Source organism: Micromonospora sp. NPDC049204 (genome assembly GCF_040647935.1).
In the GTDB taxonomy this organism is placed as follows: domain Bacteria; phylum Actinomycetota; class Actinomycetes; order Mycobacteriales; family Micromonosporaceae; genus Micromonospora.
Genome location: NZ_JBEZDC010000020.1, coordinates 57,672 through 146,531, shown reverse-complemented (window position 1 = coordinate 146,531; position 88,860 = coordinate 57,672). Strand labels below are relative to the sequence as shown.

At 69.7% G+C, this 88,860-nt stretch carries 83 protein-coding genes, 33 tRNA genes and 1 pseudogene (1 of these 117 cut by a window edge); 70 read left to right on the top strand and 47 right to left on the bottom strand.

The window, feature by feature from the left end:
- The first annotated feature begins 141 nt into the window (after positions 1-141).
- Positions 142-837: a hypothetical protein gene (locus AB0A90_RS30300; protein ID WP_357254529.1), complete on the top strand. Its 696-nt coding sequence runs from the start codon at positions 142-144 to the stop codon at positions 835-837.
- 748 nt (positions 838-1,585) lie between these two features.
- Entirely contained in the window at positions 1,586-1,741 is a 156-nt protein-coding gene (locus tag AB0A90_RS30295; protein WP_357254526.1) for a hypothetical protein, read from the top strand.
- 71 nt (positions 1,742-1,812) lie between these two features.
- Here AB0A90_RS30295 and AB0A90_RS30290 read toward each other — a convergent pair whose 3' ends face one another.
- The 3 genes from AB0A90_RS30290 to AB0A90_RS30280 all read right to left on the bottom strand — a co-directional run bounded on the left by AB0A90_RS30290 (position 1,813) and on the right by AB0A90_RS30280 (position 4,175).
- Positions 1,813-2,364 (bottom strand): kinase, encoded by a 552-nt coding sequence (locus AB0A90_RS30290; protein ID WP_357254524.1) that lies wholly within the window; start codon positions 2,362-2,364, stop codon positions 1,813-1,815.
- Positions 2,361-3,602, bottom strand: a complete 1,242-nt coding sequence (gene fxlM, locus AB0A90_RS30285; protein WP_357254522.1) for a methyltransferase, FxLD system — start codon at positions 3,600-3,602, stop codon at positions 2,361-2,363. The genes AB0A90_RS30290 and fxlM overlap by 4 nt, the downstream gene beginning before the upstream one ends.
- A gap of 90 nt (positions 3,603-3,692) precedes the next feature.
- Positions 3,693-4,175 carry an NUDIX hydrolase gene (locus AB0A90_RS30280; RefSeq protein WP_357254520.1) on the bottom strand — a complete coding sequence of 161 codons (483 nt, stop codon included), beginning with the start codon at positions 4,173-4,175 and terminating at the stop codon, positions 3,693-3,695.
- 303 nt (positions 4,176-4,478) lie between these two features.
- Here AB0A90_RS30280 and AB0A90_RS30275 point away from each other — a divergent pair, with 303 nt between their 5' ends.
- Both AB0A90_RS30275 and AB0A90_RS30270 read left to right on the top strand, forming a co-directional pair.
- The gene (locus AB0A90_RS30275; RefSeq protein ID WP_357254517.1) at positions 4,479-6,473 is read left to right on the top strand and encodes an NAD-binding protein; all 1,995 of its coding nucleotides are present in this window, start codon (positions 4,479-4,481) and stop codon (positions 6,471-6,473) included.
- A 576-nt stretch (positions 6,474-7,049) separates the two neighbouring features.
- The gene (locus AB0A90_RS30270) at positions 7,050-8,321 is read left to right on the top strand and encodes a CehA/McbA family metallohydrolase (protein WP_357254515.1); all 1,272 of its coding nucleotides are present in this window, start codon (positions 7,050-7,052) and stop codon (positions 8,319-8,321) included.
- Positions 8,322-8,395: 74 nt separating this feature from the next.
- On the opposite strand, the gene AB0A90_RS30265 is transcribed toward AB0A90_RS30270, so the two are convergent.
- Entirely contained in the window at positions 8,396-9,190 is a 795-nt protein-coding gene (locus AB0A90_RS30265) for an SDR family NAD(P)-dependent oxidoreductase (RefSeq protein ID WP_357254513.1), read from the bottom strand.
- Positions 9,191-9,267: 77 nt separating this feature from the next.
- On the opposite strand from AB0A90_RS30265, the gene AB0A90_RS30260 reads away from it, so the two are divergent.
- Positions 9,268-9,672, top strand: a complete 405-nt coding sequence (locus tag AB0A90_RS30260; protein WP_357254512.1) for a helix-turn-helix domain-containing protein — start codon at positions 9,268-9,270, stop codon at positions 9,670-9,672.
- Positions 9,673-9,838: 166 nt separating this feature from the next.
- Here the strand turns inward: AB0A90_RS30260 and AB0A90_RS30255 are convergent, their stop codons facing one another.
- Positions 9,839-10,702 (bottom strand): NmrA/HSCARG family protein, encoded by an 864-nt coding sequence (locus tag AB0A90_RS30255; protein WP_357254510.1) that lies wholly within the window; start codon positions 10,700-10,702, stop codon positions 9,839-9,841.
- Positions 10,703-10,805: 103 nt separating this feature from the next.
- Between AB0A90_RS30255 and AB0A90_RS30250 the strand changes: the two genes are divergently transcribed.
- Both AB0A90_RS30250 and AB0A90_RS30245 read left to right on the top strand, forming a co-directional pair.
- A complete protein-coding gene (locus AB0A90_RS30250) occupies positions 10,806-11,270 on the top strand; it encodes a MarR family winged helix-turn-helix transcriptional regulator (RefSeq protein WP_357254507.1) in 465 nt (154 codons plus the stop codon).
- A gap of 390 nt (positions 11,271-11,660) precedes the next feature.
- A pseudogene (locus tag AB0A90_RS30245) lies at positions 11,661-12,317 on the top strand (hypothetical protein).
- Positions 12,318-12,326: 9 nt separating this feature from the next.
- On the opposite strand, the gene AB0A90_RS30240 reads toward AB0A90_RS30245, so the two are convergent.
- From AB0A90_RS30240 to AB0A90_RS30230, 3 genes are all read right to left on the bottom strand, one after another.
- Entirely contained in the window at positions 12,327-12,782 is a 456-nt protein-coding gene (locus tag AB0A90_RS30240; RefSeq protein WP_357254505.1) for a GNAT family N-acetyltransferase, read from the bottom strand.
- An 88-nt stretch (positions 12,783-12,870) separates the two neighbouring features.
- Positions 12,871-13,251: an Mth938-like domain-containing protein gene (locus tag AB0A90_RS30235; RefSeq protein WP_357254502.1), complete on the bottom strand. Its 381-nt coding sequence runs from the start codon at positions 13,249-13,251 to the stop codon at positions 12,871-12,873.
- A gap of 254 nt (positions 13,252-13,505) precedes the next feature.
- A complete protein-coding gene (locus AB0A90_RS30230) occupies positions 13,506-13,694 on the bottom strand; it encodes a hypothetical protein (protein ID WP_357254500.1) in 189 nt (62 codons plus the stop codon).
- A 302-nt stretch (positions 13,695-13,996) separates the two neighbouring features.
- Between AB0A90_RS30230 and AB0A90_RS30225 the strand changes: the two genes are divergently transcribed.
- Positions 13,997-16,897, top strand: a complete 2,901-nt coding sequence (locus tag AB0A90_RS30225; protein ID WP_357254498.1) for an MXAN_6230/SCO0854 family RING domain-containing protein — start codon at positions 13,997-13,999, stop codon at positions 16,895-16,897.
- A gap of 26 nt (positions 16,898-16,923) precedes the next feature.
- On the opposite strand, the gene AB0A90_RS30220 is transcribed toward AB0A90_RS30225, so the two are convergent.
- Positions 16,924-17,205, bottom strand: coding sequence for a hypothetical protein (locus tag AB0A90_RS30220; RefSeq protein WP_357254496.1), 282 nt, complete (start codon positions 17,203-17,205; stop codon positions 16,924-16,926).
- A gap of 135 nt (positions 17,206-17,340) precedes the next feature.
- Here AB0A90_RS30220 and AB0A90_RS30215 point away from each other — a divergent pair, with 135 nt between their 5' ends.
- Positions 17,341-17,613, top strand: coding sequence for a hypothetical protein (locus AB0A90_RS30215; protein WP_357254494.1), 273 nt, complete (start codon positions 17,341-17,343; stop codon positions 17,611-17,613).
- Positions 17,614-17,717: 104 nt separating this feature from the next.
- Here the strand turns inward: AB0A90_RS30215 and AB0A90_RS30210 are convergent, their stop codons facing one another.
- Both AB0A90_RS30210 and AB0A90_RS30205 read right to left on the bottom strand, forming a co-directional pair.
- On the bottom strand, positions 17,718-18,938 hold the full coding sequence (locus AB0A90_RS30210; protein ID WP_357254492.1) for a PQQ-dependent sugar dehydrogenase: 1,221 nt from the start codon (positions 18,936-18,938) through the stop codon (positions 17,718-17,720).
- Between the two features lie 109 nt (positions 18,939-19,047).
- Positions 19,048-19,650 (bottom strand): lytic polysaccharide monooxygenase, encoded by a 603-nt coding sequence (locus AB0A90_RS30205; RefSeq protein ID WP_357254490.1) that lies wholly within the window; start codon positions 19,648-19,650, stop codon positions 19,048-19,050.
- An 871-nt stretch (positions 19,651-20,521) separates the two neighbouring features.
- Between AB0A90_RS30205 and AB0A90_RS30200 the strand changes: the two genes are divergently transcribed.
- The 29 genes from AB0A90_RS30200 to AB0A90_RS30060 all read left to right on the top strand — a co-directional run bounded on the left by AB0A90_RS30200 (position 20,522) and on the right by AB0A90_RS30060 (position 27,917).
- Complete coding sequence (locus AB0A90_RS30200; RefSeq protein ID WP_357254488.1) at positions 20,522-21,751, top strand: cytochrome P450; 1,230 nt, start codon at positions 20,522-20,524, stop codon at positions 21,749-21,751.
- Positions 21,748-21,975, top strand: coding sequence for a ferredoxin (locus tag AB0A90_RS30195; protein ID WP_357254485.1), 228 nt, complete (start codon positions 21,748-21,750; stop codon positions 21,973-21,975). Before AB0A90_RS30200 ends, AB0A90_RS30195 begins: the two co-directional genes overlap by 4 nt.
- Before the next feature lie 329 nt (positions 21,976-22,304).
- Positions 22,305-23,810, top strand: coding sequence for an endo-1,4-beta-xylanase (locus AB0A90_RS30190; RefSeq protein WP_357254483.1), 1,506 nt, complete (start codon positions 22,305-22,307; stop codon positions 23,808-23,810).
- A 262-nt stretch (positions 23,811-24,072) separates the two neighbouring features.
- On the top strand, positions 24,073-24,720 hold the full coding sequence (locus AB0A90_RS30185) for a hypothetical protein (protein ID WP_357254481.1): 648 nt from the start codon (positions 24,073-24,075) through the stop codon (positions 24,718-24,720).
- 343 nt (positions 24,721-25,063) lie between these two features.
- Positions 25,064-25,136, top strand: a tRNA-Trp gene (locus AB0A90_RS30180).
- Between the two features lie 189 nt (positions 25,137-25,325).
- Positions 25,326-25,398: transfer RNA gene (locus AB0A90_RS30175), tRNA-Ala, on the top strand.
- A gap of 50 nt (positions 25,399-25,448) precedes the next feature.
- Positions 25,449-25,522: transfer RNA gene (locus AB0A90_RS30170), tRNA-Glu, on the top strand.
- 16 nt (positions 25,523-25,538) lie between these two features.
- Positions 25,539-25,611, top strand: a tRNA-Gly gene (locus tag AB0A90_RS30165).
- A 7-nt stretch (positions 25,612-25,618) separates the two neighbouring features.
- A tRNA-Gln gene (locus AB0A90_RS30160) sits at positions 25,619-25,695 on the top strand.
- 103 nt (positions 25,696-25,798) lie between these two features.
- A tRNA-Leu gene (locus tag AB0A90_RS30155) sits at positions 25,799-25,873 on the top strand.
- 13 nt (positions 25,874-25,886) lie between these two features.
- A tRNA-Thr gene (locus AB0A90_RS30150) sits at positions 25,887-25,962 on the top strand.
- Between the two features lies 1 nt (position 25,963).
- Positions 25,964-26,039: transfer RNA gene (locus tag AB0A90_RS30145), tRNA-Gly, on the top strand.
- Positions 26,040-26,107: 68 nt separating this feature from the next.
- Positions 26,108-26,182, top strand: a tRNA-Leu gene (locus AB0A90_RS30140).
- A 1-nt stretch (position 26,183) separates the two neighbouring features.
- Positions 26,184-26,259 (top strand) — tRNA-Thr (locus AB0A90_RS30135).
- A 1-nt stretch (position 26,260) separates the two neighbouring features.
- A tRNA-Thr gene (locus AB0A90_RS30130) sits at positions 26,261-26,333 on the top strand.
- Positions 26,334-26,341: 8 nt separating this feature from the next.
- Positions 26,342-26,414: transfer RNA gene (locus AB0A90_RS30125), tRNA-Met, on the top strand.
- A 10-nt stretch (positions 26,415-26,424) separates the two neighbouring features.
- Positions 26,425-26,507 (top strand) — tRNA-Leu (locus AB0A90_RS30120).
- A gap of 175 nt (positions 26,508-26,682) precedes the next feature.
- A tRNA-Ala gene (locus tag AB0A90_RS30115) sits at positions 26,683-26,755 on the top strand.
- Positions 26,756-26,781: 26 nt separating this feature from the next.
- A tRNA-Asp gene (locus AB0A90_RS30110) sits at positions 26,782-26,854 on the top strand.
- A 5-nt stretch (positions 26,855-26,859) separates the two neighbouring features.
- A tRNA-Ser gene (locus tag AB0A90_RS30105) sits at positions 26,860-26,949 on the top strand.
- Between the two features lies 1 nt (position 26,950).
- Positions 26,951-27,025: transfer RNA gene (locus AB0A90_RS30100), tRNA-Ile, on the top strand.
- 255 nt (positions 27,026-27,280) lie between these two features.
- Positions 27,281-27,353 (top strand) — tRNA-Arg (locus tag AB0A90_RS30095).
- A gap of 4 nt (positions 27,354-27,357) precedes the next feature.
- A tRNA-Pro gene (locus AB0A90_RS30090) sits at positions 27,358-27,430 on the top strand.
- A gap of 5 nt (positions 27,431-27,435) precedes the next feature.
- Positions 27,436-27,509, top strand: a tRNA-Pro gene (locus AB0A90_RS30085).
- A gap of 5 nt (positions 27,510-27,514) precedes the next feature.
- Positions 27,515-27,601: transfer RNA gene (locus AB0A90_RS30080), tRNA-OTHER, on the top strand.
- Position 27,602: 1 nt separating this feature from the next.
- A tRNA-Lys gene (locus tag AB0A90_RS30075) sits at positions 27,603-27,678 on the top strand.
- Between the two features lie 4 nt (positions 27,679-27,682).
- Positions 27,683-27,758, top strand: a tRNA-Arg gene (locus AB0A90_RS30070).
- Positions 27,759-27,761: 3 nt separating this feature from the next.
- Positions 27,762-27,835: transfer RNA gene (locus tag AB0A90_RS30065), tRNA-Lys, on the top strand.
- 2 nt (positions 27,836-27,837) lie between these two features.
- Positions 27,838-27,917: transfer RNA gene (locus tag AB0A90_RS30060), tRNA-Met, on the top strand.
- On the opposite strand, the gene AB0A90_RS30055 is transcribed toward AB0A90_RS30060, so the two are convergent.
- The gene (locus AB0A90_RS30055) at positions 27,896-28,375 is read right to left on the bottom strand and encodes an endonuclease domain-containing protein (protein WP_357254479.1); all 480 of its coding nucleotides are present in this window, start codon (positions 28,373-28,375) and stop codon (positions 27,896-27,898) included. The genes AB0A90_RS30060 and AB0A90_RS30055 overlap by 22 nt on opposite strands.
- A 152-nt stretch (positions 28,376-28,527) precedes the next feature.
- Here AB0A90_RS30055 and AB0A90_RS30050 point away from each other — a divergent pair.
- From AB0A90_RS30050 to AB0A90_RS30015, 8 genes are all read left to right on the top strand, one after another.
- Positions 28,528-28,599: transfer RNA gene (locus AB0A90_RS30050), tRNA-Val, on the top strand.
- Positions 28,600-28,611: 12 nt separating this feature from the next.
- Positions 28,612-28,686: transfer RNA gene (locus tag AB0A90_RS30045), tRNA-Glu, on the top strand.
- 5 nt (positions 28,687-28,691) lie between these two features.
- A tRNA-Asn gene (locus AB0A90_RS30040) sits at positions 28,692-28,765 on the top strand.
- Between the two features lies 1 nt (position 28,766).
- A tRNA-Val gene (locus tag AB0A90_RS30035) sits at positions 28,767-28,839 on the top strand.
- Positions 28,840-28,859: 20 nt separating this feature from the next.
- Positions 28,860-28,935: transfer RNA gene (locus AB0A90_RS30030), tRNA-His, on the top strand.
- 1 nt (position 28,936) lies between these two features.
- A tRNA-Tyr gene (locus AB0A90_RS30025) sits at positions 28,937-29,019 on the top strand.
- A gap of 5 nt (positions 29,020-29,024) precedes the next feature.
- A tRNA-Arg gene (locus AB0A90_RS30020) sits at positions 29,025-29,097 on the top strand.
- A 9-nt stretch (positions 29,098-29,106) separates the two neighbouring features.
- Positions 29,107-29,177, top strand: a tRNA-Cys gene (locus tag AB0A90_RS30015).
- 190 nt (positions 29,178-29,367) lie between these two features.
- On the opposite strand, the gene AB0A90_RS30010 is transcribed toward AB0A90_RS30015, so the two are convergent.
- Complete coding sequence (locus AB0A90_RS30010; protein ID WP_357254478.1) at positions 29,368-31,575, bottom strand: MMPL family transporter; 2,208 nt, start codon at positions 31,573-31,575, stop codon at positions 29,368-29,370.
- A 304-nt stretch (positions 31,576-31,879) separates the two neighbouring features.
- On the opposite strand from AB0A90_RS30010, the gene AB0A90_RS30005 reads away from it, so the two are divergent.
- Positions 31,880-32,626, top strand: a complete 747-nt coding sequence (locus AB0A90_RS30005) for a response regulator transcription factor (protein ID WP_357254476.1) — start codon at positions 31,880-31,882, stop codon at positions 32,624-32,626.
- A gap of 5 nt (positions 32,627-32,631) precedes the next feature.
- Positions 32,632-34,047: a HAMP domain-containing sensor histidine kinase gene (locus AB0A90_RS30000; protein WP_357254474.1), complete on the top strand. Its 1,416-nt coding sequence runs from the start codon at positions 32,632-32,634 to the stop codon at positions 34,045-34,047.
- Between the two features lie 173 nt (positions 34,048-34,220).
- Here AB0A90_RS30000 and AB0A90_RS29995 read toward each other — a convergent pair whose 3' ends face one another.
- The 6 genes from AB0A90_RS29995 to AB0A90_RS29970 form a co-directional block, all read right to left on the bottom strand.
- On the bottom strand, positions 34,221-34,742 hold the full coding sequence (locus AB0A90_RS29995) for a hypothetical protein (RefSeq protein ID WP_357254472.1): 522 nt from the start codon (positions 34,740-34,742) through the stop codon (positions 34,221-34,223).
- Between the two features lie 106 nt (positions 34,743-34,848).
- The gene (locus AB0A90_RS29990; protein ID WP_357254470.1) at positions 34,849-35,310 is read right to left on the bottom strand and encodes a hypothetical protein; all 462 of its coding nucleotides are present in this window, start codon (positions 35,308-35,310) and stop codon (positions 34,849-34,851) included.
- A 32-nt stretch (positions 35,311-35,342) separates the two neighbouring features.
- Positions 35,343-35,594 (bottom strand): immunity protein YezG family protein, encoded by a 252-nt coding sequence (locus tag AB0A90_RS29985; RefSeq protein ID WP_357254468.1) that lies wholly within the window; start codon positions 35,592-35,594, stop codon positions 35,343-35,345.
- Between the two features lie 162 nt (positions 35,595-35,756).
- Positions 35,757-36,584, bottom strand: coding sequence for an SAM-dependent methyltransferase (locus AB0A90_RS29980; RefSeq protein ID WP_357254466.1), 828 nt, complete (start codon positions 36,582-36,584; stop codon positions 35,757-35,759).
- Positions 36,585-36,773: 189 nt separating this feature from the next.
- Positions 36,774-38,534 carry a DUF1996 domain-containing protein gene (locus AB0A90_RS29975; RefSeq protein ID WP_357254464.1) on the bottom strand — a complete coding sequence of 587 codons (1,761 nt, stop codon included), beginning with the start codon at positions 38,532-38,534 and terminating at the stop codon, positions 36,774-36,776.
- A 135-nt stretch (positions 38,535-38,669) separates the two neighbouring features.
- Positions 38,670-39,767, bottom strand: a complete 1,098-nt coding sequence (locus AB0A90_RS29970; RefSeq protein WP_357254462.1) for a hypothetical protein — start codon at positions 39,765-39,767, stop codon at positions 38,670-38,672.
- A 173-nt stretch (positions 39,768-39,940) separates the two neighbouring features.
- Here AB0A90_RS29970 and AB0A90_RS29965 point away from each other — a divergent pair, with 173 nt between their 5' ends.
- Complete coding sequence (locus AB0A90_RS29965; RefSeq protein ID WP_357254460.1) at positions 39,941-40,741, top strand: alpha/beta hydrolase; 801 nt, start codon at positions 39,941-39,943, stop codon at positions 40,739-40,741.
- Positions 40,742-40,757: 16 nt separating this feature from the next.
- Here AB0A90_RS29965 and AB0A90_RS29960 read toward each other — a convergent pair whose 3' ends face one another.
- The 3 genes from AB0A90_RS29960 to AB0A90_RS29950 all read right to left on the bottom strand — a co-directional run bounded on the left by AB0A90_RS29960 (position 40,758) and on the right by AB0A90_RS29950 (position 42,565).
- Positions 40,758-41,210 (bottom strand): pyridoxamine 5'-phosphate oxidase family protein, encoded by a 453-nt coding sequence (locus AB0A90_RS29960; RefSeq protein WP_357254458.1) that lies wholly within the window; start codon positions 41,208-41,210, stop codon positions 40,758-40,760.
- Between the two features lie 118 nt (positions 41,211-41,328).
- On the bottom strand, positions 41,329-42,078 hold the full coding sequence (locus AB0A90_RS29955) for a phosphotransferase (RefSeq protein ID WP_357254457.1): 750 nt from the start codon (positions 42,076-42,078) through the stop codon (positions 41,329-41,331).
- 88 nt (positions 42,079-42,166) lie between these two features.
- Positions 42,167-42,565, bottom strand: coding sequence for a MerR family transcriptional regulator (locus tag AB0A90_RS29950; RefSeq protein ID WP_357254455.1), 399 nt, complete (start codon positions 42,563-42,565; stop codon positions 42,167-42,169).
- A 70-nt stretch (positions 42,566-42,635) separates the two neighbouring features.
- Between AB0A90_RS29950 and AB0A90_RS29945 the strand changes: the two genes are divergently transcribed.
- On the top strand, positions 42,636-43,559 hold the full coding sequence (locus tag AB0A90_RS29945) for an oxidoreductase (RefSeq protein ID WP_357254453.1): 924 nt from the start codon (positions 42,636-42,638) through the stop codon (positions 43,557-43,559).
- A 69-nt stretch (positions 43,560-43,628) separates the two neighbouring features.
- Here the strand turns inward: AB0A90_RS29945 and AB0A90_RS29940 are convergent, their stop codons facing one another.
- Positions 43,629-44,093 carry a hypothetical protein gene (locus tag AB0A90_RS29940; protein ID WP_357254451.1) on the bottom strand — a complete coding sequence of 155 codons (465 nt, stop codon included), beginning with the start codon at positions 44,091-44,093 and terminating at the stop codon, positions 43,629-43,631.
- Positions 44,094-44,385: 292 nt separating this feature from the next.
- Between AB0A90_RS29940 and AB0A90_RS29935 the strand changes: the two genes are divergently transcribed.
- Positions 44,386-44,643 carry a hypothetical protein gene (locus tag AB0A90_RS29935; protein WP_357254450.1) on the top strand — a complete coding sequence of 86 codons (258 nt, stop codon included), beginning with the start codon at positions 44,386-44,388 and terminating at the stop codon, positions 44,641-44,643.
- On the opposite strand, the gene AB0A90_RS29930 is transcribed toward AB0A90_RS29935, so the two are convergent.
- The gene (locus tag AB0A90_RS29930; RefSeq protein WP_357254448.1) at positions 44,640-45,452 is read right to left on the bottom strand and encodes an SDR family NAD(P)-dependent oxidoreductase; all 813 of its coding nucleotides are present in this window, start codon (positions 45,450-45,452) and stop codon (positions 44,640-44,642) included. The genes AB0A90_RS29935 and AB0A90_RS29930 overlap by 4 nt on opposite strands.
- An 89-nt stretch (positions 45,453-45,541) precedes the next feature.
- Between AB0A90_RS29930 and AB0A90_RS29925 the strand changes: the two genes are divergently transcribed.
- From AB0A90_RS29925 to AB0A90_RS29915, 3 genes are all read left to right on the top strand, one after another.
- The gene (locus AB0A90_RS29925) at positions 45,542-45,988 is read left to right on the top strand and encodes a MarR family transcriptional regulator (protein WP_357254532.1); all 447 of its coding nucleotides are present in this window, start codon (positions 45,542-45,544) and stop codon (positions 45,986-45,988) included.
- A 67-nt stretch (positions 45,989-46,055) separates the two neighbouring features.
- Positions 46,056-46,676: a TetR family transcriptional regulator gene (locus AB0A90_RS29920; RefSeq protein WP_357254446.1), complete on the top strand. Its 621-nt coding sequence runs from the start codon at positions 46,056-46,058 to the stop codon at positions 46,674-46,676.
- A 119-nt stretch (positions 46,677-46,795) separates the two neighbouring features.
- Positions 46,796-48,295: an FAD-dependent monooxygenase gene (locus AB0A90_RS29915; protein WP_357254444.1), complete on the top strand. Its 1,500-nt coding sequence runs from the start codon at positions 46,796-46,798 to the stop codon at positions 48,293-48,295.
- Between the two features lie 51 nt (positions 48,296-48,346).
- Here the strand turns inward: AB0A90_RS29915 and AB0A90_RS29910 are convergent, their stop codons facing one another.
- On the bottom strand, positions 48,347-48,871 hold the full coding sequence (locus tag AB0A90_RS29910; protein ID WP_357254442.1) for a hypothetical protein: 525 nt from the start codon (positions 48,869-48,871) through the stop codon (positions 48,347-48,349).
- Positions 48,872-49,070: 199 nt separating this feature from the next.
- On the opposite strand from AB0A90_RS29910, the gene AB0A90_RS29905 reads away from it, so the two are divergent.
- Both AB0A90_RS29905 and AB0A90_RS29900 read left to right on the top strand, forming a co-directional pair.
- On the top strand, positions 49,071-49,592 hold the full coding sequence (locus AB0A90_RS29905; RefSeq protein WP_357254440.1) for a SigE family RNA polymerase sigma factor: 522 nt from the start codon (positions 49,071-49,073) through the stop codon (positions 49,590-49,592).
- Positions 49,593-49,609: 17 nt separating this feature from the next.
- Positions 49,610-50,857, top strand: coding sequence for a hypothetical protein (locus tag AB0A90_RS29900; protein WP_357254438.1), 1,248 nt, complete (start codon positions 49,610-49,612; stop codon positions 50,855-50,857).
- A gap of 106 nt (positions 50,858-50,963) precedes the next feature.
- On the opposite strand, the gene AB0A90_RS29895 is transcribed toward AB0A90_RS29900, so the two are convergent.
- From AB0A90_RS29895 to AB0A90_RS29885, 3 genes are all read right to left on the bottom strand, one after another.
- On the bottom strand, positions 50,964-51,818 hold the full coding sequence (locus AB0A90_RS29895; RefSeq protein WP_357254436.1) for a DUF4253 domain-containing protein: 855 nt from the start codon (positions 51,816-51,818) through the stop codon (positions 50,964-50,966).
- Positions 51,819-51,901: 83 nt separating this feature from the next.
- Positions 51,902-52,564, bottom strand: coding sequence for a response regulator transcription factor (locus AB0A90_RS29890; RefSeq protein WP_357254434.1), 663 nt, complete (start codon positions 52,562-52,564; stop codon positions 51,902-51,904).
- Entirely contained in the window at positions 52,552-53,712 is a 1,161-nt protein-coding gene (locus AB0A90_RS29885) for a histidine kinase (protein WP_357254433.1), read from the bottom strand. The genes AB0A90_RS29890 and AB0A90_RS29885 overlap by 13 nt, the downstream gene beginning before the upstream one ends.
- Before the next feature lie 130 nt (positions 53,713-53,842).
- On the opposite strand from AB0A90_RS29885, the gene AB0A90_RS29880 reads away from it, so the two are divergent.
- Positions 53,843-54,244 carry a DUF6069 family protein gene (locus tag AB0A90_RS29880; protein WP_357254431.1) on the top strand — a complete coding sequence of 134 codons (402 nt, stop codon included), beginning with the start codon at positions 53,843-53,845 and terminating at the stop codon, positions 54,242-54,244.
- Entirely contained in the window at positions 54,241-54,696 is a 456-nt protein-coding gene (locus AB0A90_RS29875) for a hypothetical protein (protein WP_357254429.1), read from the top strand. The genes AB0A90_RS29880 and AB0A90_RS29875 overlap by 4 nt, the downstream gene beginning before the upstream one ends.
- A 29-nt stretch (positions 54,697-54,725) precedes the next feature.
- Here AB0A90_RS29875 and AB0A90_RS29870 read toward each other — a convergent pair whose 3' ends face one another.
- On the bottom strand, positions 54,726-55,568 hold the full coding sequence (locus AB0A90_RS29870; protein WP_357254426.1) for a LysR family transcriptional regulator: 843 nt from the start codon (positions 55,566-55,568) through the stop codon (positions 54,726-54,728).
- Positions 55,569-55,640: 72 nt separating this feature from the next.
- Between AB0A90_RS29870 and AB0A90_RS29865 the strand changes: the two genes are divergently transcribed.
- Complete coding sequence (locus tag AB0A90_RS29865; protein ID WP_357254425.1) at positions 55,641-56,843, top strand: MFS transporter; 1,203 nt, start codon at positions 55,641-55,643, stop codon at positions 56,841-56,843.
- A 61-nt stretch (positions 56,844-56,904) separates the two neighbouring features.
- On the opposite strand, the gene AB0A90_RS29860 is transcribed toward AB0A90_RS29865, so the two are convergent.
- From AB0A90_RS29860 to AB0A90_RS29850, 3 genes are all read right to left on the bottom strand, one after another.
- Positions 56,905-57,783 carry a fructosamine kinase family protein gene (locus AB0A90_RS29860; protein WP_357254423.1) on the bottom strand — a complete coding sequence of 293 codons (879 nt, stop codon included), beginning with the start codon at positions 57,781-57,783 and terminating at the stop codon, positions 56,905-56,907.
- A 150-nt stretch (positions 57,784-57,933) separates the two neighbouring features.
- Positions 57,934-58,872 (bottom strand): NADP-dependent oxidoreductase, encoded by a 939-nt coding sequence (locus AB0A90_RS29855; RefSeq protein ID WP_357254421.1) that lies wholly within the window; start codon positions 58,870-58,872, stop codon positions 57,934-57,936.
- Positions 58,873-58,928: 56 nt separating this feature from the next.
- Positions 58,929-59,567 (bottom strand): HD domain-containing protein, encoded by a 639-nt coding sequence (locus AB0A90_RS29850; protein WP_357254419.1) that lies wholly within the window; start codon positions 59,565-59,567, stop codon positions 58,929-58,931.
- A gap of 256 nt (positions 59,568-59,823) precedes the next feature.
- On the opposite strand from AB0A90_RS29850, the gene AB0A90_RS29845 reads away from it, so the two are divergent.
- Both AB0A90_RS29845 and AB0A90_RS29840 read left to right on the top strand, forming a co-directional pair.
- Positions 59,824-60,819, top strand: a complete 996-nt coding sequence (locus AB0A90_RS29845; protein WP_357254417.1) for a GlxA family transcriptional regulator — start codon at positions 59,824-59,826, stop codon at positions 60,817-60,819.
- 299 nt (positions 60,820-61,118) lie between these two features.
- Positions 61,119-62,387 (top strand): cellulose-binding domain-containing protein, encoded by a 1,269-nt coding sequence (locus AB0A90_RS29840; RefSeq protein WP_357254415.1) that lies wholly within the window; start codon positions 61,119-61,121, stop codon positions 62,385-62,387.
- 137 nt (positions 62,388-62,524) lie between these two features.
- On the opposite strand, the gene AB0A90_RS29835 is transcribed toward AB0A90_RS29840, so the two are convergent.
- The gene (locus AB0A90_RS29835) at positions 62,525-62,992 is read right to left on the bottom strand and encodes a cupin domain-containing protein (protein ID WP_357254413.1); all 468 of its coding nucleotides are present in this window, start codon (positions 62,990-62,992) and stop codon (positions 62,525-62,527) included.
- Between the two features lie 116 nt (positions 62,993-63,108).
- Here AB0A90_RS29835 and AB0A90_RS29830 point away from each other — a divergent pair, with 116 nt between their 5' ends.
- Positions 63,109-63,579 carry an Rrf2 family transcriptional regulator gene (locus AB0A90_RS29830; protein ID WP_357254411.1) on the top strand — a complete coding sequence of 157 codons (471 nt, stop codon included), beginning with the start codon at positions 63,109-63,111 and terminating at the stop codon, positions 63,577-63,579.
- Between the two features lie 135 nt (positions 63,580-63,714).
- On the opposite strand, the gene AB0A90_RS29825 is transcribed toward AB0A90_RS29830, so the two are convergent.
- Positions 63,715-64,950, bottom strand: a complete 1,236-nt coding sequence (locus tag AB0A90_RS29825; RefSeq protein WP_357254409.1) for a cellulose binding domain-containing protein — start codon at positions 64,948-64,950, stop codon at positions 63,715-63,717.
- Between the two features lie 275 nt (positions 64,951-65,225).
- Between AB0A90_RS29825 and AB0A90_RS29820 the strand changes: the two genes are divergently transcribed.
- On the top strand, positions 65,226-65,741 hold the full coding sequence (locus AB0A90_RS29820) for a hypothetical protein (RefSeq protein WP_357254407.1): 516 nt from the start codon (positions 65,226-65,228) through the stop codon (positions 65,739-65,741).
- 26 nt (positions 65,742-65,767) lie between these two features.
- Here the strand turns inward: AB0A90_RS29820 and AB0A90_RS29815 are convergent, their stop codons facing one another.
- The 3 genes from AB0A90_RS29815 to AB0A90_RS29805 all read right to left on the bottom strand — a co-directional run bounded on the left by AB0A90_RS29815 (position 65,768) and on the right by AB0A90_RS29805 (position 67,749).
- Positions 65,768-66,253 carry a hypothetical protein gene (locus AB0A90_RS29815; protein WP_357254406.1) on the bottom strand — a complete coding sequence of 162 codons (486 nt, stop codon included), beginning with the start codon at positions 66,251-66,253 and terminating at the stop codon, positions 65,768-65,770.
- A gap of 31 nt (positions 66,254-66,284) precedes the next feature.
- Entirely contained in the window at positions 66,285-67,340 is a 1,056-nt protein-coding gene (locus AB0A90_RS29810) for a hypothetical protein (RefSeq protein ID WP_357254404.1), read from the bottom strand.
- A gap of 178 nt (positions 67,341-67,518) precedes the next feature.
- On the bottom strand, positions 67,519-67,749 hold the full coding sequence (locus AB0A90_RS29805; RefSeq protein WP_357254402.1) for a hypothetical protein: 231 nt from the start codon (positions 67,747-67,749) through the stop codon (positions 67,519-67,521).
- Positions 67,750-67,842: 93 nt separating this feature from the next.
- On the opposite strand from AB0A90_RS29805, the gene AB0A90_RS29800 reads away from it, so the two are divergent.
- Complete coding sequence (locus tag AB0A90_RS29800; RefSeq protein ID WP_357254400.1) at positions 67,843-68,580, top strand: TetR/AcrR family transcriptional regulator C-terminal domain-containing protein; 738 nt, start codon at positions 67,843-67,845, stop codon at positions 68,578-68,580.
- 243 nt (positions 68,581-68,823) lie between these two features.
- On the opposite strand, the gene AB0A90_RS29795 is transcribed toward AB0A90_RS29800, so the two are convergent.
- A complete protein-coding gene (locus AB0A90_RS29795; RefSeq protein ID WP_357254398.1) occupies positions 68,824-70,128 on the bottom strand; it encodes a cellulose binding domain-containing protein in 1,305 nt (434 codons plus the stop codon).
- Positions 70,129-70,647: 519 nt separating this feature from the next.
- Between AB0A90_RS29795 and AB0A90_RS29790 the strand changes: the two genes are divergently transcribed.
- Positions 70,648-71,076: a hypothetical protein gene (locus AB0A90_RS29790; protein ID WP_357254396.1), complete on the top strand. Its 429-nt coding sequence runs from the start codon at positions 70,648-70,650 to the stop codon at positions 71,074-71,076.
- 6 nt (positions 71,077-71,082) lie between these two features.
- Here the strand turns inward: AB0A90_RS29790 and AB0A90_RS29785 are convergent, their stop codons facing one another.
- From AB0A90_RS29785 to AB0A90_RS29770, 4 genes are all read right to left on the bottom strand, one after another.
- Positions 71,083-72,339, bottom strand: a complete 1,257-nt coding sequence (locus tag AB0A90_RS29785; RefSeq protein ID WP_357254394.1) for a sigma-70 family RNA polymerase sigma factor — start codon at positions 72,337-72,339, stop codon at positions 71,083-71,085.
- Positions 72,336-72,692 (bottom strand): YciI family protein, encoded by a 357-nt coding sequence (locus AB0A90_RS29780; protein ID WP_357254392.1) that lies wholly within the window; start codon positions 72,690-72,692, stop codon positions 72,336-72,338. Before AB0A90_RS29780 ends, AB0A90_RS29785 begins: the two co-directional genes overlap by 4 nt.
- Before the next feature lie 136 nt (positions 72,693-72,828).
- Positions 72,829-73,539, bottom strand: coding sequence for a DNA alkylation repair protein (locus AB0A90_RS29775; protein ID WP_357254391.1), 711 nt, complete (start codon positions 73,537-73,539; stop codon positions 72,829-72,831).
- A 135-nt stretch (positions 73,540-73,674) separates the two neighbouring features.
- Entirely contained in the window at positions 73,675-75,150 is a 1,476-nt protein-coding gene (locus AB0A90_RS29770) for an arabinofuranosidase catalytic domain-containing protein (protein ID WP_357254389.1), read from the bottom strand.
- A gap of 212 nt (positions 75,151-75,362) precedes the next feature.
- On the opposite strand from AB0A90_RS29770, the gene AB0A90_RS29765 reads away from it, so the two are divergent.
- Positions 75,363-76,385, top strand: coding sequence for a LacI family DNA-binding transcriptional regulator (locus AB0A90_RS29765; protein ID WP_357254387.1), 1,023 nt, complete (start codon positions 75,363-75,365; stop codon positions 76,383-76,385).
- On the opposite strand, the gene AB0A90_RS29760 is transcribed toward AB0A90_RS29765, so the two are convergent.
- The 4 genes from AB0A90_RS29760 to AB0A90_RS29745 are packed head-to-tail and all read right to left on the bottom strand — an operon-like array spanning position 76,372 to position 81,163.
- Positions 76,372-78,084, bottom strand: coding sequence for a trehalase family glycosidase (locus tag AB0A90_RS29760; protein ID WP_357254385.1), 1,713 nt, complete (start codon positions 78,082-78,084; stop codon positions 76,372-76,374). The genes AB0A90_RS29765 and AB0A90_RS29760 overlap by 14 nt on opposite strands.
- Before the next feature lie 32 nt (positions 78,085-78,116).
- Positions 78,117-78,941, bottom strand: a complete 825-nt coding sequence (locus tag AB0A90_RS29755; protein ID WP_357254383.1) for a carbohydrate ABC transporter permease — start codon at positions 78,939-78,941, stop codon at positions 78,117-78,119.
- Complete coding sequence (locus AB0A90_RS29750; RefSeq protein WP_357254381.1) at positions 78,938-79,909, bottom strand: sugar ABC transporter permease; 972 nt, start codon at positions 79,907-79,909, stop codon at positions 78,938-78,940. Before AB0A90_RS29750 ends, AB0A90_RS29755 begins: the two co-directional genes overlap by 4 nt.
- Positions 79,910-79,927: 18 nt before the next feature.
- On the bottom strand, positions 79,928-81,163 hold the full coding sequence (locus AB0A90_RS29745; protein WP_357254379.1) for an extracellular solute-binding protein: 1,236 nt from the start codon (positions 81,161-81,163) through the stop codon (positions 79,928-79,930).
- 300 nt (positions 81,164-81,463) lie between these two features.
- Between AB0A90_RS29745 and AB0A90_RS29740 the strand changes: the two genes are divergently transcribed.
- Both AB0A90_RS29740 and AB0A90_RS29735 read left to right on the top strand, forming a co-directional pair.
- Positions 81,464-83,299: an RICIN domain-containing protein gene (locus AB0A90_RS29740; RefSeq protein WP_357254377.1), complete on the top strand. Its 1,836-nt coding sequence runs from the start codon at positions 81,464-81,466 to the stop codon at positions 83,297-83,299.
- Between the two features lie 181 nt (positions 83,300-83,480).
- Entirely contained in the window at positions 83,481-85,085 is a 1,605-nt protein-coding gene (locus tag AB0A90_RS29735) for an arabinofuranosidase catalytic domain-containing protein (protein WP_357254375.1), read from the top strand.
- Between the two features lie 158 nt (positions 85,086-85,243).
- Here AB0A90_RS29735 and AB0A90_RS29730 read toward each other — a convergent pair whose 3' ends face one another.
- On the bottom strand, positions 85,244-86,590 hold the full coding sequence (locus AB0A90_RS29730; RefSeq protein WP_357254373.1) for a PHB depolymerase family esterase: 1,347 nt from the start codon (positions 86,588-86,590) through the stop codon (positions 85,244-85,246).
- Positions 86,591-86,856: 266 nt separating this feature from the next.
- Here AB0A90_RS29730 and AB0A90_RS29725 point away from each other — a divergent pair, with 266 nt between their 5' ends.
- Positions 86,857-87,855, top strand: coding sequence for a PaaX family transcriptional regulator C-terminal domain-containing protein (locus AB0A90_RS29725; RefSeq protein ID WP_357254371.1), 999 nt, complete (start codon positions 86,857-86,859; stop codon positions 87,853-87,855).
- 490 nt (positions 87,856-88,345) lie between these two features.
- Positions 88,346-88,860 carry the 5' portion of an endo-1,4-beta-xylanase gene (locus AB0A90_RS29720; protein ID WP_357254369.1) on the top strand. 955 nt of this gene lie beyond the right edge of the window, so the window shows 515 of its 1,470 coding nt (coding positions 1-515); the start codon lies at positions 88,346-88,348; its stop codon lies off the right edge, out of view.

The window sequence follows — 88,860 nt, the reverse complement described above, 5'->3', positions numbered from 1 at the left end:
GCAAAATCACCGCAACTCGACCACGGGGTCAGGCGTTCTGGGGGCGCGAGCCGGTCGTTACGGGTAGCGGTTGTCTCGGCAGGCGTAGGGGTAGCGGCGCAGACCGCTGGCGCTGCAGACCGCCGGTCTGTCAACGGGGTGATGGAGGATGACGACCGGATCGCTGATGGCCCGTACTCGTGGACGTTCGGCATCATTGCCGGCATGGACGTCGAGGAACTGATCGCGCGCCATCCGCAGGTTTTCCACACGATGTCGGCTACTGCTTGGCCATCGGTGCAACAGCATGGCCTGCTGTCCACGCGGCAACTGATCGATTTGTTCGGCCTCGACGCTGGCGAGCGTGAGCGACTCTTGAGTGCGCCTCGCCAGCAGTCCACTGTTCTGCGCGCGCCCGGCCGGCCGCCCTCCGTGATTCGAGATCAGAAGCCGATGAAATTCATCGCCGAGAAGATTGATCCTGACTCGTCGCTTGCCGAATACCTCGCCGCCATCAACTCTCGGGTCTTTTTCTGGGCCAGCGCCGAGCGACTGGACCGGCTGCGTCAAGCGAAGGAGTACCGCACCGAGGGCCAAGTCGTCCTGCACGTCGACACCCGCGCCCTCGTCGAGCGATACGGCCCACGGATCGAACTCTGCCGGCTCAACTCTGGGGCGGTGACGCAGAAGAACCACCCCTTGCGAGGACACCGATCCTGGGTGCCGATCGCCGACTACCCCTACGACGAGTACCGCCGCCGGTTCGGCAGCGATGGCGCCCTGGTCGAGGTCACCGTTCTGGGCGCCGTCCCTGACATCCTCGACTTGACCGACAAGATCGAAGGCACCCCCGGCTGAGTTCTGCTCGACAAGGCGCGTCGATCGTGAGCGTGCTCCCCGATCGACCGATGCGGCTGCGGGAGCCAGCACTGGCGCCAACCAAAGCACTGGGCCAGAGCTCACGATCGGTCGGCGGCCCGGTGCGAGCCCAGTTTGGGGGAGCAGGTTGGGAGCAGCGGGCTGCCCTGAACGGCCGTGAACTGCGTCCAACGGCATCGAACGGCGCTCAACTGCACCCGCCCCTACCTGCGGCTCCACGTTTGCGCAGGTCAGAGTCGGTGCGGCGTCCTGTTTCACACCGAAGAGGTCGCTGGTTCGATACCAGCATCGCCCACTCTCAGTTTTTGCAGTTCAGAAGCCCGTTGCCGAGATAGTCGGTAACGGGCTTTGCGGTATGTGCGGCTTACGTTGGGAGCAGCGGCTCTGGGTGGGTAGTCCTGCCGGCGGCTACCGGGCGGTCCGATGCCCCGATCGTTCGACCATCACCGTTCCGGTGCAAGCTCCGGCAGTCTCATGAGGGCTCCGACAACAGCAGCCTCGTGGCTGCCCTACAGCCAGGCGGTCTGCGGCGCCCTGGCGTCGCGGTGGTACCTGAATCGGCCGGTCGAAGGTCCGAGACGGGCTCGGCGCAAGGCGTGGCGAACCAGGGTTGGCCCGCTCCGGCTGATCGCCGGCGAAGATTGAGAGCGCCACAGCGTGAACCGTCCATGTTGTCCGGATCAAGAGTGCTGTGGTGTAAGCCACCAGGTGCGGCCGCTAAACGGAAGTGCGGTCCAGGCGGCGGGCGGAGATCGTCTGGAGCCTGGCCATCAACCGGTTCGCCGTCCAGGTGCTCGTCGGGATTCTCGTGCTCATGCTGCTCGGTGATGCCTGGGTACGCGCATGGGGGCGGCTGATCAGTGAACAGTCCGTACACGCGTAGCTCGTGCTGGCGCCGGCCTGCCCAGTACGGGTCGTCGATGGCCGGTGGCGACGACGGCCTTGTCGGCGCGGTCATGGGACTGCCGGGATCAGGTCGTCGTCGCGGCCGGTCAACGGCAGGCCGGCGGTGGTGGCGATGCGCTCGATCGCCTGCTCCAGGGTGGTGGTCTCGGGGAGGACGAGTTCGTCGGGCCAGCCGAGGACGTCGCGTGGGGTGTACCAGCTGCGCAGGTTTTCCGGCGACACCTCCGCCGCCATGGGACGCGTTTCGTGGCGCCGTAGGGTCTCTGGCAGCGACACGTCGAGGTAGACGAAGAGCGTTCGCCCGCGGTGCGCGTCGCGCAGCTCGGTGAGCATGCTCCGGTACCGGGCGGTGTGCATGATTCCTTCCAGGATCACGTGGTAGCCGTGGTCGAGACAGAAGCGGACGTTCTGCGCCATGAGCGTGGGTGCGAGACCACCTGGCTTGTCACGTTCCCTGAGCAGGATCCGCCTAATATGATCTTGGCCGACGAGGGCGCAGCCGCGGCCGTGTCGATACCGCAACTCACGGGCGATGGTGCTCTTACCCGAGCCGGAGTTCCCGCGGAGGCAGATCAAGATCGGCAACTCGGTGTTGCTCATCGGTCTGTCTCCGGCCAGGTGATCGCGGTCAGCGTGTGGCGGCGGGGCACGAGCAGCCGCAACCGTTCCGTGTCGGTCAGTCGTGTGCCGGCCGGGTGCACGGTGATGTCCGGGCCGGCGCCGGCCCGGAACTGCTGGTCCCAGGCCACTGTCAGTGCCATCAAATCGCTGGTCAGTTCGGTGGCGTGCGGACCGAAGCCGTGCCCGCCGAGCTGCCACGTCGTCGTGTCGTGGCCGCGCATGGTCAGGTAGGCGAGGCTGTCACCGGTCAGCAGGGTGGGGCAGAAGAAGCGGTCCTGTGGATCCAGCAGGCCGGCGGTGCGGTCCCGGTCGACTCTGAGCACGCCGTACGGGCGAGGCTGACTGGCCAGCCACAGGTGCAGGCTCTCGATGCAGGTGCCCATGCTCATGTCCAGGGTCACCGGCGAGGACACCTCGACCCGTGGGCCGTCAAGGGCAGCGCGGAGGGCCTCGGCGTTGGTGGTGGTGGTGTCGTCGTCCAGGGTGAGAACGGCGTCGTCGCCGCGCAGCGGCACCCGGCGGGCCGGGCCCCGTCCGTGGCCTTGCATCGCGACGAAGCCGCACTGCACGGATGCTGTCGCGGCCAGGTGGTCACCTGCGGACTGCAGGGTGAGGCAGCGGGTGTTGCCGCGCATCCGCAAGGGCACCACCAGTCTGCCGGCTGGTGCGAGCTGGTCGGTCCACGCGGGTGGGAGGTCACTGGCCTCGACCGTGACGAGCACCGCGTCCCACAACCCGTCGGCGGGATGGCCGTGGACGCCATCGGCGTGGACCACCTCGACCTGCGGGTAGCCGGCCTGTGCCAGCGCCTCTCGCGCGTGGGTGACGACCTGCACGTCGATGTCGACGCTGACGACCGTTCCGGTCGGGCCGACGACCTCGGCGATCAGCGCGGCGTTGTACCCTCCTGAGCCGATTTCCAGGACCCGGGCTCCAGGCCTCAACCCGGCGGTTTCCACCATGTACGCCTGCAACCACGGCGCGGAGATCGAACTGGTCGCCTTCCCGTCCGAGCCGCGTCGGGTGACGACAACATCATTCGCGTACGCGGTCTCGATGCTGGTGCCGGCCGGGGCGAACAGGTGCCGCGGTACTGCGGTGAACGCCGCCGCCACCTCCGGTCGGGTGATCCAACCCTGACTGCGCAGCTGGTCGACCAGCTGCCGGCGAGCGTCCTCCGCCGTCAACGCCCCGGTCGTTCTGCTTTCAGGTCCCACGAGGGCATCTCCTCCCACGAGCGAATGTCAGGTGAGCAGCCGGCCGACCGCGACGGGCGTCGACCCGTTCTGGGATACGGCAGGTCGAGATCAGGAGACCGGCACGCCGTCTTCGAGGTAGCGGGTCGACCCGTCGGCACGCGCCTGGAGGCATTCGCTGACGCGCCGGGCCAGCAACGGCTGCAACCGCTGGCGCGTCTGCGGCGGGGCAGACCACGCCCAACCCTTCAACTCGGCGGGCGGCACGACGATCCGCTGCGCCTGAACCGCGTCCAGGACACCGCCGTCGAAGACGAGCATCACACCGTCGGTACGGCCAGCACGGGCCGGCACCCAGTCCACGACGAGCAGCCGACCCGGCGTCAGGCGCACGCCGAGCTCTTCGCGGCACTCCCGGACCGCCGCCTGCCACGGCGACTCGCCGGCCTCAACACTGCCTCCGGGAATCTCCCAATCCGTTTTGTACGCCGGCTCGACCAGCAGAACCCGATCCTGCGAATCGGTGATCAACAGTCCGGCCGCCATTCGCTTACGCGGAAGGCCAGCGGTGAATTCCTGGGCGTCGGAGGGCATGCGGGCACCCTAGAACTCCAGGCAGCCGACACGCCCGCAGCGCCGCGCACCGACAATGTCGGCACATCCCCGACACCGCTGACGAGGCGCGTTCGTGGACGTGCTTCCCGATCGACCGATGCGGCTGCGGGAGCCAGTGCGGGCGCACCAAGGTACTGGCCGGCAGTTCACTAGCGGTCGGCGGTCCGGTGCGACTTCCGCTGCCCGGCGGCCAACGACGATCAATCCCCGTTCTGCGTGTTGCTGCTGTCCGCCTCACCGCCATAGAACCTTCACGATCGGCGCATCTACCCCCGTTATGGCGTGCTGTTCGACGTGGGCCGCCCCGACGCCGCCGGCCGGACGCTGTCGAACCAGGCATCGTCGACCACGCTGAGAAGGCTCTGCGCGCATTGCGCGGCGTCCGCGGCCGTACAGATGCGCTGGATCGGCGACCACCTCCACGCCGAAGCCACCCTCGTGGTCGACGCCACCCTGGGCCTCGTCGTTTACCATTCGATGGTGTCCGAAGACACCAGGCAGAGCTCCACCGCAGAGCCAGCTCGGCAGCGGTTTGTTGTCTGTGGGGACGGTGCGGTGGCCCGCCGTCTGGTCACTGAACTGGCAGACCGCTACGGTGTCGCGGTCACCGTGGTCCTGCCGTCGGCGAGCGACCACCACCTACCCGACCTTGCTGACCTCGCTTCGGAATTCAGCGTGGCCGAGGGACAGCCGGAGATCATCATGGCCCGTCGCCTGACCGGGGAGGTGCTCGATCAGGCTGGGGTCCGGGACGCTGCGGCCGTGGCGTTTGTCGGCCTCGACGACGTGACAAATGTGGATGCCGCCATGATCACCAGGGACCTGGCTCCCGATGCTCGGCTCGTGGTCAGACTGTTCAACCCGGTGCTCGGCGAGGGCGTGGCCACGATGCTCGGGGACTGCGCCGTACTCTCCGGATCCGAGATCGCCGCACCGGCGTTCGTTGCCGCCACGCTCGGGGACGCGACGCCGACGTACGTGCGGCTGCGCGACGGTGAGCTGCTGCGTAGCGTGATGCGCAGCGCCGTTGACCCGGCCGGTGCGGATGTGGTTTGCGGCTTGGCCGACACGACCGGCACGGAGCCGGTCGTCCTTCCAGTAGACCAGGATTCGGCAGACCTGGTGCTCGTCCGCGCATACGGACAGCCCCGATCGGACCCGCCGCGTCGACGACCGCGCCTGCTTCGGGCCCTCGGCCTGGTGTTCAGCCGCAATCTGCGACTGGCGTTGGTCGGCACGGCCGCGATACTCGCCGCGGCCAGCGTCCTGCTGGCGTACACCCGCAGCGTGAACCTCGCGGAGGCCGCCTACCTGACGCTGCTGACCGCGATGGGAGCCGCCGAGGTCGACTCCGCCGCACCGCTCACCGAAAAGGTGACAGCGGTGGTGCTGGTGGCCACCGGGGTGGCGCTACTTCCCACCGTCACGGCCCTGGTGGTGGACTCACTGGTGCGCGCCCGGCTGGCGGTCGCCGCCGGCGGCATGATCGAACCGATCGACAACCATGTCGTGTTGGTGGGACTCGGCAACATCGGCACCAGGGTCCTGGAAGAACTGCATTCCGTCGGCATCTCCGTGGTCGCCGTCGACCGCACCGAGTCGGCACGAGGAATCGGTGTCGCCCGTGAGCTGGGTCTGCCGGTGATTGTCGGCGACGCGACCCGGCCCGAGACACTGCGAGCCGCGTCCGTACACACCTGCCGGGCGCTGGTGGCGTTGACCGACGACGATGTGACCAACCTGGAGACCGCCCTGTCCGGGCGGTCCTCGCATGAGGCGGACCGAGCACGGTCGGCAGCGACCAGGCCCCCATTGCGGGTGGTGTTACGGCTGTTCGACGACGGCTTCGCGGAACGCACGCAGCGCATACTAGGCATTAACGAATCGCGTAGCGTTTCATCCTTGGCAGCGCCGGCGTTCGCAGCCGCCATGATGGGCCAGCAGGTCATCGACACCATCTCGGTCGGCCGCCGGGTATTGCTGGTGGCCGAGTTCCCCGTGGGCGCCGGGTCCGAGCTCGAGGGACGGTACTGCCACGACGTCAACCAGCCGGGCGCAGTGAGGGTGATCGCGGTGCGGACCGGTCGGACGGGACAGACCATCTGGTCGTTGCCGGAACGTCGGCCACTGGTCCGCACCGACCGGCTGATCGTGCTGGCCACACGCGCCGGTCTCGCGGCGCTGTTGCCGCGCACGATACCCAGCCCCGATGCTGAACCACTGGCCGATGTCGCGCCCTTGCGGCTGCTTGCGCCGGCACCGCGCGATGGTGAGTGAACGCTCCCCGTAGGCCGACCGTACCGCGTGTGAGTGGGCCAGCCCGGCTGCCCTCACGTTCGCTTTTGTTGCGTCGTCCACACGGCCGCGCTCACGGTGCCGCCCGCCGGCTTCGGCGCTGGGAGGTGATTCGTGTGCCGAGGTTGATCCCGTCCAGGTCGTGCAGGTCATACAGACCCTTTCGCGGGACGCGTCGAACGTCCACCGAGGTGCTGGAATACGCGACCAGACGGTCGAATCGAACGCCCGGAGCCTAGACGCCAAAGAGCACGCGTCTGGGCCTCGGTCGGGGGTGCGGATCGATGGTCCGACGCTCTCGGGCGGACGCTGGGCGGCCGCCACCGATCGATCGCTGTCAGCCCGCTCGCCTGATCCACGCCGTTCGGTCGAACGTAGCTCCGCGGGCCAGCAGCACGCGATGTAGGCCCGGAAACACGAGGACAGGTTGTCGGCCACCGACCGGGGCCAGGCTCCCCTCCGTGGTGCGGCCGATGCGGCACGAGGCGTACCGCAGTGTTCGCCTGACCGACGACTCGGCGCGACGTCTCGGTCAGCTCCATCACCATCTATATAGCCATGACTGGACATCACCCGCACCACTGCCACCACGACCATGGACCCGACGACACTCTCCCGTACGGCCAGGTTGAGGTCCCCGCAGGCTTCGGCCGACGGGCGCTTCTGGCCGGAGCCGGCGGGACGCTGATGCTGGCCGCGCTGCCGACCGCGGCGCGGGCGGCCAACACGACGATGGCCGGCGCCCCGACCGCGGCGGTCGGCGCCGGACGGTCATCCTCGATCACCCAGGGCACGACGCTGGTCCACGCGGACATGCACAACCACACGGTCATGTCGGATGGTGACGGCAGCGCCGAGGCCGCGTTCGCCTCGATGCGCGAGGCCGGTCTGGACGTGGCCGCGCTGACCGATCACGCGACGCTCTTCGCCATTGAAGGTCTCAGCTCGTCGGAGTGGCGGACCACCGGTGACCTGGCCAACGCGGCCAATGACCCGGGTCAGTTCACCGCGATCCGCGGGTTCGAGTGGTCGCATCCGCTGCAGGGGCACATCAACGTCTGGAACACCTCCGACTTCGCCGACCTGTTGCGGGCCGGCAGCCCCGGCAGCCTGTACAACTGGCTCACCGGCCGACCCGGGGGTCTGGCGAGCTTCAATCACCCCGGTCGGGAGGCGGGCCGGTTCAACAACTTCTCCTTCAACGCCTCGGCCCGTGATCAGCTCGTGGGGCTGGAGATGTTCAACCGGACCGACGACTTCCTCTTCGAGGGCTGGTCGTCGGGCGTAACGTCGCCCCTGGTGGCTTGCCTGAACGCCGGTTGGCGGCCGGCTCTGACCGGCGTCACCGACGAGCACGGCACCAGTTGGGGCTTCCACGAGGGCAAGGGCCGCAGCGGTCTGTGGGTCGCCGAGAACACCCGCGCCGCGGTGTTCGAGGCGATGGCCGCTCGCCGTTCCTTCGCCACCCGCGTCTCGGGGCTGCGGGTGGACGCCACGGCCAATGGCGTACGCATGGGTGGGGTGTTGAACGTGACCTCCGGTGACGTCCGGTTCCTGCTGGACCTGGACCGCGGCTCGGCCTGGGACGGCAAGCCCCTGCGGATCCAGGTCCTGCGTCCCGGCACCTCGGCGCCGACCGTCGTCGACGTCATCGACACCGTCAACGGTCAGGTCACCGACTTCACCGTGCCGCTCGACGTCGCCGACGGCGACTGGGTGGTGCTCCGGATCTCCGATCCGTCCCTACCCAACGGCACCCCCGGCCCAGCCGGTCACCCGTGTAACGACTTCGCGGTGGCCTACACCAGCCCCTGGTGGCTCCGGCCCTGACCTCCGAGGTGCCGGTCCCGGCACTGCCGACCAGCCGCAGGCGGCCGCGTCGGTCGTTCCGGGACCGGCGGGCCTCAGCTCAGAAGCTTTTCCGTGAGGTCCATCAGCCGCTCGGCGTCGCGGGGGTCGAGGGTCGGGAAACTGGGCGGAAGTCGCTTCCCCCGGTCGATGGCGGTCACCGGCGCGGCCGGCGGCGCATCCAGGAACTGGTGAATCGGCGCCACCGCGTCTGCGACAGGTCGGGCCGCCACCGCCGCAACCGCCAGCAGTCCTCGGACCATCAGCGGGAGTGCGCTTCGATCGCCGCTTCTGGTGAATCCGGGATGGTAGAGCACGTATCGGGCGCGGCTGCCGGACCGCTGGCCGAAGCCCACGCCGAGCAGGTCGTTGGCTCGACCGGCCTGCAGTTGTGCGGCGATGGCCGAGTAGCCCGACTTCAGCTGCGGGTCGGCCCAGTGCACCTTCCCTTTGGTGACCCCGACACCAGCGACGTTCACGATCACCGGCGCGGTAGCCCGGTCCAGGGCCGGACGCAGGCCGAAGCTGAGCAGATATCGACTGAGGTAGTAGAGCGCGAATGTGTGCTCCAAGCCCTCGACGGTCATGATGCGTCGCGGCGTCACAGCATTGGCGAACAGCGCCAGCGCGTCCACGACCTGGTTCTCGGTAAGGATGTGCTCGATGACCTGCCGCGTCTCGGCCATGCTGGACAGGTCGACGGAAAGGAAGGCGATCGAGCCGCCGGCTAGGGCCTCGCCGCGTTCGCGGCTGCGGCCGAGTACCAGGACCCGGTCGCCGCGTTCGGCCCGCCCCAGGGCCAACGCACGTCCCATCCCGTTCGTGCCGCCACTGACTACCACGGCGCCCATGTCGTTCCCCATTATCGTTGCTCATTGACGTGCTCATTCTGGGCAGCCAGTCGGCGGAGGCGAAAGAAGGCATTTTTATGTCCACAAGTAACACCGGTGTGAGTGCCTCGCTACACGACCATCAGCTGCCGACACCCGTTCCGGTCGGCGAGTACGAGCACTGCCCGGTGACCGACGTGCTGCGGCGGGTGAGTGACAAGTGGACGCTGTTGCTGGTCACCCTGCTCGGCCGGCATCCGTACCGGTTCAACGAGTTGCATCGGGCCGTGGAGGGCATCAGTCCGCGCATGCTCACCCGGACGTTACGCACGCTGGAGAGCGACGGTCTGGTCGAGCGGGAAGTGTTTCCGACGTTGCCGCCGAGCGTCGAGTACCGGCTGACGCCGCTCGGCGTCAGCCTTCTAGAGCCGCTCTCCGCGCTGGCCGACTGGGCAGTCGACCACCACGCCGAGATTGCCGCGGCACGTCGGGGACCCCGCTGAGACACCACGCGATGCTCATCTGTCGCTGACATGGCGCAGCTTTCGTGAGCGTGCTGCCCGATCGACCGATGCGGCTTCGGAGCCAGCACTGGCGTGGTGCCGGCTGTTGAACTGGGGCCTGTCGGCGCCAATCACGAGGCCGGGTGGTCGGATCGGCGGATGCCGGTCAGTCCCGCGGTTGGGTGAGCCATTGGTCGAGTGTCAGGAGTCCGGGATGGATCCGGCGGAGTGCGGGGATGTTGGCCGCATAGCCGGTTTCACCGAACCAGAACAGCATTTTCGCCTCGGGGCCTGCCAGCTTCAGTAAGGGCTTCGGCAGGCGGGCGTAGCGGATGCGGCGTCCCGCGCCGCGCAGGGTCTGGGCGATCTGCGCGATGGTGAGTTCGTCGCCGGCGAGTTCGAGGGCTTGTCCGGCGAACTGCTCGGGTCGTTCGAAGGCGAGTCGGGCGAAGACACCGATGTCGGGTACCGCGATCGTCTGGAGGGTTTTGGTCGGGCCGAGGGCGGCGGCCATCATGCTCAGGCCGACGCTGGCGCCGCGCAGGGTGAAGACGCTGGTGAACGTGGTGGGCCGCAGAATCGTCCAGCTGAGGCCGGTCGTGCGGAGGTGTTGTTCGATTTCCCATTTGGTGTCGAAGTGGGGGATGCCGCGCACACGTTCGGCGCCGCCCACGGAGGTGTAGACGAGATGCCGGCTGCCGGCTGCCTCTGCGGCGTCGATGACGTTCCTGCCCTGGCGGACTTCACCGGAACGGCCGGCGGTGCGGCTGTTCTGCACGCTGAACACACCGTACGTTCCGGCGATTGCCCCCTTCAGAGATTCCGCGTCGTCCATGTCGCCGGCTGCGATGGTGACCCCCCGTTTGGCCAGGGCGCGGGCCGCGCGGCCGGCGGGGTCGCGGGTGAGGGCGCGAACGGTCCAGGCGCGGGTGCGCAGCAGCGCGTCGACGACCGCGCCGCCTTGGTTACCCGTCGCGCCGATGACCAGAATCACAGGTGCGGGCCGGTTCGGCGTTGGCTCGGTTGACATGGCACTCCTTCGTGTCGACGGTGAGCCGGTATGCTATTGATGAACTAGGTGAAACTTACCTGGTTCACTATTGCTGTGTGGAGTATTTCGATGGAGGTGTCGAGTGTCAAGCCGTCCGCAGACTGGAGACAGCGACGCGGTTCGTCTCGGCGAACTGCTTGGCCGGTCCTGGCGAACCTTCTCGAGGCTGGGGCAGGCCCGCTTCGCTGAATCCGGGCTGTCCGCGGCGAGTGTGCGCCTGCTGCTGGCGCTGGCCGCTGAGCCGGACAGCCGGATGGGGGACCTGGCCAAGCGGCTTGGTGTGACAGCCCGCGCTCTCACGCCGATCACCGACAGCCTGGCCAACGACGGTCTAGTTTCGCGGGTGGTCGACCCGACCGACCGGCGCGCCTTCAAGCTGGTCCTCACCGGACTCGGCGCCAGCCGAGCCGAGAACCTCAGCATCCTGCAGGCAGAGATCAGCGACGAGATCTTCGGCGCCCTGACCTCCGAGCAGCGGCGCGAACTGGGGCGACTGCTCCGCACATTCGTCGAGGCGGCGGGTGACGAGACAACCGACGAGTGCTGACCGCGAGTACCGGCCCGTCACCCGCCGCCCTTAACAAGCCACCAGCAACCCACTACTGGGCGCAGGAGTCGATCGCGCTATGGAGAAGTGACGCCGAAGTACTCGACCAGGTGCACGCCCGGCCGGTTGGCGACCAACGCATCCATACTTCTCGCTGACAAGGCGCGGCGATCGCTAGCCCCAGTCCTCGGGGGCCTCGACGAGTTTGCATCGAAGCGCGTCGCGGATCAGCGAAGCGTCCTCGCCGAACGAACTGCTGAGATCCCAGTATTCGTGGTTGAGCGCGTCATCTGGATCGAGGCGGCCGATCAGATCGGCGACGTCGTCGAGTTCGAAGTAGGTCGCGGACGCGGCAAACGCGGCAATCTGCTCGGCGGTGCAGTCGTCCAGTTGTCCGAGCCGGTACGGGCACGGCGGTTGACGCACGAAGAAGGCCGTAAGCTGCAACAACTCGTCCGCCGGGGCAAGCACGATTCAGTACGGGTTCGGCGGGCGTTGATCATCATGGCGTCGGCGTCCGGGACACCTGTCCCGGCGATCGCCCGGCTGATCGCCGGGCACGAGGACACCGTCCGCGACGTGATCCACGCGTTGTTTCGCCTTCGACCAGTGCGGGCCACTGTCGATCCGACCGCACCACGGCCGCGGCTGGGTTCCGCAGTCGCATCCGGCGGCTGCCGGCGACGTATCACCGCACGCACGGCATCCGGTACTTCCACGGCTGCTACAGCCTCGGCGACGACCCCGGCCACCCGGCCCGCCCGCACCAACGTCGAGCCGTGTCTCACCCCGACCAGTGCGTCCTCGGCCAACCCCATCGAGGCCCCGTTCGGGCCGCTACGCATGTTCACGATGGCCAACTCGAACCACCCCAATCACATGGTCCTGGCCCGCGAGCTGCACAAATACCTACGCTGGCGCTACGCCAACGCCCGCCACCCGGACGTCTTGGCCGCGCAACGCCGCGAACGCGCCCGCCTCCGCAGTGAACGCCAGCAACGCTGGGGCCGCCCCCGCAGGAAGCCGCCTGAATATCGGGCCCTGTGACAGCCTCGACTACAAGATTTTGGTCATATGCACGCTGTTCGGGTCCTCTGGGTAGTCGGCGAACGGCTCGCATCGGGTGAATCCGTACTTCGCGTAGAGCGCCCGCGCCGGCGCAAAATGGTCATCCGCGCCGGTCTCCAGGTATAGCCGGGTGAAGCCGCGACGGCGGGCCTCTGCCAAGACGTGTTGGAGAAGCGCGGAGGCCACTCCCCGCCGCTTCGCGGTCCGGGCGGTCCGCATCGACTTGAGTTCGGCGCTCGTGTTGTCCAGCTTCTTGAGAGCTCCACAGCCCACGAGTTCGTCACCGTCGTAGACCGACCAGAAGGTCACTGCGGGCTGGCGCAGCCCGTCGAGGTCAAGGGCATGCTTACTCTCGGGCGAGCTGACCGCTCGCATTTCATCGAGGTGCTCCTGCAAAAGCGCCTGGATCTTAGGCCCGGACAGGTCATCCACGACGATCTTCATGCCGCGATGGTAAACCGGCCTGCCCGGCAGCAGTGGCGACAAACTCACCGCGGGACCACCATGCCGGTAGACGTACGTGGTCACCGCACTAGCAGGTCGAGTGGAACAGCCCTGCGACGGCGGTGCCACTGGTGGCGAGGGCGTTGTAGATCTGGACTGCCTCGGTCGTCTGGGCCACGTGAACGGCCACCCCGCGCTCCTCGAGCAGCCTGAGCGTACGTGCGTCGACCTGCAGTTGCAGTTGCATGCCACGCGACAGAACGACGGCCTCGGCGCCATGAGAGAGAAGTTCCTCGACGTCGTCCGGTTGGACGCCGGGGTTGTGACGGGTACCGGTTTCGGACCAGTCCCACGGGCGGCCACCGCCGGGGTAGAGCTTGAAGTCCTTGCCAACTCCAAGGTCCTCGACGTCCATCCGACCCCACGAGACCGACAGGACGAGCGGTGAACTGGTTGTTTCGCTGGTCACGGCGTCTCCTCGGTGACGGCAGCCGCGGCGGCGGCACGGGACGGAGCCAAGACCGCCGACCGTCGATCCACAGTATCTTTGGGCGCCGATCCGCGTGGTGCCTCCGCTACCCGCGATCCGCGCGCCACACGTTGCTACTCCGGGCTAGCTCGGGTTTCGTCCGGGGGCGTCCGATAGCAGGCGCGTTCAGGCGGATCACGCCAGGCGTTCGCGGCGGTGGAACGGCATCGCCGAGGGCGGTCGTCAATCCCGGGTCAGTTCCAGGGATCGGCGTTCGGATTCTCACCGAGCAACCGCGCGCTCTCCAGGCACAGGTCCTCGCCGAACAGCTGATTGCCACCGGAGTCGGTGCCCCACGTGTCGTCGGCGACGGCAGCGATGGCGCGCCATGTGTAGCCCTCAGCCCGCCACTGCCTGACCTGTCGCGCTATGTCCGTGGTCACGGTTAGTCCCCACCCATCCGCCACGTGTCGAATCTACGCTGCGCCTGGCAACGCACCGATGGCCGACGGCCGTCAGCTCCGGTCCCAGTCTCCGGGGAGCAGGGGGAGGGCCGGTTGGGCCGGATAACGGTGTGCGGACGGAACGGCCCCCACCGTACGATCCACGAGCCGGGTCGGCTCCCAGGTGCGCTTCCTTCTGACCCTTGTCCTGGAACTAGCGTGCCGACTCTCCGACCCGGCTCTCATCTTTCTCCGGGCCCGGTAACGGCCGGTGCCCCCGGATCGACGGGGAAGGAGGGCCGATGGACGCGGTTGCCACGGTGGTGCTTCGCCGAATCGGGGCGGTTCCACTCCCGACGGCGGGTTCGCAGACCCCCGCCGACGGCCCGGCGTGGGTCACTGCCCTCGAAGCCGACCTCGCGGCCCGGGGTTGGCTGCTCGACGCGGCGCTGCGAGAGCGGTTCGCGTCGCTTGACCCGCTGACGCGCATGCGCTGGGCGGACTGGCTGTCGGCGGTGGCCGACGAGGTCGTCGGCGCCGACCGTGACCACGTACCGCTCTTCCGCCGGTTTCCCGACACGCCGACCGCCCCGGAGGCGCTCTACGTCGAGCGGCTCATCGTCCACCTGCTACAGACGGCCGCGGCGCCGTGCATCCTGTGCGGGACGGTCGGCAGCGTGCAGCCGCTCGACCCGTGCGGCCATCTCGTATGCGCCAGCTGCTTCGCACCCGAGGTTTACACCGCATGCCCGATCTGCGGCCGGCGGCTCACCGCCGACAACACCTACCTGCCGCTGATCCCCATCCCACGGACCGGGCCGGCGTCCCGATCGGGGTACGCGACCACCGCCGCACCGGTGTGCCTGCGGCGGCTCACCCTCGATGTGACCCCCGAGGTCAACGCCCTGCGCCTGCGGGACAGCCTGGTGGCCCGCCCGGCAGCGCTCGGCGCGGCGGACCTGGCTGATCTGCGGACGCTCGTCGCCGCCACCGCACCAGGGCGGCTCGACTGGCTGCCGGACGTCGTGCCGGCGCGGGAGACCCTGGCCGGGGTCATCGCCTGGGCGCTGCACGCCACGGCGCTCACCGACACCGCCGGGCAGGTGCTCGCGGACGCCACCGCCCGGTGGCGCACGGCCGCCGACGTGGCGCGCACGCTGTGGGCCTACTCGGGCGGCGACCCCGGACTGGTCCTGCCGCGCCCGCGCGAGACAGGTGGGCCGTTGGAGGCCTATCGGGCGGTCGACGAGCCGCGCGTGACGGTGGAGGTCCCAAGGGTCCGGGCCCTGCCCCGGCCGCTGCGCCGCGCCGTACTGGCTTTCCTTGACTCGCTCGACCCGGCCACCGCCGCCGAGGACCTGGCGCGCCACCCGGTCGTGTGGAAGCGGCTCGCCGAGCGGCTGCACCCGTTCGAGTGGGCCAGCGCGTATCCGCGGGCCGCGGTCGTGTTCGCCACGCTGCGTGCCACCCGCGTCCCGGCCGTCAGCTCCCTGGGTCGGACCCTGGCGGCGGTCAGCGCCCGCCGGCCGGAGCGGTTGATCCTGTCGAGTCACGCCGACGGCACCGTCTCGGTGCGGGTGCGAACCTTCGCTGCACTTGTCGAGCAGGCCGTCGCCGGCGATGACGCCGTCGCGGCCGCCGCCCTCCTCGCCGACCGTCCGGGCGACCTGTGGCGGCGTATCGATCACCTGCTGCGCCTCGCCGACGACCCGGCGGCCGAGCAGTTCGTGCTCGACGCCGCCGCGCGGGTCGCGCCGACGGTCGCACCGATGGTCCTCGCCAGCGCGGCCGCTGCCCTCCACGGCCGGGACACGACCATCGCCGTCGAGGCGGCCGAGGCGCGGGCCGCCGTGGCCGCCGACGCCTCGGTCGCCGACGTGGCCGCGGCCGGCAGCGCGACCGGGATGGGCGCCGTCGGTGCCGCGCTGCGCCGCGCGCTGGGCATGGGCGGGCCGGCCCGCGGCGCGGTCGTGTCACCGGTGCCGGCGCGCGGCCCCGAGCCAGGCACCCCACGGCGGACGTTCTTTCCCAAGGGCGACGTCGTACGCACCTGGACGGCTCCGGAGCGGCGCCGGAGGCTGCCCGCCGACGCGGTTACGCGCGTCCGGGTGACCGTCGATGGGGAACTCGCCGAGCGGGCCGGCCGGCACGACCGGTTCGACGTCGCCGTTCTCGACGCTGAGCTGGCGCACGTTCCCGCTCCCATGCGCGAGCGCGCCGGCTCGGAGCAACTGGCCGGCTGGTCCCGCGGCAGTGTCCGCGCACTCGACGGTCACGAGGTGGTGCGGCTGTTCCTGCACTGGGTCGACGCCGGGTCCTCCCGGGTCGACCTCGACCTGTCGTGTGCCTTCTACGACGAGGCCTGGACACCGGTAGGGCACTGCGACTACACCCGGCTGCGGTTCAACGCGACGGCCGCCGTCCATTCCGGTGACCTCACCTCCGCCCCGGCCCCGCTGGGCGCGACGGAGTTCCTCGACCTGAACCAGGCCGCGCTCCGGGCGGCCGGGGTCGTGTGGGCCGTACCGGTCGTGTTGAGCTACAACGACGTCCCCTTCGAGGCGCTGACGGCGGCCTTCGCGGGGTTCTCCCTGCCGCAGGAACAGGGTGCCGCGTTCGACGCCGCCCGGGTCATGCAGCGGTTCGGGCTGCGTGGAGATGCCCGGTCCCTGGCGCCGCTGGTCCTCAACGTGCGCACGGGCCAGGTGATGTGGGTCGACGCGAGCCTGTCGACCCGGGGCTACGGGCACAGTGTCGGCCAGTACGGTCCACGGCTCGGTCGGGTCGCCGCGGACCTGTGGGAGCACTTCGAGGCGGGTACCCGGGCCAGCGTGCTCGACCTCGTCGCGTGGCACGCGGCGGCCCGCAGCGACCGGATCCTCGTCACCCACGCCGATGGCACCGCCACGGAGGTGCCGACCGGCGCTCCGGCGGCGACCGTGGCGGCGATTCGGGCGGCGGCGGCCGAGCCGGGCGATCTCGGCGTGCTCACCTCATTCGTCGGGTCGAGGGTGCTCGCGTCCATGGTGGACACCGTTCGACTGGAATCGACAGTCGGCGCCGACGTCGCCGGGGGATCGGCGGCTCTGCTGATCGAGGGCCGGGCCGGCACGCCCTGGACCGCGCTGACCGTCGCCGACCTGATGGCCGGCCTCGTTCCCAGCCTTGGTGCGGCATCGCCGGCGGTCCCGGGCCACGGGTAGGGGCGGGGCCGACGAGCGGTGGGCGTTCATGGTCGGAAGTGGGGCAGATCCACCCCAGAGGCACGACGTTCTTCCCGCACGGCCTCCTCCACGAATGCCCTCAGTATCGGTAGTGGCAGGCCAGCGTCGGTCAGGAAGACCTCGGCACCACCGGCGTTCTCGCCGGCGAACGTGACAGTCACGAGAGCCGGACCCAGCTCGTCGTCCACCAGTTCCGCCAGCTCAAGCGCCGGGCCGTCATGCCGTATGGCGTCGTGGTAGGCCATGACCTGGAACCGCCGGCCGCCGTACGCAAGGGGTATAACCATCGGCAGACCTTCGCACGACGCGCTCACCCGCCGCCACGCCAGCAAAGTCCAGGGCCGTACTTGTCATCGCCGGATGGCCACTGCTCATCGGGGATGATGGATAGACGTCCGGTGCGGGGAACGAGGGAGTACGCCGTGGAGCTGCAACTGCGGATGTCCGACAAGGCACGGGATTTCGTCGAGCAGGTACTGCACGAGATGCTGGTGCGATTTCCGATCACTCGGGACGAGGCGGTGGGTCGGGTGAATCAGGCTTGGGGACACATCGACCACATCGGCGACAAGGACCTGATCTTCCACGAATCACCCGACGAGTGGGCTCGTACCATCTACTACGGCAAGGACTCGCGCTGGTGGCAGGGCGAGAACGGGCTCAGGCCGTTGCCGTACGAGTCGGACGCGGGATAGAGCGTGGCGCTCGTGGGCTGGGGGTTCGTCGCAAGCCCACGGAGGCTCGTACGCAGAGGCCCGTCACTGGAGTTGCTGGTGACGGGCCTCTGCGTAGAGACGGCTTACCTGTTGAGCGGGACCCGCTCGAACCGTACCCGGCTCAGCCATCCCGGGAGGTCACTGAGCACGTACAGCTCGCCGTGCACATCGGCGCCGAACGCCGTCGGCTGGGTGGGGAAGGTGCCGATCTCGGCGGACTCGTAGCCACCCGTGGACTTGGGACGCACGGCGAACGCGCGGGTCGAGCAGTAGTCGCTCGCGATGTAGGTCCCGCGCGCCTCCGGGGTGACGGAACCCCGGTACACCAGGCCGCCGATGATGGAGCAGTTCTCCGTCATGTAGTGGTCGTACTCGACGACCGGGTCGGTGAGCCGTACGCCCGGCCGGCACTGCGTCTCGTCGAAGACCGGCGTGCCCTCTCGGCACGACCAACCGAGGTTCGCTCCACGCTGCCACGGGCGGACGTGGTTGATCTCCTCGATCAGACCCTGGCCGACGTCACCGATCCACAGCGAGTTGTCGACCGGGTCGATGGAGAACTTCCACGCGTTACGCAGCCCGTAGACCCAGATCTCCGGTCGCGCGCCCGGCGTGCGGACGAACGGGTTGTCGGAGGGTACGCAGTAGCGCTTGCCCCCGCAGGAACGGTTGACGTCGATCCGGAGAATCTTGCCGAGCAGGGTGCCGAGGTTCTGGCCGCTCTTGAACGGGTCGTTCGCGTTGCCGCCGTCGCCGAGGGACCAGTAGAGGTAGCCGTCGCGGCCGAAGGCCACCTGTCCGCCGTTGTGGTTGCCGAACTCGGCGTGCTCCTGGGTGAGCAGCACCTGCAGCCGGTCGGGAGCACCGATGGGCACTCGCGCCAGGGTCAGCGCGCCGGCCGGCAGGCTCGTGTAGGCCACGTAGAGGATCCCGGTCCGCGCGAAGTTCGGCGCGGGCGTGATGCCGAGCAGGCCCCGCTCGTTGTCCGACGTGTCGATCCGGGCGGTCAGGTCGAGCACCGGCTCCGCGGCCAGGCCGGTGTCGGGGTGGTACGCGCGGACGGTGCCGTTCTTCTCCGCGATCAGCATCCGACCGTCCGGCAGTCCGGTAATGGCGATCGGGCGCTGCAGCCCGAACGCCACCCGTTCGGACACCACGGTCAGCTCGGCTAGTGGCGCGGCACGGGTGTGGACTGTGCCGGCTGCCGCGGTGCTTGCCACCGGCGGTGGCAACAGAAGCGCGGACAGGGTCAGGATGAGCAGCCCTGCCAGCATGGTGGCCGGGCGATAACGCCGTCGCTGCATGTTCAGCTCCTCGAGCAGGTGGGCGGAGGGTGTGATCTGGAAGCGGGGCCGGCCCAGGGTGCCTACGCACCCTGGGCCGGAGTGGTGCCGTGCCGGTCGGACCTGCCGATCAGGAGATGGTGATGTCGCTGCACCACATGTAGGTCTGGTCCAGGTGGGACGCCCTCCAGAGCACGAACAGGATCTGGTTCCCGCTGCGTGCGGGGAGCGACACGTTGAACGAGATGTTCTGCGCTGGCGCGTATCGCCCGGTCGTCGTGATCAGGTCGAGGTTGCCCCACCCGAGCCGTTGGGTGGCCGGGTTGAACCCCTGCTTGGTGACGTAGACCTGGAAGTAGTCAGCACCGTGGCTGGCCTGGTCGTACATCTGGACCGTGAGGTTGCGGCTGACGGGGGTCGTCTTCCACGCCCCGGGCTGGTTCACGGCGTTGTTCCTGGAGAGGCCGTTGCTGCACAGTTGCCCATCCGGGGTTTTGGCCTGGTACTGGCCGCCGAGACCGTCGCGCAGCTGGCTCATCCAGTTCCACATGGTGTCCGGGTTGGCCTGGAACGCCTGCCAGCACATCGGGTCCTGCTGCTGCATGGCCGGGTTCATGTGCTGGCTGCCCCAGGCCTTCCAGCACTGGTACGCGCGAGTCGCCGGATTGATGACGGTCCCGTGTGCCTGAGCAGCGCCGGTCCAGGGCAGCGTACCGATCACCATCGCGAACATCAGGACGAGCGCCTGGAGGGATCGACGGACGGTTGACCGGGGTCGTCCGCCGGATTGATCGGGCTTGTGTAAACGCACTGTTCATCCTCCGTTCCTCGGTACGAAACATCAGTGTGGGAACGCTCCCAAGGCCACTGTTGCATCTATCCACTCAAATATCAATGCTGATCTATGTATGGGTGGATGTGGAGCGAGCTGTCCCGGATCGTCGGATCTTTGCCGGGTCCACGTACCCTGCTCGGCAGTCCGGCGTGGTCGGCCCCCGGCCGCCACGTCGTGCCAGCGGCCATCTCCGCGGAGGTGGAAGCCGCCGCCCTCTTGGACGTGGGGTGCACCCGGGCACGTCAGGCGTCGAGCGCGTCGGCCGTCGTGGACGGTGGCCGGGGATGCATGCGGCGGGCGAGAAACGTCTGCCCGGCACGATGCTCGTCCTCAGGGCGATGGCCCGGCGGTGGGGCGTGCGAGCGTCTGTCACAGTGACGCATCGCTGGCCCTGCGGTGCTCCCGTGCTGGCCGTTCTCAGCACGGTTGCCCCCGTGCTGCGGCGATATGAGCCATTCCAGCACATCTGAGTCCATGATTGCAACATCGATAGAGGTCGCTGTTGTTGCGGCCTGGCTGTGCGTACCTTCCACCGCTGCCCGGGGCGACCGGCGAGGCCAGCTGTCGCATCCAGTCACGGACGAGCGTTCGGGGTGGGCGCGGACCGACCTCCATGGCGATCATCGACATCTGCCGCTACGATCCGATATCGATTAGTCACTGAGCGTTGATGCGTGCTGTTCGCAAGGCCCTGGACGCTCGCAATCCGGCGCCGCCTCGAACGTGGTGCCGACCTGAGGATCACGCCGTCTCGACGAAGGACATCCGGATGACGGACAGTGCGCAGACCATCGGAAGCCGAGCCGTTCCGCCCGCGCGGCCGTACCCGTTCAGTGTGCCCGACCGCCTCGTCGTCGATCCGACCTATGGCGAGTTGCGCGAGAACGAGCCGATGACCCGGGTGCAGCTTCCCTACGGGGAGGAGGCGTGGCTCGCCACCCGGTACGAGGACGTCCGTACGGTCCTCGGCGACGTGCGGTTCGGCCGCGCCCCGGCCGTCCAGCGCGACGAGCCCAGGCTCACGTCGCGCCAGCAGTCCAGCGGCATGCTGACCATGGACCCGCCCGATCACACCCGGCTGCGCCGGCTGGTCGCGAAGGCGTTCACCGCGCGTCGGGTGGAGGCGCTGCGCCCCCGGACCCAGGAGATCGCCGACGCACTCATCGACGACATGGTGCGGCTCGGTCCTCCAGCCGACCTGGTGGAGCACGTCGCCACACCGCTGCCGATCCAGGTGATCTGCGAGCTGCTCGGGGTCCCGTACGCCGACCGCGACCGCTTCCACATGTGGTCCGAGGCGATCGTCTCGACCACGTCCCTGCCCGTGGAAACGATCCAGGAGTACCTGAACAATCTCTGGGACTACATGGGCGCTCTGGTCGCCGAGCGCCGCCGCGAGCCGGGGATCGACGACCTGCTCGGCGCGTTGGTGCAGGCCCGCGACGAGAATCAGGATCGGCTCAGCGAGACCGAGCTGGTGGAGCTGGCCGGAGGGCTGCTCGCGGCCGGCCACGAGACCACGGTGACCCAGATCCCCAACTTCGTCTACGTCCTGCTGCACAATCCGGACCAGCTCGCTCGGCTGCGGACCGATCCGTCGCTGGTGCCGGCCGCGGTGGAGGAACTGCTGCGGTACGTACCGCTCGGCGTCGGCGCCTCCTTCGCCCGGTACGCCAAAGAGGACGTCGAGGTCGGCGGGGTGCTGGTCCGGGCGGGTGAGCCGGTCCTCGGCTCACTGTCGTCGGCGAATCGGGACGGTACCGTCTTTGCCGACCCGGACCGGCTGGATCTCGACCGCGAGCAGCACCCGCACCTGGGCTTCGGGCACGGCGTACACCACTGTGTCGGCGCGCAGTTGGCCCGCATGGAGTTGCAGGTCGTCGTCGCCACCCTCGTGACTCGCCTGCCCGGATTGCGTCTCGCCGTCCCGGAAGCCGAGCTGGAGTGGAAGCGGGGCATGCTGGTGCGGGGCCTGCTCGGCATGCCGGTGGCCTGGTGAGTGCCGCATGGCGGATCGGTGTGGACTCGCACCGCTGTATCGGCACGAGCATCTGCGCCGGCACCGCGCCCGAGCACTTCCGCCTGGTCGACGGCCGGTCCGCGCCGCTGGCCGACGTCGCCACCCCGGCCGAGGTCATCCTCGACGCGGCCAACTCGTGCCCGGTCGAGGCGATCACGGTCCGCGACGCCACCGACGACCGGCTGATCGCCCCGGAGGAGTGACCCGAGATCGAGCCCAGCCGTCGCGGCTCAGCCTCGCCATCGCGCCGGGCCGGCGGCAGGCGAATCGAATCAATTCGATATAACATCGGGGCAGGGCAGTCACTCCGCACGGGCGTACGGCGCGGAGTCTCGCCATCCACCGGACGGACCGGGCAGCCGGCGGTGGCATCCGATTTCGGGCGCGGCCGGGTTGACGCCGGCTCGGCGTCACCTGCTGCGTGCTGGTCCCCGCGGCGAGTGCGGTGCTCCGTTCGTCGACCCTCGGCGATCGTCGATTCCGCGCCTCGCATCGGTAACGGACCAGTCAGAACTCCGAGGAGAAGGCACCGATGAACGACGTACCCGCTCAACCGAAACGCCGTACCAGGGGTGCCGCCAGGCTGCTTCTGGGCGGAGCCTGCGCCATCGCGATCACCGTGTCCTCGATGGCCCTGGCGACCTTCGCCCGCGCCGACCTCAGCGGACCGCCCGGGACCACCCTGCAAGCTGCCGCCGAGCGCAGCGGCCGGTACTTCGGCGCCGCCATGGGGGCGGACCGTCTCACCGACTCCGGCTTCCTGACCATCGCGAACCGCGAGTTCGACATGATGACGGCCGTCAACGAGATGAAGCCCGACGCGACCCAGCCCAACCCGGGTCAGTTCGACTTCCGCCGCGGTGACGCGATCTACAACTGGGCGACCCAGCAGGGCATGCGATTCCGTGGTCACACCCTGGCCTGGCACGCTCAGCAGCCGAGGTTCTGGGGAAGTCTCAGCGGCAGCGCCCTGCGGACCGCGATGATCGACCACATCAACGGCGTCATGGCCCACTACAAGGGCAAGTTCTACGCCTGGGACGTGGTGAACGAGGCCTTCGCCGAGAACGGCAGCCGGCGGTCGTCGAACCTGCAGTCCACCGGGAACGACTGGATCGAGGTGGCGTTCCGGACCGCGCGCGCCGCCGACCCGAGCGTGAAGCTGTGCTACAACGACTACAACATCGAGAACTGGACGTACGCCAAGACGCAGGGCGTCTACAACATGATCAGGGACTTCAAGTCCCGGGGCGTCCCGGTGGACTGCGTGGGCCTCCAGACCCACTTCACCGGTGGCAGTTCGCTGCCGGGCAACTTCCAGCAGACGCTGTCCAGCTTCGCCGCCCTCGGGGTCGACGTGGCGTTGACCGAGGCCGACGTCACCAACGCCTCGACCAGTCAGTACCAGGGCCTGACCCAGGCCTGCATGAACGTCCCCCGCTGCGTCGGCATCACGACGTGGGGCATTCGGGACAGCGACTCCTGGCGCGGCAACGAGAACCCGCTGCTCTTCGACCGCAACAGCAACCCCAAGGCGGCGTACACCGCCGTCCTCAACGCTCTCAACGCCGCCTCCACCACCGTGCCGGGGACCCCACCGACGACTGCTCCGCCGACGACCGCTCCGCCGACCACGGCTCCGCCGACGACCGCTCCGCCGACGACCGCTCCGCCGACGACCGCTCCGCCGACGACTGCGCCGCCGACGACCGCGCCACCGACCACGCCGCCGCCCGGTGCCTGCACCGCGACGTACCGCATGGTCAACAGCTGGAACGGTGGCTTCCAGGGCGAGGTCACCGTGGCGAACAACGGCTCCACCACCCTCAACGGCTGGACCGTACGGCTGACGCTGGCCAGCGGGCAGACCATCGCCAACGTCTGGAGTGGCATCAACACCGGCACCAGTGGGGCGGTCAGCGTCCGTAACGCCGAATACAACAGGTCTCTCGGCGCGAACGCCTCGACCACCTTCGGTTTCCTGGTCAACGGCGGCAGCAACACCGCGCCCGGCGGCCTCTCCTGCACCAGCCCCTGACCGGTCACACGTACCGGCCCAGCGCGCCCCAGCACGCTGACCAGGCCCGGAGCCACCGGCTCCGGGCCTGGACGCCGGCCTGGTCGGTCGGAGCCGGTTGACGGCAGTCGACCGGGTCCGACCAACAGTCTCTCCGCGTTGATCCGTACCGGACGGCTTGCCCGTGCCCGCTGAGCGTGGCGCGCCCGCCTTCAAGCCTTGGGATGATTCGATGTGGTTTGTCTCTCGCGGGTAGGCCACTGTCGTTCGAAGGGGTGTGGTCGTGGCGACGGCTGAGGTGCCGGCTTCGGATCGGGCGGAGCGCGGTGCGGGCGCCGCGGCGCGGCTGGACCTGACGGCGATCGTGGCCCTGGCCAGCGGTATTGCGTCGGTGGGCCGGCCGACGCTGGTGGGGGTGGAGGGGTTCGGGGGAGCCGGCAAGACGGTGATCGCTCGACGGCTCGCCCACGCGCTGGGCCGTACCCATCTGGTGCACCTGGATGAGTTCCTCGTCGAGGGCGTAATCAGCGACGAGGACAAGAGCGACTTCGATCGCGCGGAGTTCGTCCGTCGTGTGTTGGAGCCGGCGTGGCGCGGAGAGCTCACGGAGTATCGGACGCTGACGGGGATCGAGGGCGGCCCGGGTAGGCAGGTACGGGTCCCGGCGGTGCGGTACCTGATCGTGGAGGGCGTGTCCGCGTACCTCGGTGAGCTGTGGCGCTACTACGACCTTCGGATCTGGGTCGACGCGCCGATGGAGGCGGCCCGGGAGAGAGCCAAACAGCGGGACCTGCGGCGGGGGATCTATGACTCTGCCCTGTGGGATGTGTGGGAACGTTCGGAGCTTGCCTATCGGGCGAAGTACCTGCCGCACACGACCTGCGATGTGGTCTTCGACAACGGTGCTGATCACGTCGACCTTGCCGAGTGATCGGGTTCAGCGGGTCACCCGCCTTGATCGCCAGCGGCCAGTCACACGAAGACGGCTCGGAATATCCGTTGCCATTCGATCGGCACAGCGCCTACCTTGAATGAGCAAGGCAGTCCCGACCACACCAAGGAGTTCCCCGTGATGCAGTACGCCTCCACCGAAACCACGCGGTTCACGCCGCGCGGCGGTGTCGTGCTGCCCTCGATCGGGCGAGCCCACGATCTGTGCGCGAGTGAGCAAAATTGGAAGCCGGGGTGGCGGCGCGAATAGCGCCAGCGCAAGCTGCGAAGCCGCCCACCCCGACCGGGATAGGGCGGCTTTTTCGTTACTGGAGCAACGTCACAGGGGCGTAGCTCAACTGGTAGAGCACCGGTCTCCAAAACCGAAGGTTGCAGGTTCGAGTCCTGCCGCCCCTGCTTTTCTCGTCCCGGCTACGGCCGGCGGCGTCGCAAATTCTCAACTCCACAGTGGATGGCATGAGCAAGACCCCGGCCGGCGCCTGTCTGGGCCGGCCGGGGGCACTACCTCCGGGACGAGGGAGACGGCTGACCCGCTCGCTTTGGGAGCGAGAGACACGGGGTTCGACACCCCGGTCCCGGACACATGGGGTTGTAGCTCAGCTGGGAGAGCGCCGGTTCGGCAGACCGGAGGTCGAGGGTTCGAATCCCTTCTACTCCACGCATCCGTGCCCTCCGGACGTAACCGGTGGCGCACGGGAGTAGCTCGATGGGCCGTTGGAGCAAGGTGGCAGCTCACCTGGTTCTCAGCCAGGAGGCTACGGGTTCGAGCCCCGTACGGCCTACGCAAGGAAATGCCAGGCGGTCGTGGTGAACTCGGCGGACACGTCGGTCTTCCAAACCGAAGAAGCGGGGTCGGTGCCCGCCGGCCGCTCAACCGTTCCGGGATGCTCTGCTGGCAGGGGCGACGGGACTTTGGATCCCGGTACAGACGCAGGTTCGATTCCTGCTCCCGGAGCTCGCAATCGACCAGCGGACGGTCGTCGTGGGGGTCGCAGATCCGAACGTCGACCGCCGCGCAGCGGTGATCGAAAGGCCGATGCCGCAGCCTGCGGAGGCCTGCCCCGGTAGCCCAAATGGTAGGAGGCGGCGCATTCAAACCGCGCACAGTGCGGGTTCGAATCCCGCTCGGGGTACTCAGCACACCATGCCGTCGTGGCTCAGTCGGTAGAGCAGCTCCATGGTAGGGAGCAGGTCGCCGGTTCGACTCCGGCCGACGGCTCCACGCGGTTGTAGCTCAGCTGGTAGAGCGCGACGTTGCCAACGTCGAGGTCGCCCGTTCGATCCGGGTCAACCGCTCCAGGCACCACCGGCGGCGCAAGGTCGCTGACACTTGATCGAAAGTACGGTGCGTTCCACGTGTAGAGCCCGCCCTCGTAGCCCAGCGGTAGAGGCGACGGTCTGAGGGGCCGTACAGGGCAGGTTCGAATCCTGTCGGGGCACCAAGCCGGCGTAGCTCAGTTGGTAGAGCACGCGCCTTGTAAGCGCGAGCGGGCCGGTTCGATTCCGGTCGCCGGCTCCACGCCAGCGAAGCTCACCAGGCAGAGCGCACCCCTCGTAAGGGTGAGGAAGCGGGTTCGACTCCCGCCGCTGGCTCTCCTCTCGCCGACGTAGCTCAGGTGGTAGAGCGGCCGGCTCATAACCGGCAGGCCCCCGGTTCGACACCGGGCGTCGGCACGCACATCACGCGCTCGTGGTGGAACTTGGTAGACACGCACGGCTCAGACCCGTGTGCCGAAAGGCATGGGAGTTCGACTCTCCCCGAGCGCACGACAGGCCCGCCGCGGCCCAGCCAAGCACGGCCCGGCGGGGCGGTGTCGAGGGCGAACGCGGAACCCGGCAACACCGTGCGGACGCGGCGCGGTGACCGGGACTGCCCGGAAGGTGGATGGGTGCCACCGCCCCGCGACAACGGGGAGGTGCGGTTCGAATCCGCCCGGGTCTTGGGGTCGTAGCTCAGTTGGTAGAGCGTCGCATTCGCACCGCGAAGGCCGTCGGTTCGATTCCGTCCGACTCCACTCTCCCGGCCATCGGCCGGGACCATGCTGGCGTAGCTCAGTGGCGAGAGCATCCGGTTGTCAGCCGGAAGGCCGCGGGTTCAAGTCCCGTCGTCAGCGCACATGAAGGGTTGGCCGAGTCTGGTCGATGGCGCCGCGTTGCTAACGCGGAGCGGGTCACACCGCCGGGAGTTCGAATCCCTCACCCTTCGCCAAGCCGTCGTAGCTCAGCCCGGTAAGAGCACCGACCTGATAAGTCGGGGGCCGCTGGTTCAAATCCAGCCGTCGGCACGCAGCGAGAATGCCAGCCAGGCGACCGCGTCGAGCCACCAGCTCGCCGAGGAACGTCCGGGCTCCGCAGGGCAGGGTGGTTCCTAACGGGAACCCGGCGAAAGCACGCGGGCGGCCCGCCTGATGCGTGCGGGTTGGCCGCTAGAGCCTGCCGGCGACGGTAGGCCGAGATGGGTGGTCGCCCCCACCACCGGGCCGCCGGGGTGGGACAGAACCCGGCGTACCGGCCGGCTTCCCTCGCGGCACGCACAACATGCCGCCGTAGCTCAGTGGATAGAGCGCGACGCTACGGACGTCGGAGTCGCTGGTTCGATTCCAGTCGGGGGCTCTTTCGGGACGTGGCGCAGTTTGGTAGCGCATCCGGCTGGGGGCCGGAGGCCGTCGGTTCGAATCCGGCCGTCCCGACTCAACGGGTACTAGCTCAGCTTGGGAGAGCGCCGCGTTCGGGACGCGGAGGCCGGGGGTTCAATTCCCTCGTACCCGACTCATGGAGGGTTCCGGCCCGTGGGGGCCAGCCGGTCTTGAAAACCGGAGGGGGGTGCAAGCCCTCGCGTTCGACTCGTCAACCTTCCGCCATGCGCCGTTAGCTCAGTTGGTAGAGCTTCCGACTCTTAATCGGAATGTCGCAGGTTCGATCCCTGCACGGCGTACCACTTCGCCCCGCTAGCTCAGGGGAAAGAGCAGCAGTTTCCTAAACTGCGTGTCGCTGGTTCGAATCCAGTGCGGGGCACCACACGGGCCGCTAGCTCAATGGCGTAGAGCTGCTGACTTTTAATCAGTAGGTTCGGGGTTCGAGTCCCCGGCGGCCCACTTGCGGGGTAGAGGAGTTCGGTCGTCCTCGCCGGCCTCATAAGCCGGAGATCGCGTGGTTCAAATCCCGCCCCCGCCACCAACCTCCGGCAGTTGCCACCCGGGCACTCGCTCACGCACGTAAACGGCTGCCCGTTCGATGACCTCCGGGTTGTCACGAAGAAGTCCGATCGCCCGGTTGCAGTCGTGGCAGAGCAAGCCACGAACGAACTTGGTCCCCTTAATGTGATCGGTGCAGATTTGTTCAAATGGCCTCTGGCAGATGGCACAGGCGTCGCCCTGCGCCATGAGGTGGGCTTCGAAGTCGTCATCGTTAAGCCCGTAGCGACGCTTTCGCCAGCCGACCCGTTGGGAGTAGCGACGGACTGCCTCGCGACGCAACTGGGCCGCCCGCTCCGGGTTTCGGCTTTGCCAAGATTGGTAATACTTTGCGGCACAAGCTTTACATTTGTGCCGCCGGCCAGTTGGCCTGCTCCCGTCCTTCATGAACATATCGAGCGGTTTGGTCTCACCGCATGTTCGGCAGGTGTCAGTCTCCATGTCCTTCATCATAATCTGGGCTCATAACCCAGAGGTTCCCGGGTTCGAATCCCGGTCCCGCTCCCAACGGTCCTGTCCGTTCGGGTTGGCCCTGGCACAAGGAGTGCCAGGCGTAAGCGCGGCACACACTCCGCGACCAGCCCCCAACTCGCGCCCTGGTAGCTCAGTGGGAGAGCACCGGTTCGACAAACCGGGGGCCGCTGGTTCGATCCCAGCTCGGGGCACGCACACCACCTGGCGCGGTGGACGAATTGGAAGAGTCGCCCGGCTTTCACCCGGGACACGTGCGGGTTCGAGTCCCGTCCGCGCTGCCCATTCCCCTGTAGCTCAAAGGTAGAGCGGCCGGCTGTTAACCGGCTGATCTTGGTTCGAGTCCAGGCAGGGGAGCCAAGCCCGTGTAGCTCAGCGGAACGAGCGCCCGGTTCACACCCGGGAGGCCCCTGGTTCGATCCCAGGTGCGGGCACTGGCCTTCGGGCCGCAGTTGTGGCTGTAGCTCAGTGGTAGAGCGCCCGGTTGTGGCCCGGGAGGTTCGCGGGTTCGAGCCCCGCCAGTCACCCCAAGGGAGTGCGCCACCGATGGTGAGGTGGGCCGGGCTGTAACCCCGGTGCGTTCGCGCTCAGGAGTTCGAATCTCTCCACTCCCACGCTTGCCCGCGTAGCTCAGGGGACAGAGCACCAGCTTCCGGAGCTGGGTGTCGGGGGTTCGATTCCCTCCGCGGGTGCTTCTGCCTGGTCGTGTGCCCGAGTGGTGAGGGGGCGGTCTGCAGAACCGCACACGCCGGTTCGATCCCGGTCACGGCCTCGACTACCATCCGCTGTGGACAGAGAGCTGTCGCTGGCGTCAGGTGGGTGGCATCGAGGGCCGGCGGCCGAAGAATCCGTCGACGAGGTGGTCGGTGAAGTCCGCGTGGACAGATCCTCCCGTCACCAGAGCCCGGTAGTAACTCGGCCCACCTTCTGATCGAGTTCGGCCGTCAGGTGCGAAAGCTCGATCATCGGTGGTCCCAGGTTTCCCCGGAGTCCACGGCGGTCTTCACTGCCGGCCGGTCGGCGGCCGGCGGGGCCGGGCCGTCCGGGTCGGAGCCGGCCATCGGCTGCGTACGCCCGGCCGGGGTGAGCCGGGCGGGCCACCAGAACCCGCGGCCCATCAGCACGGTAAGCGTCGGCACCAGCAGCGACGACACCAGCAGTGCGGAGATCAGGATGCCGGCGGCGACCGCGAAGCCCATCTCGGCGAGCAGGGCGACACCGGCGAGCATGAGCGAGGAGAACGTGCCGGCCAGGATGACGGCCGCGGCCACCGCCGTCGGGCCGGTGTGCCGGATGGCCAGGCGTGCGGCCTCGCCGGGGTCGCGGCCCTCGCGCGTCTCCTCGCGCAGCCGGTCCACCATCAGGATGTTGTAGTCGGTGCCGATGGCGACCACGAACAGGTACATGAAGATGGGGACGTTGAAGATGATCCCGGCCTTGCCCAGCCCGTCCTGCATCACGAACACCGACGCACCGAGCGTGGCCAGATAGCTGAGCCCGACCAGGACCATCAGCAGTGTCGCGGCGACGATGCTGCGCAGCAGGGCGAGCAGAACGAGCGCGGTGAGCCCGGCGGCGAGCGGGAAGACCAGCGAGTAGTCCTGGTTGACCGCGCTGCGGATGTCGGCGAAGGTCGCGGTCGGGCCGCCCACCAGGGCGTGGGTGCCGGCCGGGGCCGCATGGTGCGCGGTCGGCCGCAGCGTGTCCGCGACCGTGTCCACCGCCTCGGGGCTGCCGGAGTCGTGGTCGAGCAGCATGCTGATCGTGGCGACGGTGCGGTCCGAGTTGTAGCCCGCGGGGCCGGCCTGGCCGACCCCGTCGAGGCCGGACAGCCGCGACCGGAAGCTGTTCACGCCTGCCTCGTCCAGCGGCTGCCCGGTGTCGCTGACCAGCAGCACGGAGGTCGGGTTGAGGGCGCCGACCGGGAAGCCGCGCTGCAGGTCCCGCAGGGCGATCGCCGACTCGGTGTCCTGCGGGAGACCGGCGTTGTAGTCGTAGCTGGCCTGGAAGCGCAGCGTGCCCAGGGAGAGCAGTGCGAGGACGACGACCGCGGCGGCGGCCAGCACGCCGGCACGGTGCACGATCAGGTCGCTGAGTTTGGCCGACGCCCGCGCCCGCGGCTGCCGCTGCCAGCTCTTGGAAGGCCAAAATACCTTCGGTCCGAGCAGCGAGACGATTGCCGGGATCAGGGTGAGCGCGGTGGCCACCGTGGCGGCGACCGCGATGGCCAGAGCCGGACCCTGCGCCTTGAACGAGCCGAACGAGGAGAACGCCAGGCTGCTGAACGCGATCACGATCGCCGCGCCGGCTGAGGTGATCACCTTGGCCACCCGGGCGGTCGCGTGGATCAGTGCCGTACGCGGGTGCTCGCCGGTGCGCAACTGTTCGCGGTATCGGAAGAGCAGGAAGAGGATGTAGTCGGTGCCGACGCCGAACAGTACGACGGTCACCCAGACCGTGATCGACTGCTCCGCGGTCAGGTCGAAGATCCGCTGGGCGATGCCGATCAGCTTCACCGAGACGAAGACCAGGACACCGATGGTCACCATGGGAAGCAGGGCGGCAACCGGGCTCCGGAAGATCAGCAGCTGTAGCACGATGATCAGGACGACCGTGGCCAGGGCGATGACCTGCTCGGCCGAGGCGAAGGCGTCCTGCGCGTCGATCACGATGCCGACGTCACCGGTCATGCCCGCCTTCAGGTCGGTGTCCTCGAACAACGGCCCGGCGGCGGCCCGCAGCGCCCGCCCGGCCTCCTCGGTGCCGGGATCGCTCTGTGGGCCGTCGACGGTGACCTGGAGGAGTTGGACGAGGCCGTTCTCCGACACCGTCGCCTCGCTGGCCTGCACCTCGGTCACGTGCGGGATCGCCTTGTCCCGAAGCTGTCCGGCGACCTGCTCGACGAGCTGCTGATCGGCGCTGGTCAGCGCGGCGCCGTCGTGGCGCCGCACCACGAACGTCGCGGCGCTGCCGCCCCCGCTCTCCGCGAAGGCCGTCTCCTGCACCTTGCCGGCCTGGACGGACTCGTAGTGGGATGGCAGGAAGTCGGCCTGATCACCGCTGGCGGACAGACCCGGTCCGAAGAACCCGACGATTGTCGCGACGACCAGCCAGGCAGTGATCGTCCACCATGGGTGACGGACCACGCCTCGTGCCAATTTCGCGTACATCAGTCTCGTCCTTTCCAACCCCTCGGCCGGCCACCACGCCGTCTGCCGGTGCGTGATTCAGCCGATCACGCGGAGTTGAAGCGGCCGTGTGCTGGCCTTTCAGGTTCTGTGAGAGTTTGGGGCGGCCCGGACGGCGGGTGCGGACGAGGATGCGCGGAACCGGGGACACCCGTACGTCATCCTCATTGTTTTCACACGGTTTTCCCGGCGAACTCACAACGGCGCAGGGTCCCGGAGACGCACGGCACGGGCAGAATGGGTCGGGCCAGCGCTGCGAGCATGGAACCGCTCAGGGAGACGAGTTGTGGTGACGCCGGATCGGACGGCCGACGGCTCCGCGACCAGTGACACCCCACCACGGGTCCTGGTCGTCGATGACGAACTCTTCCTGGCGGACCTGGTCGCTTCCGCGCTGCGTTACGCGGGTTTCGCCTCGACCACGGCCGGGGACTGTGCAGAGGCGGAGGCCACTGTGGCGCGGGAACGGCCCGACCTGATCATCCTGGACGTGCTGCTTCCCGACGGCTCCGGCATCGACCTGTGCCGGCGGCTACGGGAGAAGGGCGTCCTCGCTCCGGTGATCTTCCTGACCGCGCGGCGGGCGGTCGCCGACAAGGTCGAGGGGCTGAGCGTCGGCGGTGACGACTACCTCACCAAGCCGTTCAGCCTGGACGAACTGGTCGCCCGGGCCCGGGCGATCCTGCGCCGGTCGCAACTGGCCGCGCCCGCGCCACCGCGGGAGGAGACCGGCGGGTTGCGCTACGCCGACCTGGTGATCGACCAGGAGGCGCACGTGGTGCGCCGGCAGAACGTGGTGATCGACCTGAGCCCCACCGAGTTCAACCTGCTGCGCTATCTGGTGCAGAACGCCGGCCGAGTGATGTCCAAGCAGCAGATAGTCGACCAGGTGTGGGAGTACGACTTCGGCGGCAACCACGGCGTGGTCTCGACGTACATCAGCTATCTGCGCCGCAAGATCGACCAGTTCGATCCGCCGCTGATCCAGACCATTCCCCGGGTCGGCTACACGCTGCGACTGCCGGCCGAGTGAGCGGGATGAGCCTGCGGGGCCGGCTCATCGTCCTGGTCGCGGTGCTCCTGGCGGCCGGAATGAGCGTGGCCGCACTGGCCACCTTGGCCGCTCTGCGGTATTTCCTGGTCACCCGCACCGACACCCAGCTCGATCAGCTGAGCGCGGCGGTCGTGACGCAGATGGACAACGGCACCGGGCTGAGCCCGTCCGGCGCCGGCAGCGGCCGGCCGGCCAGCGCGGGCGGTCAGCCGTTCGTGCTTCTGCGGATCCTGTCCCCGGACGGGACCCCGATGCTGGACCTGCAGAATCCGGGCGGGCAGGCGCCCGCGATCCGGCTGCAGCCGAAGGATCCCAGCACGAGCACACCGGACGGCGCGGTGTACGCGACCGTCACGCTGACAGATCAGCAGCCGAACCAGTGGCGGGTGCGGTCCGGCTGGCTGCCCGACAGGCGGGCGATCCTGCAGGTCGGTCTGCCGCTCACCGACTACGACGTGGCGAACCGTCAGCTCATCCGTACCCAGGCGGCCGCCACGGCGGTCATCCTGGCCGCCATGGTGCTGATCGCCTGGTGGCTGATCGGCCTGGGCACCCGCCCGCTGGACCGGATCGCCGAGGTGGCCGCGGACATCGGCGCCGGGCACCTCGACCGTCGGGTGCGCCCGGGCCGGCCGAACACCGAGATCGGGCGGCTCAGCGCGGCGCTCAACGCGATGCTGGTGCAGATCCAGACTGCCTTCAAGGAGAGGCAGACCTCGGAGGAGCGGCTGCGCCGGTTCGTCGCCGACGCCTCGCACGAGCTCAACACCCCGGTGGCGACCATCCGCGGTTATGCCGAGCTGTTCCGGCACGGTGCCGGTGCCCGGCCGGCCGACCTCGAGGTCGCGATGCGACGCATCGAGTCCGAGGCGACCCGGATGGGCCAGCTGGTCAACGAACTGTTGGTCCTGGTGAAGCTGGACGAGGGCCGCCCGCTGGACCGGGAGCAGGTGGATCTGACCCATCTGGTCACCGAGGCGGCGGCGGACGCCCGGGCCATCGCGCCCGGCCGCTCGCTGAGCGTGCAGGCGCCGGGCTCGCTCGTGGTCTCCGGCGACGAGTTGCGCCTGCGGCAGTTGCTGGCCAACCTGTTGTCCAACGTGCGCCGGCACACTCCGCCGGGGACCGCCGCCGAGATCCGGCTCTCCACCTCGAACGGCACCGCGGTGATCGAGGTGGCCGACGACGGCCCGGGCCTGACCGAGGAGGACAGCCGACGGGTCTTCGAACGCTTCTACCGCAGCGCGACGTCGCGCGGCCGGCAGCGGGAGGGCTCTGGCATCGGCCTTGCCATCGTCGCGGCGATCGCCGAGGCGCACGGTGGGACGGCCGAGGTGAGCTCGGTGCCGGGTGAGGGCACCACCTTCACCGTACGCATCCCGCAGGACGAGCAGGCCTGACTCATGTCGTACCCGCCGAAGCCGGTACCGGCGAGGGTGTTCAGATCTCCAGCCGCACGTCGCCGTCTCGGCCCATTGCGATATTGCGTCCAGGGTCGACGGGTAGGGCTCGCATTGCTCCCGGGTCCGACTCGAGCACGCCCACCACGTCCTGCGCGCTCATGACCATCTCGCTAGCGGCTGGCCCGCGGGGCGAGGCCACCATAGAGGTGGACACGGTTGTCGACGACGCAGTCCGGATCGCCGCGCAGAAACCGGTCGCCTGTGGCACTGCCGTTGCTGACGTGGACTATCCAGTCCTCGTAGTACCAGCTCGGGTCGCACTCGCACCCGATGAGCCGGAAATTGGCCCGGTACCGGCCAACCTGCCCCGGGGCGAGGGTGAACAGGCGGGTCGACACTCCCGTCCGGGGAAACGCCGCGCTGCCGGGCAGACGCTCGACGGTGACCGCCGAGCCCTCGAAGGCGAGCCACAGGGCCAGGTCGCGGGCGATGCTCACGCCACCGCTCAGTACGTCGCCGCGAAGCGAGTAGCTGGCGGCCTCATCGGCCAGGACGTCGTGGACCACCACATCGCCTGCTGGCAGCGGCGCAGGAAGTATCACCGGGCGGTCGAGTCCCCGACGGGCGTTGGCCTGTGGGGCGCCGCGCCCGGCCGCGCTCCATCGCACCCGTACCCGCTGGATGACGATCACGCCCACAGCATGGGCCACGACAGCCGGTCCCGTCAGCCGATATCCCCTCCGGCCGCATCGATCGTGCCGTCGGCCGCTCGACCGGTCCTGTGTGGAGCGGCTGCGATCAGGTGCTGTAGAGCCCGTCCCACGGTTCGGTGAACCCGAGGCGGTCCGGGTACAACTCGACCCTGTCGCCTCGCTCAGCGTCAGACTCGTCGATCAGACCGAACGTGACGCCGTCCTGGACCACACGAAACAGCTGGATGGCGATGTCGCCGTACTGTCGATCCGGTAGCTGATCGAGCAGGCCCTCCACGTGGGCCTCGGCCTGGTCGCCAAGCTCGCCTCGAAGGTACGGAGCGGTGGCCACGAGCGAGATGTCGGACCGGCGGTGGCGGCCCTCGGCGTCGAACAGGTGCAGGTAGGCGTACCAGCGGATCCGTTCCCGGTCCGGATCCGACGCGTGGTCGTCGTCGCGATGGGCGCCGTGTATCCCCGCGTAGAACTGACCCTCGGCGTACCGCCCCACCCTGTCGGTGCGGTAACCCGGTTCGTGGGCAATCGGCACCAGATCAGGTAGCGACATGCCGGTGACAATACCTTCGACAACCGCGCTGATCAGTCGGTCGGAGGCTCGTACGAGAAGTCGGCCGTGAAGGTGCCGTCACGCTGTGCGGTCATGGAGAACCCGTACCACGGCTCGTTGTCGTCTTCGATCATCAACTGTCGCAGGTCGATAATCAGATCGGCGATCTCATCGACGGCCTCGTCGGGATTGTCCTCCCCGGCGAAGTGGAACGCCTTACCGTCGGGGCTCCGGAGCTCGAGGCCCGCGTGGGCGTAGTTAACGTCGGGAGACGGTTGCCGCACACCACGAGTTGGGGCATTCGCGTGCGCTGACGAACTATCTGGCCGGCTTCGCGCTGGTCGGCTGTCGCGTTTCCAAGCAGCGGACGAGTCGTGGACAGGAAGCAGGGCGGTGTGTCCGCCGGCGGAGCGCGCTCTCGCCGACGGACCTCCCCGGAACGGTGCCTACGGCTTGCGGGCCAGGAGCCCGACAAACGTGTGATAGGTGTCGGTCTGCTGGGGAGCGGGGGCACCCGGATCTGGACGCCACTCAGCCAGCGGCACCAGTCCTGGTTCCAGGACCGTGAGTCCGTCGGCGAACGAGAGGATCTCCTCGTCGGTACGCCAGCGGCCGGTGCCCAGCGACTCGTTGAAGACCCGCTCGACCTCGCGGGCCTTGCGGGAGCCCTCGGGGTCTCGGTCGCCCGGGTCGCGGAAGTGCGAGATCGCCACGTAGCTGCCGGAGGGCAGCGCGTCGATCAATGCCGCCGCCACCGCTCGCGGATCCTCGTCGTCGCCGAGGTGGTGCAGGATCGCGAACAGCAACAGCCCGATCGGCCGGTCAAAATCGAGGGCCCGACGTACGTCCGGATGGTTGAGGATCTCCTGCGGTGCGCGAGCGTCCGCCTGGATCACCGTCGCGGTGCCCTCCGCGGCGAGCAGTGCCCGGCCATGGGTCAGGACGATGGGATCATTGTCCACATACACCACCTGAGCCTTCGGGTTCTGCTCGGTGGCGACCTCGTGCACGTTGCCCTGGGTGGGCAGTCCCGATCCGATGTCGAGGAACTGGTCGATGCCCGCCTCGGCGACCAGGAAGCGAATCACCCGACGCAGGAAGGCACGGTTCGCCTGGCCGGCTGCCGGCCCGTCCGGCGTTATCCGCAGGGCGTGCTCGGCGACCTTGCGGTCGACCTCGAAATTGTCCTTGCCGCCCAGGAAGAAGTCATAGACCCGGGCCACGCTGGGAATGTTGGGGTCGATGCCGGGGGGTGCCGCCTTGTCGAGGGTCACAGGCGTCTCCATTCGTCGGGGATTGGCGCAGGTCGAGGTCCACGGGCGGTGCCGGCGTTGCGGCGAGTGTAGCGATCGGGATGGTTGTTTTCCGCCCCGACTGGTCTGCCCGCGCAGCGGGAAGCTCAGCATCCGTGCCAGCCGTACCCCGGATGGTGCGAGTGCGCGGGCGGAGACTTCCCGGGGGCATCAGGAGCAGTTCTTGCCCTTGTTGATGCAGGTGGCGATGCGCTGCATGGCCTGGACGGAGTTGACGTTGACGAAGTCGTTGTGGTCGGAGAACGGGTTGTGGTTCTCCTCGGGGAAGGAGTCGAGGGCGTACTGGCCTTTGACCTGCACGCTGCGGGCGATGTCGTAGGCCACGGTGACCCGCAGTTGTGGGATCGCCTGGAAGCCCTGCGGGCACGCGCCGGTGGCCTTGTCGGCGAACGCGACGTGGTTGCGGTGGTTGTCGCTGTCGATGTTCCTACCGTCCCAGCAGCCGGGGAAGTCATGGACGCGCTGCACCTGGCTGCCCGTGGGGCAGATCGGGTACTTGTCGGAGAGCCGGTCGGTGAAGCCGGAACAGGTCCAGGTGGCACGGGCGTTGGCCGGACCGCGGCTGGTGGGCTTGGCGTCGCCGGTGAGAGCCCGGAGGAACTTCGGCATCGGCACCACCTTGCTGACCGGGTTGCTGCGGTACTCGATCAACACCTGCGCCGGGCGGACGATGCCGCCGGTGTTGCCGGGTAGTTCGAAGTTGGGCCCCTGCGGATCGGGCAGCGCCGCGGGTGCGCTGGGCGCGCTGCTCGGTGCCGCCGGGGTGGCGGGGGCCTGGTCCAGCCTGCAGGCGGCGAGCGCGTCGAGACCCGCCGGGCGGGCGGCCTGCCGCCCGATCGCGATGGCGATCCGGTCGAGCGCCGCGGCCCGCTTGGCGCGCAGCGGCCCGAGGATGGCGTTGTCGACGAAGGCCGGGCCGCCCTGGCCGCGGCTGCCGACGAGGCGCTCGTTGGCCTCGGAGAGCTGCCGGTCGAGCTCGTCGAGGTTGCGGTTCACCTCGGCGAGAGCCCGATTGGGTACGCCAGGCAGCCGGTCCCGTACGGCCGGGCACTGAATCCGCGGATTCGCGGCCTGGGCGGCGTTGGCGCTCGCCCGGTGGGCGCTGTCGGGCATGCGGGCGTGCATGTCGTCGTAGCTGACGTCACAGTCGACAAGCGAGACCAGGCCGGGCTGATTGCCACCGCCGGCGGTGATCGTGGTGCTGATCTCCTTGAGCAGTACGGCCCGGCGGGCCCGCAGCGCGTCGATGACCTCCCGGTTGAACGCGGCGTCGATCCGGCCCCGGCTGGCGGTCATCCGCTGGTTCGCGGCGGCCTGCTGGCGATCCAGCTCGGCCAGCAGACGGTCGACGGTGTTGCGGGCCGAGCTGGGGACGGCCCGCAATCTCCTGCCGGCCGAGGGACAGACGACCATGGGCTGGGTCTGGGCGAGGGCCTGCTGGACCTGCCTGCCGCTGCGGACGGTCTTGTCGATGCGTACCACGGGCCAGAAGTAGGACGACTTGTCGCCGTTGCGGCAGGTGGTGCCGGCGGCGTCCAGATCGGCGTCCGAGGAGTTCGCGGTGATGGCCAGGTTGCCGACGAAGTCGTGGACGTGTTCGGCGCCGTTGCGGATGCCGGGCTGGGCCACCGGATTGTCCGGGCTGAACTTGCCGTTCCTGTTCGTGCCGCAGTCGACGGTGAACCGGCCGGTCGACGCGCCGGCGGCCGGCCTCGGGTTCCGCACGTTCGGTGGCACGTTCTCGATCGGCACGAACTGGTCGAGGCTGGTGGCGGCGTCCGCGGTGCCCTTGCCGCCACTGGAGACGAAGGTGGCGGTGAGCGCACCGGTGGCCGCCAGCACCAGCACGGCCAGCGCGATCCGGACCGGCCGGGTCTGGACCAGTGCGGTCCCGTTCTTCCTGCGGTTCATCGGAATCTCCTCAAAGCCGTAAACGGCTCCGGTGATGTGCTGTCCCCAGTCGGTACGGGCCGACGCGCGGTCAACGGTCAACGGTCGCCGGGCACGTCACGGTTCGGTAAGAAGTCCGACGGGCGGGGTGAGCCGCTACCACAGGCCCCGCTCGCGGAGCAGGGCGAGTCGGTCCGGTGGCAGGCAGCTGGTCAGGTTCCGGTCCAGGTCGACCAGTTCGAGGTCGACGGCGTACACGACGAAATCGTCGGTGACTGGCAGCGTCGCCGACCAGTCGCGCAGGTTCAGCCGAGCCGCGGCCGAGCAGCACAGTCGTCGGAGGATCTCGGATCCGGCCGAGACGTCCGGGTCGTCGGCGTCGAGGAGGGTGAGTTCCTGCCGGATCAGCCGCGCCGGTCCGGTGTCGTCGAGGTCGATGTCGGTGCTGGCCTCGAAGTCCTCCGGCGACCAGGCTGCGCGGGCGTCCACCGTGCGCAGGTCGGCCCGTTCCGCCGCGGTGGCGGCGCTGATTCCGAGCGACAGCTGCGCCGGCCCGGCGTAGCCGAGGGCGAGGCAGGCGATGGGATCGTCGACGGGCAGCCGTGCCGCCGCGGCCGGAATCAGTGCCACCAACATGTCTTCCAGGGCTTGGCACGCCGTGTCGAGATCGAAGCCCGCCGGTGGTCGGACGTAGAGCTCCCGCGACTGCCTGCCCGTGGCCTCGACGAGCCGGAGCAGGCCGTCGTCGTCATGCTCGGCAAGGAGTACGGCAGGCGGGCGGCCGTGGTGCTCGACCTCGACGCGAAAGATCCGCCCGTCGGTGTACGCGTACGACTCCCGGCCCGAGCCGCGGCGCGCGACCATGTCCGCCGAGCGCATCAACCCGTCGTCGAAGCGGTACTCGTGCAGGTAGATCGGCCCGTCCGTGTCGAAGTGCGCCACCTCGACAACCTCGTCGCCGTGCCGGAAGAACGTCTCCTGGTGCAGGCGGCCGTGCAGGAAACCGCTGTACTCCTCGACCACGGACACCCGGCCCTGAGCATCGAACCCGAGTCGCAGGACGTCCACATCCCCCGAGGGGCGGGCCTCCAGCCGACGCCCGGGCCTGAGCAGGGCCCGCTCGAAGCGCAGCGGGCGCAGATCGAGGCCCGGCCAGGTGTACCAGTCCCAGACCTCCACGAGTGCGGTCGCTGCCCGCTTCCGGGGCTCGTACTCGTTGGCGAGTTGAGCGAACCGCGCCGCGGCGTCAGGCATGCCCAGGATCGTACGGCTCACCTCGACGGGCCCGACCCGACGCGTACATCCGGGTCTGTCGCGGACCGCGCGGCGTGCCTGCCGTCACCCGTCTGCGGGATGTCGTCCCTCGGCCGAGGGACGACATCCCGCCACGCCGGTTCGTAGGGTGGGTGCCCTCGGGAGGGGGAGAGATGGCAGCGACAGGTACGCCCGTGGTGTTCGTCCATGGCATGTTCCTGCACGCCACGTCCTGGGCCAGCTGGGTCGAGCTGTTCCGGACGGCGGGACATGACCCCCTGAATCCAGGCTGGCCGGGTGAACCGAGCACGGTCGCAGAAGCGCGGCACGAGCCGGACCGGGTCGCTGGCGTCGGCATCGACGACATCGTCGCGCACTACGCGCAGATCATCGGCACGCTCGGCGAACGGCCGGTCGTCGTCGGCCACTCGACCGGCGGCCTGGTGGCGCAGCGCCTCCTCGATCAGGACCTCGCGGCGGCGGCGGTGGCGCTGCAACCTCCACCCATCAAAGGTGTGGCGAACCGCGCGCCGTCGAGCATTCCGGTGGGCTGGCCCCTGCTGCGCAACCCGGCCAACCGGCGCCGGGCGGTATCGCTTACCGATCGGCAGTTCCGCTACAGCCACGGCAACGCGCTCACCGCACTCGAATCCGACCGGTTGTACCGGCAGTGGGTCATCCCGTCACCCGGCAGGCCGGTGTTCGAGCTGGTGTCCGCGAACCTCTCCCGACGTTCACCGGCCGCGATCGACGCTGCCAACCCGGCCCGGGGACCACTGCTCATGGTGGCCGGCGGTAGGGACCACAGTGCGCCCGCGGCCGTCGTCAGGGCCACGGTCGAGCGGTACCGCGCCTCCTCGGCGGTCACCGACTACCAGGAGTTCCCCGACCGCGGGCACTCGATGCCGATCGACACCGGCTGGCGTGCGATCGCCGACGCCACACTGGCCTGGATGCGACGTCACCTCCGATAACCGCCGGGTCCGACGCTCAGACGAGCCACTGACCGGCACGCATCAGGTCCCGGCCGGCAAGTTCGTTCTCCTCCCGCCACGCCTGAATCCGGCGAGGCGTCACTCGCAAGTACGCGTAGGGGGTTGCGCCGACCCGAGCGTCCCAGAGCTTCGCCGCGAAGGCGTTGGCCAGATCGACCGGTACGGTCACGCGCGAGAACGTCTCGACGGTGCCGTCGATGAGCACCACGTCGCGGGTCGTGCCTACCGACATCCGCACTCGTCCCGAGGCACGCAGATTGCGCGCGGTCGGGCTGGACTCGGTTGTGGCCAGGGTGAGGGTCACGCCGTCCCAGAGGAAGGAGAGCGGCACCAGATGGGCGTTGCCGTCCCGGTCGGCTGAGGCGACCCACGCGTCCAGGTCGCGGTCGAGGCGGGCGAGGGTGTCCCGCTTGCGCTGCTGTGGAGTACGCGGTGCATCGGCTGCCACGTCGGAAATCCTCCCATCGTGCGTGTGGATCCTCGCGGCTCGCGGCGGTCCCGGTGCCGAGCCACCACACATCGTCCGGCATCGGTGCGGCGCCTGGGTACCGCCGACCCCGCTCTGCTCACTCCAGCCCGGCGAGCCAGGCGTCGCGGTGCGCGTCGAGGTAGTCGGCGGTTGCCAGCCAGTAGGGACCGTCCTCGGTCCAGATCCTGGCCCACGGCTGACGCTGGTGGCGGGCGCCCTCGCGCAGCAGGTCGTACATGGCTCTGGCGCGGCAGCCCAACAGGACGGCCAGCGCCGGACGGGATGCGTCATCGAGGCCGTAGCCGTCGACGAACGCGCGCAGCCGTGCCGCGGACTGCGGCACCGGCCGGTCCGCGCGGAGGCCGGCCATGCTCTGGGCCGCGTACGCGAGGTCCCACAGTCGCGAGCCTGGCGCGGCCCCGTCCCAGTCGATCAGCACCCAGCCCTGATCCGACCTGACCAGGTTCCATGGTGCTACATCGTTGTGGCAGATCATCTCTTCCCGGTCCGGCGGGATGACCTGGTTCCAGCTCCCGCCGGCCGGCGGTACGAAGCTGGCCAGCGCCTCGTGCAGGTGCGCCAGCAGCCGCCCGATCGAGCGCAGTTCCGTGGCGGGGTAGGTGCCGGACTCGGCACCCATCTCGCCCGGGACGTATTCCAGCACCTGCCTGCCCTGCTCGTCCCGGCCCAGCGGGCGAGGGCACGCCGTGAACCCGACGGCGTGCAGGTGGTCGAGCAGCAGGTCGACCATCTCCGTCCAGGGTCCGACGGGTCGTCGAACGGTGTCGCCGACTCGCACGACCCCGCTGGTGACGTTCCCCTGCAACACCTCTTCGCGGTTACTCATCCCGAGATTCTGCCCGGACAGCTGCGGATGTGGACGTCGACCAAGGCGCGGTTCCGCACCGTTGCGCGTGCGCTGCGGGCCGGGGTTGCTACTGCCAGGGATCTCCGGTCGCGCCGGCGGCGAGGTGTTCCTCATAGCTGGCCACTTTGCCGTTGACGAGATCGAGGCAGTCGCTCAGCTGCGCGAGCTGCTCGGCGATGTGCCGCTGGTGATCGCGGAGCAGTTCGAGTCGTTCCGCCTCGTTGCCGCTGCCCTCGCGGACGAGCTGGGCCAGGCGGCCGATCGTCGCGAGCGGCATCCCGGAGGCGCGGAACTTCACGCAGTTCGCCAACCACTGCACATCCCAGGCGCTGTAGACACGCCTGCCGGATCCGTCCCGCCGCACCTCGCTGGCCAGCAGACCCTTACGCTCGTAGAGCCGAAGGGTGTGCACGCTCAACCCGGTGCGCTGCGCCACCTGTCCGATGCTCAGGTCCCTGTCCGACACAGCCCCGACCGTAGTCGGTAGCCCGTAGCCCGTTGACCTAGACCACGGTCTAGCGCCTAGCGTCGCCGGCATGACCAGCGAGATGACCCACACCAGGTTCGGCGCCCACAGCACGACCGGAGACGTCCTCGCCGGCGTCGACCTCACCGGCAGGACCGCCGTCGTCACGGGCGGCTACTCCGGCCTCGGTCTCGCCACCACCCGCGCGCTCACCCAGGCCGGGGCTCGCGTCGTCGTCCCCGCCCGTCGGCCGGACGCGGCCCGGCAGGCGCTCGCCGGCGCAGCCGGGGTCGAGGTCGACCAGGTCGATCTCGCCGACCTCGCCTCCGTCCGGGCGTTCGCCGAACGGTTTCTCCGCAGGCATCCGGCCCTCGACATCCTGGTCGCGGGAGCAGGGGTCATGGCGTGCCCGGAGACGCGGGTGGGGCCCGGCTGGGAGGCGCAGTTCGCGATCAACCACCTCGGTCACTACGCGCTGGTGAATCTGCTGTGGCCGGCGCTCGCCGCCTCCGGTGCTGCCCGTGTCGTCTCGGTCGCTTCCGGCCGCGACCCGTCGTGGCGGATTCGGTGGGACGACGTGCAGTTCGAGCGCGGCTACGACAAATGGGAGGCCTACACCCAGTCCAAGCTCGCGAACATCCTGTTCGCCCGCCACCTCGGCCTGCTCGGCAGACCGCACCGGGTCCGCGCCTTCTCCGTCAACCCGGGCTACATCCAGACGCCGCTGCAACGACACCTCACGGTCGAGGAGATGGTCGCCGCCGGCTGGATCGACGCGGACGGCACTCCCGCGCCGGGCCTGTTCAAGACCGTCGAGCAGGGCGCGGCGACCCAGGTCTGGGCCGCCACCTCACCCCACCTCGACGCGTACGGCGGCGACTACTGCGCGGACTGCCAGGTCACCGACGGCAGCCCCGACGACAGCAGTACGGCGGCCCGGCTCTGGGCGCTCTCGGCCGACCTGACCGGCCTCGATCTCATCGACCGAGCCTGACCCGTCCCGCCTGCTCGCGCCTCGGCCACCGGGGGAGCAGCTTCCGCCCGGGGTCTGCCGGCGATACGCCTACTCAGTGGTCGCCAGCTGGTGCGCCAGCCGATCCCGGCCGCTCCTGATCAGCTCCCCGTACTCGTCATCGCCAAGCGCGTCGATCCCCGCCTCGGCACGCTGGAGGTGGTCGCGGGCACGGCCGAGGTCGCCGAGCTTGCGATAGCAGTCCGCCAGGTTGAGATGCAACGACGGGTACAGGGCCGCCACGGACATCGGCACGCCGGCCTGCGCGACTCGCGCCTCGGTGAGCAGATCGGCCGCCGCGAGCGCTCGCTGGTCCCAGACCAACTCCTGGCGGGCGTCGTCCTGCACGTCGGCCATCGAGTGCGCGAGGACGCAGACATGCAGGGGATCGCCTCCCTCGCCGCCGATGTCGTCCCAGATCTCTGCGAACAGGTCACGAGCGGCTTCACGCTGGCCGTGCTGGTGATGCAACTGCACGCCCTCGTTGATGCGGGCGAGCGTTTCATCGGTGCTCATCAGCCGGTCCTTCCCCGCTCCTGTCGCGACGGTGGCTCGGATCGTACCCGCGCTGGTCGCGGCCCACCGTACTGCTGGCGGCGCGGTGAGCGCCTCGGGCTGACGCGGCGTGGCCAGGGCGGATGGCCGTTCGATGGAGATCACGCTGGCGGATCATCGCGGTAGCGCCGCCCGTTGTCGGGAATCGGATCGCGCACGTCCATGTAAGCCTTACTTTCACAAACTTCGATGTCCCGGCCCTGGCTCGACGGGGAGCGTCGGTGCGCCGCGGACGGTGGTGGGAGGAGACTTCATGCGCGGACGCAGATGGGCGACCCTGGTGGTGGCGGTGACGCTCGCACTGGGTGGGCTGGTCGGGACCGGCGCCACTCCGGCTGCGGCGGACCCGCAGGGCGGCACGCTGCGCAATGTCTACTCCGACGGCCAGTTCTGCAACAGCTATGGCAGCGAGGGCGTCCGGACCGGTCTGTGGAGCTGGTACTACTGCGAGTACCGGCAGTACGGCCCCAACGCACCCGGTTTCTACTTCCTCTGGACCTTCACCTACTAGCGCGCGGCCACGAGCGCCTGGGTCGCGGCGGCGAGGCGCTGCCGAGCGGCCAGGTCGTAGGCCTGTTGGTGGGCCGGCGCGTCGTCGAAGCGGTCGAAGTAGCGGCCGGACACTCCGTCCAGAGCTGGGTCCGCGACAAGCCGCAGTGTCGGCAGCACCCCGGCGTCGACGGTGGTGATCGGGGTGAAGCCGCTCGCGTGCACCATTCGGGTGTCCATGAGGTGGGCGGGGTGCACGGCATTGACTGTCACGACGTCGGCCGGGACCTCGGCCGCCAGGTCGAAGGTGGACATGATCATCGCGAGCTTCGCCCGGCAGTACGCGACGACCGCGTCGTAGGTGCCGTTCTCGAAGCCGAGGTCGTCGAGGTCGACGCGGGCCTGACCCATCGACGCCACGTTCACGACACGGGCCGGGGCGGACGCGGTCAGGAGCGGCAACAGTTCGGTGGTGAGCAGGTAGGGCGCGAGATGGTTCACGGCCAGAAGCAGCTCGTGGCCCTGTCGGCTCACGTCGCGTCGGGTCGGGTCGGTCGCGCCGACGGCCGCGTTGTTGACCAGTACGTCAAGCCGATGTTCGCGTTCGCGTACGCGTGCTGCCAGAGCGCGGACCTGGTCGAGGTCGGCCAGGTCCGCCAGGTATGTACGCACGTCCGGCGTCAACGCGCGCAGCTCGCGGGCGACGGCGTCGAGCCGGGTCTGGTCCCGGCCGTGCAGCAGCAGCGTGGCTCCTCGCACGGCGAGGTCACGGCCGAGGTGGTAGCCGACGCCGCTGGTGGCGCCGGTGATCAGTACGACCCTGTCTCGCACAATGCCTCCGCATCTTGATGCCTATCAAGACCTTGACGATAGCAATCCTCTTGACAACTGTTCAATCCCGCTACCATCTGCTGGTGGAAATGCCTGCCGACGAGCGCCTTGGCTTCGACATCAAGCGCGCCGAACAGGCGCTGATGGCGGCCAAGGCCGCGGCGCTGCGTCCGGCCGAGCTGACTGTCGCTCAGTACGCGGCACTGTTCGCCCTCGCCGACAACCCCGGTATGTCCGGAGCTGCGCTGGCACGAGCCTGCCTGGTGACGCCCCAGGCCATGACCGGCGTCCTCAAGGCGCTGGAGGATCGAGGGCTGGTGCGACGCTCGGCGCACCCCTGGCACCGCCACGTTCTGGAGACCAGCCTCACCGATAAGGGTCACACCACGCTGCTGCGGTGCGACCGCGAAGCGGTGCGCATCGAACGGCGGATCGCCGACGCGCTGAGCCCCGACGAGCGCCTCCAACTCCGTGACCTGCTGGCCAGATGCGTGGAGGCGATCCGCGACTCCGGTCAGCCGGAGGCGGACCGCTGAGGCGGTCGGAACAATTTTGCGTGGTACGCATATTTGCGTGCCGCGCAAGAAGTGCTACCGTGGTGGCATGACGGGGCTGCGGGAGCGCAAGAAGGCCGAGACGCGGGCGGCGCTCGGCTGGGCCGCGATCCACCTCACCGCCGAGCGCGGCTACGACAACGTCCGCGTCGAGGACATCGCCGAGGCGGCCGGGGTGTCCCCGCGTACCTTCAACAACTACTTTTCCAGCAAGGCCGAGGCGATCGCCTCCCGCCATCTCGACCGCAGTCTGCGCACCGCCGCCGCGCTGCGCGAACGCCCGGCCGACGAGCCGCTCTGGGCGGCGCTCACTCAGGCCGCGCTGGAGCAGTTCACCCGCGGCCCCGAGGTCGAGGCGATGCCATCCCCCGCGCACGCCCAGTGGGTGGCCGGCGTCCGTACCATGCTCGCCGAGCCCGCACTCCAGGGCGAGCGGCTGCGGGCCGTCGCGGTCGCCGAGGCCGAGCTGGCCGCCGCGGTCGCCGAGCGCACCGGCACCGACCTCGCCACCGACATGTATCCGAGGCTCGTCGCGGCTGCCACCAGTGCCGCCGTCGCCGTCGCCATGCAGCACTATCTCGACAGCGCCGACCCGCCCACCCCAATCGAGCGCCTCATCACCGACGCCTTCACCCAGCTCGCCGCCGGCCTCCCGGCGCCGCCCCGCTGAGGCCCGGCCTCCGCTCACGTACCGCCTCACCCACGTCCTCAGCCGCGTCACCCCGCGGCGGGCCGGCCGCGTGCCGCGCCTGCCGTGGCGATGACGCATGCCCCGAAAGGATCACCACAGTGATCGATGTCCTCATCGTCGGAGCCGGCCCCAACGGCCTCATGCTCGCCGGCGAACTGGCCCTCGCCGGCGTCCACCCCGTCGTCCTCGAACGTCAGGCCACGCCCACCGGCGAGCCCCGCGCCAACGGTCTCGTCGGCCAGGTCGTCCGCCTGCTCGACCGCCGCGGCCTCTACGCGCGGCTCAGCGGCGGGAGCACCCCGCCGAGCCCGCAACCAGCCTTCACCTTCGGCGCGTTTCCGCTGGATCTCACGATGCTCGCGGAGAACCCGCACTACGTGCTCGGCGCACCGCAGGCCCAGCTCGAGGCCGCCCTCTCCACCCGGGCCGCCGAGCTCGGCGTCGACCTGCGCCGTGGCCACGAGGTCGTCGACCTCCGCCAACGCACCGACGCGGTCGAGGTCAGCCTTGCCGACGGTACGCAGCTCAGCGCCCGCTTCCTCGTCGGCGCCGACGGTGGCCGCAGCGCGGTGCGCCGCCTCGCCGGCATCGACTTTCCCGGCGTCACGAACGACCGGTCGGTCTCCCGCACCGCGACCGTGACCATCCCCGCGTCATCCCTCGATCCCGAGACCGGCGGTCTGAGCGTCCCCGGCTTCGGCGTCGTCCCGCCGTTCCTGCACACCCGCACCGCACGCGGTCTGATCGTGTGGGCGCCGTTCCCCGGCCGTCCGGCGATCCTGAGCACGACGGAGTGGCTCGACACGCAGCCGACCGACGAGACCCCGATGAGCCTGGTGGAGCTACGCGCCAGCGTCGCCCGGGTGCTCGGCGCCGACGTCCCGGTCGGCGCGCCGGACGGTCCCGGCCTGCTGCGGCGGCTGACCGGTCAGAACACCCGCATCGCCGGTCGCTACCGCGCCGGCCGGGTGCTGCTGGTCGGCGACGCCGCGCACGTGCACCCCGCGATCGGCGGTCCCGGCCTCAACCTGGGCCTGCAGGACGCCGTCAACCTGGGTTGGAAGCTTGCCGCCACGGTCCGCGGCTGGGCGCCGCAGGGCCTGCTCGACACGTACGAGAGCGAGCGTCGCCCGGTCGCCGAACGGGTCGTCATGTCCACCCAGGCACAGTCGGCGCTCATCGGTCCCGGCGACGAGATCACCGGCCTGCGGGAACTCTTCGCCGAACTGCTGCGCAAGCCGGAGGTGACCGGGCACATCGCGGCGTTGATGTCCGGCGCGGACGTTCGCTACCCCGCCGACCCCGCCGACCCGTTGGCCGGTCGCTCGGCACCCGACGTGGTCGTGCACGGTCACCACGGCCCGGTGCGCCTCGCCGAGCTGACCCGCGCCGCCCGGCCGCTGCTGCTGGACTCCACGGGTGCCTACGCCGAGGTCGCCGCACCGTGGCGAGACCGCGTCGACGTGGTCACCGGCGCGCTGGAGGGCACGACCGCGGCGGCGTTGCTCGTGCGCCCCGACTGCTTCGTCGCCTGGTCCGCCGGAGACGCCGACACGCTGCGCGCCTCGCTCACGCACCACTTCGGCCGGCCAGAATGAGAGGCCGTCAGCTCACGGTCGTCCGCCGTCCGCTGCGTGGACCGACGCAGCTCAGGGGTTACGGCGTAGTTCGCGCAACACCCCGTGCCGGCGCATGGCCCACACCAGCCGCCGGACGCTCGGATGCCGTACGAACAGCACCGCCACCTGCCGGATCAGGCCGAACCGGTTGTCGCTGACCTGGTTGTCGATCGCCTGCCAGATCAGCTCGCGTACCTTGGCGCTGTCCAGCACCGCGCGCATCTCACGCCGCACCACGGGATCCTCCGCCGCCGAGGCGATGGCGGCAGCCTGACCCGGCCGGTCCGCAAGCGGCTCCACCGCCGCCGCGACGAGCGGCCGACGTACCTCGTCCTGCTCCAGTAGCAGCAGCACGGCTCCCCGAATCTCGGTCGTGTCCAGGGCGGACCGCAGCAGGTTCAACAGGCTGCGCTCGACCTCACGGTCGTGGTCCGCGACGGACAGCGTGGCCAGCAGCAGCGCCACCTCGTCGAGATCGATGAGGTGGCGCAGCCCGCTGCGGAACTCGGGCAGCTCCCAGGCAACCTGGAGGGCCTTGACGAGATTGCGGTTCATGAACCATCCGCTACCCGCCAGCGACAGCCGGCGAAACCCCGCGACCGGTCTGCTCGTGGTCCGTGGCTGACACTCCTGGTATGAGTGGGTGCCCCCGACCGGATCGGGCGGCGGTGGGCCGAGGAGATGGATCCGCCGGACCGGTAAACCTCGTGGGCCGACGCGGTGTCTTGCTGGTTGACGAGGCCCGGGAGGTCGGATGAGTGATTCGCGTGGGGCGGAGTTCGATGACTTCGTGCGCGCCCGGTCGGTGGTGCTGTTACGGGTCGCCTTCCTGTTGACCGGGGATCGGCACGCGGCGGAGGACCTGCTTCAGGAGGTGCTGGAGCAGGTGTACGTCCGCTGGCGTCGGGTGCAGAGCAGCCCGGAGGCGTACGCCCGACGTGCGCTGGTCAATCGGTCGATCAATCGGTGGCGTTGGCGTGCCCGACGTCCGGAACGGGCGCTCGGTGACCACGACGGGGTTGCCGGAGACCATGCCGACGCCGTCGCGGTTCGCGAGCTGGTCGTCGGGGCGCTGCGGACGTTGCCGGCCCGGCAGCGGGCCGTGGTCGTGCTCCGTTACCTGGAGGATCTGCCGGTCGCCGACGTCGCGGCGGCGATGGCCTGCTCCGAGGGCGCGGTGAAGAGTCACGCCTCCCGAGGGTTGGCGCGGCTGCGGGAGGTGCTGGCGGAGTCGAGTCTCGCCATGCCCATCACGGAAAGCGGGGGTTCGCGATGACGAGGAACGACACTGACGTGCGCGAGATCTTGCAACGCGCGACGGACGACCTGGTCGCCCCGGCGGGTCTGCTCGGTGCGGTGCGCCGGGGCGGGCGGCGCCGGGTGGTGCGCCGCCGGGCCGTGTTGGCGGCTGTCTGCGCGGCCGTGGTGGCCATCCCGGTGGCCGGTGGGCTCCGGCTGGCCGGTGAGGGAGGTGATGCGCCGGTCGTCGCGCCGCTGTTCGACGAGCCCACACGCGGCGACCTGGCCGCCGACGACGGGTACCTGCGGCAGGTCCGCGAGGCGTGGGAGCGTCATCTCAAGGAGATCGGAGAGGGGACGCGCGGCGAGCCGCACGTGGTCTGGGCCGGTAACACACCCGCTGGCCCCGCCGCCTACGTCGCCGGGGACACCACGAACGACAGGTCGGTGGGGTTCGTCGAACCCACCGCCGACGGCCCACGCATCGGCACCCTGACGCGGCTTGACGGTTCGGGAACAGATGGCCTCGAACAGGCCACACTGCTCGGATCCCAACGCGACGTGCTCCTCGTCCTCGACTTCGGACAGGCGGTGGAGTTCTCCGCGGAACTGCGCTATCTGCCCGGTGGCAAGGTCGAGCGGACGTTCACGCCGGTGGCGTTCCGCGACGGTGCGGCAGCGCTGTCGGTGCCCTCCCAGCGCACGAAGCTCACCGTCGCGCTCGCCAGGACGCCAGTGAGCCGGATGAACGCGCTCCACATCGGCAACACGTCGCTGATCCTCTTTCCCGATGGGAAGGACCGGCCGGCGGCACCGCTTCTCCGCCACACGTTGCCCGGCACCGAGCAGGTGTGGGGAATCGATCCGGCTGCCGAGGAGGTGAGCGCGCCCGCCGAGGCCATCGCCGACTACCTCGACCCGGTGGGCGTACACACGCACAACGGATCACCCCGTCTGTCGGTCTACGGGGCAACCCCCGACGGGCGGCGACTCCTCGTGGAAACCATCCAGTACGACGACGACCCCTCCCGTGTCATCGCCCTGCTCGCCGGCAGGAACCTGCCCTTCGAGGCGGTCGCCAGCACGACCGTGGACTGGCGGGCACCGCTGCCGGTGCAGCTACGACTGCCCGACGACCAGGGTGTTTTCGTCGCCGCCGAGGGGTCGGTGCTGAGCTACCGGGTCGGCGACGGGCAATGGCAGGACGCCGGCCGTAACGCGGCACTCCTACCCGCCAGCGCCACCGACGTCCGTGTCACCGGCGCCGACGGCACTACGACCAGCGTCCCCGTCGACTCCTGATCCAGGACCTCGGCATCGGCACGGCTTCGGTGAAACCGGGGTGTCCGTCGAGCCCGGACACCCCGGTTTCAGGAAGAACGAGGCGCCGTTCGGATGCACGTCCAGGTCAGGGGCGGTTGTGCACGAACCACGCGTCTCCGGCGGGCAGGGCAACGGCGACCTCCCACCGGCTCAGCTCAAGGTTCGGGGCGAGCGCCTGGAGTTGACCGGCGGCGGCCCACGCGTCGTCGCCCGGCGTCGGGCGACGACCCACCTGGAACTGGAGCATGGTGCCCCACGAAGCGACCAGACGGGCATCCCACCGGTGCCGCCACTGCGCCAGCACCTCGGCGAGCTCCTGTTGGTCCTCCAGGGCCAGCGCACCGAAGAAGTCCACCCAGTACGCGCAAGCGCGGACGTCGGTGGTGGGCAGCAACATGAGCAGAACGCTGTCCGGCGTGTACCAGTAGTCGAACTGCGTCACCAACCGCACGCTGTCCAGCACCTGGGCGTGCAGGTCGGTGTCGGTGAGCAGTCGCTCGTACAGCGTCCGCTCCAGCTCGGAGACCGGAGTCGGCGGCACCACATCCGACACCAGGGCCATCAGGTCGACACCGGCCGCGCCCCGCGCGTGGTACTCCACGTCGCCCGCGTCGGCCACGTGGTCCTCGCTGTGGTGGCGGTAGGCCAGCCAGGGCTCGGAGGACCGCGCGGCCTCGACGAACGCGCGCAGCTCCGACACCGACGGACCCCGCTCGGGCTCCTGCCGAATTGTCATCTCGTCGTCGACGTCGTCGGTGACCAGAACCGGCAGCCGTCCGATGGCCGGCACCAGTGCGTCGGCTGCCTGCCAGGCATCCCGCAGGCGCTCGGGGTCGACGTCGGCGACGAGGACGGTGCCCAACGGGCCGTGCCCGATCGGCAGACCGGCCAGTGGCGTGCCGACGAATGCCGCTTCGATCTGGTCGAGGTCGTTGCGCACGGCGGAAGTATCCCCGATCCGTTGGGGTGCGGATGGCCCCGCCATTCCCCGGTCGCACGCCGGGTCCGAGCGCGGCGGACCGGTCAGAGGAGCCCGCCGTCGTGGGCGAGCAGGGCGATCTGGGTACGGTTGTCGAGATCCAGCTTGGTCAGGATGTGCGAGACGTGGGCCTTCACCGTCGTCACGCTCATCAGTAGTTCGCTGGCGATCTCGGCGTTGGCGCGCCCCTGCGCGATGGCCAGCACGACGTCCCGTTCCCGGGGCGTGAGCAGGGCCAACCGCTCGCGCGCCCGCTCCTGGGACGCGGCGCCGGACGCGACCCGCTGCATGAGGCGGCGCGTCACGCCCGGAGACAGCATCGGGTTGCCGGCGGCGACCGCGCGGACCGCCTGGCTGATCTGCTCCGGCGGGGTGTCCTTGAGCAGGAAGCCGCTGGCCCCGGCGCGGAGGGCGCGCACCACGTGCTCGTCGGTGTCGAACGTGGTGAGCACGATGATCTCGGGCGGCCGGTGGCGGCGACGCAGGCGCTCGGTGGCGGTGATGCCGTTGACGCCGGGCATCCTGATGTCCATCAGCACCACGTCGGGCTTATGCCTGTCCACGGCGGTGATCGCCGTGGCGCCGTCGGCGGCCTCGCCCACGACGACGATTCCGTCGGCGCCGTCGAGCATCAGTGTGAGCATTCCCCGGACGAGGGGATCGTCGTCGACGATGACGACCCGGATCGGACCCGTCACGTCGGCCACGGCAGCCACGCGGTGAGGTGGAACCGCCCCGCGGCGTCGACGTGGTGCGCGACGCGACCACCGGTGAGCGCGGCCCGTTCGGCGAGTCCGATCAGGCCCGTGCCGACGGTGCCGGTGGCACCGCTGCCGGGCGTCGTCGGGTTGCTCACCGCGATGCGTAGACCGGAGCCGGGTGCGCCGCCGAGCACCAGCCGGACCGGTTGGCCGGCCGCGTGCTTGCGGGCGTTGGTCAGTGCCTCCTGGGCGATCCGGTATGCGGTGCGGCCCACCGCCGCGGGAATCTCGACCGGCGGGCCGAGCGGGTCGTCGACGTCGATCTGTTGCCCGGCGGCCCGAGCCTCGTCGAGCAGGCGCGGCAGGTCGGCGAGGGTCTGCCCGGGTGGCGCGTCGGTCGGCGACTCGGCGTCGTCGCTGCGCAGCAGCGTGATGACCTCGCGCAGCTCGTCGAGGGCGTGATGCGCGCTGGCCCGGATCACCCCGGCGGCGGCGCTGAGCCGCTCGGGCGCGGCGTCCGGCCGGTACTCCATCGCGCCGGCGGCCGCCGCCAGCAGTGACAGCCGGTGGGCCAGCACGTCGTGCATCTCCCGCGCGATCCGGTTGCGCTCGGCCGCCCGCGCCTCGACGACCCGTCGTTCCTGCTCCTGCTCGGCCCGCCGGGCCCGATCCCGCAGCGCTGCCAGCAGGGCGTGCCGGGCCTGCGCCCAGGTGCCCCAGCCGAGCAGGGCCGCGTAGGCGATCGCCATCAGCAGCAGCCGCCAGCCGTACGGCAGGCTGGGCACCGGCCGCCAGAGCGCCTGCGTCGCCTCGCCCGCCACGCCCACCGCCGCTGTCGCCGCTGCCTGCCGAAACGGCCGGTTGCGGGCCGTGAACAGCACCGCGAAGCTGGCCACCGGCGTGGCCACCGGAGAGAGCGCGACGAGCAGGCCGGCCAGCACGCCACCGATCTCCGGGCGGCGGACGACCACCGGGACGAGGGTCAGCGCGGCCACCGCCAGCGCGACGTCGATGCCGACCAGGGCGGCGGAGCTGGAACGGACGGCGGACCACAGCATGGTCGCGACGAGGACGCCGATCGCCGCGGTCGTCACACCCACCGGGACGAAACGCCACGTCCTCGGCTGCGCTACCTCGCACGTCGCCGCATCCATTCGCGCAGGCTACTGGGCTGGCGACGGGGCGGACCACCTCCTTTGGTAGTACGCCCAAGCGCCAGCGGACGTACCCGCCGCGGCGTCCGGACCGACGTTTCCAACCGACCCCGCTCCACACACTCGGAGCATGACGAACAATGTGTTTCCGCGACGAGCCACGGTGGTGGCCGGCGCGATCCTGGTGGCGGCGGCCGAGTTCGCGCTCCTGCACTCGGTGGGGGGCGTCGACCTGACGGTCAGGTCTGGCAGTTCGACCCGGCAGATCACCGTGGCCGCGGTCGTCGTGGCCGCCGCGGTCGCGGCGCTGGCCGGTTGGGCGCTGCTCGCGGTACTGGAACGCCGGACCAGCCGACCCCGGGTCTGGTGGACCTCGGTCGCGGTCGCGGTCCTGTTGTTGTCGCTCGTGGTCGGGCCGCCGAGTGGCGTCGGCGGGGGAGCGATGGCGTCCCTCGCGCTGCTGCACCTGAGCGTCGGCGTCGTTGTCATCCTCGGCCTGTCCCGGCCGCGCCCGAAGGGGCTGGACCGATGACCGCGCTGACCGTACGCAAGCAGGATGGGGCCTTCGTCCTCGACTCCGGGCCGCGCGCCTCGCTGCGTACCGGCTGGACCTGGCGGTGCGGTGAGATCCGCACCGGCACCGGCCTCTGGACGGTCGAACCGACCGGCCCCCGACGCATCGGGTTCATCGCCCGGGGCGAGCACGGCGTGGCGGTGCGGCTCGACCCGAGTCGGTCACACGTGCCGGGGCCCGGCGGGGTGGCGCGCTGGTCGCCCGGTCGTGGCGGCGGTGAGCTGGTACGCGACGGGCACCGCGTCGCGGTGCGTCCTTCTCGCCGATCGGGTGGGCCGATCCGCGTCGACGTCACCGGCGAGTGGGCCGAGGCGGAACTGGTGGTGCTCACCGCCTGTTTCGCGCTGCTGAGTCAGCGGCGGCGGCGCATGTTGATCATGATGGCGGTCGTCAGCTCAGGGGGTGGGTGACCCGCCGGCCCGACGACGCGGGCGGGTGCTCAGACGATGCGACGGAGCGCGGTCTCCACGGCGTCGATCAGCGGATCACCCTCGGTCCGTGGGTGCCGTGCGAGGCCGAACTCGACGTCCGGCAGGACGGGCAGGGTATCGCTGTCCCGGCAGATCATGACCGGTTCGAGGTTCGCCGGCATGAGCGCCGCGACGCCGAGCCCGGCCCGCACCGCGGCGAGCACTCCGACCAGGCTGTTGCTCTCGAACGCGACCCGCCAGCGCCGATCGGCGCGCTCCAGCGTGTCGAGCACGGACGTACGCCAGGAGCAGGGGTTGGAGAACAACACCACCGGCAGCGGATCGGCGGCCACGTCCACACCCTGCCCGGTCGCCCAGACCAGCGGGGATCGCACCGTCCAGCGCGGCGGCCCGGGGATGTCCGGCAACGCGTCGAGGACGAGGTGGACCCGGCCGGCGTCGTAGGCCTCCCGCATGGCGGAGTTGGAACAGCTGAGCACCTCCAGCGTCGCGCCGGGGTGCAGCCGGGCGAGGTCGGCGAGTGCCTGCGGGAGCTGGGACGCGGCGAGGTCCTCGAGTAACCCGACGCCGCAGTGACCGGTGAGCGTACGTCCGGTTTCGGCGAGGGCCTGTGCGGAGAGTGCGAGGATGCGTTCGGCGTAGGGCAGGAGTTCCTCCCCCGCCCGGGTCGGTGAGACGCCAGTCGACGACCGGTGCAGCAGCGGACGGCCGACGACGCCCTCGAGCCTGCGCAACTGCTGGCTGAGACCGGGCTGGGTGTGCCCGATCGCGGTCGCGGCACGGCTGATGCTGCCCTCCCGCACGGCGGCGACGAACGACCGCAGCAGAGCCGTCTCAAGAACCCTGGCCATAAGGATTCATTATGCCGGCCGCAACAAACTGACGTCTTCTGATGACGTCTGGAGCGAATTAGCGTCGATCGGGTGACCGGCTACCGGCAGGTGCTCGCCGTGCCAGGAATGGCACCGCTGCTGGGTGTCTCGCTGCTCGCCCGCACCGCGATAACTGCTGATGTGATGGCACTGACGCTCTTTGTCGTCCTGGACCTGGAGCTGAGCTACGCGGCGGCGGGTGGCGTGGCCGCGGCGTTGACCGCCGGAGTGGCGCTCGGCGGGCCGCTGCTCGGCCGCGTTGTCGACTCGCGGGGCCTGCGCCTCATCCTGCTGGTGACGGTTACCGCGCAGGTCGTGTTCTGGCTGGGCGTGCCGGTCCTGCCGTACGAGTTCCTGCTGGTGGCCAGTCTGGTCGCGGGCCTGCTGATGGTGCCGGCGCAGGCGGTGAGCAGGCAGGCGATAGCCGCGATGACGACGCCGGAGCAGCGCCGACCCGCGTTCGCGCTGGAATCGGTGCAGGGCGAGCTGTCGTACATCGTGGGGCCGGCGGTGGTGATCCTGGGCGCGGCCACGACGTCCCCCGACGTGGTGGCGTGGGGAGTCGGTGCCGCGATCCTGGCCGGCGGCGTCGGCATCGCCCTGCTCGACCCACCGATGCACGCCGAGAGCGAGGCGGACGCCGCAGCCGGGGTGCGACCCTCGCGTCGGCAGTGGCTGCGCGCCCCGATGATCGCCGCGCTGACGATGGCGTTCGGCGCCACGACGCTGCTCAGCGGCGTCGACCTCGCCATCGTCGCCACGCTGCGGGAAGTCGGTCAGGTGCCCTGGGCCGCGGTGGTCGTCGTGGTGTTCGGCGTCTCGTCCGTCGTCGGCGGACTGATCTACGGCACGCTGACCTGGCCGCTGCCCACGTGGCTGCTGCTCGGCCTGCTCGGGCTCGTGACGATTCCCGTCGGGCTCGCCCATGACTGGCGCTGGCTGTGCGTGGCCGTCGTCGCCAGCGGGCTCCTCACCGCGCCGACCCTCTCCACGGTGGCCGACGCGGTGAGCCGACTCGCGCCACCCGGTGTGCGGGGCGAGGTGACGGGTCTGCAATCGTCGGCGCAGAGCGCCGGTTTCGCCCTCGGCTCCCCGCTCGTCGGCGCGGCGATCGACCTCTCCGTGCCGGCGGGCGGGTTCGCGGCGGCCGGGCTCGCCGGCCTGGCCGCCGCACTGACCGGGTACCTCCTGTCCCGCCGCCCGTCCGCTCGAACGGCGGTTCCCGTCGATCTCAGGTCCGTTGTCCGCGACTGAGTCCGGCTGGCCATCGGGCCGGTGCGCTCCCGACGGACACCAACGGCATGGATGCCTCAGGTCAGGATCGCGTCCGGAACGGGGCGAGCACGGCCCGGATCTGGTCGGCCGCGCCCCAGTCGTCGTCGAACTGCGCCAGTACGGCGAGGTGTTGTCGTAGCTGGACGATCGGCATCCGGTCCCGCCAGCCGTCGTCGAGCGCGGTCCGGTCCGCGTAGACCTCGAAGAACCGTCGCGCCTCGGGCGGGGGAGAGGTGGACCACACGTGAGCGAGGTCGACCTCGGCCCACAGGTAGGACACCGCCGGGTCGATCAGCGCGGGCCGCCCGTCCGCGGTGGCCAGGATGTTCTGGGTCCACAGGTCGCCGTGCGTCAGGCACGCGGGCCGGTCCGGCAGGAGGTCGGGCAGTCGGTGACAGAGCCGTTCCAGGGCCGCCCGGTCTTCGGCGTCGAGTGCCGCCTCCACCCGGGGCTCCGCGAGCCAGCGGAGCAGCCGGTGCTCCGCGAAGAACGTGTGGCCGTCGTCCTGCCACGTGTTGACCTGGCGGCGGCGGCCCAGCCAGTTGTCGTGGTGCCACCCGAAACGGGGATGGGTCGTGGTCAGGTGCATGTCGGCCAGCAGGTGTGCGAGCCGTTCCCAGAAGATCTCGCTGCGCGGCCTCGGGTGCAACACCGACAACACGAGCAGTCCACGGTCCGCCCGGAGCACCTCCGGTGTCGGTACGCCGCCGAGGTCGCGCAGCGCGGCCAGCCCTTCGGCCTCGGTCCGGAAGACCCCGTCGGCGGGTGTGTCGGCGAAGGCCTTGACGAACACCGGCGGCGCGTCCCGGCGGGTGGCTATGCCCGCGACCGCCGCCACCCCACCGGTCACCGGCTCCACCGTGACGACCTCCATTCCGGCCGCGAGCAGGCGGTCCAGCAGGATCGTCGTCGAGGGCATCAGGGCGCACTCCTCAGGGGTCGGTGTGTTCACCACAGCCTAGGTGGCGGCGAATCACCTTCCGGGTATCTGTGCGGTCCGTTGTGGCATGACCGATCCCGCGTCCCCGATGTCCTCAGCGGCGTGCGGCCCGGCTCAGTCGCGGACGGGTCACGACCGCGACGCCTCTTGCCCGTCCACCAGCTGGATGATCGTCTTGCCGGGTGTGCGGCGGGTGGGAGCGAACGCGGCGGCCGTTTCGGGAAGCGGGCGCACCGCGCCGACGAGGGGTTTGATCCGCCCGTCCCGGAGGCGCTGAGCGAGGTCGGTCAACCGGACGCGATCGGGTTCGACGACGAAGAAGATGGCTCGCCCGTTCCTCGGCTGAACGGTGGGCGGCGCGGCGATGGTGACGAGCGTGCCGCCGGGGCGTACCAGTTCGGTCGATCGTTCGAGGATGTCGCCGCCGATGACGTCGAGCACCACGTCCACCTCGCCGACGTGCCGCAACTCGTCGGCGGTCAGATCCACGAAGGTCTGCGCGCCGAGGGCGAGCGCGACGGCCCGGTCGTCGGCTCGGCCGGTCCCGATGACGTGGGCGCCCACCTCCCGGGCGAGTTGGACGGCGATCGAGCCGACGCCACCCGCGGCGCCGTGGATGAGGACAGTCTGGCCGGTCGTGAGATGAGCGTGGTCGAAGAGTGCCTGCCACGCGGTCAGTCCGGAGATGGGCAGCGCGGCGGCCACGGTGTGGTCGATCCCGGCCGGGAGCGGGGCAAGGTTGCGCGCCTCCACCGCGGTGTATTCGGCCAGGGATCCGTCGCGGGCCCAGTCGGTCAGTCCGAACACCCGCTGGCCCACGGTGAGGCCGGTGGTTCCGTAGCCGAGGTCGACCACGACCCCGGACAGCTCGTGCCCCGGGATGGTGGGGGTTCGGTCGCGGCCGGCGCGATCGGTCCATGTTGCGGGCCAGTCGAGCTCCCCGGGCGTGAAGCCGGCGGCGTGCACACGCACGATGACGTCGTTCTCCGCGGCGTGCGGGTAGGGCATGTCGGTGAGGGTGAGCCCGCTGACACCCGCGCTACGGTCGCGTACGGTGATCGCTCGCATGCTCGGATCCTTTCCAGGAGAGTTCGTCGGTGGCCGTGGCCGTGGCGGTCCGCGGGTCAGCTCGGCCAGGGCGATCCGACGATGCGCTCGACCGTCGTCACCCGCTGAAAGCCGGGAATGAAGTGTTCGAGGATGTCCGAGTTCACGGTGCCGTTCGTGGTGTCGGGCCGGTTCTTCAGCCCGTCGACGTGGGCTCGCAGAAACTCGTCCTTGAAGTCACCCCGCGGATGGGCGGCGAGGATTTCGTCCAGCTGATCGCGGTCCAGCCCGTCCAGGCCGAGGCCGAGGACGTCGGTCAGGACACCGAGGTAGGTGGTCGCGATCTCCGGACCCATCCGGTCCGGAACACCCGGAGTGGTGTGCAGCGCGATCGCCGTCCAGACGGTCTCGGCGGCGCCCGTCGAGAAACCCCGGTCCAGGAGGAACTTGCGGGCGTGGTCGGCGCCATCGATCTCGAAGCGCTGCTCGACGTCGGAAAAGGGGGTCAGTAGGCCGGAATCGTGGAACATCGCCGCCAGATAGAGCAATTCCGGGTCCGGTTCCGCGCCAAGCCGGTGCGCGTGAACAAGGCCGAAAAGGTAGACCCTGCGGGAGTGGTGGTAGAGGAGAGGCGTGGTCGTTTTCTGGATGTGCCTCGTCGCCTCCGCGACGGCTGTGGTGTCCGGAATCGCCAACCCCGCGATGACCTCTGGCATGGTCCCTGACCTTTCGGGAAAGTGTCGGTAGCTGCTTGCGACACCATGCTGCCTCCCAATCTTCGTACGCCGCCGCCTTCCTCCGGCCACGAATCCCTCATTTCCGGACGGGCTGAGATCGCAGAGGTGCGGCCGGTCACACAGCGGCGTGCTACCAATGAATGGTGTCCATTCCTCCGGTTCGCCGGCCCAGTGGCGGTCGCGACCGTCCGGGCCTGGCCGCCCATCCCACGCGTCCGGCGCCGAGCAGACCGCGGTGGTGAACAACGGAGGCTCCCATTCCGTCGCGATCCTCGTCTACGACGGAGTGACATTGCTGGACGTCGCCGGCCCGGCGGAGGTGTTCAAGGAGGCGAACCGGTTCGGGGCCGACTACCGGATCGTGCTGCTGTCGCCGACCGGCGCGGACGTCACGTCAAGTCTCGGGATCCGGATGGCGGTCGACGGCGCCGTCTCCCCGGGGCCGGCCTTCGACACCCTGCTGGTGGCCGGCTCCGATCACTATCCGCGGACCCCCGTCCCCGCCGACCTGGCCGACGTCGTCCGGATACCGGCGGCCGCGGCTGGCCGGGTCGCGTCGATCTGCACCGGGGCGTTCGTCCTCGCCGCCGCCGGCGTTCTCGACGGCAAGCGCGCGACCACGCACTGGCAGGTCGCGCACGAGCTCGCCGCCCGGTGTCCGACCTGCCGGGTCGAGCCCGACGCGATCTACGTACGCGACGGCACCACGTACACCTCGGCGGGAGTGACGGCCGGCATCGATCTGGCGCTCGCTCTCGTCGAAGAGGACCACGGACCCGACCTGACGCGTGAGGTCGCCCGCGCCCTGGTGGTGTACATGCAGCGGGCCGGCGGTCAGTCCCAGTTCTCCGCCCCGTTGCAGGGGCCGCCGCCCCGCTCGCCAGCCCTGCGGCGAATCATCGACGTGGTGACGGCCGACCCCCGCGGCGACCACTCGCTCGGTCAACTCGCGAGACACCTCAACGTGAGCACCCGGCAGCTCACCCGGCTCTTCCACGACGAACTGTCCGCGACGCCGGCTCGCTACGTGGAGAACATCCGATTCGACCTGGCCCGGGCGCTGCTCGACCAGGGCCACACCGCGACGCAGGCCGCGACCCTTGCCGGGTTCCCCAGCTACGAGAGCATGCGACGGGTCTTCGCCAGGAAGCTGTCGATCAGTCCCGCCGCCTACCAACGGCGGTTCAGTACGGCTCGCCGCGCCCACGGGACAGGCGGAGCGCACCGGTAGAGCCGGTCTCGGGTCCTCGCATCGCCGTGCTCCGGTCGGTCGGTCGTTCCCCGTCGTGACGCCGGCTTGATTACATCGCCTGACGTCAATAGATTGACCGTGGGCGCCGCCGAGGTCCGGGTGACCGGGCCGTCGGCGACTGACAGGTCCATCCCGAGCCGGGCACCGCGGTCGTACGCACCGACCAGCCGTTGTGGCGCGTCGCCGCGCCGCACCCAGGGCGCATTGGCGTGCCGCCTCCGTCCAGGACGCGCGTCGCCACGCCGCCACCCACCAGCTCGATGGCAGAAGGACCTCTCATGACGATTCTCCGCGCCCGCCCCGGTCCGACCCTGGCGGTCGTCGCCGCACTGGCGGCCGTGACCGCGACCGGAACGGCCCTGCTCACCAGTCCGGCCGCAGCCGCCCAGGGCTGCCGGGTCGACTACACGCCCAACCAGTGGCCCGGCGGATTCACCGCCAACGTGAAGGTGTCCCCCGGCGACGCCGCCGTCTCCAGTTGGACCGTCACCTGGACGTACGCCGGGGACGAACGCATCACGAACGGCTGGAACGCCACGGTCAGCCAGTCCGGCGCGACGGTGACCGCCCGCAACATGTCGTACAACGGCAGCATCCCGGCCGCCGGGACCACCGAGTTCGGCGTGCAGGGCACGTACGGCTCCAGCGGCGGCGCGCCGACCGGGTTCAGCCTGAACGGCGTGCCGTGCAACGGCACCGGCCCGACTCCGACCGGCGCGCCCACCACGACGGTGCCGACGACGCCGCCGCCCACCAGCGCGCCGCCGACCACGCCGCCGCCCACCAGTGCGCCGCCCACGACGCCGCCGCCCACCAGTGCGCCGCCCACGACGCCGCCGCCCACCACCCCGCCGCCGACCGGGTGTGCCGGGGCGCTGCTCTGCGACGGCTTCGAGAACCAGACCGGCTCGACGCCGTCCGGCGACTGGACCGTGGTGAACCCGGACTGTTCCGGCGCCGGCACGGCCACCATCGACACGGCCACCACCCACAGCGGCAACCGGGCGGTCCGGATCAACGGCGCGGCTGGCTACTGCAACCACGTCTTCATCAGATCCACCAAGAATCTCGGCAGCCTGGGCAGTGTCCGGTACGGCCGAATCTGGGTACGGCACACCACCGCTCAGCCCACCGAACACACCACGATGATGGCGATGACCGACGCCGCCGACGGCAACAAGGACCTGCGGATCGGCGGCCAGAACGGTGCCCTGCAGTGGAACCGCGCCTCCGACGACGCGACCCTGCCCGAGCAGAGCCCGGCGGGGGTGGCGCAGAGCGTTGCGCTACCCACCAACCGGTGGGCGTGCCTGGAGTTCATGGTGGACGGCTCGGCCGGTCAGCTCCGTACCTGGCTGGACGGCACCGCGATCGCCGGCCTCACCGCGGACGGCGTACCAACGCACGACATCGACGGCCAGTGGTACAACCGCACCTGGCGGCCGCAGCTCACCGACCTCAAGCTGGGTTGGGAGAGCTACGGCGGCGGGGCCGACACCCTCTGGTACGACGACGTCGCGGTCGGGTCCAGTCGGATCGGCTGCTGACCCTCGGTTCGGGTGAACCAGCATGGCGTGGTCAGATCGTTGGCCACGCCATGCTGGCTCTTGTCCCGTCGTGCCGTGCGAGCGTCCACCGCCGAACAGGTGTCATTGAACCGCCGCCTCCGGTTCACGCCTCGTGGTCAGCCGCGTCGGCCTGCCCACAACGGGCTTTCCACGTAGTGGTTGTCGTAGTGATCCTGGGTCTCGCCGACGTCCTGCCAGGTGGCTTCGCCCCGGTGCACCCTGTCGAGGAGTCGGTAGTAGTCGAACCGGGGCTTGCCGGGGGTGATCACCACGAGAAAGTCGGCGTCCCGCCCGTCGGCGGGGGCGAAGGCATGCGGGGTGTTCGGCGGTACGAAGAGCGTGTCTCCAGTGTGCAGGGTGTGCAGTTGATCGCCGACGAGCATCTCCAGGGCGCCGTCGAGCACGAAGAACAGCTCGCCGGAGTGGGTGTGCAGGTGTGGTGGCGCGCCAGCGGTGCCGTGCTTGAGCAGCGTGCGGTTGCTGGTCAGGGCGCCGTCGGTGTGCTCCGGGTCGAGCAGCAGGGTGATCACGCTGGCTGGGTCACTGTCGAGGACCTCGGCTTGGGCCGCGCGCACCAGTGTCATTGTCGACTCCCTCGATCATCGTTGATTCCTAGACATTAGATGTCCAGAATTATTCCTGGCGAGGGAGAATGACATTCCTCCCAAATTCTGGACAGGTAGAGTCCAGGATCATGCGGATGAGTCAGGGTGTCGAGCGGGCCCTCCACACGTGTCTCAACCTGAGCTGGCTGGACACGCCGGTGCCAACGGGCGCCCTCGCGGCGTTCTACGAGCTGCCGCCGGCGTACCTGAACAAGTTGCTTCAGGCCCTGGTCCGGGCCGGAATCCTGGCGTCGACCTCGGGGCCGCGCGGGGGCTTCCAACTGGCCCGCGCACCCGAGGCGGTCTCCCTGCTGGACATCGTCGCCGCGATCGAGGGTCCGGAGGAGTTGTTCCAGTGCGACCAGATCCTGCGCAAGGGGCCGGGGGAGCACGCGGGTGTCGACTATCGGCAGTCCTGCGCGTTCGCCCAGGCGATGCGGGGTGCCGAGCTGGCCTGGCGGCGGGAGTTGGCCGGCAGGACCGTGGCTGACGTCCGGGCCGACGTCGAGCGCGGGCACCCCGAGGCGCCGGCCCAGACCCGGGCCAGGATCGCGGAATTGCGCTAGCGCTGCACTGTGACGTTCGGGTCACCTGGCCGTCGGATGCCTCGGGAGGCGCCGGACCAGACCACGGCCAGGGAGGCCCTCGGCGGGCCGCTGTGGCAGCGGCCCGCCAAGCGGCCCGGTCGATCCGGTGGGGCTTCAGCTGCCGGTGCAGGTGGCCGAGGTGCCCGTGCCGTTTCCGGTGCCCTGGAAGCCGAAACTGGTGGTCTGACCCGCGGCCACCCGTCCGTTGTAGCTCTGGTTCGCGACGGTGATCGTGCCGCTGCTGCCGCTGGCGACGCCGTTCCACACCGAGGTGATCGAAGCCCCGCTCGGCAGGGTGAGGGAGACTCGCCAGCCGGTGAGAGCGGTGGTGCCCGCGGTGACGGTGACGTTGGCGACGAATCCACCGTTCCACTGGTCCTGAACGGCATAGACCGCTGTGCACGCGGGGGTACCGCCGGGTGGTGGAGTCGTCGGTGGTGGCGTGGTGGGCGGTGGCGTTGTCGGGGGCGGTGTGGTGGGCGGCGGTGTGGTGGGCGGCGTGCCGCCGTCGAGGGTCAGGTTCTTCTGCTGGACGCTCCACTGGCTGCGGCACAGACCGCAGTCGGGGCCGACGAAGGTGGCGCCGGCGGTGGTGTCGCCCTTCAGCCGCCACTTGAGGTAGAGCACCGCCACCCGGCCGAACTCGCCGCCGTTGGGCTGGTCGTACGTGCCGCCGTGCCCGACGTTCAGGTTGCCCATGAAGGCGGGCAGGCCGGCGGGCAGCTTGCCCCAGTCGTCGATGGCGTTCGGGTACGCGATGTCGCTGGGACCGCCGACGAAGTAGGCGATCGGCTTGGTCAGTCTCCGGAGTTGGTAGTCGTCGGCGTCGTTCAACAGACCGCTGCTGAAGATGCCGGTCGTGGTGACGCGCGGGTCGTTGGAGACGGCGTAGGCCTCCAGGCCTCCGCAGGAGAAGCCGGCGACGGCCACCTTCGTCGTGTCGATCCTGTTGTAGTACTTGCTGCCCTGCCGGGAGTTCTCCGAAATGGCCCAGTCGATGGACTGGGTGAGCTGCTGGGAGGTGGTCGAGCCGGACCCGTTCGGCGCCCCGTTGGCGATGGCGAGGAAGCCGTGGGAGGCGATCTCGCGGAGGAAGTTGCCCTGGGAGAGACCGTTGGCTGAGCAGCCGCCGTTGCCCCAGACGACGATCGGAAGGCGTTCGGACGGAAGTGTCTGCGGCCGGAAGATGGTGTGGTTGGCCAGGGTGGCCGAGGTCTCGTAGTCGGCGGGATAGGGACCGGAACCGCCGACCGCGGCATCAGCCGGTGTCGCGCCGAGCGCCATGATCACGGAGGTGATCGGGACGACGGCGGCCGCCAGTCCCACGCAGATCTTCGATCTCTTCCTCATTGACCCCTCCAGCGGATGCGTCGATCGCGCTCCCGGTGTGGCGGCGTGGCGGCTGTGCCTGCCGTCGACCACGGTGGTCAGCGCCGGCCGCGGGTCAGATCGAGGTGGGCGCGTCGGCCACCCGACCACGGTCCCCGCGGTCGATCCGATGGGAGCTGTATGCAGTTACTATCACTGCGATAACGATAAGTGTCAATGTATGGGCTGGTGACGTTCGAGTACACCCACGCGAGAGCGGGGCGCCGGGCCGTGCCGTCGGGAGGACAATTGCCGGCATGAATCTCGCCGCGATTCGGGAAGACGTCGCCGTCATCGACATCCTGCTTCGGGACATCGCTCAGCGTCCGGTCGACCTGACCGATCCGGACTGGCCGGCGAAGCTGTCCGCCCGGCTGCCGCCGGTGGAGGAGGCCGGGGTGGTGGCTGAGGCGTCCGCGGCCCTGACGGCTCTGCTGGACGCCTACGAGTCCGGTGACGAGGGGGTCAGGGGTGAGGTCCGCCAGATCTTCCGGGCACACGGGGCCTTCAGCTGGGGGGTCGGCCTCACGGGTCGGTGGCCATCCGCCGCCGCCGAGTTTCGCCGACGGCTGGTCCACATCTTGGCTCGGGACCAGTCGGAGGACCCCCGCGACGAACTCGTCGGGATCTGGGAGCTGTGTGCACAGGCGCGCGGACGCGGGGTGGACGTCGAGCCCATCGTTCGTGCGGTCGCTGACATCTCCGGCGAGGTCGACCACGTCGGCATGGGATCCACCCGCCTGCTGATCCTGCGGGGCCTGGAGCACCGCTGACACCGCCGGCCAGGGCGACGGAAGGGTCAGGTCTCGCGCACGTCCACGTGGACGCCGTAGCTGGCCTGGAAGTCCGCAGCCAGTTCCGGACCGGCGTACCGGGGCGGGTGGCTCTCCCACCACGGCCAGCCGGCGAGCTGGGGGATCGGGTCGTCCCGCAGCATCGCCCGGAAGCGCCGGTCGGACTCGGCCACCTGCTCCCGGACCCAGCCCATCTCGGGATACTCCTGCAGCTCCGGGTGGTTGAGCACCACCTCCAGCGACCCCCGCGCGCCCAGGTCGGCGGTGTACTCCTCGAGCGAGTCGTCGTATCCGGCCAGGCAGGCGTCCACCCACGCCCGCCAACGGTCGACCATGCCGCCCGGCAGGTGGCCGCTGTGGCGGTTGGACCCCGCCGTGACCTCCCGGAACAGCGAGACGAAAGCCCCTTCGCTCAGCACGGGTGGTGGTGGATTGTGGGTCGCCGGCGGGTTCCCGTCGGATTCCAGAACGTGTGGCCGATCGTCGTCCATGGACCGATGGTCGCATCCCGCCCGGTGCCTGTCATGCTCGGCCGAGGGCTCCCGGTGCGGTGCCGGCGTCTGCCAACGGCTCCGGACGCGACCGGGTGCTGAGGGCGTAGCCGGCGGTCGTGACGCCGAGCGCCACTCCCCAGCCGAGGAACACCAGCAGCGTGGCGGTCACCGCCCAACCGTCCCACACCTCCGACCACGGCATTTCGCCGGAGAAGAGTCGGCTGACGAACACCGCGCTGCTCAGCACGCCGTAGGTGACGAGCGTGAGCGCCACGGTTCCGGCCGGGACCACCGCCAGCAGGCGGGGAACCGGTCGACCACCCAGCCCCGGCACCCAGCGCGGAAACTGCTGCCCCCACCGCTGCACCAGCCCGAGAACGAGCAGGCCGGCGAGCGGTGGGACGACGGTGATCGCCACTCCCGTCGACGTCGAGAGGTCGTTGTGGATGTCGTTCAGTTTCCGTGCGGAGATGCCGAACGGAACCCCGAGCACCCAGAGCCCGTGTGGCACGGCCCAGCCGACCACCGGCAGCGCGACCGCCACGTACGCCCAGCGGCGCGTCCAACGGGGCACCGGCCGGTAGTCGGGAGTCACCGGTCCCCGGCGGGGACCGGACGCGTTCGCCAGCCCGGCGAACACGATGCCACCGGCCAGCAGCGCGAGCCGGGCGCCGAGGTCACGCCAGTCCGAGGGGCGCCCCGTCAACGCCGCCGGGACCTCGAAGAGCAGGTGCAGTGGAAACGAGGTGACCAATAGCAGTGCCGCCGCGAGCCAGCCGGCCGTGGTCGCGGCGCGGCCGGGAAAGCGGACCGCGCCCACGACCACCAGCGCGAGGACGACGCCGACCGCCAGCGCTCCCCAGCCCGCCCCGAACGGCAGCGTCTGGACGCGGTCGGCACCGCATCCCCCGGCCGGATCGACCAGATCGGTCCGGTCGCAGGCGGTGTACGCCCACCGGCCGCCGGCGATCCAGTACAGGCGCAGCGCCACCTCGCCGACGAGGGAGAGGCCGCACGCCAACGCCCACGGTCTCACCCGGTCGGCGGCTGCGGGTCGCTGCGGGCCAACGGTACGGTCGGACATGTCGCTCCTCTATGGACGGTGTTGTGCCTGCTCGCCGGGCGAGGGTCGAGACGCGGACCGTCCGTCTCGGCAATCAGCCGCCACACGTCGGCAGCCATGAGTTGATGATCGGCGGCGAGGGACGAGCCCTCCTCCCCGGCGCAGGGGAGTGAGCTCCCTCCGCGCGGGGGGCCGCCGCTCAACCGGCCGTGTCGGAGTAGACCTCCACGTCGTAGAGCAGTTGCACGTGGCGGCGGCCGTTGGTGATGCCGACGAAAATCGGGTCACCGGCCGGGGTGCGACCCTGGCGCCACGCCTCCTCCCGGGCTGCTTCCCGCGACTCGTGGTGCGTCCTGCCGTCCCGGTGCAACTGGAGAACGCGACGGGCGGTGATCCGGTCGCTGTCCAGGTGGACCCGCAGTAGAGGCATTCGCCAACCTCCTTGCCGACGTGGCGGCCGATGTTCTGTGTTCAATTAGCTTACCGACGTTAAGTTGCTTTCCCAAGGGACTAGAGTGGTGCCATGACCAGCGCAGAGCCGGGCGTACCGCCGACCCTCCCGGCCGGGCGACGAGACAGCCGCACGTCCGCGCCGGTATGGCTACGCGCGGAGCCGTCCCGTACGCGACGGAAGGCACCCCTGACCCTCGGGCGCATCGTGGACGCGGCGGTGACCCTGCTGGACGAGCGTGGCGTCGAGGGTCTGACCATGCGCTGCCTCGCCCAGCAGCTCGACGTGACGGCGACCGCCCTGTACTGGCACGTGAAGACGAAGGATGACGTCCTGGACCTGGCCGTTGACCGGATCTTCGGCGACGTGCCCGTCCCGGACGTGAGCGACAACTGGCTGGAGGACGCCCGCCTCCTCGCCCGAGCATGGCGCTCCGCCATGCTGCGCCATTCCTGGGCACCGAATCTGGTCGGACGACCGATGCTCGGGCCCAACGTCCTCGCCCGTACCGAATTCCTGCAGGCGGCGCTGATGCGCGGCGGCTGCCGCGACCTTCAGCTCGCGGTGGCCACGCGGATGCTGGCCAACTACGTGATCGGCGCCGCGCTCACCGAAGCCACGTGGCACCAGACCGCGGACCCGCACGCGCGGGCCTCGGCCCGTGACCACATCGCCGCGAGGGCCGACGAGTACCCGACCCTCGACGCCTCCGGCCACCTCGACGACACCCGATGGAACGACGACCTGCTGTTCGAGGAGGGCCTCGACGGCATCCTCCGGGCCGCGGCGCGGACCGGGCTGCCGCGCTGACCAGCGCGTCGCCGGCGTACACGTGGGGCACCGGGACCAGGTACGCGGCTCCGGTGCGCGCCGCGGAGACGACCGTGACCGCCCCGGTCGCCGAGTCCACGGCAGACCTGTCCGGCGGGCGCCAACCTGGCGGTCACGCGTTTCCGCCGGCACGTCGATGGTCGCCGAGGTGGGTCTGTCGCCGGTGCTGACGGCCGGGAGGCCCGGAGCCAGTGGCTCCGGGCCTCCCGTGTCGCCCTGCGCTCAGGGGCTGGTGCAGGTGATGGTGCCGGGCGGGGTGGCGCCGTTGCCGGTGGCGGTGAACCCGAAGGTGGTCGATGCGTTCGGGGCCAACGTGCCGTTGTATGCGGCGTTCCGGACGGTGACGGTGCCGGTGGTGCCCGTGTTGGTGCCGCCCCAGAGGCTGCTGATGGCCTGGCCGCTGGCCAGGGTCAGGCCGACGGTCCAGCCGTTTACCGTGGCGGCGGCGGTGTTGGCGACGGTGACCTCACCCTGGAAACCACCCGGCCAGCTGTTGATCAGGCGGTAGGTGGCGGCACAGTCGCCCGGCTGCCCGGTCGGGGGCGGAGTCGTCGGCGGGGGCGTGGTCGGCGGGGGCGTGGTCGGTGGGGTCGTGGTCGGCGGTGCGGTCGTGGGCGGGGTGGTGGACTGGAACTGACTGAAGAATCTCCAGATCTCGCCCGACGTCCAGGTCCTGCTGTCGTTCGGGCTGGACGATCCGTCGACCGGACTGGGGGTGTGGTCCCCGTCGAACGCGGCCCACTGCACGGGATACCCCGCTCGGCAGCCCGCGTAGGTGGTGGTGATGTGGGTGAGACTGCCCCGAGCTGGTTCGCGCGGGCTCTGCGCGGTGCAGCCGTTGTTCCGCACGAAGGTGTCGCGCAACGACCGGCCCTGGGAGATGTTCAGCACGCTGTCGTAGATGCCGTGGATCCCGAAGTAGGGAACGGCCTGGGTGCCACCGCTACACCCACTGAGATTGGCACCGGAGAGGACGGCGACCGCGCGGATGACGGTGGGTCGGGCGCAGGCCACGGCGTAGCTCATCGCCCCGCCGTAGCTCCAGCCCAGGGCGAAGCGTTGGGTCGTGTCGACGCAGAGGTCGTTCTCGATCTGCCGGGAGATGTCGTCGAAGAGGGTCAGGTCGCGACCGTTGGTGTTGGCCCAACCGGCGTTGATGCCCTGGGGCGCGACGAAGATCGTGGTGTTGTTCGACAGCGGCGCGAGCCCGTAGTAGCCGGCTGAGGCGACGTTGCTGGCCGAGCCGTTCAGCCAGTGGAAGCCGAACACCAGCCGGTACGGGTTGTTCCGGTCGTAACCGTCCGGGATCCGCAGGATGTAGGTGCGGCTCTGTCCGCTGCTCTGAATGGTGCGTGTCCCGCTGGCGAGCGTGGGGGCCTTGCCGCAGCCGGCGGTGGCCGCGAGTGTGCCGTTCGTCGCGGCCACCGCCGCTCCACCCAGGCCGCCGTTCAGCACGCCGCCGGCGGTCGCCGCGAGGAGGACCGCCGCGCCCGCGATGAACGAGAAGAGTTGTCGATGTCGTGTCAATGCGTGACTCCTTGCCACTGGTCGTGCGGTGGTGGTGGGGGTACCGGCCTCGGAGACCGCCGACCGCGTCCGGCGAACACCCGGCCGGAGGGCGGCTCGTCGGGCGGACGGGGCGGTGCGGTGGTGACGGATGGCGGTGGCGCTCCCCGGTGCCGGAATGCCGCTCCTTGGGAAGCTGGGGCATGCAGCCGGACCGAGATTGGCCGGCAACCGCGCGGTCGCCTGCAGTGGCGGAGCGGCCCGGACTGGTCACCGACTGGCAAGGGCGGCCGGAGGGCGTCGCCCTCGGCGTGCCGTTGTCGATCGACTCAGGGTGATCGGGAGCGTGCCCTGCACTCCCGCGCCAAAAGATAGCATGTCATCGATGTGGTTGCGGCCGCCGGCAGTGTGAAATCGGTGCTGACCGCGTACCGTCCAGGACGAACACCTGCGCCAGCTCGCCGACCCGTTGCGGAAGAAGTGGCCGGTCCACGTGTACGAGGCGAGGCTCGCTGACGTCCTGACGACGGAGGAAGCGAAATGAACGTGGCTACCATCGCCGGCGGCGTTGTCGCGCTCTTCATTGCTGCCGCTGCGTTCGTGAGCCTACGGGGGCGCGCTCCGGCATCCGGTGCCGTCGGTCTGCTGCTGAGACTCCTCGCCCTCGCCGCCACGGCCTGGATCGTCATTGCGCTGGCGCCGTTCACCATCGACGACAGCGGCGCTGCCGCCGGCTATCTGCTGGGCGTACCTGTGGTTGCGGCCGTCTGTCCCCTCATCGCGGACCTGGCCCACCGTGCTGTCGCCACGACCACGACGGTCGGGGCGCTGGTCATGCTGGTGTGGGCGCTCCTGCTGGGCCTCGGCATCGGTCTCTGGTTCGTCCTTCCGGCCCTGCTGCTGGGGGCGGCGGCGATAGCCGCCATGGCCAACCGGGGCGCGACGGTGCCGAGGAACCAGGATGCCTGAGGCCGGCTACGGCGCCGGAGACGCTGACCCGGGCAGATGCCGCCTGACGTCCGTCAGCCGTTCGGTGAGGAAGGCGCGCTCCACGTCGTTGTCGGTAAGGGTCAGCGCCTCTTCGTAGGCCGTTATGGCTTGGGGCCACCGCCGCAGCTGACGCAGGAAGTCGGCGCGCGAGGCGCTCAGATATCCGTAGGTGGACAGGGCCGGATCGGCGAGCATCGGCGTGAGCGCGTCGAGTCCGGCCTCGGGGCCGTCGCGCAGCCCGATCGCGACGGCGCGATTGAGGCCGACGACGGGCGAGGGCCACAGCCGGAGCAGGGTGTCGTAGAGCCTGACAATCTGGTTCCAGTCGGTGTCCGGCCAGGTTGGCGCGTCGGCGTGCACGGCAGCTATCGCGGCCTCGAGGGCGTACCGGGTCGGTGGCCGTCGGCGCAGCGCGTCGGTCAACAACGACCGTCCCTCGTCGATGAGCTGCCAGTTCCAGCGTGTGCGGTCCTGCTCGGACAGCAGCACCAGCCGCCCGTCGGCGGACACGCGGGTGTCCTGGCGTGCCGCGGTGAGCAGCAGCAGTGCCAGCAGGGCGCTGATCTCGGTGTCGGTCGGCATGAGCAGGTGCAGCATGCGAGCCAGACCGATCGCGCAGTCCACCAGGTCCTGGCGCACCAGGTGTGCGCCCACCGGTGCGGTGTGGCCGGTGGTGAAGATGAGATGGACGACCTCGAGGACGGCGCTGACCCGCTCGCCGAGTTGGTCCGGGCCCGGCACCCGGTACGGGATGCGGGCCGTGGCGATCTTCCTCTTCGCCCGGGTGATCCGGGCGGCCATGGTGGTCGGCGGCACCAGGAACGCGCGGGCCACCTCGGGGGTGGACAGCCCGCACACGAGGCGCAGGGTCAGCGCGACCTGCGCCTGCCGGGACAGCGCGGGGTGGACGCAGGTGAAGATGAGGCGCAGTCGGTCGTCGACCAGACCATCCTCGGGGCCCGGCGTCGTCTCGTCCGCGACGAGCAGTGGCATCTTGCGACGGAACACCGACTCGCGGCGCAGGACGTCCCGGGCACGGTTGCGCGCGATGGTGGTGAGCCACGCGCCCGGCCGATCGGGAATGCCACTCTCGGCCCAGGTCTCCAGGGCCTGGGCGAACGCGTCCTGGGTGCACTCCTCGGCGAGATCGAGGTCGCGGGTCAGTTGGGCGGTGGTGCTGAACACCTGGGCCCAGTCGCGGCGGTGCGCCTGCGCGACCGCCGCGACGACCGTGTCGTTCATCCGTGGTCGACCACCGGACGGATCTCCACACCGCTGTGTGCCGCGCGCACCTCGGGTAGCAGCGCCGTCAGCGACAGCACCTCGTCCAGGTCGGCCGCCTCCAACAGGTAGTAGCCTCCGAGGGCCTCCTTGGTCTCCAGGAACGGACCGTCGGTCGTGTCGAGCTGGCCGAGTGCGTCCGCGCGCAGCGAGGTGGCGGTGGGCGCCGGTTCCAGCTGGTGCCCGCCGAGGACCCGCGCGCCGGCCTCGGCCACGAACGCTATGTGGGCGGCGTCGTGCGCCTTCCACTGCTCGTCGGTCATCGCGTCCCACTGCTGCGCGTCACCGTAGATCAGGATCATGTACTTGGCCATGTCTCGTGTCCCATCGTGTGCTGGCCCCATCGGTGGTGGCCCCTACTCTGACGACGAGCCAGCGGGGCTCCGGATCGACAGCCGGGACGACATTCTCGGTCCGACGCACCGCTGACGCGTCGTTGCGCTGGCTTTGCTAGGCCGCACCGGTCAGGTACATCCGACGTCGCGGCGGCTCGAACTTCTCGATCGCGTACCGCAGCATGACCCGTGGCATGCCCCGGTAGCGCCCGGTGAGGAACTGTTCCTCCGCCGCCCGGTCACGGTTGCCCACCTCGCGCAGCATCCAACCCACCGCCTTCTGCACGAGGTCGTGCGGGTCGTGCAGGAGCTGATCACCGATCCGGAAGGTCCACTGGAAGTCGCCGGCCTTGATGAAGGCGAACGTTGCCATGATCGCGATCCGGCGGTCCCACACCAGGCCCGACGCGGCCAGCCGGTCCAGGACGCTCCGGTCCCTGTCGAGCAGCCAGGGCCCGACGATGTACGGCGCGGACGAGTCCACCAGGTCCCAGTTGTTGATGCGGTCGGTGTTGGTCAGGACGAGGTCGAAGATCCGGCCCCGCTCCTGGTCGTCGCCCTTGGCGAACTTGCGCACCAGGATGAACAACGACGTCAGCCTCTCCTCGTGCACGCCGCTGGCCAGCAGGTCCGCCGTCTCGGACAGGGGAAGGTCGCGCCAGTAGCGGGAGGCCACCTCACGCTGTTGCGGCACGGAGACGCCGATCGTGCGGTCACCCTCGCCGTACCCGCCCGGGGTCATCTGGAGGAACCGGCGCGACGCCTCCGCTCGGTGCGGGTCGGCGAGGCTGGCGAGTTCGGAGCGGATGTCGGCGGTGGTGGCCATGACTGCCCAACGTACCGGGGCAGCGGGTCGGGCCGTGGACCTTCGACCGCGATGCGGCGGGCCGTCGGCTGCCGGGCGGTGCCGCCCCCGCGGATTGCGCGGAGACGGCCCGACCGATCGGGTGGTGGCGAGGGGTCAGCTACGGGTGGACCACTGCTGGTTCTGTTGTCCGTTGCAGGCCCAGAGGAGGAGCTTGGTGCCGTTCGCGGTGCCGGCGCCGCTGGCGTCGAGGCAGAGCCCGGACTGGACGCCGGTGATGGTGCCGTTGGAGTTGATGTTCCACTGTTGGTTGGTGCCGCCGTTGCAGTCCCAGATGATCACCTGGGTGCCGTTGGTGGTGCCCCGGCCGCTGGCGTCGAGGCACTTGTTGCCGTACACCTGGAGTTGTTTGCCGGCGGTGGAGGTCCAGCGCTGGGCGGTGTTGCCGACGCAGTCCCAGAGTTGCACCTGGGTGCCGTTGGTGGTGGTGCCGTTCGGCACGTCGACGCACCGGCCGGACTGGCCGCCGACGATCTGGACGCCCTGTTGCGGGTTACCGCCACCGGCCGGTGCGTAGCCGGCGGCGGCGATGTTGGCCTGCACGGCGTCCTCGGTCGCGGCCGTCGGGTAGCCGTAGGTCAACACACCCTCGAAGAAGGTGCCCCGCCCGGTGATGCTGTTGTCGCCGCCAATGCCGAGCAGGATGGCCCCCTCCTTCTTCATCGGGTGGTAGCCGTTGGGGCGACGCCCGTCGAAGTAGGTGGTCAGGCCGCCCGACTGCGCGCTGCCGCCCCGGATCGCCCAGTGGTTCGGCTCGCCCTTGACCATGGCCGTGACGAACCGGTGGTTGATGGGCGCGATGTTGTTGTACCCCGCGTTCACCCCGGAGAACAGCCCCCACTCCAGGTCGGCCATGATCCAGGGTCCGGCGCCGGCGCCGTAGCCCCACTGCTTGTTGGCCCCGAAGTAGACGGTCTCCATGATGGCGCGCTCGTCGGCCAGGTTGTTCGTCTGCGCGTTGCCGTAGTCGAAGCAGCACCACTGGTTGTAGTGCGTGCCGTCCACGACGGCGTAGATGCCCTCGGGCTGGTCGCCGGTGGCGACGCCGTTGGTGTTGTTGTTGCGGTAGCCGGTGCCGGGGGCGATGTAGACCCCGTACGCCTTCTGACCGCCGAAGGTGATCGGTGCCGCCTTCGCGTCGGCGAGGTTGTCCCATCCGCCGGGAGCGGGCCCGACGAAGTAGCCGGGAGGCGCCTGGGTCAGGCGGTTGTTGCGGCCGGACTGGTCGTAGAGGATGGTGATGACGCAGTTGGTGTTGGCGCAGAACGAGTCCTGCGTGGCGGCGTTGACGTAGCCACCCTCGCTCAGCACACCGATGTCGCGGGTGGTGTTGTCCGAGGAGCGCCGGACCTGGTAGAGCGGGCCGTTGTACGCGCCGTACAGCGCACGGGTGGTGCTGTGCGCGGCCACGCACGGGGTGCCACCCGAGGCGTAGATGTCGCACGGTCCGGTGCCGGCGGCGCGGGCGACTCCCGGCGCGTCCGAGACCACGTAGATGCTGGCGCCGAGGGCGAGAACCAGCACGGTCCCCGCGGCGGCCATCAGGCGACGCAAGCGTCTCTTCACATTCATCGGATCCTCTCGGCGGTGTGGTGGGTGCGGTGATAAGCGACATCACACGTCACACCTTTTTACATTAATGCGCGTCCATGTATTGCGCCAGCTGCCGCAGCCCTTGCTGCTGCGGACTTCCTGACGCGGGCCTGCGATCCAGGACGGATATGCTCAGCAGCGAACAACGGTGCGTCCCCGTGTCGGGGCAATAATCGATTCGAGGGCGCGGTATGAACATCGGGGAGATCGCCCGTCGGGCGGGGGTGTCCCGCAGCACCGTGTCCTACGTGCTGAGCGGTAAGCGCACCGTGTCGGAGACGACCCGGCAGCGGATCCAGGCGGTCATCGACGAGCTGGACTACCGACCCAACGCCAGTGCCCGCGCGCTGAAGGAGGGACGCACCCGCACCCTCGGCCTGGTGATCCCCCCGGCGAGTCAGCGGCTGACCGACATGCAGTTGGGTTTCGTCGCCAGCGTCGTGGAGGCGGCCGCTCGCCACGACCTCGATGTGCTGCTGTCCCCGTCCGGTGGTGACCACGACCGGTCCTTCGAGCGGATCGTCACCGGGCGTCGGGTGGACGGCGTGGTCCTGATGGAGATCCGCCTCGCCGACGACCGCGTGACCCGCCTGACCAGGGCCGGTCTGCCGTTCGTCACGATCGGGCGGATAGCCGAGCCGCAGGACATGAGTTGGATCGACATCGACTACTCCGGGCTGATCGCCCGCTGCGTGCACCACCTGGCCGACCTGGGGCACCGGCACGTGGCGCTGGTGAACCGCTCCGCCGAGCTGGTGGCCGCGGGTTACGGCCCCAGCCATCGGGCGCTGGCCGGCTTCCGGGCGGCGGCGGTGGAGCGGGGCCTGACCGGTGTGGAGGTCTGCTGCGGCGACGACACCGCCTCCGGCGAGGCGTGCGTGGAACAGCTGCTCGTGACCCATCCCGACGTCACGGCCATCGCCACCATCAACGAGGCCGCGCTGCCCGGAATGCAGCGGGCGCTGACCGGCGCCGGCCTGTCCGTGCCCCGCGACTTCTCCGTCACCGGTGTCGCCGCCCAGCACTGGGCGGAGGACTTCCGTCCGCCGTTGACGGCCGCGGACGTGCCGATGGTCGAGATGGGCGCCGAGGCCGTGTCGCTGCTGTTGGAGAGCATCGCCGCCCCCGGCGCCGTGCCACGTCACCGGCTGTACAGCCCGCCCATCTCGTTGCGCTCCAGCACCGGTCCGGTGCGGGCTGCTACTCCTTCGTGATCCGCCGTTCCTCCTGACCGGCGGCCAGAATGAGATAGCTGCTGGCGGTCCAGGTGTACGCCCGGTCCCGGAGCCCGGCCCCGGTCTCGGCGTCGAAGTTCTCCGCGAATCCGGACTTCTCACACAGCGCCAGGAACCGTCGACCGATCTCGTCGGCGATCCTGGTCTGCCCGGCCCGCCGCAGGCCGTCCTCGACCAGGACGGTGGAGGGTGCCCAGATCGGGCCACGCCAGTAGCCGTCGGCGAGATAGTGCGCCGAGTCGACCGGCTCGGTGGCCAGCCCGTGGGTGGTCAGGTGGGTTTCGACGCCCCGGGCCAGCGTGGCGGCGACCGGAGCGGGCAGGTCGGCGCCGAGCGAGACGGGCATCAGGTCGAGCAGGCTTCGGCTCGCCCGCCGATCGCCGGTGTGCGGGTTGCGGGCGGTGAAGCGTTCGCCGTCCCACAGGTCCCGCAGCATGGCGCCGTGGATCCGGTCGGCCTCCCGGGACCACTGTTCGGCGGGCTCACCCAGCTCGGTGGCGAGGTCGGCGAGGCAGCGAAGCTGGGACACCAGGAACGCGGCGAGGTCGGCCGTCTGGAGGACTCGGTTGCCGTCGAAGGTGGTCGCGTTGTCCCAGCCGCTGTCGTTGCCGTGCTGGTAGTGGGGCAGCTCCTGGCCGGGGGCCCGGCGGGCGTCGAGCCAGAACCGGGTCCAGCGGGCCAACCGGTCGTACGTCTGCGCCAACGCCGCGCGGTCCGGTGGCTGGGGAAGGCGTCGACGCAGGTGCCGCAGGGCCCAGCCGTGGATGGGAGGCTTGACGTAGTTGTGCAGGACCTCGGAGTGCGTGACCGAGTCGGGTAGGGCGCCGGCCTCGTCCTGGTGGTCGAAGGGCAGCTGGAACTGGTGCCAGGCCAGCTCGGGCTCGCCGGCGGCCAGGGCGATCGCGTTGAAGCAGTGGTCCCAGCTCCACACCTTGTCCATCCAGTGCTTGGACATCAGGACCGCGGGCCGGGTGACGAAGCCCGCCGGGGCGACGGTGGCCGACCACAGGACGTAGGCGGCCAGCTCGGCGGCCGGCGTTTCCGCACCCCGCCACGGTGCGACGGCGTCGACGAACGCGCTGAACTCGGCGGCCCGGTCGCGGCACAGCTGGTCGAAGGGGACGGACCCGGCGTACGGGCGGCGGGCGGTGGCGTACTCCTCGATCGCGATCTCCCATGGCTGGTCACCGGGGAGGTCGACGTACCGGTCCGCGGTGCCGAGCGCCTCGACGCCGTCGGTGCGCCGGAGAGCACCGGAGAGCACGGTGATCCGGTAGCGGCGACCGGTCTCGTACGAGGTGAACACGTGGGAGCCGTCGAGCGGGTCGTGGTAGAGGTAGGTGCCGCTGAACGGGGTGAGGGTGGGCGTGGCCGCGGCCACCCGCAGGCCGAGCCGTCGGCCCCGGATCCGCAGGGTGTCCGGGCCGTCGTAGACAGCCTCGATCCGGTCGGCGCCGTTCCGCCAGGTCAGCAGCGCGGGTGTGGCGACGATCGTGGCGTCGGCCGCCGCGGGGGAGAGCCGCAGTACGGGGTGCAGCCCGGTCTGGTGGGAGACCAGGTGCAGATCGTCGGCGTACGTCTTCTCGGCGACCACCGGGGAGATGTTGAACCAGGCTCCTCGGTAGCTGAACGGGATGTCCTGGACGGGGAACTCCGGACCGGACGGGGCGACGGTCATGGGTGGCGGGTGCCTTTCTGTGGTGCGGGTGGTCAGTCCTTGACGGCGCCGGCGGTCACGCCCATCGAGACGTAGCGCTGGGCCAGGATCAGCAGCACCGCGGCGGGGATGGAGGCGACAACAGCGGTGGCCATGATGGCGTTCCACTGCTGGTTGTTGTTGCCGATGTAGTGGTAGATGCCGAGGGTGATCGGCTGGTGGTCGCCGCCGCCGGCGAGTGTCGAGGCGAAGATGAAGTCCGACCACGACCAGAGGAACGCGAACAGGGACACCGTGACGATCGAGTTGCGGCTGACCGGGAGCACGATCGACCAGAAGGTTCGCAGCCGGCCAGCGCCGTCGACCACGGCGGCCTGGAGCAGCTCGTCGGGTATGCCGGACATGAAGGCCGTGAAGATCAGCACAGCGAACGGCACCGCGAGCGTCGAGTCGGCCAGGATCAGGCCGGGCAGCGTGTTCAGGACGCCGAGACTGAGATAGATGGCGTAGAAGCCCATCGCCATGATGATGCCCGGGATCATCTGCGCGATCAGCAGGACGAAACTCAGTGCCGTGCCGCCGGGTGGCCGCAGTTTCGCCAGCGCGTACCCGGCGGGGGCGGCCAGCGCCACGGTCAGCGCCACCGTGCCGAGACCGACCAGGAAGCTGGTGCCGAGGTACGGCAACTGCTGGTCGAGCACGGCCCGGTAGCCGTCCAGCGTGCCGTTGGTCGGGAACAGGTGCGGGGGATCGGCCCGCATGTCCTGGTCCCGGGTGAACGACACATTGATCATCCAGTAGACGGGGAAGAGCATCAGCCCGGTCAGCACCAGACCGACGACGGTCTTCCACCAGACCCGAGGTGTGGAGGTGGTCATGGCAGGTTCTGCCTCCGCTGGATCCGGATGTAGACGAGCCCGGCGATCAGGGCCATCACGATGAGCAGGTTGCCGACGGCGGCACCCGGACCGAACTCGGGCAGCAGGTTGCCGAAGCCGAGTCGGTAGGACCAGGTCGCGAGCGTGGCGGAGGAGTTGGTCGGGCCACCCTTCGTCATGATCCAGATGATGTCGAAGACCTTCAGCGTGTAGATCAGCCCCAGCAGCAGCGTGATCGCGGAGACGGGGCGCAGCAGCGGAAAGGTGATCCCCCAGAACCGTTGCCAGCTCGACGCGCCGTCCAGCGCGGACGCCTCGTACATCTCGACCGGGATCGCCTGTAGCCCGCTGTACAACACCACCAGGTTGAACGGGATGCCGATCCAGATGTTCGCGATGATCACCGAGGCGAGCGACCAGCCCGGCGAGGTGAGCCAGTTGACCTGGTCGATGCCGACGACGCCGAGCGCCGCGTTGACCAACCCGGAATCGCTGTTGAGAAGCCACGACCAGGTCGAGGCCGAGACGATCAGCGGCAGCAACCACGGTACGAGGATCAACGCCCGCAACGTGCGCGACAGGGGGAAGTGCTGGTGGAAGAAGAGCGCCAGGGCCATGCCGATCGTGAACTGGAAGACCAGTGAGGCACCAGTGAAGACCAGGGTGTGCGTCAGCGTGGACCCGAAGGCCGGATCGGTCAGGACCGTCCGGTAGTTGTCGAGGCCGGCGAAGGGCGCGCCACCCTGCACGAACGACCGGACGGTGTACTCGCGCAGGCTCAACTCGAGATTGCGGTAGAGGGGGTAGGCGTAGAAGGCCACCAGGTAGAGGGTCGCCGGGGCCAGGAAGCCCCACGCCAGCCAACGGTTGGGCCGGCGGGCGCGGGACGGCGGAGGACCGGGTGGGGCGGACTTCGCCGCCTCACCCGGATCCGGTACGGCAGTGGAGCTGTGTGTCGAGGGGAGCATGGTGTCGGTTCGGCGCGGTTACCTGGTCGCGGCCTGAGCGGCGGTCAGTGCGTCCTTCGGTGACTTCCCACCGCTGAGCGCCGACTGCACCGCGGTCCACAGGGATTCCGAGATCTTCGGGTACTTCGTGCCGAGGTTGTCACCGGTGCGGCCCTTGGCTGCCCGGACCGCCTCCACCCAGACCTTGAGCTTGGGGTCGGCGGCCTGCCGATCCTGCACGGCGGCGACGGGTGCCACGTAGGACAGCGTGGTGTCGGTGGTGAGCAGGTTGTCGGCGTTGGTGAGGCAGGCGACGATCTTCTGCGACGTCTCGTACCTGTCGGTCTTCTTCTGCACCGGGATGGAGACGAACTCACCGCCGGTGGGCGCCGGCGCCGGGCCGCCCGCGCTGGCCGGGATCGCGATGGTGCCGTAGGAGAAGCCGAGCTTCTCCGCGTTGGCCAACTGCCAGGTGCCGTTCTCGGCGAACGCGAAGTCGCCGGTGGCGAACTCCTGCCAGCTCGTGGTCTGGGTGTTGTTGATGACCGAGTTCGGCGCGAGGCCCTGCTTGAGCCAGTCGGTCCAGAGCGTCAACGCGGACACGGCCTGCGGCGAGTCCAGGCTGGTCAGCTGGGCTCCCGAACCCCAGAACCAGGGCAGGAACTGGAAGCTGCCCTCCTCGGTGCCGATCGCGGAGAAGGTGATGCCCTTCTTCCCCTTGGCCTTGACCGCGTTCAGTGCCGTGGTCAGCGACGCCCAGTCCTTGATCGAGGCCGGATCGACGCCAGCGGCCTTCAGCAGGTCCTTGTTGTAGTAGAGGGCGAGCGTGTTCGCCCCGATCGGCACCCCGTACGTCTTGCCCCCGCTCTGGCCGGCGCCGAGCAGGTTCGGCGCCATGGCCGAGACGTCGAGCTTGTTGTCGTCGGTGGTGGTGAGCGCGCCGGCCTCGGCCAGTGTCGAGATGACCGGGTTGTCCACGATCAGCACGTCCGGTGAGTTGCCCTGCTGGGCGGCGAGCAGAGCCTTGTTGGTCAGGTCGGTGGTGTCGTAGCCGGTCCGCTCGACGCTCGCCGCCCCCGCCGAGGTGCCGCACTTCTTGAGCAGTGCGACCCACTCGGAGTCGGCGGCGAACTGCGGATACGGGTCCCAGACGAGGTAGGCGCCGCCGTCGCCGGGTCCGTCGCCGGACGACGATGAGCAGGCGCTGCCGGTCACCGCGGCGAGCGCTATCACGGCGACGGCGGCCAGGCGCCGTCGACGACTGAGTCCTGTCATGTGTTGCCTCACTTCAGTCGATCGTCAGGGTGGGGTGTGCGGGTTGACCGTCGCGGGTCGGACGACGTCCGACCATGAGGCGAACCGATTCGACAAATCGGTTCGCACGAAGATAGGTCCGTCGTTGCCGGCTGGTCAAGAGATGATCGGGCGTTCTGAAGGTTGCGCTGTGAAACGCCACCTTCACCGCGCCGTCACTTCATTGACATCGTTCAGTTCCTGGTCCTACGATCCCAGCGAATCGATTCGCAAGCGCAGCCCTCCGGAGAGCGTCCCCCGCGCCCCACCAAGGAGCCGCCCGTGAAAACCCCGTCCCCCGGCAGGTCAGGACGAGCGCACGCGCTCGTCGCCCGACTCGTGGTCGGCCTGCTCGCCGCCACCGCCGCCGTAACCGTCGCCGCGTCCCCGGCCCAGGCCGCCGACGAGTCGATAAGCGTCAACTTCGCCACGGACAACGGCACGCCGACCTACCGCGCGTCCGGCTGGATCTACGGCATGACCGAGAACGCCAGCGGTCCGGCCGACCACTTCTACCGAGACGTCAAGTTCCAGTCCATGCGTGCCGGTGGCGCGCAGCTGCCGGGCAGCGGCTGGGTCGGCGGCACCTACGACCGCCGGTGGAACTCCACCCTCGCCCAGGCACGTCGGACCACCGCCCTCGGCGGGAAGTTCATCATCCTTCCGCACGACCTGTGGGGTGCCGACGGCGCCGGAATCTCGCGCTTCCCCGGCGACAACGGAAACTGGACCGACTACGACAACTTCCTGACCCGGCTGATCACCGACGTCCGGGCGTCCGGGCTGAACGTGCAGTGGGACATCTGGAACGAACCCAACATCACCATCTTCTGGAACCGCCCGATCTCCCAGTACCTCGAACTGTGGCGCCGCACCTACCAGCGCCTCCGGGTGGAGTTCCCCAACCAGCTCATCGTCGGGCCGAGCTGTGCCTGCGTCCCGTCGACCAACCACGCCTTCTGGAACCAGTACCTGGACTTCGTCCGCTCGACCAACACGGTGCCGGACATCATCAGCTGGCACTCGCTGCCGGGCGACCCGGTCGCCAACGTCGCCGCCGCCAACGCCACCCTCGACCCCCGTGGCATCCCCCACCCACGGCCCTACCAGATCAACGAGTACGGCGCGCCCGACGAGCAGAACCCGGCCGACGGCGCCTGGTACATCGCGCGGCTGGAACGCGCCCGGGCCGACGGCCTGCGCGCGAACTGGGCCAGCGGAGGCAGCCTGCACAACGACCTCGGCAACCTGTTGATCCGCAACTCGGCCGGGCAGCACCAGCCCAAGGGTGAGTGGTGGAACTACCGCTACTACGCCTCCCAGACCGGACAGATCGCCGCGGTCACCCCCAGCCAGTCGTACGACGCGTTCGCCACGAAGGCGACCGGCACGGCGAAGGTCCTCATCGGCGGTGGTCGTACCACCGGGAACCTGACCGTCAACCTGCAACGCCTGGACACCACCAGCGGCATCGTGGCGAACAACCAGGTCCGGGTCCTCACCCAACGCATCCCGCACAACGGCGGCGGCGCCGTGCCGGGGCCGATCACGGTCTCGAACAGCGTGGTCAACGTGTCCAACAACAACGCCACCGTGTCCGTGCCGTACACCAACCAGACCGACACCTACACGATCACCCTGCTGCCCCCGTCGGACAATGGCTTCCAGTCGGTGGCGGTGGCCCAGCACTCCCAGCAGTGCCTCAACAACGTCGGCCTGAGCACCGCCGACGGCAACGTCCAACAGCAGAACTACTGCGACGGCGGCGACCAGCAGCTCTGGAACTTCCGTCCGGTCGCGGGCGTGGCCAACACGTACACCGTGGTCAACCAGCAGAGCGGCAAGTGCCTCGACGTCAGTGGCGTGTCCACCGCCGACGGCGCTGCCGTGCACCAGTGGACCTGCCTGAACAGCTCCAACCAGCAGTTCACTCTTCGCAAGGTGACCTACTCGGGCAACGACTCGCACGACTACCAACTCGTCGCCCGACACAGCGGCAAGTGTGTCGATGTCAGTGGCGTCTCCACGGCGGCCGGCGCACTCGTCCACCAGTGGACCTGCAAGGCGGTCAACCAGGGCGGCACCCTGAACCAGACATGGCGGATCCTGGGGCGGTAGTCGTCCCGGGGGAGGTGACGCGCTGGCTGCCCCGCCCAGCAGCCAGCGCGCCACCCGGCACCACATTCATTGACATGAATAAAACAAAGGTCATACGATTCGCTGCGATTCGCCATGCCACCACCCGCCCGTGGCGCGTCGACGATTACCCCGCACTTCCCCGACTCCGAGGAGCCACCTCGTGCGAATCCCGTCCCGCAGCGGGCCAGACACAGCCCGCGACCTCATCCCGAGACGTCAACGCGTCCGACGTCTGACCCTCCTGGCCGGTGTCCTGGCCGGGGTGCTCGTCGTCGTGGGCATCGGCGTCGGCACCACCCCCACCGGCTCGCCCTTCGCCGCCGAGGCCGCCGTGGCGGCCACCATCCAGCCGGGGCAGAGCACCCGGATCGTCGGCACGCCGTCCGGTCGCTGCCTCGAGGTGCCCAACTCCAGCACCACCAACGGCACCCAGACGCAACTCTGGGACTGCAACGGCGCCGCCGGCCAGACCTGGACCTGGACGTCGAGCAAGCAACTCCAGGTGTACGGCAACAAGTGCCTGGACGCCTCCGGCCGGGGCACCACCAACGGGACCCAGGCGATCATCTGGGACTGCAACGGCCAGAACAACCAGCAGTGGAACGTCAACAGCAACGGCACCATCACCGGCGTGCAGTCCGGGCTCTGCCTCGACGCCAACGCCGCCGCCACCGCGAACGGCACCAAGGTCATCCTCTGGGCCTGCAACGGTGGCGCCAACCAGCAGTGGGCCTCGCCGAACACGCCGCCGACCTCGGTGCCGCCGACCTCGGCACCGCCGACCAGTCCGCCGCCGAGCGGTGCGCGCCCCTGCGACATCTACGCCTCGGGCGGCACTGCGTGCGTCGCGGCGCACAGCACGACGCGGGCGCTCTACGCGGCGTACTCCGGCAACCTCTACCAGGTCCGGCGCTCGTCGGACAACACGACCCGCAACATCGGGCTGACCGGCACGGGTGGCACCGCCAACGCGGCGACGCAGGATTCCTTCTGCACCGGCACCACCTGCGTGATCACCGTGGTCTTCGACCAGTCCGGGCGCGGCAACGACCTCTGGTACCAGGGGTCGAGCGTGGTTCCGGGATCGCCGCAGAGCAGGCCGGCGATCGCGACGTCGGAGTCGCTGACCGTGGGTGGCGCCAAGGCGTACTCGCTCTACATCAACCCCGGCAACAGCTACTGGCGCGACGGGCACCTCACCGGGGTGCCGACCGGCGCCGCCCCCGAGGGCATGTACATGGTCACCAGCGGCACCCACGTCAACAACGGCTGCTGCTTCGACTACGGCAACAGCGAGACGACCCGCAAGGCCGACGCCGCCGGTGCGATGGACGCCATCAACTTCAGCAAGCAGTGCTGGTTCGGTGGCTGCTCCGGCAGCGGACCCTGGGTGCAGGCGGACCTCGAGTGGGGTCTCTTCCCCGGTGGCAGCCAGAGCTGGAACCCGAACCAGCGCGCCTTCACCAGCAAGTTCGTGACCGCGACCCTCAAGAACAACGGCACCTCCCGCTTCGCCATCAAGGGCAGCGACGCCACGTCCGGCAGCCTCTACACGCTGTACGACGGCTCGCTCCCGCCCGGCTACAGCCCGATGAAGAAGCAGGGTGCGATCATCCTGGGCAGTGGCGGTGACTGCTGCAAGCCCGACGGCGGCGCGAACCTGAGCGCCGGCACCTTCTACGAGGGGGCCATGGTCGCCGGCTACCCGTCCGACGCGACCGAGGCCGCGGTGCAGGCGAGCATCGTGAGCGCCGGCTACCGCTGACCCCGGCAGCGGCGTCTGAACGACACGTGCGCCGGTCACCACCGCGGTGGTGACCGGCGCACACCCTCGTCGACGCCCGCCGGCTCAGGCCGGCGGTCACGGCCGGCGAGGCTCCGAGGAGGTACGGGTGCGCGCCGTCCCCGGAGTGCCGTTCGGTGTCAGGCCACCGAGCAGCTCGCGCCGTCGAGCGTGAACGCGCTCGGCTTGGCGGTGTTACCGGTGTGCGTGGCCTGGAAGCCGACGGTCACCGATCCGTTGGCGGGTATGCCGGCGTTGTAGGCGACATTCCTGGCCGTCACCTGCCCCGAGTTCGGGGAGTAGGAGGCGTTCCAGCCCGAGGTGATGCTCTGCCCGCCGGGCAGGGTGAACACCAGGGACCAGCCGTTGACGGCACCGGTGCCGGTGTTGGTGACGGTGATGTTCTCGGTCAGCCCGCTGTTCCAGGCGTTGACCGTGACGGTCACCCGGCAGCCGCCGGAGTCCGGCGGCGGGGTGGTCGGGTTCGGCGGCGGGGTGGTCGGATTCGGCGGTGGGGTGGTCGGGTTGGGCGGTGGCGTCGTCGGGTTGGGCGGGCTGGTCAGGCCGAAGAACCCGATGGCGGACGCGGCCATGCCGCTGGCGGGCAGGCTGTGCCCGGCGCCCTGGATGCTGTACGCCTCGACCTGAACCGTGCCGCTGCTGTCGGCGTACCTGCGCCGGTTCCAGTTCGGCTGCGGAGTGTCGGTCGAGGTGGGTGTCTGGCTCAGCCCGAACACGTTCGTCCACTGCTCGATCGACTCCTGCAAGAGCGAGTACGGCACGAGGGTGTCGTTGGTGCCGTGCCACAACTGGATGCGCGGGCGGGGTCCGGAGTACCCGGGGTACGCCTGGCGGACCGCGTCACCCCACTGCTGCGGCGTCCGGTTCATGTTTCCGCCGGTGCACTGGCTGCTGGTGGGTGGGAAGTCGGCCGCGTTGGCGAAGCAGTTGAACGGCACCCCCATGAACGCGGCGCCGGCCTTGAACACGTCGGGATAGAGGGCCAGCATGTGGTTGGTCATCATGCCGCCGGAGGAACTGCCGGTGGCGTAGACGCGGTCCGGATCGGCGGCGTACTGCTGTTGCACGTGCCGGACCATCGAGACGATGGACACCGGGTCGCTGCCGCCGCCGCGCCGCTTGGCCGCGTCCGACCAGACGTCGAAGCAGTTGCCGAACCCGGCCTGCTGGGTGGCGGACGGGTAGATCACGATAAATCCGTAGCGGTCGGCCAGGCCGGCGAACTCGCTGCCGGAGTAGAAGCCGGGGCCGGACCCACCGCAGCCGTGCATCGCCACGATGGTCGCCGGCCGGGCCGGGCGGTTGTCCGGCACGTAGACGTGCATCCGCATCCGACCCGGGTTGTCACCGAAGCTGGTCACCTCGGTCAGCGACGCCGCGTACGCGGGTTGGATCGCGGGGACCGCCAGGCCGGCCGCCAGCAGCGGCACGGCCAGGGTGAGCAGCAGTTTCCTTCTGATTCTCAACGGACGACTCCTTCGATTGCCTGTGCAGGCTGTGGATGGCCGCACGATCTGCCTCGCGGGGATGCCCGAGGCCCGCGGTGATCGCGCGATGCCCGCTACCGGTGGCTCGCCCTGCCCGACTCCGGACCACATCGCGTGGCGATTAGTGTTCTCCTCGGACCAACAAGTGTCAATCGAAGCTCTTCTATCGCCTGTCGACCGCGACGCTCGTTCGGCGGTATTCCGTCTACAGTCGTCACACCGTCCCTGAAGAGCACGGAGCGCCTGTGGCAAGCCCGTTCGACATCGACGAGATCTATCCCGACGACGGAGACCAACCGCTCCGGCTGCCCCGGCGGCAGGTCGGCAACTCGCCGCAGGGCGTGGCGGTGACCCTGCTGGCTGATTACACCCTGCGGACTCGTGCCGCGATCCCGTCCGCCGCCATCGTCGCGCTGCTCGCGGAGACCGGGGTGAGCGCGGCCGGCGCGCGTACCGCGATCAGCCGACTGGCCCGTCGCGGCGTCCTGGAGGGCAGCCGACGTGGGCGGCGCAGCTCCTACCGACTCAGCCGCGCCGCCGCTGTCAACCTCTCCGCCGGCGGCCACTGGATCCTCGCCTCGACCAGCTCGACCGTGCCCTGGGACGGGTGCTGGACGATCGTCGCGTTCTCGCTGCCGCAGGACCGGAGTGCCCAGCGCCGGGCCCTTCGTGCCCAACTGCGGTGGCTCGGATACGCGCCGTTGTACGACGGACTGTGGATCTCGCCGGACGAGCTGACCCCTGCCGCTCGTACCCAGCTCGACCAGCTCACCCTCGGTGCCGTCACGGTGTTCCGCGGACGGCAGACCGCGATCGAGTCCGCCATCCACCGCGCCCCGATCGAGGCCTGGGACATCACCGAGATCGGCCGGAGCTACCAGGCGTTCCTTGCGCACTGGACGGCGGTGTTGCCGCGGGTGGCGGCGGGGGAGATCGACGGAGCGGCCGCGGTGCGGGCCCGGACCGAGGTGATGGACACCTTCCGGCGCTTCCCCGTCCTCGATCCGCAGCTGCCCCTGGAACTCCTGCCGAAGAACTGGCTGCGGAGGCCGGCGCGGGAGTTGTTCGAGGCCGTCTACGACGGCCTGGCGGCACCTGCCGAGCGGCACGTCCGGGCTGTCGTCTCGCGGTTCACCGACCACGAGCCGCCCGGCATCGAGGCCCACACCACCGCCGACATCCTCGCCGGAGTACGCCCCGACGAGGACCCGGCGGGTCCGGCGCACGGCGCAGCCGTCTGCTGACGGTGGGTCATGCTCCGTTGTGCTGTGAGCGATAACAGTTTCACCGGGATACTCGCGTCGGCGAGGGGGTCGCGACGCGCATCAGCCCCTGGCCAGGGCTGCGCACCGGGCGGCGCTGAGGAGGCAGGCATCGGCGGAGGTCAGCCCCCACGGTATCGATCCGGGCGTATGTTACGTCTTGACGAACGGCATGTTATCGCTCACCCTCGATATTGAGGACGCCAGCGATGGTTCACCGGGCGAGCCGCTGTCGCACCTCACGATCACGACGTCCCTCAGGGCATGCGGACGTCGATCAAGCGCCCTCGGCAGCGCTTTCAGCCCGCCGGACGACAGGTGTCAGTGCGCTCACCGACGCCGTCGACACCGACCGCGCCGCCGCCAACCCGCTCCGTGCGCGTCGTGATCAGGACCAGCCCTCCCGGACCGACTCTGGCAAGAAAGTGGCACGTCACCACCACCATTGCGACCACCACTGAGAAGGAACGACATGAAACCCAAGAGAACTCTGCTGGCGGCGGCGTCCCTCGCCGTCGCACTCACCGCGGGCATGACGGCGGTGCTCGCCCCCACGGCCAGCGGCGCCGGCACGACCCTGAAGGCGGCGGCGGCCGAGAAGGGCCGTTACTTCGGTGCGGCCGTCGCGGGGCAAAAGCTTTCCGACAATCAGTACGTGACGATTCTGAACCGCGAGTTCAACAGTGTCGTGGCCGAGAACGACATGAAGTGGGACGCGACCGAGCCGCAGCAGGGTCGGTTCAACTACACCGGTGGTGACCGGTTGGTCGCGCACGCGCAGGCCAATGGTCAGAGTGTGCGGGGCCATGCGCTGTTGTGGTATCAGCAGCAGCCGGGTTGGGCGCAGAACATGTCGGGCAGCGCGTTGCGCAGCGCGATGATGAACCACGTCACGCAGGTCGCGACCCACTTCAAGGGCAAGATCCATTCGTGGGACGTGGTGAACGAGGCGTTCGCCGACGGTAACAGTGGTGCGCGGCGTGACTC

Excerpts from the sequence above, each read along its gene's own strand:
- AB0A90_RS30220 (WP_357254496.1), bottom strand. The coding sequence starts at position 17,205 with ATGGTTATACCCCTTGCGTACGGCGGCCGGCGGTTCCAGGTCATGGCC.
- AB0A90_RS29935 (WP_357254450.1), top strand. The coding sequence starts at position 44,386 with ATGCGCGGACGCAGATGGGCGACCCTGGTGGTGGCGGTGACGCTCGCA.
- AB0A90_RS29800 (WP_357254400.1), top strand. The coding sequence starts at position 67,843 with ATGACCAGCGCAGAGCCGGGCGTACCGCCGACCCTCCCGGCCGGGCGA.
- AB0A90_RS30210 (WP_357254492.1), bottom strand. The coding sequence starts at position 18,938 with ATGCAGCGACGGCGTTATCGCCCGGCCACCATGCTGGCAGGGCTGCTC.
- AB0A90_RS29965 (WP_357254460.1), top strand. The coding sequence starts at position 39,941 with ATGGCAGCGACAGGTACGCCCGTGGTGTTCGTCCATGGCATGTTCCTG.
- AB0A90_RS29885 (WP_357254433.1), bottom strand. The coding sequence starts at position 53,712 with ATGGATGCGGCGACGTGCGAGGTAGCGCAGCCGAGGACGTGGCGTTTC.
- AB0A90_RS29780 (WP_357254392.1), bottom strand. The coding sequence starts at position 72,692 with ATGGCCAAGTACATGATCCTGATCTACGGTGACGCGCAGCAGTGGGAC.
- AB0A90_RS30000 (WP_357254474.1), top strand. The coding sequence starts at position 32,632 with ATGAGCCTGCGGGGCCGGCTCATCGTCCTGGTCGCGGTGCTCCTGGCG.
- AB0A90_RS29855 (WP_357254421.1), bottom strand. The coding sequence starts at position 58,872 with ATGCGAGCGATCACCGTACGCGACCGTAGCGCGGGTGTCAGCGGGCTC.
- AB0A90_RS30010 (WP_357254478.1), bottom strand. The coding sequence starts at position 31,575 with ATGTACGCGAAATTGGCACGAGGCGTGGTCCGTCACCCATGGTGGACG.
- AB0A90_RS30255 (WP_357254510.1), bottom strand. The coding sequence starts at position 10,702 with ATGTCAACCGAGCCAACGCCGAACCGGCCCGCACCTGTGATTCTGGTC.
- AB0A90_RS29820 (WP_357254407.1), top strand. The coding sequence starts at position 65,226 with ATGAATCTCGCCGCGATTCGGGAAGACGTCGCCGTCATCGACATCCTG.
- AB0A90_RS29925 (WP_357254532.1), top strand. The coding sequence starts at position 45,542 with ATGCCTGCCGACGAGCGCCTTGGCTTCGACATCAAGCGCGCCGAACAG.
- AB0A90_RS29755 (WP_357254383.1), bottom strand. The coding sequence starts at position 78,941 with ATGACCACCTCCACACCTCGGGTCTGGTGGAAGACCGTCGTCGGTCTG.
- AB0A90_RS29785 (WP_357254394.1), bottom strand. The coding sequence starts at position 72,339 with ATGAACGACACGGTCGTCGCGGCGGTCGCGCAGGCGCACCGCCGCGAC.
- AB0A90_RS30300 (WP_357254529.1), top strand. The coding sequence starts at position 142 with ATGGAGGATGACGACCGGATCGCTGATGGCCCGTACTCGTGGACGTTC.
- AB0A90_RS29940 (WP_357254451.1), bottom strand. The coding sequence starts at position 44,093 with ATGAGCACCGATGAAACGCTCGCCCGCATCAACGAGGGCGTGCAGTTG.
- AB0A90_RS29905 (WP_357254440.1), top strand. The coding sequence starts at position 49,071 with ATGAGTGATTCGCGTGGGGCGGAGTTCGATGACTTCGTGCGCGCCCGG.
- AB0A90_RS29955 (WP_357254457.1), bottom strand. The coding sequence starts at position 42,078 with ATGAGTAACCGCGAAGAGGTGTTGCAGGGGAACGTCACCAGCGGGGTC.
- AB0A90_RS30205 (WP_357254490.1), bottom strand. The coding sequence starts at position 19,650 with ATGTTCGCGATGGTGATCGGTACGCTGCCCTGGACCGGCGCTGCTCAG.
- AB0A90_RS29880 (WP_357254431.1), top strand. The coding sequence starts at position 53,843 with ATGACGAACAATGTGTTTCCGCGACGAGCCACGGTGGTGGCCGGCGCG.
- AB0A90_RS29745 (WP_357254379.1), bottom strand. The coding sequence starts at position 81,163 with ATGACAGGACTCAGTCGTCGACGGCGCCTGGCCGCCGTCGCCGTGATA.
- AB0A90_RS29920 (WP_357254446.1), top strand. The coding sequence starts at position 46,056 with ATGACGGGGCTGCGGGAGCGCAAGAAGGCCGAGACGCGGGCGGCGCTC.
- AB0A90_RS29810 (WP_357254404.1), bottom strand. The coding sequence starts at position 67,340 with ATGTCCGACCGTACCGTTGGCCCGCAGCGACCCGCAGCCGCCGACCGG.
- AB0A90_RS29805 (WP_357254402.1), bottom strand. The coding sequence starts at position 67,749 with ATGCCTCTACTGCGGGTCCACCTGGACAGCGACCGGATCACCGCCCGT.
- AB0A90_RS29910 (WP_357254442.1), bottom strand. The coding sequence starts at position 48,871 with ATGAACCGCAATCTCGTCAAGGCCCTCCAGGTTGCCTGGGAGCTGCCC.
- AB0A90_RS29945 (WP_357254453.1), top strand. The coding sequence starts at position 42,636 with ATGACCAGCGAGATGACCCACACCAGGTTCGGCGCCCACAGCACGACC.
- AB0A90_RS29835 (WP_357254413.1), bottom strand. The coding sequence starts at position 62,992 with ATGACACTGGTGCGCGCGGCCCAAGCCGAGGTCCTCGACAGTGACCCA.
- AB0A90_RS29770 (WP_357254389.1), bottom strand. The coding sequence starts at position 75,150 with ATGAATGTGAAGAGACGCTTGCGTCGCCTGATGGCCGCCGCGGGGACC.
- AB0A90_RS29870 (WP_357254426.1), bottom strand. The coding sequence starts at position 55,568 with ATGGCCAGGGTTCTTGAGACGGCTCTGCTGCGGTCGTTCGTCGCCGCC.
- AB0A90_RS30270 (WP_357254515.1), top strand. The coding sequence starts at position 7,050 with ATGACTGGACATCACCCGCACCACTGCCACCACGACCATGGACCCGAC.
- AB0A90_RS29825 (WP_357254409.1), bottom strand. The coding sequence starts at position 64,950 with ATGAGGAAGAGATCGAAGATCTGCGTGGGACTGGCGGCCGCCGTCGTC.
- AB0A90_RS29850 (WP_357254419.1), bottom strand. The coding sequence starts at position 59,567 with ATGCCAGAGGTCATCGCGGGGTTGGCGATTCCGGACACCACAGCCGTC.
- AB0A90_RS29790 (WP_357254396.1), top strand. The coding sequence starts at position 70,648 with ATGAACGTGGCTACCATCGCCGGCGGCGTTGTCGCGCTCTTCATTGCT.
- AB0A90_RS29990 (WP_357254470.1), bottom strand. The coding sequence starts at position 35,310 with ATGTCGCTACCTGATCTGGTGCCGATTGCCCACGAACCGGGTTACCGC.
- AB0A90_RS29815 (WP_357254406.1), bottom strand. The coding sequence starts at position 66,253 with ATGGACGACGATCGGCCACACGTTCTGGAATCCGACGGGAACCCGCCG.
- AB0A90_RS29760 (WP_357254385.1), bottom strand. The coding sequence starts at position 78,084 with ATGACCGTCGCCCCGTCCGGTCCGGAGTTCCCCGTCCAGGACATCCCG.
- AB0A90_RS30200 (WP_357254488.1), top strand. The coding sequence starts at position 20,522 with ATGACGGACAGTGCGCAGACCATCGGAAGCCGAGCCGTTCCGCCCGCG.
- AB0A90_RS30260 (WP_357254512.1), top strand. The coding sequence starts at position 9,268 with ATGTCCACAAGTAACACCGGTGTGAGTGCCTCGCTACACGACCATCAG.
- AB0A90_RS30190 (WP_357254483.1), top strand. The coding sequence starts at position 22,305 with ATGAACGACGTACCCGCTCAACCGAAACGCCGTACCAGGGGTGCCGCC.
- AB0A90_RS30265 (WP_357254513.1), bottom strand. The coding sequence starts at position 9,190 with ATGGGCGCCGTGGTAGTCAGTGGCGGCACGAACGGGATGGGACGTGCG.
- AB0A90_RS29860 (WP_357254423.1), bottom strand. The coding sequence starts at position 57,783 with ATGCCCTCGACGACGATCCTGCTGGACCGCCTGCTCGCGGCCGGAATG.
- AB0A90_RS30225 (WP_357254498.1), top strand. The coding sequence starts at position 13,997 with ATGGACGCGGTTGCCACGGTGGTGCTTCGCCGAATCGGGGCGGTTCCA.
- AB0A90_RS29830 (WP_357254411.1), top strand. The coding sequence starts at position 63,109 with ATGAGTCAGGGTGTCGAGCGGGCCCTCCACACGTGTCTCAACCTGAGC.
- AB0A90_RS29875 (WP_357254429.1), top strand. The coding sequence starts at position 54,241 with ATGACCGCGCTGACCGTACGCAAGCAGGATGGGGCCTTCGTCCTCGAC.
- AB0A90_RS30280 (WP_357254520.1), bottom strand. The coding sequence starts at position 4,175 with ATGCCCTCCGACGCCCAGGAATTCACCGCTGGCCTTCCGCGTAAGCGA.
- AB0A90_RS30240 (WP_357254505.1), bottom strand. The coding sequence starts at position 12,782 with ATGAAGATCGTCGTGGATGACCTGTCCGGGCCTAAGATCCAGGCGCTT.
- AB0A90_RS29840 (WP_357254415.1), top strand. The coding sequence starts at position 61,119 with ATGACGATTCTCCGCGCCCGCCCCGGTCCGACCCTGGCGGTCGTCGCC.
- AB0A90_RS29750 (WP_357254381.1), bottom strand. The coding sequence starts at position 79,909 with ATGCTCCCCTCGACACACAGCTCCACTGCCGTACCGGATCCGGGTGAG.
- AB0A90_RS30055 (WP_357254479.1), bottom strand. The coding sequence starts at position 28,375 with ATGGAGACTGACACCTGCCGAACATGCGGTGAGACCAAACCGCTCGAT.
- AB0A90_RS29970 (WP_357254462.1), bottom strand. The coding sequence starts at position 39,767 with ATGCCTGACGCCGCGGCGCGGTTCGCTCAACTCGCCAACGAGTACGAG.
- AB0A90_RS29975 (WP_357254464.1), bottom strand. The coding sequence starts at position 38,534 with ATGAACCGCAGGAAGAACGGGACCGCACTGGTCCAGACCCGGCCGGTC.
- AB0A90_RS29765 (WP_357254387.1), top strand. The coding sequence starts at position 75,363 with ATGAACATCGGGGAGATCGCCCGTCGGGCGGGGGTGTCCCGCAGCACC.
- AB0A90_RS30290 (WP_357254524.1), bottom strand. The coding sequence starts at position 2,364 with ATGAGCAACACCGAGTTGCCGATCTTGATCTGCCTCCGCGGGAACTCC.
- AB0A90_RS29775 (WP_357254391.1), bottom strand. The coding sequence starts at position 73,539 with ATGGCCACCACCGCCGACATCCGCTCCGAACTCGCCAGCCTCGCCGAC.